This window comes from uncultured Desulfobulbus sp., assembly GCF_963662935.2.
In the GTDB taxonomy this organism is placed as follows: domain Bacteria; phylum Desulfobacterota; class Desulfobulbia; order Desulfobulbales; family Desulfobulbaceae; genus Desulfobulbus.
Genome location: NZ_CAXXTL010000001.1, coordinates 403,701 through 519,043 on the forward strand (window position 1 = coordinate 403,701; position 115,343 = coordinate 519,043).

Here is a 115,343-nt window from a genome sequence, read left to right on the forward strand (position 1 = left end):
AAGTTCATGTTCGGTTTCACCCTAGCCTTCTGGCTCAGCTATCTCTGCTGGTTCATGGGGCATTTTGCCTATATCGCCGCTACCAAGGACCAGGCGGTCAAGTTTGGCATTCCTTGGTCCATGAGCATGAGCGGCGAGTTTGGCTTCATTTTTGCCCTGATTCTCGGTCTGATCATCGGTAACTTCTTCCCCGGCCTGGCCAACATGATGAAAGAGGCGGCCCGGCCTGAGCTGTACATCAAAACCGGTATTGTCATCATGGGCGCCGGTCTGGGTATCAAGGCGGCTGAGTCCTTCGGCCTAGCCTCGAACATTATGTTCCGGGGATTTTGCGCCATTGTTGAGGCCTACCTCATTTATTGGGCGGTGGTTTATTATATTGCCCGCAAATATTTCAAATTCAGTCGTGAATGGTCAGCCCCGTTGGCCTCAGGTATCTCCATCTGCGGTGTTTCTGCTGCTATTGCCACCGGTGGTGCCATCAGGGCCCGGCCCATTGTCCCGATCATGGTTTCTTCTCTGGTTGTTATCTTTGTGGCCGTGGAGATGGTACTTCTACCTTTGTTGGCCAAGTATTTTCTCTGGACTGAACCCCTGGTGGCCGGTGCCTGGATGGGGCTGGCGGTTAAATCCGACGGTGGCGCCATCGCCAGTGGGGCCATCACTGATGCCCTGATTCGCGCCCAGGCCCTTGATCTGGCGAACATTAACTATGCCGAGGGCTGGGTGACCATGACCGCCACCACGGTGAAGATGTTCATCGATATTTTCATCGGCGTCTGGGCTTTTATTCTGGCCTATATCTGGTGCGCCAAGATCGACGTCAAGCCTGGCCAGAAGGTTGATGCCGGCGAGATTTGGCACCGTTTCCCCAAATTTGTCATCGGCTACGTGCTGACCTTTGTCATTCTTGTGGCTATGTGCTGGCCGTCCGCCAAAGTCATGGGGCCGGCCGAGAAAGAAGCGGCCGAATTGAAGGCCTCGGTCACTTCCATTGAAACCAAGATGAAGGCCACCACCGACGCTACGGTTCTGGCCGGTCTTAAGACCGAGCTGGATGGCGTCAAGGGGAAGCAAAAGGCCGTCAACGAGACCATGAAGGAACCGAAGAACTTCCTGAGCAAGGCGAAATCCTCCAGCAACCAAGGGGATGTCTTCAGGGGACTCTTCTTTCTCCTCTGCTTTTTCACCATCGGCCTGGTGTCCAACTTCAAGAAATTGATGGAGGAGGGGCTCGGCAAGCTGGCGGCGGTCTATTGTATCAGTCTGTTCGGTTTTATTATCTGGGTCGGCCTTTTCATCTCATGGCTCTTTTTCCATGGCGTTAAGCCGCCAACAATTTAACAAGGAGACAATAACATGGAACAGCAACAGCAACCCAAACTGGCTGATGAAATAAAAAAAATGGAGTACGAACCCATGCTGCCGGTCGAATTGTCGCTGGTCCGCTGGAGCATCGGGATCGGTGTCGGTTCGCTTTTCTTCCTGTACTACCTGAGCCAGTGGCTTTTCCCAGGAGGGCATTGAGGGAAAAGAACTGAATTAAAACCGTGAGGCCGAGATCCGCATCATAGCCAAGGCCTGCCGGTATTCTTCGAGGCGCTGTTCCCATACGGGCAGCGCCTCGATGTCGTCTTGCCACTGGGCAAGCTCTTTTTCCGTGAGGGCCAACCGGCCTTCGGCAAAGGCTTTGGCCACCTCAGGATAGTCCATCGCAAATTTTTGCCGTCGTTCTTCCAGCTTAGCCCGTATTTTTTTAACCACCTGCTGGTGATGGTTCAGTTCGCGGGCAATGGAGATTTCGTATTCGTCGGTGTGCATTGTTTTCTTCCTTTCATGAACGACGGAGGTCGAAAGCCTCCTTTTTAGGTCAGCAAAACCAATCCGGCCATCAGCCCCATGGCCGGTTCAACGCTTGCAACCGCGTCCGGATCGATTCGTGCGAACTGCCAGCCGACGCTCTCTGCCAGCGACGTGAAGTTTACCCCGAGAGCGGAGATCGAAGGCCGGGCCAGATCAGGATGGCGGCAGGGCTGGTGCTTGTTCAGCACCGCGCAGGCCTCTTCTGCCGCACAGAACAGTTCTTTGCAGGAACCGGCGGCAAGTCCTCGCGCTTGGAGCATGCCTCGGCTGCGGGCCGCTTTTTCCAGAGTGGCTGCGATCCGGTGAATGGAGCGGGCAAGAGGCAAACGCTTGGTCCCCATCAAATCGGCAACGGGGGCGTCGATCTTAAAAACCAGAATATGTCGGTATGCCCGCAATTGTTCCCGGAAAACCGAGGGGTGCAGAGCATGCGGCGGGCAACCGGGAGCAAGGCCATAGCCGGGACAGCGCTGCGGCGCGCCACATAAAACGGCAAACCGATCTTCCACGACCAGAGACGCCGCCGGGATGATCACCGCCGCTGAGGCCCCCAACGATCGGGCCTGTGCCATCAATTCTTCCATGATGCTTGCCTCTGGTCGCATGGCCGCTCTCCTGTGATCATGTAGCGGCGGACTTAACTCCCTGAACGAAATCATCGAGTTGTTACCACAGCCTTACTGCATACGGCCTTGTTCTTGGTTTCAATAGGGTGGCTGCGGCAATACGTCTCGCGATTCTGTTCAAAGGCAAGCAGATGTGGGTCAATCGTCTTGCCGGTCAGCTCTGCCCCGAAATCCCCCGGTTGCGCCTGAGAGGTTGCGGCAAACAGTCGTTCGAGAATCTGCTGCCCGACTTCGGCACGGTAGTGGGAATGCTCCCAATAGTACTGCATGGCATCTTTGCCGGTTGCCTGGGGCACCGCTTCGGTGGTGATGGCGTTGAATCCGGAAAAATCCATCAGGCGGATGTCGCAGCCTTCCTGCTTCCGGGCGTCAACCATCTGCACTAGATCCTGTTTCCAGCGATCCAGATCCTGCCAGTTTGTTTCCCAATACGACAGTTCGGCCAGGGCATGCACAGGGTGGAAGAAGAAGCGCAACGTCGTGCCTTGGCGGCAGTAATCACGCGTGACCGTGTCGAGTAACTGAAGAGCGGTTTGGACATTGTCCGGCGTTCCCTGGGGATCGCTCTTGCGGATGATCTTGTCAAAAGCCGTGGGGGTGCCGCCTTCATCCGCCATGATGTATTCCAGGCACTGATCGGATTTATGCCCGTAGGTTGCCAGAATCGACAGGCATTGCTGGGCGTTGGGATCGACGAGGATTTTGACCGCATCCGAGGTCGTGGTCATAGAGATCGACCGTTTGACGTCCATCAGCAATCGTTTGAAAGGATACCACTGCCCTTGGGCCACCAGGTCGTCATTGAAATCGGTATTGCCGGCTTTCTGCCTGAATTGCCAGCCATAATCCAGGCCCCAGACGACTATTTCCGGCCGATGGAACGTGCTCGTGTGTTTGAGCATGCCGATGGCATCGCCCAAAGAAGCACCGCTGATCGCCAGGTTGAACACCCGTTTGCCTTGAAAGAGAGGCGTATCGGTGGGCAGGCCGATTTCCGCCCGTGAACTGCCGAGATACACCACCTCGGGCTGATAACGGTAGACCGCATAGGTTTTCGCCCACGGCACTATTTTCTGCTGCGCCGGACCCAACCGCTTGAGCAAGGGTGTGTCCCACTGATGCAGATAATAGGGATCGATCAGGTAATTGATGGTGACGATGCCGGCCAGAAGGAGCAATGCCGTCAGGCCCAGGGCCAGGAAATAGGAACGAAGGCTGGTTGAATTGGATACCGGGGTCATGATCACTTAAAATTGGGCGTAGATAAAATCTTGGGGCTTGTCCATGGACAGGATGCACAGTGCCAGGATGATGCCCGTTGCCACCCCCCAGCGGATCCCGGGCGACCACTGAACGGTGAAGAGGGAAAACGAAGAAGGTTTGTTTTCAAAACGGCTTTCCAGGTGCATGATGATTTCATTGGTGTTGGGCAGAAAAAAGGCAGCAAAGGCGCTGAGGGCCAGGATCGCGTATGCCAGCGGATCGGCGGCGGTAGCCACGGAAATCCCATTGCCGCCGGCCATGGCGGCCAGCATGTTCAAGGCCGAGGTCACATCGGCGGCCCGGAAAAAGCACCAGGCAATCATGACTGCCACAAAGGTCAGGGCGCGGTTGACGAAGGTCATGATTGTTCCGGGAGGTTCGACCCGGCTGCCTCTCAGGCTGCGCCAGCCGTGCTGGATGCACAGATACAAGCCGTGCAGTCCGCCCCAGATGACAAAGGTCCAGTTGGAGCCGTGCCATAAGCCGCCCAGCAGCATGGTCAACAGCAGGTTGCGGTAACGCGACAGCGGGCCGCTGCGGTTGCCGCCTAGCGGAATGTAGAGATAATTACGGAGAAATCGGGACAAGGAAATGTGCCAGCGCAGCCAGAAATCACTGACGCTGGCGGCTTTGTAGGGCGAATTGAAGTTAAACGGGATCTGGAAGCCAAACAGGCGCGATACGCCAATGGCCATATCGGAATAGCCGGAGAAATCAAAGTAGAGCTGGAAGCTGTAGGCAAAGACGCCGAGCCAGGCTTGGAACAACTGCGGATTATTGCTGCCGAAGGCGGCGTCGACCAGGGGCACCAGATTGTCGGCAATCAGCAGTTTTTTGGCCAGGCCAAAGGCAAAGAGGGTCAGGCCGACGGCAAAGTTGTTGCCATGCACCTGATAATTCCCCTTGTCGGCAAACTGCGGCATCATATCTTTGTGATGCAGGACCGGGCCGGCTACGATGTAGGGGAAATAGGAGGTAAACAAAGCATAGTGAAGGAAATTGATGTCCTGCACCTTGTCATAATAGGCGTCAACCAGAATCGAAATCTGGGTGAAGGTGAAAAAGGAGATGCCGATGGGAAGAATGATCGTCAGCAACTGAATATCCTGGGAGACGAAACCGTTGATGCTGGCGATGAAAAAATTGACGTATTTGAAATAACCCAGCAGCACCAGATTGAACACCACCGCTGCAATCAGCCAGCTCTTTTTCCGCGATGGCTGCGCGGCCAGGATCTGTCTGCACGCATAATAATTGCCGCCCATCGACAAGAGTAAGATCGGCAGAAAGCGATAATCCCACGAACAGTAAAAAAAGAAAGAAGCGAGCAGCAACCATATCGCGGCCCCTTTTTGACTGGTGCGCCCGAGGTAATAAAATCCCAGCAGGGTGATCGGCAGAAAGAGGCAAAGAAATTGAAAGGAATTGAAAATCATACTGTTACCTTACGTCAATGTTAGCCGTGCATTGTCCATTTTTACGTTCACAACCCATCACTCACTTGATCAACCGGCGGCGCATGGTGGTCAGCCCGAGAAAGAGGAAGCAGAGGGTGAACACCAGCAGATAGCCCAGGCTGAGCAGCGGGTTGGTCTCCACCAATCCCAAGCAACAGTACCGGGTCAATTCCACCAGATGATAGAGCGGGAAGACCAGGGCGGCGGACTGGGCCCATCCCGGCAGTCCGGCAACCGGGAAAAAGGTGCCGCTGAAGAGAAACATCGGGGTGATAAAGAGAAAAATCGGCAGGTTGAACATGTCGATCGACGGGGTGATGCCGGTGAAAAACATACCCACCGCGCCGAAGGCCAGACCACCAAGGAAGGCCAGTGGCACGATCAGCAACCCTTGAGGAAAGGTGACGAAACCAAACAGCCCCAGAACGGCCATCATGATCAGGGCGGCAGCCGTTGCCTTGGTGGCGCTCCAGACGATCTCCGCGAGGATGATCTCCTCCAGCGATAGAGGCGTGGTCATCATGCCGTCAAAGGTCTTCTGGTAGTACATGCGCACGAAAGAAGCGTAGGTGGTCTCGAAAAACGAGTTGTACATGATTGAGATGCCAATCAGGGCTGGGGCCATGAACTGGGTGTAGGCGAGTGCCTTGCCGCCATAGGTGAGCCCCTGCACCAGCCCCTGGAAGCCGAGGCCGAAGGCAAGGATATAAAAGGCCGGCTCCAGCAGCGGCACCAGAAAGTTGACCTTCCAGATCTTCCGGTAGACTATCAGGTTGCGTCGCCAGACGCTCATAAAACGCCAGGAAATGTTGCTCATCCGGATCATTCGCGCAACTCCCTGCCGGTGAGGCGAAGAAAGACATCCTCGAGGCTGGCCGAACGGAAGGTGCATTGCCGGGAGTGAAAGGCGGAACGAATCGACTGTTCGATTTCAGCATTGCCGTTGTTGTAGATGACCAACCGCTCGCCCATCTCGTCAAAGCCGATGGCACGTTCGCCGAGAAATTGCCTGAGCTCCTGGTCGGCGCCGTTGATCTCGATGATCGAGCTGCCGACATGCGCTTCGATCAATCCGGTTGGCGTACCCTCAACCAAAATCTTGCCGTTATCCATGATCACCAGCCGGTCGCACAGTTGGGCAGCCTCTTCCATGTAGTGGGTGGTGAGGATGAAGGTTTTGCCCTGGGTGCGCAGGCTCTGCAGCCGCTCCCACAACAGATGGCGGGATTGGGGATCAAGGCCGGTGGTCGGCTCGTCGAGGATGATCAACTCCGGATCGTTGATCAGGGCGCGGGCCAGAGTCAAGCGCCGGGCGAGGCCACCGGAAAGTTCGCCCACCTTGGCCTCTCGTTTTTTTTCCAGGGCAAAGAAGTGCAATAATTCCTCGGCACGCTGGCGGGCCTGTCGCGCGGGGATACGAAAGTAGCCGGCAAAGACCAGCAGGTTTTGCACAACCGAGAGGTCCGGGTCCAAGGTGTTATCCTGTTGGCAGACGCCGATGCGCGAGCGAATCTGCCGCCAGTCAATTGTGACATCCAAGCCAAAGATTCGCAGGCTGCCCGAGCTGGGCGGGGCGAAGCCATACATCATGCGGATGACTGAGGTCTTGCCGGCGCCGTTGGGGCCAAGAAGGCCGAAGCATTCGCCGGGCTGCACCGCAAAGGATATGCCGTCCACGGCGGTGAACCCGTCGTAGCGCTTATAGAGGTTGTCGACCTGAACAATCGGCGACGCTGTCTCTTCCTGCACTGGCGGTGGTGAGGCTATCCGCAGGTCCATCTAAATCATGTTCCGATGTCGCAAGACGATTTCCAGGCTGCGATGAGCCGCCAGATAGCGTGCATCTTCGGCGTAGGTGGTCGGATAGACCGGTGGCACCGGTTGGTGTTGCAGCTTGCTGTCGACGTTGACAAAAGTAAAGAAGCAGGAGTTGGAGAGGGCCTTGGTGGTGCGGTCGCGGCTGATCCGTTCAATGCCCGCTTCGACGCAAACGAAGCAGTCATTGGTGTAGACCACCCGTGAGGTGAAGTGGAGCTTGTCGCCCATGCGTACCGGGTGAAAAAAATTGATCCGATTGACCGCCGCGATGATCGATCTGCTCGGAGCCACCAGCTCGGAGCAGATCGACGACAGTTCATAGGCCCGGCGGATTAGGTAGCCGCCGAAGATCTTCTGCGGCACATTCTCCTGCTCCGGATACATCCGCTCCCAGGCGTCGCTGGTCAGGCGGCGGCAGAGGTGACCAGTAAACCCAGGTTCTTCTTGGGCCAGATGGAGAGTGGTCATCATTTCATATTCTTCCCGGCTGGGCGGTTCAAGCAGAGCCGCCTGCTGCTGCCGGTATTCCTCGCGTCTGGCCAGCGCTTTGCCAGCCCTCCTTTTTTCGATCGGCTCACTGTATTCCAGAGGTGGCAGGGCCACGCTGACGACGTCGTCGCCATAACCGGAACGGGCTACCATGGTGAAATAGCAGGAGGCAATATGCAGTTTCGGCTCACCAAGCTGTTCCACCCGGATGCCGACCTCCAGCGAACTGCGGCCGACATGGTTGATGCAGGCGGCAAAGGTCAGATCCCGGTTTACATCCTCGGCATGCCGGATAACGATGTTGTCGATGGCCGCGGTCACCACCCTGGCATCGGGATGGAACTGGGTGACATAGCGCAGGGCGGTCTCCTCGGCAACCTTGTCGAGAATTTCGAGCAGCAGGCCAAAGCGGATGTTGCCCTGGATGGGTTCGTCCACAATCATGAAATTGCGGCGCAGGACGGGGTCGCTGCCCAGGGCCAGGGTTTGGTGAAGGATGGTATCGCAGGGTCGGGTCATGGTCGTTCGCTCACGGTTTTCTCTCCTGAAAAAAGGGTAAAGGAGGTGCATTCTGCAGTGCCGATTCAGGGTAAGGAATGTGCTGTTTTTTTGCAAGCAGTATCTGGCCGCAGGGGAAAGGGGGGCTTTTTTGTTAAAAATAAGAAAAACAAGGGGTTGTTATTTGGATGATCTGTTGGATGCGATCGATGAATGCCCTGGCTTCCCCTGTTTCTGTCGCACCGCCAGGCGTTTTATTCCACGCAACCTGATCGCTGATTTGCTCCCGTCACCCTTATTCCTCTCGGCACAAAATGCTTGTCTTTTATGATAGAAAGACAAAAAGCTGATACAGCTCGATGCGTTGGTCAGGTGGGTATTCCGCTGATTATGCTGATTAGCAAAAAGGTAGCCTATCTCCGCGACTTGATGGATGCCACTTATGATGCCAAGCGGATTGAAGAGGCCAGCCGGGAGTATAGGCATGTCCCAATTGCCGATAGAAATGGACGAGGCAAGGAGGTTGTCCCTATGGCGCCTCACGAAGCGGAGCGCTACAAAATTCGATCCTGTGCGGAACGGGCGAACACTCGACTGAAAGAAGACAGACTTTTGTGCCGGCAATGTCATGGTCAATGGGCACTTTACTAATAATAGCGCGTTATTTTTCCCAAAAACTGCTGGAGCTGAACGCTTTCCGGCTGGTCAAAAAGGCGATCGACATTGCCGCTTTCTCTGATTTTTCCCTCTGCAACAAAGAGACAATGGTCTGCTACAGTGCGGGCAAATCCCATGTGATGGGTTATCAGCAGGAGGTCACGTCCCTCATCTTGCAACTCCTTGATAATATCAAGAACCTCTGAAGTTATCTCCGGGTCGAGGGCCGAAGTCGGTTCGTCGAAGAGCAGAAAACGTGGTTTGATGGCGATGGCCCGGGCAATCGCCACCCGTTGTTGTTGGCCGCCGGATAACTGGGCCGGTTTTTTGTCTGCATGGGCCGTCAGTTGAAAGCGTTTTAGGATGGTCTGGGCTGTTTCAAGCGCCTGCTCATGGTCATATCCCTGCGCCTGCTCAAGCGGCAGGATGATATTGTCGAGCGCGGTCAGGTGTGGAAAGAGGTTGAAGGCTTGGAAGACCGTGCCGATGCTGCGACGATGGAGGAGCAGGCTTGCTGCATCAAAAAGCAGCGGCTTGCCGTTGATACATATTTTCCCGGAATCAGGTCGTTCCAGGCCGGCAATCGTGCGCAGTAGGGTTGTTTTTCCACCTCCCGATGGGCCAATGATGACCAGGGCGTGAACATCCGGCAGATCAATGGAGATATCGTCCAGCACTCGGTGGCCGTTATAGGATTTGCTGAGATGAGCGAGGCTAAGTTGCATAGCGAAATTTCTGTTCCAGGTGGCGGCTGAACAGGGAAATGGGGAGAGTCAACAGCAGATACCCAACGGCCAGCGGCAGGTAGCTTTCCAGGGTGCTGAAGGTATAGGCGTTGACCTCCTGGGCGTTGAGGGTGAATTCACTGACGGCAATGATCGAAAGCAGCGAGGAGTCTTTGACCAGCGAGGCGAATTGACCGGCCAGGGGGGGCAGGATCCGCCGCACTACCTGTGGGAGGATGACAAAACGGTAGGTCTGAAAGGTCGTTAGACCAATGGCGCGCGCTGATTCTAATTGGGATTCGCCGATGCTCTCGATGCCCGCCCGAATAATTTCGCTCAGATAGGCCCCGGCGAAGAAGGCCAGGGTCAGAATTCCAACAACATAGCGATTGTTGATACCAAAAGCATCCGCCACCACGTAGAAAAAGACCAGAATCTGCACCAGAAGCGGGGTTCCGCGCACCCCTTCGATATAGAGCATTGCCAGATATCGCAACGGCAACAGGCGGGAGCGGCGTGCGAGGGCGAAAAAGATGCTGATCAGCAGGCTGAGGCCAAGCGCCGCGACTGAAATCAGCAGAGTGGTCATCCACCCTTGCAGAAATTTCTGCCGGTACTGCCAGACCGCCCTCCAGTTCCAGTCATATTGTAACTGGCTGAAGGCAAAAGAGAAAATTGCGGAGAACAGGAGAAAGACCAAGGCAAAAGCCATGAGCCGGGAGATCAGCGACGGCGCGTCATCGTCCGGCATCCGCCATAAGGTTGTTAATCCGCCCATTTTGTTCCTGGGCGGCTACATGAAAAACGGATAACCGAGGCGCTTGAATTCCTGTTTCTGCTCCAGAAGCCAGGTGTCGCTGAGCTTTTCAAAGCCGCCCTTGGCTCGATAGTCTTTGAGAAAACTATTGATCCCCACCTTGAGGGCGGTGTTGTCTTTGCGGATACCAATGGCCCATGATTCCTGCTGAAAGGGTCGGAGGATGGCGCGGGTGGTTTGCGGGTTCCGCTGCCAGTTGCTATAAGTGGACATCTGGTCGTAAATAAAGGCATCAACCTTGCCCTGGACAACCTCGAGCACTGCCGCTGCTTCCTTGTCAAGGACCAGGATTTTGGCCTTTTTCAACTCTTTGCTCGCATAGTTGTGCCCGGTCGTTCCTTTTTTGACGGCGACAGTCATGCCGACCTGGTCGAGATCACCAATTGTTTGCACAGAAGAATCTTTGCGTACCAGCAGGCAGAGCCCAGTCTGAAGATAGGGGTCGGAAAAGTCGATCGACTGTGCCCGCTCTGGTGTAGCGGTCATTGAGGAAAGGATGATGTCTATCTTACCGGTCTTGAGGGCGGGGATAAGGCCGTCAAAACTCATATTCTCTATCTTGATCTCCCTTCCCAGGCTTATCCCAAGCGCCTTGGCCAGATCGACACTGACGCCTGCCGGTTGGCCGGTGGTGTCGGTCATCTCAAAAGGGGGGTAGGCAAGTTCCATCCCGACTTTCAACGGGCCCTGCTGGTCAGCGCCAAGGCTTGAGTCGGCAAGCCCGGCAACAAGCAAGAGCGTCCACAGGCGCTTCATGATTTTCTTGAAGAATAGACGGGTGCTGGTGGCGCGTTTCATGGGCTAGTCCTCCTGTTTTTGGAGAGCGTGTAAAACGGCTCTGTTGAATGGGCGCAAAATGTAATTAAAGGGTATTCACAGGAAATTGTAGGGGGAAGGATTTGTTCTTCGGAGGCCAGCGCTCTATTCAGCTGAGCTACCCGTCCTTACAGGAATTGCGGGCCTTATTTACCATACAATCTCATTGGTTCCTTGCCTAAGATAGCCACTACTCTGTAGTGCTACTTGTTGCCTTCCTCTAGCTTTCCATGCTTGTCATCACTTCGTGGATTCGTGTTCATCCGTATGCAGCCGGTTGATCTGTAGGCCTGAATCCCAAAGGCTGTCGATCAGCTTTTCTATGTTCTCACCCTGTACCTTGAGGGTGATTAATTGATGTTCCTCGGAAAAATCGGGAAAGACAGTGATACCGAGAACGGTCATCTCGCATTTTTTAAACACCTGCAGCATGGAATAGAACGAGGCCGGTTTGTGGTCAATTTTAATTTCGATCCTGGCACCTTGCTTTTTTGCACCGAGCACTTCGAGAAAGGCGTCAAATATGTTGGTTTCGGTGATGATGCCGACCAATTCCGTGTCCTGCATGACCAAGAGGGCACCGAATTTATGGGTCCGCATCAGGAGGGCCGCCTGTTCCAGAGGGGTGGACGGTTCAACAGTGACTGGTGAACGGGTCATGATCGATCCGGCCTCGATCCGACCGGCCTGGTCAAGGTTTTCCGGGCTGATACTCGGGTCGAAGATAGAGGGCAGGGCGCGGAAAATGTCTTCACGGCTGATAATGCCAACCAAGTGGCCATCGTCGACCACCGGAACCCGGCGGATACGGTTTTCCCGCATGATCTGTTCGACCTCGGCGATGGGCTGACTACTGTTAACAGTGAGAACATTGCTGGTCATCCACAGTTTGACAAACATAGGAAACTCCGAAATTATTTTTTGTTGGATATGATAATGATATCGCGTTTGCTTGCCCCGGCAGGGATATGGTCTCGCAGGTGAAAACAAACGTCGGTCAAGTTGGTCGCGAGCACCATACTGCTGTTGCCGATGCGAATCTCCGTGCCGGCAAACACCTTGCCCTTGACAACAATGGTGCACTCCAGGGCGTGGGAAAGGCCCTGGTCCTGAGGTTCCCCATCTTTTTCGAAAATCATGTTGAAGTGGGCGAGTTGCTTCAAGCTCGCTTTGTGGTCCGCGACCAGTTCATCGAGCTCCTCACTTTCGGCATGCAGACCGATGTGTCGCTTTAGGGTATCGATAACCTCGGCTTGATCGGTGCTGGTTCGCCGCAACTCAAAATAACGGTGCAGTTGCTCAGGTGAAACCGCTGCCGCCAGCAGTGAGGGCGGGGCCATGTCGGATCCGACACTGCCCGTGCTGATTGAGCCGAATGCTACAAGTTGTGAGGCAATGATCCGGGAAGATGGACTGCACAGCAGATCGCCGGAAGTATGTAAGCGGCTGTACGAGGCGTGTTGCCTGAGGATCAGCTTGTTTCCGCAGAGAACTCTGCCCTGGACAACAAAATTGACGTCAATGTCTCCGCGGGTGTGGACGCTCGCAAGTTTGCCGATCACTCCCCCTTTAATCACGGCATTGCTGTCTGATCGCAACTGCCCCTTTTCAACATCACCGCCAACCAGTACATCCCCAAGGGCGTTCACCTTAAATTTTGTTTTGATCGACCCTTTAATTTCAACCGCATCACGCGAAATGATGTTGCCGGTCAGGTAATCAACATCCTGAGCGACAACTTGCCGAGAACAGACTTTTACCGAATTCTCAGTAACCATGGAAAGCACCCCGGACCGCAGCGCTCGAATTTCACCAGTTGTCTCGTCCAGGGCGGCGTCATCCATTGTCCGGACGGTAATATCTTTTCCGGGTAATGGCGCAATGGGGACACCGTAGATGTCTCGACCGGCTGTCCCTGGCGTTGGGGGTATTTTTACGGCGATCAGCTGATCCTTACTGACACCGATGAACATGTTGCGTTCGCGAAAATCGATTTCGCCGTTGCCCATGACTTTGCCGGGCAGGGGGCCAATCTCCATTTCAAAGCGCAGCCAGGCATCCTTCCCCTTGACCGGAAGAGTACCCAAGGCGACGATGGCGATGCGCGGACGGTGCTCGCTGGCGCAGAAATCGATGCACTGTTCGACTGCATGGGGTAGCTGGCCGAAGGTGATGTGTTTCTCCGTCAGAACTTGGAGGATGGTTTCCTTGTTAGGCAGGCTGTGGCCCGGCGGGGCAGGCCTTAGGCAGAGTTGAGCTTGCATCCGGTCCGGGGTGGTACGGATCAACGGGGTAACGCTCAAGGTGAGGGCGTGGTCAGAGCCCTTGCGGGTGGTAGTGCAGGACGGATATCCAGTATCCGCAGCGATCAGTTGCCGGGTCTCTTCATCCTGGGGGACATTCTCGCCTGGCAAAAAAATCTGTTCCGCCTGATGAGGACAGGAAAGTATTTGGCCGAAGATGTTTTTTCCCATCTGGTGTTTGATCGGAGGGCCGTATTCCGTAAGAAAATCGCCCTTATGGACAAGGGGTGTCAGGAAAATTTCAACTTGGCTGATCTGCCCGTTCTCGTCTTTTTCTTCGAGAGTCAGGGGGTGATGGGTAAATCGCAGTTGGAGACCCTCCCTGCCGACAACCGGAGGTGTACCCACAGCTAAAATCAGGGGATCGGACAGCGCTTCTTCGGCTTTATCGATACACCCTGATGCGCGGGCAAGAGCCTCCTGGTCGATGCCATGGACAACGCCTTTACGGGCCAGTAGCTCGCGCAATTCTTGCCCGGAACCGAGCTTTACCAGCTCCTCTTTCGTGCCAGTGGAGTGGAGGCTGACAAGCAGTTGGTCGGGTGCGATGCGGAGATAGTAGGTTATGCTGTTCAATCGCGGCCAATAGGTTGAAAAAAGGAAACTTTTTCAAGGTAATACCATAAAGGAGGGACGATCACAAGGCAGAAGCATTTGCTTGCTGTCCTTGCAGGGGGGAGGATGGAATGAGTGGGGTGACGGGTAGGCTCACCGACAGGCAAGGAAAAGTACGGGGCGGGAGTACGTTCCCACCCCGAGGTGGAACACGGTCAGGGAGACGCCGATCACAGATCGGTCTGCTCATTGACCAGCCTGAATTTGGCGAGGAGGTGGAAGGTCAAGGAAAGGATCATTCCCACCACCGTGGCCAGTGCCATACCTTTGAGTTGGACATCGCCAATTTTGACCGCCACGCCACTGATGCCGACGATGAGCACAATGGCGGTCAGTGAGAGATTGGCCGGCTTGGAATAATCGACCTTGGATTCCACCAGCATCCGTACACCTGAGGCAGCTATCACTCCGAAGAGCAGCATGCAGACGCCGCCCATAACGGGTGCAGGGATTGATTGGATAAAGGCGGAGAGCTTGCCAATAAAGGCCAGGCAGATGGAGATGATGGCCGCACCGCCAATGACCCAGACCGAGTAAACCCGGGTGATGGCCATGACGCCGATGTTCTCCCCGTAGGTGGTGGTCGGCACCGAGCCGCAGAATCCCGAGAGCACGGTGGAAACACCGTCGCCCATCAAAGAACGGTGCAGGCCTGGATCCTTGGTCAGATCGCGATCAACAATGTTGCCGGTGACCACCAGATGCCCAATATGCTCGGAAATCACCACCAGGGAGGCGGGCAGGATAATGAGGATGGCGTGAAAATCGAGTTTAGGCAGATAAAAGGTGGGCAGGGCGAGCAACGGTGCATTGGCGATGCCCCCGAACTGGACCAGCCCCATGGGGATGGCGACCAGGTATCCGACGACGATACCGGTGAGGACGGGAATAATGGCCATGAAGCCACGGAAGAGCACCGAGCCGAAGGTGACTACCAAGAGGGTGGCTATCGAGACTACAATGGCTTTCATGTTGTACGCACCGCTGGCCGGATCGGGCATGATGCCCGCCATACCGGTTGCGACGCTGGCCAGTTCCAGGCCGATGAGGGCGACGATCGGCCCCATGGTGGCCGGCGGCAGGACGATTTTGATCCAGGCCGAACCGAATTTCCAGATAATCAGGGCGACCGTCATAAACACCAGCCCCGAGGCAATGAAGCCGCCCAAAGCATAGGAATAGTTGCCTGTCCACTGGGCCTGGTTGGCTCCGAGAACCACGAAGACCGGCGAGAGAAAGGCAAAGCTCGATCCAAGGAAGGCCGGGGCTTTACCCTTGCAGAGGAAGAGATAGATCAGGGTGCCGACCCCGTTCATCAACAAGACGATGGCCGGGTCTATTTTAAACAGAGTCGGCACCAGGACAGAGGCCCCGAACATGGCGAAGAGATGCTGGAAACTTAAGGGAATACCTGTAAGCAGGGGAACTTTTTCTTCGACCTGGATCGTTTTTCTCTGCATGAACTGGACTCCATCAAATGGGGTGGTGAAGCTGGGAAACAGCCTACTACGGAAAACGAACAATTGCCGGATGGTCGCCTGATCGGGAATCGCCGGGGAACATGCGGGAAAACAGCCTGCTTGTCCTCACGGCACCTGCAAGGCGGGACCACATGGCCGGACTTGGGGGCGGGCAACTGGCCGATGGGGACGGAAGAAATTTCGTGGCTTTATTCCTGGCGTCGCTGCAGCTCATCCATATATTCCTCCCACTCAACCGGCAACGAGGATTTTTTCTTAGTATTGCACTCTTTGCAGCTGGGAACGAGATTGTCCTTGGTGCTGCGGCCGCCTCGTGCCAGAGGGATTACATGGTCCATGGTCAGGTTGTGGTAGCCTACCTTTTGGCCGCAGTACCAGCAGGTGCCAGAGGAGGTTTTTTGCTGCCACCATCGGCTCTTCCGCAGCGCCCTGGCCTTGCTGCGTTCGACCCTGATAAGGGCCTCGTCGATGCTGTCGAGGGAAAAGAAATCGCTGCTCATTGGGCTAAATCCCCCACCAGTAGCTGCCGGACCCGGCCGACCAGATAGAGCGACCCGGCAACGCAGATCAGATCCTCGGGTTCGGCGATTTGTCCGACTATCTCCAGGGCATGTTCCACGGTCTGAGTGCAGCGCGTCTTGGCCCGTGCAAGCAACGGCAACTGTTCGTACAGCGCGGTGGGTGCGGCGGAACGCTGCGATTCGGCTCGGGTGAGGATGATTGCATCGGCCATCGCCATCAACTCATACAAAACGTGCCCCATATCCTTATCGGCCATATTGCCCCAGACAAGGAGGAGGCGCTGTCGTGGAAACCCTTGGCGTAAGGATTCGATCAGGGTGGCGACTCCAGCTTCATTGTGGGCGCCATCAAGGAGAAAGCGAATTTTTTTATTCTGCCGTTGGATCGAGATCAGCTCCATCCGGCCTGGCCATCTGACGTGCTGCAGTCCCTCGGTCAAGGCCTGCGGGGTGACAGGGAAAACCGGTTCAAGGATTTCGAGAGCTGCCAAGGCCAGGCTGGTATTGATTGCCTGATGGCTACCGTGCAGCGCCAGGGGCAGGTGAGGGCGATCAGGACCTGATATGGGGCGGTAATCAAGCCCGCCCTCACTGTTTTGCTCTCCGGAAAAATCGCGACCGTAGAGGAAGAGAGGGCTCTGTTGCTGCTGGCAACGTGCCTTAATCACCGGTACGGTCTCGGCAGCTCTGCCGGCACAGATCACCGGCACGTTGGGCTTGATGATCCCCGCCTTTTCTCCGGCAATAGCTTCGAGGCTTGAGCCGAGGTGCTGTTCATGATCGCGACTGATGTCGGTGATGATCGAAACCAGAGGTGTGACCACATTAGTGGCGTCGAGCCGTCCACCCAGGCCGGTCTCCAGAATCACTGCCTCTGCTTGCTGCTCGGCAAACCAAAGCAGGGCGAGGATGGTAGTGAATTCGAAATAGGTGGGACTGGGGCGTCCTTTGAGAAAAGTTGCCAGTCGGGTGACCAGTTCGGCAAAATCGGTTGGTGAAATATACTGATTGCCGATGCGGAACCGCTCCCGCACCGAAGAGAGGTGCGGTGAGGAATAAAACCCGGTGCGATAACCGGCGGCCGACAGGATCGAAAGCAGGGTTGCGCCTACTGAACCCTTGCCGTTGGTGCCGGCGATATGAACGATTTTCAATTTGTCCTGGGGATTGCCGAGTTCGGCCAGCAGGGTTTTGGTGGTGTCCAGGCCGAGTTTGATTGTGAAGAATTGGAGCTGATCCAGCCAGGCTGTGGCTTGCCGGTCATTCATGGTTGCCGGTACGATTGATCAGGGAAAAAGAGGGAAGGCAAGTCGCTCCAGCTCACCCGACAATCTCCAGTTGGGCGTAATCGAGGTGAAGGATCTTGCTGCCGTGACGGTCGAAATGGATTTCGACCCGACGCGGTCCGGGAATGGAGGTGATTCGGCCGAGGCCGAAAAAGGTGTGACTGATTCGCATGCCCTCCTTGTAGACCACCCGCGCCGACTCCACCTTCGGCGTTGACGCGGCGACAGGGATGTCCTGGGCATACTGGCTGATCATGGGCGAGGAGCTCGCACCGGCTCGATCGGTGGTGTTGTAGAGGCCAGGGCTGATCTCGCGGAGGAAAGGCGACATGGAGGCCCGCATCTGCTGCCGATCCGGAGTCATCAATTCGCGCGGGTAGGTGAGGAAGAGTTGTCTCTTGGCGCGGGTGGCGGCGACATAGAGCAGGCGCCTTTCCTCCTCCCACTGCTCACCCGGGGTGGCATTTTGATGGGGAAAACGGCCTTCAGCCAGTCCAATAACAAAGACCGTGTCCCACTCCAGCCCCTTGGCCGAGTGGATGGTGGAGAGGATCAGCCGTTGTTCGTCTTCAGAATGGCGTTCCCCTGAGCCAGTGTCGGGCGGATCAAGGGCGGTGTCGTCGACAAAGGATTGCAAGTCCCCGTATCCGGCGATCAGGGCCTTAATCTGATCGAGTTCCTTGCGCCGTTTGGGGTAGTCGTCATAGTACATCTTCTCGAACACCGGCTCGTAGTATTCCATGATCAAATCAAATTGATCAGAAGGGCTTAGTGCCGGGTTCACCAGGAGTTGCAAGGTCTGGGTGAGTTGCTCGAACTGGTTTTTCCAGGCTGGTCCGGGGCGGTAGGCGGCCAGGGCGGCGAAAGGTCCATCCGAGTCCCGGATAGCTTGCAGGATCTTGTGCACCGTCTTGGGGCCGACCTTTTCCAGTTGGAGAAGAATTCGGTTCCAGCTGAGATTATCCCAAGGGTTGATCACCACCCGGAAAAAGGAAAGCAGGTCTTTGATATGAGCTGATTCGGTGAGTTTGAGACCGCCGCGTTTATCAAAGTCAAAACCGTGACCGGCGAGTTCAATTTCAAGTTTGAAGGAATGGAAGCCGGAGCGGAAGAGCACGGCTATCTCACGCAGGGGAATGCCTTCTTCCTGCCGCTTCTTGATTTCCTGGACGACATAACGTGCCTCGGCCGCCTCGTTGGTTGCCACAACTACCTGCGGCCGCCTACCGCCGGTGATGCTGGTGAACAGGGTTTTGGTGAATTTCTTTTCGGCGTTGGCAATGATGGCGTTGGTCAGTTGGAGAATGGGTTCGGTGGAGCGGTAGTTTTCTTCAAGTTTGACGATTTTAGCGCCCTGAAACTGTTCAGGAAAGCGCATAATGTTGTAGAAATCAGCACCCCGGAAGCTGTAGATCGACTGGGCGTCATCACCGACCACCATGACGTTGTCATGTCGGTAGGCGAGCAGCCGAACGATCTCGGCCTGCAGCAGGTTGGTGTCCTGATACTCGTCGACCAGGATGTGTTGAAAGCGAATCGATAACTCGTGCCGGGCCTGCTCCGACTCAACCAGGAGCCGCTTCCAGTAAATCAGCAGATCGTCGTAGTCCATCAGGCCATGGTCGATCTTGAACTGGCGGTAATGCTCGGCAATGGTGTAGAAATCGTGGACAAATTCGGAGAGATGGATATGGTCGCGATAGACCAGCTGTTCGATGCTTGTGGATTTATTGATTGCCCCGGAGATCAAATTCATGACCACCCGTTTGGAGGGGAAGCGCTTACCGGCCCCGGCCATGCCCAGTGAGGATTTGATCAGGTTGATGATGCCCTCGGCGTCGCCCCGGTCAATAATGGTGAAGTTGGAGCCCAGTTCCAGGTGGTGGCCGTAGCGGCGGAGCAGGATGTTGGCGGTGGCATGGAAAGTGCCGCCCACGACCCGGCGGCAGGTGCCTGCAGTTAGCTCGCTGGCCCGGTTGAGCATTTCCTGGGCCGCTCGGCGGGTAAAGGTGAGCAGCAGGATCGATTCCGGTGCCACACCCTGTTCAATCAGGTGAGCCATCCGGTAAACCAGGGTGCGGGTTTTCCCCGAACCGGCGCCGGCAATGACTAAGATCGGGCCGGCCCCATGGGTGGCGGCAGTGTACTGCGCGGGATTGAGGACCGCAGTGCTGACGACGGGTTCGGTTGCGGTCTTTTGTTCTTGGTCGCTATCGGAAAAAAGATGGTATTGCATAGCCGGTCTTCTACCACAGCGGGGCGGGTGGTGCAATGGATGTTGACATTTCTAGCGGGGACTGAGTAATATCGCAATCTTAACTCAACGGTTCCCTAGGGAATGTAATATGCGGGAATCATTCAAGGGAGAGTGGCTTGACCTGATTATTCTGCGATTGCAGCAAAGGTCATCAAACTTGACGATTTTTTGACAGACTGTACAGGTGACTATGATCCAACCAGAACAGATATTTACCGACAAGGCACTCAAAACCCTTTTTCCGCCGGGACGTTCCAATGAGTTTTTTGATGCGCTCTTTGGCGACGCCAGTGAAGGGGCCTATGATATCACCCTGAGCTTTGAGGGGTATGACAAGGCTGGGCAGATCCTCCATTTTTTCTTGAATCTGCACGAGCGTCCGGGGCGTTGCCTGGCCTGCAATCTCACCCACGGCCTGCCCGAGGTCTTTAAGCGCCACCCAATCATCAATATCAAGGGGCTGGTGGGGGAAATCGAACAACTGCTCGGTGGGGAAATGGTCTGTGAAAGCTGGAAACTAGGTCGCACCGACCAGAAGGGACGGTCGTTGCACTGTATCCCGCTGCAGGTGCAACTCAAGCAGCCGTAAGCGTGTCTTTTTTGTTTCGGTGGGGCAGGTGACAGCTTAATTGATGGCAACTTGGGCCCGGCCGTTGGCTTTGGCCTGATAGAGGATATCATCAGCCCGCTCTAGCCAGGTATTGAGGTCTATGCCGGTTTTCCATTCGGACAAGCCGATGCTCACCGCCAATCGTCCAACATCAGTAGTGATATTGAGCTCTTCCACGGCCACGCAGAGCCGTTCGGCCAGAAATCGGGCATCCTGCATGCTGGTGTCGGGCAAAACCAGCAGAAATTCATCGCCGCCCATACGGACGAGCAAGTCGGTGAGCCGAATCTGTTTTTTGAGCGCTTCGGCAACCTGCTTAAGCACCTCATCGCCCATGAGATGGCCCATGGTATCGTTGACGGCTTTGAAGTGATCCAGGTCCAAAGCCGCCAGAGTCAGTGGACGGCCATGCCGGTTGGCCTGCTCGACGATGGAGCCGATCCGCTCATCAAAAACAAAACGGTTGGGCAAACCGGTCAGGCTGTCCTTGCGAGCCTGAGCAAAAATCTCTTCGTACTCCAGCGCCCGTTTCAGCGGGTCTGCCAGGATAATCAACGACTCGTCGATGAATTGCAATTCTTCCTCGGAAAGAGGCTTGCCTTTGCGAAGCATCACCAGGAGGCCGTAGCAGTCAGGGGAGTTGAACGCCCATTTGTGCACATGAAAACCGTCTGCCTGAGCAGTGGTTGATTCCTTATCAAGCGGTTGTTCTAAAATCTCTTGCGCCAATTGAATGGCCTGCCGTCGTTGTGGGCCGTGATAGGAGCAGAACATATGCATACGATCGCGGGTGGGGTTGTTGTAGCCGACGAGTTCGTGGCTGACAAATTCCATGAGCCAGATCGAGTAGGCTTCTACCATGGACGGAAGGTCGAGGATTCCCGCCATTCGTTGATAGAGCGTATTGATTTTCTTGAGCTTCTCCGATTGCTGCCGATAGTGGCTTAATTCGGACAGCAGGTTTTCCATGGTGGAAGCAATCTGGACATTAACCTGATGGTCAAGCACTTTCGTGTTCATGGCACTCACGCAATCAAGAACGATTGAGGCAACGCAACCGCCTTGTTTGATTCGCGGCTGGGTTGCAGTTTCTTTTGCATCGGTTGTGAATTTGATTAAAGGATAAAGATCACCACCGTTTGTCAGCATAAAGCGAATTTTGTGCCCGATTGTACAATAATTTGTATTTTACATTAAAAACAGTACGTTATGTGCTTTTTTTTCCGGTGGTGTTGGGTGGATTTCTGGGGTTGTCATTTTTCCGACAAGTAAAGGGTGGTCGTTTGATGCACAGGTATGCGCCATGAAGGAGACGTGGCCCGTGGGGCAGATGTTCGTGGCCGGTTTTCGCGGTTGTGAGATCGGTAACGATCATTGGATTGCTGCGGCGATGGGGCGGGACCAACTGGGCGGCGTGATTTTGTTTGAGCGCAACGTCGATGGCTCAATTCAAAATATTGACTCGCCGCAACAGCTCAAGCAACTGGTGAAAAATGTTTGTCAATATGCCGCTCTTCCTCCCTTTATCGCTGTTGATCAGGAGGGAGGAAAAGTCTGCCGTCTCAAGGAATCGGCCGGTTTTGCTCCATCCCGGAGCGCAGCCGAACTGGCCAGAGAGGGCGTGGCCGCCACTGTCCGTCACTCCGCAATCATGGCGGCGGAATTAGCGGAATGCGGTATCAATCTCAATTTTGCCCCGGTGGTTGATCTTGATCTTAACCCGGATAATCCGATCATTAGCCGTTATCAGCGCAGTTTTGGCGCGGACCCTGCGGAAGTGGTTGTTCACGCTCAAGCCTTTCTCGAGGCCCACCATCGTCAGGGTATTGGCTGCTGCCTCAAACATTTTCCTGGTCACGGCAGTGCCGGCCGTGATTCTCATCTTGGTTTTGTCGAAACAACAGATTGTTGGCAGTCGATCGAGCTGGAACCCTATCGCCGGTTGATAGCCTCGGGCTATAGTGACGGAATTATGACGGCACATCTGGTCAACCGGCACCTTGATCCCTCCGGGCTGCCGGCAACGCTCTCGCCGCTCGTGATTGAGGGTCTGCTGCGCCGCGAGCTCGGTTTTTCAGGGGTGGTCTTCAGTGATGATCTGCAGATGCGAGCAATCAGTCAGGGCTGGAGCTTTACCGAGGCGGTACAGCGGGCGGTGCTCGCCGGGGTGGATGTACTGGTGGTCGGTAATAATCTCAGCCCTGTTGAGGATGCGGTCCAGGAAGGCATCCGGGCCATCGAAGCCTTGCTTGACAGCGGCCGGGTCGATGGCAATCGTATTCGCGCATCACTGGAGCGCATTGCGCTTTTTAAGGAAAAAATTACAGGAAAACAACCATGGACACCTCTCGGCCCACCCACAGCCTCGTAATCGGCTACATTGCCTGGCTCTTTGGTTTTATCGGCGCCCATCGCTTCTACTACGGCAAGCCGATTTCCGGCACGCTTTACTTCTTCACCCTCGGCATTTTTTTCATCGGCTGGATCGTTGATCTCTTTCTCATTCCCGGTATGGATCGGGAGGCCGATATCCGCTTTATCCCAGGGCCGATTGATTACAACCTCGCCTGGCTGCTGCTGGTGTTTCTGGGGATGTTCGGCGTTCACCGGCTCTATATGGGCAAGGTTTGGACTGGCATTCTCTACCTGCTCACCTTTGGCATCTTTGGTTTGGGCTACATCTATGATATGTGGACCCTCAACGACCAGATCACCTTGATCAACGGCACCGCAGGCAACGCCACCCCTTTTCGGATGACGTGAACGTCATGGCATTGGCCGGGTGAAAATATACTGTCGATTCTTTGACAGTTCTGGCCGGTAGCGATAACCGTCGCTGCTGAACTGCTGTATATCCTCGGGGTACTCGACCCGGTTGCGGATCAGGAAGGCGGCTATCATGCCCCGTGCGCGCTTGGCGTGGATGGCGACAATTTTCAGCTGGCCGTTCTCTTCTTCTTTGAATTGAATATCGATCCAGGGCACCTTTACCCGGTTTTTCTCGACCACCTTGGCATATTCGTGGGAGGCCAGGTTGATCAGCATTGGGGACCTTTCTTGCGCCATAGACTTGTTGAGGCTGTCTGTGATCAGGCGGCTCCAGAAGGCATATAATGTTTTTCCTTTCTCATTGGGCAAAGCGTAGCCCATCTCCAGGCGATGCGGTTGGATGAGGTCAAGAGGACGCACTACACCATACAGACCTGAAAGAATGCGCAGGTGCTGTTGGGCGAAATCCAGGTCGGCTGGTAAAAAACTGACAGCATCGAGACAACGAAAGGCCTCGCCGCTGTAGGCCAGGATGGCCGGCTTGCTGTTTTTCGCGGTTCTGGAGAGGGTGAAATCTTGGAATTGGGCTTGAGTCCGTTCAGCCAGCGCTGGGCTGATATCCATCAGCGAACCAAGGCTTGGCGGGTCATACTGGCGGATCCGGGTAATTAGTTGGTGTGTCTGGTCAAGGAATGCGGGCAGGGTCGGGGGGAGGGGACTGACGACAGGGCTAAAATCCTGTCCCTTGGAAGGTGAAAGAATGATCATGGCAGCGACTCGTTTTGATTCAGGGGCAGCAGAGCACCTGGTTGCCACCTGCGGCCTTGGCTTGCAGCAGGCAACGTCCGGCGATCAGCAACAGATCATCGATGACCGCATTGCGGTCTGCAATTTCAGGGGCAAATCCTGCCACCCCGAAACTTGCGGTGCAATTGACCGGATGCCCGTCCACTGAGCAGTCAAGGGCAGCAAATTGTTCCCGCAACCGGCTGGCGACCCGGCCTGCGCCCCGGATAGGAGTTTCCGGCAAAACCAGCAGAAATTCGTCTTCACCCCAGCGGGTTATGGTGTCGATATCTTGACGGATGAGCTGCAGGGCTGTCCGGGCCAATCCGGTGAGCACCAAGTCGCCGGCCCGATGTCCCAAGGTCTCGTTAATCCCTTTCAATCCGTCGATATCGCAGAGGATGACCGAGAGGTAATGGGAATAGCGGAGGGATCGGCTCAATTCCTTCTTCAGATGCTCCTCAAGGTGGAGCCGGCTGTAGCAGCCGGTTAGTGAATCGGTGAGGGTGAGGTGCTGGATGCGCTCTTGCAGCTGCTGTTCGTGTTGCAGCAGGGCAAATTGTCGAGCCGTATCGAGGAGGATGGTTGCCAGGGCGTCGGCGTCCGTGTTTGCAGGCACCACTCGGAAAATCGAGCAACTGTTGGCTACACACAGGGTTTCGGCCAGTTGCGCATCCGGGGCAAGGAGCAAGGGGATGGCGTTCGAGAGAAAGGCCGCTTTGCCGAGAAAATCAAGGCCGTTCATGTCGGGCAGTTTTTTTGCGGCCAGCACGCCGCACCAGGGAATCGGCAAAGCCAGAGCTGCCAGGCCATCTTTGCCGTTTGCTACAGTGGTAAACTCAAAAGTATCCAAAATTTCAAAAGAAAGATCCGCACTGTCCAGGTGAGGATTGACCAGCAAAAATGGGTGGCGCATGCGTTTGCTCCTGAAGATTGGAATGAAATTATATAGGTTTAATCATACCATCGCCACTGGGAAAAGAGGAGCCCTATTTCCGGTGGCAAGAAAGGGCCCGCTGCGGTATAAGGCCGGAAAAGGAGCGATATCATTATGAACGGAAACAGCGGCTGCAAGCCGGAAATTCAGTATCCCTGCCGATGGCACTACCGTCTCATCGGCGAGAACCGGGCGGCCATCCTTGAGGCCATCCATTCCTTGGTGGATGTGACGACCTGTGTGATCGACGAAGGCAACGTGAGTTCCGGCGGCCGATATCTCAGTCTTAACCTGGAAATGACGGTCGTTGATGAAGCCGAACGACTGCGGTTTTATCAGCTTTTTGCCGAAAATTCGGCCATACGGGTGGTGTTATGAGCGTAGGTGCAACTGGCGGCAATAAACCCTTTGTCGACAACAAGGTGGTCCCGGTGATGCGGGAGGCGGTAACAACCGTCCAGGTGATTCTGTTCAAGGTGCTCAAGCAGAGCATGCATGATCGCTACGTCGATCAGGTCGAACCCCATCACACCCATCTGGCCGGAGCGGTGATGAATAATCTCTTCGGCACCCAACCGTTAAATGACGCTGTGGTAGCCTTTGCAGCCGCTAATCGGGAGCTGGTCGAGCGGGAACTGCGCGAATTGTCAGGTCGTTGTGCTCCGTTGATTCCGGTGCTTACCGATGCCCTGCGGATGAAAACCATCTGTGACAACCAGGAGGGCATCCATTCGATTCCTTCTCTGCTTATGGCCAAGGCCTTGGGCGTTCTCCAGGAAGAGAGGCCCTTGCCCCTGCCGTCGACTTTTATGATCCAGGTGCGGGCGCTGGCCGCCGATCACGGTCTTATTGAGCCGATGCAGGCTCCTTCCCCGCCCGAAGAGTCACCAGCGTAGCTCCCCAGGAACCACTCGATTCATCACCAAGGCGAAAATCGACCACTGTTTCCAGCCGGGCAAGCAATGCATGCACTGTCCGTCGCAGGGTGCCTGTTCCCTTGCCGTGGACGATACGGACATGCACAATTCCCTTTTTTCGACACTCTTCGAGGTAATCCGGGACAAGGTTCTTGATTGCAGAAGGGGGAAAGGTGTGCAGGTCGAGGGTGCCGTCGATGGGGATGACGATCGGTTCGATTTCATCCATGGATTTGCTCGTTGTTGAGAATTTCCAGAGCAACGGTGGCGGCCCGGTCCGAAGCGCCCGGAGCGCCCAGTCGTTGTCGAACCTCAAGCAGTCCCGCCAGTATCAATTCTCTTGCTCTTTTATCTTCAAGCATTTTATGTAATTCTTTCGCTATCTGTTCGGGATTGGCTGCATCTTGGAGGAGCTCTGGGATGATCAGGCGTTCCCCGATCAGATTGACCAGAGAGAAAAAACGCACGTTACGGATCAGCAGTTTGCCCATCCAATAGGTGTGACGACTGATCCGATAGGTGGCCACGGTCGGTATCCCGAGGATGGCCAACTCTAGGATGACCGTGCCCGAGGCGGCAACCGCTGCATCGCAGGCAGCCATCATCGCATAACGATCCTCGGTGATCACCCGGTAGTCCAGGCGATTATTCCAGGCGGCCAAGCCGTGTTCCTCAAGCAGTGAACGGGCAATGGTTGGAGCTTGCGGGATAAGAAAGGTGTAGTCGTATGGATGGTCCTTGGCCAGCAACTCCGCAGCAGCGAGAAAATCCGGCAGCAGGGCCGCGATCTCCTTTCTCCGGCTACCGGGCAGGAGGCCGACCAGTTTCCTCGTCGGCTCGATCCCGTGCAACGCCTTGAATTCGGTGGGACTTAGGCCGGGTTTGACTGTATCCATGAGCGGATGACCGACAAAGTCGACCTGCATGCCGTGGCGGGCATAGAAGGCCTGTTCAAAGGGCAGGATAACCGCAACCCGGTCGGTCAGCCGCTTGATCGAGCGGACTCGACCGCTGCGCCAGGCCCAGACCTGGGGGCTGATGTAGTAGAAAATAGGGATGCCGAGCTTCTTGGCCTTTTTCGCCAACAACAGGTTGAAGTCGGGATAATCGATAAGAATAAGCAAGCTAGGGCGGCGCTCCCGCATGCGCTCAATCAGGGCCCGACGGGCTCGAAGGATGTCACCCAGGTGACTGAGCACCTCAATCGCTCCGACCACTGCTAGCTTGGCCGCTTCGTAGAGCAGCTCCACCCCGGCACATTGCAATTCCGTGCTGCCCATACCGCAAAAACGCAGATCGGGATTCCGTGCCAGCATGGCCCGAACCAAATTGGCGCCGTGCATATCCCCTGAAGCCTCGCCGGCCACTATCATCACCTCGCGGCCAGGTCCATGTTCGTTGTGGTTGTCCATTAAATGATCGGCGATCAGTTGGGTGACAAGAAGGCCAGCAGGTCGCCTTGTCCTTCATCGATCAAAATTTGTTCGATCCGTTGCCGGTCATTGTGAATTTGCTCAACCACCTGGAGGGCCACGTCCAAGGCACGCCGTCCCTCTTCGCCGGCCACAGCCGGTTGGCTGCGTTCACGAACGTGGTGGATAAAATCGCGCAGCTCCAGTTCCAGTGCGTCTTGGTCCTGAAAGGATGATTTGGTGATCTCCGGTACCGGATTCCCTCCGTTCTTACCGGGTTGCAACCGCACCGCCATAATCTCTTTTTTGCCAAAATCCACTGACAGGTACTGTCCGGGTTGGAAGATGCGCATTCGCCGCATGTTTTCCATGGAGATGCGGCTGACCGTGATGTTGGCAGTGCAGCCATTAGCAAATATCAGCCGAGCGTTGGCGATGTCTGTCAGCTTGGTGATCACCGGTGCGCCGGCAGTTAAGATGGAGACGATCGGCGATTTGACAATGGAAAGGATGATGTCGATATCATGGATCATCAGGTCAAGCACCACGTCCACATCTGTTCCCCGCTCTTTGAACACAGCGATGCGATGGGCCTCGATAAACAGAGGATGAGTGAGCAGGGGTTGCATGGCGAGGACTGCCGGGTTGAATCGTTCCAGGTGGCCCACCTGGAGGATGCGCTGGTGCTGCTTGGCCAGTTCGATCAGGTCGTCGGCCTGGGGCAAGGTGGTGGTGATCGGCTTTTCCACCATGACATCGACCTTGTGCAGCAGGCAGGTCTTGGCGACTTCGTGGTGGAGGGGGGTCGGCACAGCAATGGAAACTGCATCGACCTGGGCGATTAACTCGCGGTAATCGCTAAAAGCACGCGTGCCGCACTCGTCTGCCACCACTTGTGCCCGTTCCGGGTCGGCATCGGCTACGCCGACTAATTCAACATTCTCCATGGCTGCATATTTGTGGGCGTGAAAACGACCGAGATAACCAACTCCTATGACACCAACCTTCACATTCTTGCTCATGTTTATTTCGTTCCTTTTTTACGGTTTGGGCAGTCTGCCACGACCGTTGTTCAAATGTCGATATAGGCTTTTGGGATGGCGGCAGGACTGCGTTGTATCTCCGCCCTATTCTGCTTGGCAATGTGCCGGTTTTCCACAGGACCTAACTTCGATCCGCCACCTGCAGGACAAGCGGGGTGTTCTATTCCACCAGGAAATTGGTCATATTATGTACCATATTTCTTTTAACTATAATCGCAAAAATTTGCTTGGTTATCGCGGCTCCCGTTCATGGGGCTCGTCAAAGTGCAATAGCTGCTGCGGCCGGGAGAAGTGGCTCCGTTCGTTTGGACAGTTTTTTCTCTTGGCGGATTGAATTGCAAAAGAAGAAACAATGCTCTACTGTGCCCAACGCACACCCCTGTTCTGTTTTTTTTGCAGTAAAGAAATCGTTTGAATCGAGTTATCCGGGATCTAGCACCCCATCCTTCTGGCCTGTCCCCGAGAGCCGGGCATTTCTATGCTGAACTAAAAATGACTGGAAGTCAGCAACGGTAGAGTGTGATCTCGAAAAAAATGGCGGTTTTCATTTTTTTCAGTTTGAAACATGGATGGCGAGGTGCGGGAAATCTGAGGGTCTCAGCTGTGAGCTGATGCGCCATTGAAAAAAAGTCTTCAAGGTTTTAATCGCAAATCCGTGTGCTCTCTTCTCTCGCCTTAACGGCGTTTCCTCCTTTTTTTGTAACGATGAAGACATCTGCGTTCTATTTTACCCTGGGGCGTCCTTTCTCCCCGATGTACAGCTTTGCCATGCGTCTCAGAGAAAAATTGTATCGACGCGGCATGTTACGATCGTACCGGCTTGATGTACCTGTGGTCAGCGTAGGAAATTTGACCATGGGGGGAACCGGTAAAACCCCGATGGTGCAGTACCTTGCCCGCCAGCTGCAGAGTAACGGTTTCCACCCTGCCATCGTCAGCAGAGGGTACGGCGGCACGGCAAACGCCAAGGTAAATTTGGTGTCCGATGGCTCCACCCTGATGCTTGATGCTGAAACGGCCGGTGACGAACCGCGACTGCTTGCCGAGACTCTGCCTGGTGTGCCGGTGCTCACGGGCATCGTCCGTCGATTGCCCGCCCAGCGCGCTGTGGAGATGGGTGCTGATGTCCTTCTGCTAGACGACGGATTTCAACATCTGCAGATTATCCGCGACATCAATTTGGTGCTCTTTAGCACGGACCGTTTGGCCGGCAATTCACGGGTTTTTCCCGGGGGTGACCTGCGCGAGCCAGTGGCAGCCCTGCATCGGGCCACCCACTTCGTCATGACGGGGGTTCACGATGGAAACCGAGAACAGACAATACGGTTTAGCGATCTGCTGCAGACAAAATTTTCTCATATTCCCATCACCCAAACCGGATATCGAGTGGAGAGTCTGGTTGCACTTTCACCTGCCGGTATGATTGAACCGGTTGCAGGGGATCCTATTGGTCAGGAAAAATGTTTTGGATTCTGCGGTATTGCGCATCCCGAGTCCTTTTGGCAGGTCGTGAAAGGCTACCGGGTTGAGCTGGCCGATTTTCTTCCTCTGGATGATCATCAACGCTACTCGAAGGCACTTCTGGACAAGTTGATTGCCAAGGCTCAGCAATCTGGGGCCGGGTATTTGGTCACCACGGAGAAGGATTTGGTAAAACTGGCAACTCTAGTATCAAGCATCCCCATGCCCTTGTATGGCTTACGGATGCAAGTGGAGGCGGATGATCACTTTGTTCAGGATGTTTTAGGGAGAATACGCTCATGGCGCAAACAGTGTGAGTAAAGCAAAGTTTGTGACGCTGTGTTAAAAAATCAACATATTCAAAGTTTTTGATGAGTTGTGTTTTTTTTGCCACAAGTGTGGCGTCTGTCTTCTCTTTTTGTTTGTGGTGAAGAGGCGGTTTAAAATTTTGATTTAGTTTAATTTTTTTAATTTTTTTCGATTTGCACGAGTTGTTGGGCGGGTGGTTTGGAAATTGCATAATGATTATAAAATCTTAATTTGTTCGCATCCATCCCCCTTCACCTATCACGGGTTAGAATGGTACTTCCAATAGAGCCGCATCAATACACCACACAACGAATCGTCAGCTGTTGCGGTGTTGGTTTGCATACGGGCCGGACCGTCAATCTGACGATTCATCCTGCCCCGGCCAATACCGGCATCCAGTTTCTCCGTTCTGATTTAGCGGATCGGCCAATCATTCCCGCTCGGGTTGAACGTGTTATCGATACCACCTTGGCCACCACCATTAGTGATGGGCATCACAAAATATCCACCACCGAGCACCTGATGGCAGCACTGCGGGGTTTTGGCATTGACAATGCTGTGGTGGATCTTGATTCGCATGAAGTACCGATCATGGATGGCAGCGCTGGCCCATTTTGCCGGCTTCTCAAAACCGCCGGCCGCAGTCGCCAACAGGGACTCCGCAAAATTTTGCGGATTACCCGGCCGATCAGCCATGTGGACGGCAATAAATCGATCCGGATCGAACCCTATGACGGCTACAAGGTTTCAGCCCGCATCCAGTTTGACGATGCCCTGATCAGCGAACAGTGTTATTCGGTGGAAGTGACACCAGAACGTTTCGGCAAGGAAATCGCCTGTGCTCGCACCTTTGGGTTTGTTGAGCAGGTAGAACAACTCTGGCAGAACGGGCTGGCTTTGGGTGGAACCTTAGACAATGTTATTGCCATTCATTGGAATCGTCGATCCATCCTCAACGAGAATGGCTTGCGCTTTGACGATGAATTTATTCGCCACAAGGTGCTTGATGTTATTGGCGATATCGCCCTTCTTGGTTCACCGGTGATGGGTCATGTCATTGCTGATCGCTCTGGCCATGGCCTGCATCTCGAATTCATGAAGGCTGTTATCAACAATCCCCAATGCTGGGAATATGTTACTTTCAAAAAAAAAGGTGAGTCGTTGCTTCGTCAAGTAGTGCAATCCACTCAATCTTCCGGGCATCGTTTTGCTCCCTTTTTTGCGCCAGTGAATGAGGCCATCTCCTCCCAGCGTGTTTGTACGATGTAAAAAAGTAGCAGTTTTTATTACATTACGTTAACTCGTTATTGAGTGTTTTCATCTCGAAGATTGCAGGTCGAGAAAAACCGCCGGAGTGTCCCGGCGGTTTTTTTTTGCAATGCGTTTTCCCATTGAGAGGACAGCGGTTGTCGGCCACGCAGAAGATGCGTATAATGGGCCACTCTCACACATGTATTCCATCGCAAAATTCGCTCTGATAACAGGAGAAATATGCTCACACCCATAGATACGATTGGTTTCGTCGGTGGCGGTCAGATGGCCGAAGCCATGGTTCGTGGTATTCTGGCTGTCGGTTTGGCAGCTTCGGATAAGATTACCGTTGCCGAACCGAACGCGGCTCGGTGTGAATATCTGTCAAGCCAATACGGCGTGGTGTGTACTCAGGATGCGGCCACACTCTGCCGTGCCAGCGAAATTATCGTGCTGGCGATCAAGCCGCAACTGGCGGCAACGGTGCTCAATCAGTACCGTCCTTTTATCAGTGAGAAACACCTGGTTCTCTCGATCATGGCTGGTGTGACTCTGCGCACAATGGCCGATTTGTTGGCCGCGCCTGCCCGTTTGATTCGGATTATGCCTAATACCCCGTCCTTGGTGCTGGCCGGGGCCGCGGCATTCAGTCCAAATCAGCAGGCCACAGCCCGCGACCGGGAAATCGCCACCTCTCTTCTTGCCGCCGTCGGAACCTGCGTCGAAGTGCCGGAACACTTGCTGGATGCGGTCACCGGGTTGAGCGGCAGTGGTCCGGGCTATGTCTTCACCTTTATCGAGGCCATGATCGATGGCGGCGTTCTGGCTGGTCTGGCCCGCCCTGTGGCTGAACAACTCGTGTTGCAGACGGTTTATGGTTCGGCAAAGCTGGCTCTCGAGACCGGTGAAAACCCGGCAGTCCTCAAAGGCAAGGTGACCTCGCCCGGCGGCACAACCATTGCCGGTCTTCACGTTTTGGAGGGGGGAGGTTTCCGAGGCCTAGTCATGACAGCAGTCGAGGCGGCAACCGTACGTTCCAGGGAGTTGGGCGCATGAACATCAAGTATGCAGGCGTGATCACCCGCCCGGAAAGTCCGGAGGTGGAGCAGATCGGTCGGGAGATGGTTACTTGGTTTGGTGAGCGAAGTATCAAAGCAGAGTTGAACAGGATTGATCCGAATATGGATATTCTGGTCGTGCTCGGCGGTGATGGCACACTGCTTCATGTGGCCGAAGAGGCCAGCATGTTTCAGTTGCCGGTGCTGGGGGTGAATCTGGGAAATCTGGGTTTTCTCACCGAGGTTGCCGCCGATGAGCGGTACGAGGCTTTGGAAACGCTGCTAGTCGAGGATGAAGTCCGCATGGAAAAGCGGATCATGCTTTCCGCCGCCTTTGTGAATGGAGCAACAGGCAAAAAAAGTGATTCGGTACACGCCCTCAACGAAGTGGTGATCGTCAAGAAAAGCACCGAGGCCATGATCCGGCTCCGTTGTTGGGCGGATAAGGAATATGTCACCACCTATCGGGCCGATGGCCTGATCATGGCAACTCCCACCGGCTCGACCGCCTACAATCTTTCGGCCGGTGGCCCTGTTGTCCACGCCGAACTCGACGCCATCGTTGTTACCCCCATCTGCCCCTTCATGCTGGAATCGCGACCGGTTCTGCTTGGGTCTCAGCATAAGGTCACCACCCAGTTGCTGGCCCCTGCTGGTCAGGTCAAGGTCATTGTCGACGGGGAGTTGCAGTGGACCATTACCGAAAACGATTATCTCCTGGTGAAGAAGGCTTCAAAGCCGCTGCTGATTATCAGTTCGCCGTGGAAGAGCTATTTCAACATTTTGCGCAGCAAACTGAACTGGGGTGGGGCTTCTGTCGACATTCCCCTGCCGGAAAAGGTCTGCAAGCACTGTTAAACAGCTCTCCATCACCCTCTTCGGGGGATAGCTAACCGGCACCCGTTCCCCCTTTTCTCATCGTTTACGCCGCTGTAAGTTATATTTCTTCATCTTGTACTGCAAGAGGCTCTTGGTGATGCCCAGTTGTTCCGCAGCCCTGGCCTGGACATGGAAGTTGTCGTCCAGGGCTTTGCGTACCAATTTTTCCTCAATACCGTTTAACACCTCGGCCAGGCTTAAATGCTCCGGGATGAATTGATTGAGTTCCAGGCCGCTGCTCCACTCGTGGGCATTGGCCAGTTCCGTCGAATCGGGCTGCACATCCTCCGGTTCGATGCGATCGCCGTTACAGAGAATGGCGGCGCGTTCGATGGTATTTTCCAACTCCCGCACATTGCCTTCCCAAGGCAGGCTGACCAGCAAACGCAGAGCCTCCGGGGAAATATCCAGGTTTTTCCCCAGGTTCCGGCTGTTCTTTTCAATAAAATGGGTGACCAGCGCAGGGATGTCGTCCACCCGCTCACGCAGCGGTGAAAGATGAATATGGATGACATTGAGCCGGTAATAGAGGTCTTCCCGGAACTTCCCCTTGTCGACCTCATCCTTGAGGTCTTTGTTGGTCGCCGCCAGGATGCGGACATCGACATGCTGGGTGACCGAGCCGCCGACGCGTTCAAAGTTTTTTTCTTGCAGGACTCGCAGCAGCTTAGCCTGAAGTTGGGGCGGCATCTCGCCGATCTCGTCCAGGAAAAGGGTGCCGGTGTCCGCCAGTTCAAAGCGTCCTTTGCGCATGACCACCGCATCGGTGAAGGCGCCTTTTTCATGGCCGAACAGTTCACTTTCCAGCAGATGTTCGGAAAGGGCCGCACAGTTGACTGAAATAAACGGCGCTTCCTTGCGGGGACTGAGGTTGTGGATGGCCCGGGCGACCAATTCCTTACCCGTTCCCGATTCACCGGTGATCAAGACCGAGGAGGGAGTGGGCGCCACCTTTTCAATCAGTTGGTAGACCGCTCGCATTGAGGGACTCTTGCCGATCATACCGCCAAATCCGGAGCGCGGCGTTGCCTCGGCTCGCAATCGGCGGATCTCACGGATCAGGCCGTAATGCTCGATGGCTTTGGTAGCGCTGGCCAACAATTGCTGGTTGGAAAAGGGCTTGGCTAGGTAGGTGAAGGCCCCGAGTCGCATGGCCTCGACCGCCTTTTCCACCTCGGCATAGGCGGTGATCAGGATAACCGGAAGCTCCCGGTTGTACTCCTTGATTTTGGCCAGAAACTCGATGCCGTCCATGCCCGGCATCTTCATGTCGGAGAGCACCAGATCCAGATCGGTGCTGAGGACAATGGGCAACCCAGCCAGGCCACTGTCGGCGGTAAAGACCTCGTAGCCCTCGTCTTTGAGCAGTTCAGCCAGGACAATCTGATAGTTGGGTTCGTCATCGACAATGAGAATGGTGTGCATGGCGGCTCGAAACTGGGAGAAGGTTATGGTTGGCGTCTGTTGAGACGGGCTGTGAGTTCGTCGAGAAGGGAACACGGTGGGCAAAATCCCATAGCTTTGCCGGCAAGGCGATGAGCAGGCCTGGTCATGCCGTGGAAATCGCTGCCACCGGTGACCAGCAGGTTTTGTTCGTGGGCCAGTGCCTTCAGTTTTTTCTTGGTTTTGCGGGTATGCGTGGGGTAATGGATTTCCAGACCATCGAGCCCGCGCAGAACCAGTTCGCGGATCAGCAATGGTTGCACCCGCATCTCCGGGTCCAACTGGGCAGGGTGGGCCAGGACCGCCAGGCCACCAGCTTGGTGAATCATGTCGATAGTTTCAGCAGCGGAGTAGCTGAACCGGCTCTCCCAGGCGGGGCGGTTCCGGCCGAGATACTGACGAAAGGCGCCATCAAAGCTGTCGACCACTCCTTTGGCCATCAAAAGCCGGGCAATATGCGGTCGGCCGGTTTGGCCGCAGCATGAAATCTCCTGGACTTCCTCGGCGGTGATCTCAACCCCCAACGCTTGCAATTTGTGCAGGATGATGTCGTTGCGTTTTTTTCGTCCTTCCTGGAGCGGCTGGAGCCAGCTGTGCAGGACCTGATCCGTGTGATCAATGCCGTAGCCGAGAATGTGTAAGGTGTACTGCCGCAGGGTGGTGCTGATTTCCACTCCGGACACGACGACGAGCCCTGCCTGTTCGCCTAACCTCCTGACCTCTTCTACCCCCTCGACAGTGTCGTGATCGGTAAGCGACAGACCTTTCAGGCCGTTACTGAGGGCTAGTCCGACAAGCTCCTCCGGGGTGGACGTGCCGTCGGAGTAGATGGAATGGGTATGAAGGTCGATACACATACAAACAGAACCGGTTGTCCAGCAAAAAAAGGGGTGGAACCAGGAGAAAAATCAGCCACAATATACTGCTTCAATGTACTCATGGCCTTGGTTTTGTGCAATAACCAAATGAAATCGCCAGGAAAAGTGGAGCTTGTCAACAACGGGAGCCGTTCTTATTGTGGGGGAAACACTTTCCAAGGAGAGGCTCATGCCAGGACGACAAATGCGGATCGATGAATACCGGATTGAAGAAGAACCTTATTATTTGATCACCGGTGACGAGTTGGCCATCGCTGAAGCTGCCTTTCACGATGGTTCGCCGCTGTTGCTCAAGGGACCCACCGGCTGCGGCAAGACCCGGTTCATGCAGTATCTAGCGTGGCGGCTGCAGCGGCCGCTGGTCACCGTCTCCTGTCACGATGATCTCTCCACCTCCGATCTGGTCGGCCGTTATTTGATTCGCGCCGGTGAAGCGGTCTGGACCGACGGCCCGCTGACCATGGCAGTCCGGGCCGGAGCAATCTGCTATCTCGACGAGATCGTCGAGGCGCGCAAAGACACTACCGTCGTCATTCATCCCCTGGCTGATGACCGGAGGCAACTGCCCATCGAAAAACGTGGTGAACTGCTGACCGCACCCCCTGAGTTCATGCTTGCGGTCTCCTATAACCCCGGGTACCAGAGTGTATTGAAGGACCTGAAGGCTTCGACCCGGCAGCGTTTTATTGCCCTGTCCTTTGACTACCCAACCCCAGACAAGGAGATTGAGATCGTCTGTAAGGAAGGACGATTAGGTCTTGAGATCGCCAAACCGTTGGTCAAGCTAGCCGGTATGACCAGAGGCCTCAAGGATTCAGGTTTGGCCGAGGGGGCTTCCACCCGTCTGCTCATCCAGACCGGCAAGCTGATCGGCCGGGGCATTCCGGTGAAGACAGCCTGCCGCGCTGCTATCAGCGAGGCCCTCACCGATGATCGGGAATTGCTGGCTGCCCTCGATGAAATGGTCAGTTCGCTCTTCTGAACGCCCATGGACCTGGAGATCCTGAAAGCCAAATTTTACCAACTGGTCTCTCCCAGTCTGCCCAACGAATGGGATGTGGAGGAGGCACTCACTCCGCTGGCCACGGACGAGGCGGAACACGTTGATGATATATTTGCCCAGATTCCGGCGATCTGGCCTGTTTCGCATTCGCTCTGTTTTGCTTATCTTTCCGCCGCCGGACCCGCGCTCTGTTGTCTGGCCCTGGATGAGTTGTCACTCTGGGTGCATACCTTGCTCGACCGGTATGAAACCGGGGGGTTACGCGGCGCCCAGTTGTTCATGGAAGATGTTGAGCAACAGTTTGCCCGCCATCTTCGCGGGCAGGGTGGCCTGCGCCTTCTTGACGTCCGGTCCCGGTTGCAGCCCTATGTGAACGGTTTGGCAGGCAGGGAATTGCCCCTGGTAGCCGCTGACGCCGCTTCGACTGATTCGGAATCGATTTATCTTCCCAGTGAAATCGGGTTGTTCACTGAGCATGAGGAAAATTTCCTTCTTTATAAGCTGATGGTCTCTTTTCAATGGGCCAGCCTCCAGGCCGGAACCTTTGTCGCCCCTCGGTATCTTCCGTTGCGCAAAAAAGGGGCACATCCGCTTGATTGCTTTTTCTCCGAGTTCAGTGTTCCCGCCAATGCCCGTTGTCTCTATCATTTCTTTGAAACCGTGCGGGTGCTCGCTTTTTTGCGCATTGAGCTCCCTGGCCTTATGCGGCAAGCCGCGCCTCTTTTGCCACGGTTACTGTTCTCCCCCGACAATTCCAACAGGCCTAATTTGCTCGATCGTTTGCAACAGGGCCTACTGCACTACAAGCGGCCGGCTCCGGGTGAATCCCAATTGGATGACCAGGCCTTCGCCTTGCTGCACCAGTGCCAGGAACCGGGAGCGGACAACGAGGTCAGCCTGGAGGCCGTCCGCACTCTGATGCCCTTGCTCGACTCCGAGGTCAACTTTTCCCTGACCAAGCCGTTCATTTTTCAGGGAACGCTCCGGCTCCAGGAGATGCGCAATCTGGGGATGAAGCAACATGCGGACAAGGAATTGCGGTTGATTAAAACCATGAGCGCGCAACTGCCTCCGGTTGCCAAAAAGGCGAATGGCGAAGAGAGCAATCCAAACGGTGCGGGCGGCAAACAGGGACAGGATATCGCCTTGATCATGGATGCGGAAAGTGCGCATGAACAGTTGCCTCCATTTTTGCAATCTCAAATGATTGAGAACAGTGAAGCACTCATTGATTCAAAAATGCAAAACCAGGAACGACACGGCCAAAACTCCCTTGCCGAACACACCATCAGTGCCACCGAGGGCAAAGCCGGGCAACTCTTTAATACGTCCCGTCAGGCAAACCCTGGAGAAGGGAAGGAAGCTGTAGAACCGGTGGTGTATGATGAGTGGGATTACCGCCGTAAAGGATTTCGTAAAAACTGGTGTGTGGTCACTGAAAGAGAAATCCCACCTGTGCAGAACTCGTTCATCGCCCAGACTCTGCAACAGTACCGGGGCCAGATACGCCGCCTGCGTCATCAGTTCGAGCTTCTCCAGACCAGTGAGCGTTTTGTTCGCCGGCAACGGGAGGGCAACGATATCGACCTCGACGCCATGATCGAATCGTTAGCCGATAATTATGCGGGACGTCCGCCCTCGGACCGACTGTTCATACGCCTGGCCCGCGACCAGCGCGATATAGCCGTCTATTTTCTGGTCGACATGTCCAATTCCACCGCCGGTTGGGTCGGGCAGTCGATCAAAGAGGCGCTGGTCCTGATCTGCGAGGCCATGGAGGTGCTCAATGATCGCTACGGTATTTACGGCTTTTCAGGGATGCGACGGTTGCGTTGCGAGGTCTTTCCGGTAAAACGGATGGACGAACGCTACACCCAGGCGGTGCGCCAGCGGATTAGCGCCATCGGTCCCCGTGAATACACGCGCATGGCTCCGGCCATCCGCCACATGACCTCGCTCTTTGCCCAGGTTGAGGCCAAAATCCGGCTCTTAATCGTCCTCTCGGACGGTAAGCCCGAGGACTACGACGACTACAAGGGCGACTATGCCATCGAGGACACCCGCCACGCTCTCCTGGAAGCCAAGGCCAAAGGGGTGCACCCTTTTTGCATCACCATCGATCGTCAAGCCCACGAATACATGGCCCATATGTACGGCGAGGTGAACTATATCTTTATCGACAAAGTCAATCAACTGCCCTCTCGGATGTCGGAAATTTACCGAACCCTCACCAGTTGACTGCCGACAACGGCGCGGATTTTTGTCCCTGCAGCGCGCTCAACACCACCCTATCCCCTGATTTTTGCTTGAATACTTTTTCACCGTGCTGTTTAACGATGAGATCAACGCTTTCAACACCAGAACCTAACATCAGGTGGCTTCATGCAATGGCTGAGCGGTCTTCTCATAATTTTTTTATTTCTGATCGGGACTTGCGGGGCACAGACCGGGGAAAGAGATGAGGTGGCCCTGCGCCTCAGGGCACAGGCGTATCGTGCCTATTACGGCAAGGGACAACCCGTTAACTATGCGCGTGCTCTCGAACTGTACCGGCTTGCGGCCGAGCGCGGCGATGCCGAATCTCAGTTTGTCACTGGCGGCATGCTCTATCAGGGGCAAGGGACGGATCCGGATAAACGAGGCGGCTTCAAATGGCTGCTCAAAGCAGCGGAGCAGGGTAAAATCTCGCCCGAATCGCTCACCATTATCGGCGCTATGTATTTGCGCGGCAGCGCAGTCCCGCAAAATTATCTGGAGGCGAAAAAGTGGCTGAGTGAGGCCGCACAGCAGGGCAATCTGGCCGCTCAGAATGATTTGGCCTATCTCTACTACAACGGACTGGGCGGCGAGCGCGATTACCCAAAAGCCTTGCAGTTGTACGAGAAGGCCGCGCTCCAGGGCGACCCGATGGCCCAAGCCAATACCGGTTTAATGTACGCCACTGGCACTGGTACCGATACGGATAAGGCCAAGGGCTATGCCTGGTATTCCCTGGCGGCCAGCCGTGGCAATACTGTTGCCGCGATCAACCGCAATAACCTCATGGCCGACATGTCCTGGGAAGAATTAAACCGGGCTCAGGCCATTTCTGTTGATCTGTACCGTCAGGTGGAAAAACTGGCTGAGCCGAAATCGATTGTGCCGGAACTCCAAGAGTAGAGGTCACGGTGTTTCTTCGTCGTCTTGTTCCCGTAGCAGGGCAATAATCTCTTCGACGCTTTCGCAGGCGTAGATTGCATGCCGGAGGCGGGCCGCTCCGGTCAGACCGGTGAGGAACTTGGCGGTATGATTTTTCACCTTGAACAACACCTTAGCCACAGGCAGAAACTGATGGGCCAGTTGCAGATAGCGCTCAATAGCAGGGAGCCGTCCGCTGAGACTGGTTGGCCTGCCCGCCGGTGAAAAGAGCCAGGGGTTGCCGAGCGCTCCCCGACCCGCCATTATCCCATCGCATCCGGTTGCCGCCATCATCGCCATCCCTTCTGCATAGGTGAGAACGTCGCCGTTGCCGATCACCGGGATCGACACCGCCGCCTTCACTGCTTTGATCACCTGCCAATCAGCTTTGCCGCCAAAATTCTGAATCCAGGTGCGGGCGTGAATGGTCACGGCAGAAGCTCCGGCTGCTTCGGCCATGGCGGCAAACTCAGGGGCATTGATGGTCGCCTCGGTCCAGCCGCTGCGAAATTTGACGGTTACCGGCAGCGATGTCCGGGCGCAAACCGTTTTGATAATGGCCTCAGCCCGTTGCGGGTCTTTCATTAAAGCCGCACCGCAGCCTTTTTTGATCACCTTGCGCACAGGACAGCCCATGTTGATGTCGATCAGGTCCACCGGCAGGGAGGAAACGATGGTTGCTGCCTTACCCATAAGTTCAGGATCGCTGCCAAAGAGCTGGACAGCAAAAGGCCGCTCTTCGGCAACGGTCCGCAGCAGTTCGCAGGTATTCTTCTGATCGTATGCCAGGCCATGACAACTGATCATTTCGGAAAAGCAGAGTGCGGCTCCGTACTCCCGGCAGAGCAGGCGAAAGGGCAGGTCGGTATAACCGGCAAGTGGCGCCAGAACCAGTCCTGATTGGAGACGCAGGGGGCCGATGGTGAAAGGCGGGATAACAGGCAAGCGAGCTGGATCCATTGTTTAACAGAAAAAAGAAAGAAAAAAGGCACTCCAGAAAATTCTGCAGTGCCTGGTAAACATAATGTCAAAAAAGATCACTTGGCTGGTTGCGCCTGCATTTGCTGCTTTCTGATTTTATTGAGGGCGCCGAGATAAATGTCCTCTGACAGATCGTCGATGATTTTGGCCAGGGCCTCGTCATCTGCGGCGCTGGTGGCCGTTTTGACCGTGTAATCAGCGGTGTAGAGTTTATTGGGAACCTCCCAAAGTATCTTGCCGGAGTTGTTGTCCTTCAGTATGTAGCGGACATATAGATTGACCTGGGTTCCCGTGGCGTTGGAGATATTTTCCCAGGAAACACTGGGGAGATCAATGGACAAAATTTCACCCGCCAAGACCAGGTCCGCCCCACTTTTCTCTTTGGTCAGATTGACTGCCTCTGATTTTTGAAACCAATGGGACAGGGACTGGTAAATTTTCATGTCAAGCCCCAGTTTGTTGGTTCGGTTCTGCCAGGTCGGCATGTAAATACTCCGGTGCGGGCCTTCGTACACATGGGGGAAATAGTAGCCGCATCCGCCTAAGACGAGCATGCACAGCAGCACGAGTCCCCATCCATATCTTCTGGTTTTCAGCATAGTGCTCCTTGTTCAGGCCAATGACCGGATTCGGTCAGTTTTTCGAAGGCAGTCAAAAAAAGTGATCGATTACAAAACGATATTAACAAGTTTTTTTTGCACAACAATGATTTTCCGCGGTTGCTTGTCCGCCAGTAGCTTGGATATTTTCTCTTCGCTTAAGGCCATCCGCTCCAAGGATTGATCGTCGATGTCAGGCGGCACCTGCAGCTTGGAGCGCACCTTGCCGTTGATCTGAATGACGATAGTTATTTCATCATCCTTGGCTGCTTCCACATTATATTGCGGCCACACAGCGTTATTGAGCTGGTTGGGGTGACCGGAGATCTGCCACAGTTCCTCGCAGAAATGGGGGACCATGGGGAACAGGAGGGTGAGGATCGTTTCCAGGGTATCACGTTGCACCGCCGGATCAATTTGCTCGTCGGCAACTGTCGTGGCCAGGTTGACCAATTCCATAACACCGGAGATGGCGGTGTTAAAATGAAAATTGCTTTCAATGTTCTCGGTTACCCGCCGGATGGCCTGATGGGTTTTCCGGTGGAGGATCCGAGAAGGCTCGTTTAAGGCAGTGAGATCAACGATTGCGGTTTGACCAAAACAGGTAAGATTATGGATAACCAACCGGTAAACGCGGTTCAGAAATCGTGAAGCCCCATCCACGCCTTGGGCGTTCCATTCAAGATCCCGCTCCGGCGGTGCGGCAAACAGGGAAAAGAGACGCACCGTATCGGCTCCGTATTGCTCGATCAGCTCACTGGGATCAACCACGTTCCCCTTGGATTTGGACATCTTGGCGCCATCCTTGATTACCATGCCCTGGGTCAACAGATTGGTAAAGGGTTCATTCACCGTGAGGTAACCAAGATCGCGCAGCATCTTAGTGAAGAAACGGGCGTAGAGCAGATGGAGAATGGCGTGTTCAACCCCACCAATATACTGATCGACCGGCAGCCAATAGGCGGCAGCCTCCATGTCGATGGGGGCGGTATCGAGACCGGGGTTAGTATAGCGGGCAAAATACCAGGATGATTCAACAAAGGTGTCGAGGGTGTCGGTCTCGCGCCGCGCTGGTTTGCCGCAGCTCGGGCAGGTTACGGCTATGAAGTCTTCCTGCTGATGCAGGGGGCTGTGACGTCCCTTGGAGTCTTCGGTTCCTGGCAACAGGATGGGCAGCTCGGATTCTGGCACGGGCACGATGCCGCAACTCTCACAATGGATCACCGGGATGGGCGCACCCCAGTAGCGCTGGCGGGAAATACCCCAATCGCGCAGGCGATAGGTGATATGGGGACGACCACACCGCTCTCTCTGTGCATGGGCAATGATTGCCTGCTGCGCCTCAATGGAATCAAGCCCGGTGAAAGAACCCGAGGCAACCAGGACACCGGGGCCTTCCGCTGCTTCGGTCATGGCAACCGCATCCAGGGCTTCTCCCTCGGGTTGCACCACCACCCGGATCGGCAGGCTGTACTTGCAGGCGAATTCGAAATCGCGCTGATCATGGGCGGGAACGGCCATTACCGCGCCAGTTCCATATTCCATAAGCACGAAATTGGCGGCAAAAATCGGCACCCGCTCACCGGTGAAAGGATTGATGCAGTAGCTGCCGGTGAATACACCCTGCTTTTCCATCTCTTGGTCAAGGCTAGCCCGTTGCTTGGCAAGGATGGTTTCTTGCACAAAAAGGTTGACCTGCTGTTCCTCCGGCTTTCCTTTGGTTAATGCTTTGAGTAGGGGATGCTCGACAGCGAGCGACATGAAGGTCACCCCAAAAATGGTGTCTGGCCGGGTGGTAAAGATGGTAATCGTCTGGTCACTGCCTTCGACCTTGAAATCGCAGGCAAGGCCAGTGCTTTTGCCGATCCAGTTGCGCTGCATGGTTACCACTTTTTCCGGCCAGCCAGTCAGACTGTCGAGATCAGCAAGCAGTTCTTCGGCATAGTCGGTGATCTTGAAAAACCAGCCGTACATGGTTTTGGGCAACACTGGTTGATCGCAACGCCAGCAGGCGCCGTCGATGACCTGCTCGCGGGCAAGGACAGTCTGGCAGTCGTCACACCAGTTGACCGTGGTTTCCTTGCGGTAGATCAGGCCATGCTCCAGCATCTTGAGAAAGAGCACCTGCTCCCAACGATAATAGTCAGGATTGCAAGTGGCTAATTCCCGGTCCCAATCGTAGCTCAGGCCCATGGCTTTGAGCTGACCGCGCATGTAATCAATGTTGTCGTATGTCCAGGAGGCGGGGTGGATGCCGCGTTTCATCGCAGCGTTTTCGGCCGGCAAGCCAAATGCATCCCAACCCATGGGGTGGAGAACGTTGAAACCCTGCATCCGTTTATAGCGGGCGATGACGTCGCCAATGGAATAGTTGCGCACATGGCCCATATGAATCCGGCCGGATGGATAAGGAAACATTTCAAGAACGTAGTACTTCGGTCGTCCTGGCTGATGGCTGACCTTATTGGTCTTTTCCTCTTCCCAGTGCTGCTGCCATCGCTGTTCGATGACTTTGAAGTCGTACTTGTCGTTGGTTGGCATGATCGATTGTGCTGTGGGTTGCATGGTGGTCAAATGGAAAACTGTTTAGTTGAAATCAATTTCAGAGCCCTGTTCCGGCTGATAGTGTGAGGTGGACAGGCGACTCGTGTAATTTTCGAAGGTGGTGTATTCACCAAGAAAGGTCAATTTGATCACGCCGGTTGGACCGTTGCGCTGTTTGCCGATAATAATTTCTGCTAGGCCCCGGTTTGGATTATCCTCGGCCCGATTGTAGACCTCGTCACGGTAGATGAACATAATGACGTCGGCATCCTGTTCGATGGCCCCTGATTCACGCAAGTCGGAGAGTTGTGGTCGTTTATCGGTGCGATTTTCCAAACCTCGGTTGAGCTGAGAGAGAGCAAGGACAGGGACGTTCAGTTCTTTGGCCATGGCTTTGAGCGATCGGGAGATTTCGGAGATCTCCTGGGCTCGGTTCTCGGAGTTGTTTTTACCTTGCATCAACTGAAGATAGTCGACGACAATCAAACCAAGGTCATGTTCGGATTTCAAGCGTCTGGCCTTCGCCCGCATTTCCAAGACAGTCAGGCCAGCGGTGTCGTCGATATAGATAGGGGCGTCGGCGAGCATGCCGGTGGCGCGGGTCAGTTTTGGCCAGTCGTTTTCATTGAGTTTGCCGGTACGGATGCGTTGGGAATCAATTCGACCCAACGAGCAGAGCATGCGGAGGGCTAGGGATTCGGTGGACATTTCCAGACTGAAGACAGCAACCGCGACTTTGCCAATCAGGGCGGCGTGCTGAACGATGTTCATGGCCAACGCCGTTTTTCCCATCGACGGTCGTGCGGCCAGGATGACCATTTCAGCGGGTTGCAGACCAGCGGTCATTCTGTCGAGTTCATCGTAGCCGGTGGCCACCCCGGTAATATGCTCTTGCCGGTCGAACAGTTTGGTGATTCGGTCAAAGGCGCGCGGGACCACAATGGCCATGGGCTGAAACCCCTGGCCATTGTTTGAATGCGCAATCTCAAAGATTGTTTTTTCCGCCAGGTCGACCAGCGATTCGATATCATCCTGGGCGTCGTAGCAGCGAGCCGTCACTTCTGTTGTGGTTTGAATCAAACGGCGAAGAACCGATTTTTTACGGATAATCTGGGCGTGGTGGACCAAGGTGCCGGTGAAGGGGATAATGTCGGTTAAGGAAGCCAAATAAGATGCCCCACCGATATTCTCCAGTTTGTTCTGATCGTTGAGTAGCCCGGTTACCGTGATCAGATCGTGAGGCTCGCGCTTTTCAAAGAGGATGAGCATGGCGGCGAAAATGGTCTTGTGGGCGTCACGATAAAAATCTTCCGGCACCAACAGCTCGACAATTTTCAGTAAGGCCTTGTCTTGAAGAAGTATGGCCCCCAGAACCGCCTGTTCTGCCTCTACATTCTGAGGTGGAAGCATTTTGTTTGAGATGGAGCTGATAGGGGGAAAGGAGTGCTGCATATGTCTGCTGAGTGGCGAAAAAGAAGACGATTATTTTTTCCGTCGCAACTATACCTTCACCGATGGGGAATGGCACGTTGAAAATGAAAGTGCCTTTTCTGTAAGCAGAAAAGGCACTTGAACCCGCTCATTTTTGCTGAAGCGGAGGGTTGCACGGCATTTTTAAAAGAGGTTGGGCTCTCTTGTTAAGGCTGTCGGACCCGACGGTTGCATGAGGTGTGCAACCTGCTGAATTTACTTTTTATTGCACATAGGTTTCCGGAACAACCTGGATCTGAACATAACCTGCTGTTTGGTACCCAGTCTTCACTGTAATCTTGTACTCGCCGATTCTTTTTATCTGCTCGGGAAGGACAATAGATTTTTTATCAACCGTCACCCCAGCTTCTTGCAAGGCGATGGCAATGTCGTTGTTGGTTACCGAACCGAACAGACGGCTCTCGTCGCCCACCCGCTTTTTAATAGTAATAACCTTGCCATCAAGCTGGGCGGCTAACCCTTCGGCTTTTTTCTTCTGCTCGGCTAACCGAGCGGCTATGGCTTGTTTCTCTTTCTCAAGACGGGCCAGAGATGCCTTGCTGACCAGCACTGCTTTTTGTTGGGGGATGAGGAAATTGCGTGCGTAGCCAGGTTTTACTTTGACGACTTCACCTTCCTGGCCCAGAGTTTCAATAGTTTCTTTCAAGATAATTTCCATTGATCAGACCCTCTTTCTGTATCTATTGTATCAGTTGTTGAATATAAACTGTCAAAGCAAAGCAAATCACAAATAGGATGCCTGCTCGCATTTCATTGTTGTTCGGTTCTCTCTCGCAAGTTGAACCAGATATCGCTTAACCCCAGAACGGCAAGAAGGATCAAGCCGTAACTTTGGATAATGAACATAACGTACAATATCACCCTGACAAATAACGGGACCCTCCAACGTTCTAACAGGGAAATGAATACGGCCAACCCTTGAAAGAAATAGACCAAGCCGGCGATCATTAACAGCCAGCCACCCACTTCCTGTAAAAAACCTTGGCCAACCAAGATGATGACAATGCCTGTAATGGGCATCCACACCAGTTGCTCGGGGAGTTTCCAGATGGCGAAACGGTCCCAAGGTGCAAAACCGGTCAATCGCCCTGTCAGGCTATTGGCAAGAACCATGTTGACCCAGACCGTGATGATAACCATGGACATCAGTAAGCCGGGAAGCATCTTGGGCACAGTTTCCCGCATAACAGTGGTCACCATCGTCAGGTTCAGCACTATTTCCGGGGACAATCCTGCTTCCTTGGCGCTGTACAACTCCAAGGTTTGCTGAAATCCAAGATCAAGAACCGTCAGCAGGTGACTGTAGGGATTGATGCCGGCGGTTGCACCGTATATTCCCCAGAAAAATAGCCACGTCAAGCTGAGGGCGGCAAGCCCTTTAAAGCCGCTCATTGCCGCCGATTCTTTGGCAGATGCGCTTTTAAACAGCGTGAACCCCAAAGGAATTACTGTCAGCGAAAAAAGAAAAATCTCCAGTCGCTGCATCAGGAGCGCGCCTAGCCCCGCCATAAGAAGGCTGAGGAAAATCAGTTTTTTTCCTGTACCGTATCCGTTGATGATCAAAAGATAAAACACAGGAACAGCCAACAGTCCATTCAACCATCCAAAAAGGGATGGACTCAGCGCTGGTATAAAGAAAAGAACACTGAGTAGGAAAATTTGGCCGGGTGGAACGGAAAACTCTTTCCACCCGAACCCGAAATTAATCATTCTTAAAGGGGAAACGTTAAAACTGGGTGGATCCCATGTACGGTAGCAGGGCCAACTGACGGGCCCGTTTAACCGCTTCGGTCAACTGGCGCTGATGCTTGGCACACGTCCCGTAAATTCGTCTTGGAATAATTTTACCCCGTTCGGTAACAAAATTTTTCAGATTTTTTGCATCCTTGTAATCGATGACAATATCCTTGTCGGTACAAAAACGGCAAACGCGGCGACGCGAAAATACTTTTTTGGGTTGAGACATTTGGCTGCTCCTCTATGCTTCTCTAATATAACCTTGACGGTTGTTTATTCTTCGGTGGCTTCGTCTTCCAGCGCCTCGCCTTCAAACTCGTCGCCTTCCGCATCCTCGGATTGTGCTTTGGCGCGGGCGGCCGCTTTTTCTTCAATGCGTTGTTTTTCGGCTTCAATAGCCTCCGCATTCATGGAATCGCCAAGTTTAACGGTCAAGTACCGGAGAGCTCTGTCGTCGATCCTGAATATACGTTCGATTTCGTCAACCGTCTTGCCGGGAGCAGCATAGTTCATGTAGACATAACAGCCTTGAATTTCCTTGTTGATCTCGTACGCCATCCGTTTGACGCCCAAGCGGTCAAGGCAGATGATCGCGCCGCCGTCATTGGTGACAATGGCATTGGTGCGGTCAATGATTTCGGTGAATTGTTCTTCACCCAGGTTTGGGCGCAGAATGTACGTGGTTTCGTAATGACGCATGATTCCTCCTCGTGGTCAAAGTGGCCCTCGCTTCTTTCCTGGCGGTGAGAGCGAGAAGGTTATTGTGAATAAGCTGGATACAATAGTAAAAAGTAAGAGGAAATGTCAAGGGAAAAGCTAGTTACGGGAGAGGAGGGGAGGGAAGTTATTTTTCTTGCGCCTTGATCCGTTGCCACTGTTCTTGCAATTCCTCTGCATCAACAAGGCGTACGTTACCAAAGACATGGGGATGACGTCTGATCATTTTGGCAATAATCCCTTCAATCACATCGTCGGAGGTGAAGTGATTGTGCTCAGTAAACATGGTAATCAACATGGCGAGGATAAAGAAAACATCGCCAATTTCTTCGCAGATTTCCTTTTCGCTGCCCTTATCAATTGCCTCCGCCAGTTCGTGGCATTCCTCCAAGAGATATTTTTTTAAAGAAGTCGGCGTTTGTTTGATATCCCAGGGGCATCCATTCTCGCCGCGAAGGGTAGTTATAACCTGCTCAAGGCGGGTAAAGGCGATGGCGGCTTCCTTTTTCAGCGATTGATCCATGTAGTTTTAGCGGGATTCAAGAAGCTGCAACGCCTGCTCGAGTCGAATGTATTCATCCAGACGGGAATCGCTAAGAATTGCTTCCAGTTTGTCAAACATTACCTGCTGGTTACTGTTGATTATCTCCAGATCCTGAATGGTCTGGGCAGCTGAGCTTTCGGTGACGTCCATCGCTTCCCTGAGGTCGCCGGCGTTTTTCATGAGGGCTTTGACTTCCGATATTTTTTCCAGGCGAAGAAAAAGTTCGTCGAAATTAACTGGTTTTTCTAGGTAATCGACCGCTCCTTTTTTCATGGCATCGACGGCAGTGTCAACGGAGGAGTGGGCGGTGATAACAATCACCTCAATGTCGACGCTCTTTTCCTTGGCTATTTTCAACAACTCGATACCACCGATATCGCCAGGCATCACCAGGTCGGTTATAACGACGTCAAAGGAGGTGGTGTCGAGCAGCCTCGCCGCTTGAGCACCGTCCGACGCCACCGTCACCTCGTACCCTTCTTTAGTGAGTCGTTTTTCAAAAAGTTTTCGGATGACCGGATCGTCATCGGCAACAAGGATAGTCATTGTGTTCATAGATACACCATTGATCGTTTGAGGAACTCTCTCGTCTGTGCTTATTTCAATTGGTAGAAAATGGATCGAAGATGCCGCTTGGGTATGAATCGAGGGCAAATCCCGGTGAGCGATTCGGTGGAGCCAATGATCAGGTATCCATCAGGCTCAAGGACATCAGCAATTTTATTGAAGAGTTTTTTTCTGTCTTCCAAAGTGAAATAGATGGCGACGTTTCGGCAAAGCACAATATCAAACTTGCCCAGACCGGAGAAGGGGGTCATCAGATTGAACTTGCGGAAGTTGACCATGGCCCGGATTTGATCGTTGATTTTCCAGGTTTGGCCGGCCATGGAAAAATACTTGGTCAGTTTGTCCCGGGCAAGGCCGCGTTCTATTTCAAATTTGTTGAATTTACCGCTACTGGCTTGGGCAACCGCCGCGTCGGAGATATCTGTACCCAGGAGTTTAACTGCATATTTCGACATATCCCCCAGAAGTTCCTGAAGCACGATCGCTACAGAATAGAGTTCCTGGCCAGTTGAACTAGCGGCACTCCAAATTTTCAGATTGGTTTTCAGCTGTGGGGTTTTGGAAGAACGGGCATCGATCAGCTCGGGAAAGATCTTATGCTGAAGGAGCTGAAATGGGCCAGTGTCACGGAAAAAAAGAGTTTCGTTGGTCGATATGGCGTCTATAATTTTCCGCTCGATCGCCTTGGATGGGTCCGCTTTAGCTTTTCTCAGAAAATCCTGAAAATTGGAGGCGCCCTGTTCTTCGGCTACGGCGTTCAACCGAGTCTCCAGGAGATATTTCTTACTCTCATCCAGATATATTCCCGAAATTTCGTAAATATATTTAGTGATGAGTTTGATCTCTTCAGAGGATATTTTTAGCATGAGGCCCGTCGTTTGCAGGAATCCGTTATTTCACCGACTTCACGATTTCAGCGGCGATCTTATCCAAAGGTGTCACCACATCAGTCAAGCCGAGTTCAGCCGGGGCCTTGGGCATGCCATACACAACGCAACTTTCCTCATTTTGCCCAATGATCAACGCTCCCTTTTGTTTGAGAATGTGCAGTCCCTTGGTACCGTCTGAACCCATGCCGGTCATGATCACTGCCGTTGTTCGCCCGACGTAATAATCCGCCACCGAGCGAAACAGATAATCGGCAGACGGCCTGCAGGAGTTCTCGGGGGGATCATTGGTGATCTTGATCAGCCGGTTGGTGCCGTCCGCCGAGGCGACCAGCTTCATCTGTTTACCACCGGGTGCAATATATGCAACATTTGCTTGCAAGGCTTCCCCGTCTTGCGCCTCCTTCACCGTCAGGGCACACTTGGCATTGAGGCTGTTCGCTAAGGATTTAGTGAAAACCGGTGGCATATGCTGGACAATGACAACTGGCACACCGAGGTCACCGGGAAGCATAGGCATCATCCGGGCCAAGGCGTTGGGACCGCCAGTGGAAATGCCAATGGTGACGATCTCCGATTTACCTTGGCGCCGAGAGGAGGCGATAATCGGAGAAACGGTTCTTGCGCCGGTCGCCGCCGTAGTAGTGGACGAGCCGGACTGGGGACGCACACCGACAGCTCCCATACCCGTCTTGCGGGCGGTGATACCACTTCGCCCACCTGCCTGCATAGAGCCAATGGTGGTCCGGCCGGTCTGAAAGGCCTTGATCAGAGGGGTTAATAGGGTGCGGAGGTGTTGTTTGCTCTCGTTGATGTTAGTGGTGTTGGGTTTGAGGATGAAATCATAGGCCCCTAGTTCGAGTGCCCGCATGGTCATGTCGCCGCCTTCAGAGGTCAGGGTGGAAACCATGATGGCTGAAATCTGCGGAGCATGTTGCTGGAGGTACTGAAGAACCTCGATACCGTTCATTTCCGGCATTTCGATATCGAGAGTGAGGAGGTCCGGCTTGAGAGTCTGAATTTTTGAAACAGCTATTTTTCCATTATGGGCGACGCCGACCACCTCGACACCATGCATTTCCGCAAGAATATCGCTGACCGCTTTGCGGTATACAATGGTGTCGTCGACTACTAATACTTTAATTTTTTTTCCTAACATGAACAAGGGATGGTCAAAGAAATGAAAAGTTTAGCCTCGACGGCAAGGTTATCGCTCAAGCCCACGACTCAAATTATCCGATTCGATTTTGAGGACTTCTTTTATGTCGAGAATACCGATGAGTTTGTTTTCGGTTTTATAGACGCCGATAAAGAACGACCCCTGAATGCCGCTCATGTTGGCGGGAGCAGGTTCGATTTTATCCGGATCAGCCATGACCACATCACTGATTTTTGTGACCAGCAAACCAACATGCTCTCCCGGAGCATTGATAATGATATTGCGGGATTCATTGCTTATTTCAACGTTTCCCAGGCCTAGTTTCTGGCCTAGATCGATGATGGTCACAATCTGGCCACGAAGGTTAAGAATGCCGACCATATAATCCGGTGCTTGGGGCACCTTGGTCATTTCCATGAGTTTATTGATTTCCTGGACTTTAAGGATGTCCATGCCGCAGAGGGCGTTGCCGACATAAAAAGTGGCCAGTTCGATGATATTTTTTGTGAGTTGGCTCGGTTCAGACATATGGTTCTCCCGCTTGCTTTATGCGAATTGTCCGGAATTGCAGTTCCTGTTCGTTATTTCAGACCTTGAAATGCTGCACCAGGTCTTTTAATTGTTCGGCCATCTTGGTGAGTTCGACAACATTTGTCTTCATTGTGATGCTTCCATGCGAGATCGAATCGGCGGATTGACTAACCTCGGCTATTTCCTGGGCCACGGAATTTGAAACCGTGGAAACCTGGGCAACATTGACAGTAACCTCCTGGATGCCGATGGATGCCTGACTTATATTCTCCGCTATTTCGTTGGTCGTTGCCGACTGTTCGTCGACGGCGGTGACAATTGAACTGACGATGGCATTGACCTCGCCTATGACCTGGGTGATCTGCTGGATCTGTTTCACCGTTGCTTCGGTGGAATCTTGAATGGAGTCTATTCGTTTTTTTATTTCCCCCGTCGCGCTGGCCGTTTGTTTGGCCAATTCCTTGATCTCGTTGGCCACAACGGCAAACCCTTTTCCCGCCTCTCCGGCCCGCGCCGCTTCAATGGTTGCATTAAGCGCCAGCAGGTTGGTTTGTTCAGAAATTTCGGTGATCGCTTCAGTGACCTTCCCGATTTCTATGGCGGCGCGACCCAGTTCATCGACTTTCTCGGATGCAGAACTGGCCTCTTGGACGGCCATTTTTGTGATTTCTTGCGCTTTTTCCGTTGATTTCACAATGCCGCTAATGGTTGAGGTCATCTCTTCAGTTGCTGTTGAGACCAGGGCAATGTTCGTTGCGGCTTGCTCGGTCGCCGCGGCGACTGTTGACATGTTGGCACTCATTTCCTCGGCAGCTGCAGCCACTGAAATGGTCCTTGATGCGGTGTCACCGGCCACTGCAGAAAATTCATCGGCCGAAATGCCGAGCTTGCCGGACGAAGTGAACAGGGTATCGCCGGCACCCGTTATCTCCTTGACCATACCGTTGAGTTTTCCGGTCATATTGCTTAATTGGGTGACCATATTGCCAATTTCATCATTGCTTCGGGCTTCAAGTTTGCCTCTCAGGTCACCGCCGGCAATTTTGTCAATGAAGCTATTGACCTCTTTTAACGGTTTGACGATACCGGACTGAATCAGATAGATACAGATAATGGCAATAAGTGAGAGTGTACCTGTAACCGACAACACAACATGCCAACGGGCCTTGGCTATGGCATTATTTGCTTCTTCCAGTGAACTAATTATTTCAAAGGCGCCATGTATTTCTCCTTCGCGCCATCCCTCTTTGGTTCCGCCGGTGACATCCTTACCTCCAACCGGATCGCCGTGGCAGTAGAGGCATTCGGCGGTGAGCCGAACGGGTTTGAAATAGCGTATCTGATCTTGTTCAATGATGATTTTTTCCGTCAGATTCTTGCTGGTCATTTCGAGCAGGACATCTTTTTCCAGATCGGTCGGCGTGTTGGCTGGATTTCTCGGCATGACCTTGGGGGCTCGAAAGGTGTAGCCGGATTCCTTGGCCTTGGCTGCAGCGACCTGCATGGCGGTAACAACCGGCACTGCCTCCAGGATATTGGAGGCATTCAACTGGTCAAAGGGTTTAAGGACTCCACTTTGCAATTTTTTTGCCATTTGATCGCGCGTCGCCTCGGCCATCATAACGATGCCCGCACTTTTCGAGATAATGGCTTTTTCAGCTCCGGAGCGGATATCGTTAATCCGTTGCCAGGAGAGAAAAACAGCAATCACAAGAGGCCCGAGCAGAACTAGCAGGAGTATTTTCCATTTGATGCTGATACCGGATAATTTCATAGAATTTTTTCCCTTTTCTTTTGTACAAAAAAGCAATTAAGCAGCCATGGCCGCTTTGGCGTAACGATGGACACTCTCCATCAACCGTTCCTTGTCCAGTTTGATGTGGTATTCATTCACACCGACCGCCTTGCCGCGGGCAACGTCTTCTTCGGCCGCCAGTGTGGTCAGGGCAATGACCGGTAAGTGGCGGAATCGTTTGTCGCTTTTAATTTTTTCGGTCAGGGTGAAACCATCCATATTCGGCATTTCAATGTCAGTGACCACCATGGTGATTTCGTCGCCTTGCGCTTCGAGAACACCCCAGGCTACTACACCATCTTCTCCCTCAAGAACATTGAAGCCGGCTTCTACCATGTAGCCTTTCACCTGATTGCGGAAAAAATTCGAATCCTCGACTATAAGGATGGTCGGAGCCTGAGCTTCTGCGACATCGAGTTCCGCATAGGCGGCATGATCCTCAAACCATTGGGGATTGGAAATCTGGGTGATCTCGAAAATGTTGACCAGCATAGTGGTTCTGCCGCCGATGATAGTCGACCCCATGATGCCGGGTTGTTTCAGGGTGACATCGTCGATGTCGGCGGAAATCTCAATGGCGTCGATGGGTCCTATGGCCAGCAGGCCGACATCCTTGCCCGCAAGATGGAACACAATGACCAGGAGATCTTCCCGCTCGTCGAGCGGCAGGACCGAGGACACCTCATCAATGCTGATCAGGGGCAGGCTGCCCCCACGATACTGCATGACCCGTCGTCCCCCAATTTCTTCAATGTCATGTCGTTTGATTTTTTCGACGCGTTCAACTTGATTAAGCGGTACACCAAATTGCTCAGTAGCTGAGCTGGAGAAGGTGAGCAGAGATTGTTTGTCGCGGGTTTTAGTGATAGCATCCTTGGCCGCTTCGTTTAATTCTTTAGCTCGTTCGGAACCCTCAAGCGAAGTCAGGCCGGCCATACGGGCAATGTTGGAGACGTCGAGGATCAGGGCAATTCGGCCGTCACCCATGATAGTGGCGCCGGCATACCCCTGACACTGTTGCAGATGGCGTCCCAGTGGTTTGATGACGATTTCTTCAGAATCATGCAGTCGATCGACAATCAGTCCATATCGCATGGCTCCGGTTGAAACAACGACGATATTCAGGGCACTAGAGGCACTTTGCCGCCGTTCGTTTTCTTTTCTCTTGCGCTCCTGTTCTCTTTCTCTGGTTTCGGGAGGAGGCGCCCCCTCTTCCTTAAATAGAGGTGTGGATTTGGACCGGCGATCGGCTATGTTCTGCCTTCGATCCGGTCTGGTCTCGTCCTGCACCGGATCGTAATAAGTCGGATCAATATCGAAAACCTCTGCCATCCGGATCAGTGGCAGCAGGTTGCCACGAAGTCGCACCACTTCTGCATCACCAACCCGCTCTACCCGTTCCTTGACTGTGGCAGCTGGAATACGCAGCAGTTCCTCAAGATTCACTTGGGGAATGGCGTAGCGTTCTCCTCCGGTCATGACGATCTGGCAGGGGATAATAGCCAGGGTCAGAGGCAGTTTGATGCTGATGGTTGAACCCTTGCCGACCTCAGATTCAATCTCAATAGAACCGCCCAATTGATCCAAGTTGGTTTTGACCACATCCATGCCGACGCCTCGTCCGGAGACATCAGTCACCTTTTTGGCGGTGGAGAAACCGGGCAGCAGAATGAGATTGATGCGCTCTTTCTCCGACATGACCTTGGCCTGATCGGATGTGATCAACCCTTTTTTGACGGCAGCTTCTGCGAGCATGTCACCGTCTAAACCCTTGCCGTCGTCACTGATTTCAATGACAACCTGGCCGGCCGCATGATAGGCTTTAAGGACAATCAATCCACGGATATCCTTTCCCTTTTTCTTGCGCTCTTCGGGTGTTTCGATACCATGATCGACCGAATTGCGCACCAGATGGGTGAGCGGATCGTTGATCGATTCGATGATGGTCTTGTCGAGTTCAACATCCTTACCGACAATGGTAAGATCCATCTGTTTGCCGAGCTTTTTGGAGAGGTCGCGGACAACACGGGGAAATTTACTAAAGACATTGCCAATGGGCTGCATCCGGGTCAGCATGATGGCTTCCTGCAACTCCGAAGTGACCAAGTCGATGCGCTGCCCTACTGCTTCGGCGTTACGGACGTCGCCAGAGGTGATGGTTTGCAGCAATTGGTTACGGGAGAGGACTAATTCGCCAGCCAGATTCATCAATTGATCGAGAAGGCTGACCGTTACTCGGATGCTGGTGTCTGTTTTTTGTATATTTGGTGCGGATTTGCGCCTGGTGCCGCCGTCGGCATCCGGCGATGCCGCAGCGGCATGATCGGCATCGGAGTCATGCTCATCCATCGGTTCGTCTTCGAGATCAATCGAAACTTCTTCGGCAACCTCTTCTTCAATTTCCGGTTCCGGTTCAGGTTCAGCAACCGCTTTCGTTGTGACCGCAACCTTGGTTTCCGGAGGGGGAGCAGCTGCGCGCGGTGCCTTAGGGGTGGCGGCAGGCGCGTCTCCTCCCTCGTAAATGGTGTTTAACGCGTTGGTATGGCTAGAGATGTCGACGGTATTACTGTTGCCGACATCCTCGATCATATGCTGGAGTTCATCGGCAGCAAGCAGGAGCACGTTGATAATGTCGGGATTGGGGACGAGCTTGCTGCTCCGGATCAGTCCCAAGACGTTTTCTGCGGCATGGGCGAGATCTTGGATAACGGTCAATCCCATGAATCCTGCACCGCCCTTGATTGAATGGGCGGCACGGAAGACCTTGTTGACAAGTTCGACATCAATATCGGCGCCCCCCTCCTCGATGGAGAGAAGATCATTTTCGATATCAGCTAAATGCTCAAGCGATTCTTCTATGAAACCCTGCAATATTTCATCATCTTCTATCGACATAAACGGTTCTCCTTCAATAAGATGGTAACGTGTTCAACAAGAAAGATCACCTGATCGCCTAGCTGGGTTGAGAGTGCAGGCACCCTGAAACCCATGGGAATCTTGATCTTAGAAGTATTGTACGTGTCCGGAAATGATTGTACAGATTTTTTTGGGACACGGGTTATTATTGAGAACCATTAGGTTTCTCATCGACCATGGCGAATTGAACGCCGGTGCACGTTAAAGAAAGAGAATAAGAAGGAAAAAACGGATGTATGGGGTGATTCGAAGGAAATCGTATACGGATGAAAGACTACAGCAAAACGCCGGAGTTCAGGTGTGGGCTGTTGGGGAAGCTGGAGTAGGGAGGTGAGGGGTTACTTGCCTATGGCGTGCAGGGTGAGCGAATAAGTGATGATCCTACCTGCTAAGGGATGGTTGTAATCGATAGTAACCGTTTCGCTGCCGGCGGCAAGCACGGTTGCGGGCACTTGTTGTTTCACCCCGTCCTTTTCAACGGCGAGCGAGAGTATCATACCGGGCTTGGGGTCGATTCGGCCGGCGAAAGTGGCGCGGGACACCTCATGGACCAATGCTTTGTAATACGGACCATAGGCGTCTTCCGGCTGGATGTGCACTGTTTTGCTTTGTCCTGGTTCCATGCCCAGCAGTGAGGCCTCGACCGCTTTAAGTATCCTTCCTGAACCAATGGTCAAGATGATCGGTTTGGTTTCTGGAGCGCCTTCAATCACCTCTCCTGACGGGAGAGAGGCGGTATAACTGACGGATACGGTATCAAATAATTGTACAGGGCACATGAATGTAGTCCTTATGGGGGAAGGGGGAGCCATTTTTTTGCGGCACTATACCCATTGCCTCTCTTTTTGACAAGTGGTGGCATTCGCCGACTGAACACTTGACAAAGTGGCAATGAAGGCATAAATGTGCAAACCCCAAATATGCCGAATGAAAACGGGTGAACAAGGAGTCAGTTATAGCAGGGACCTGGGTGATACCGGTTCTGATTGAAGTGCTTTATTCTTCAAAATAGACCTCCACTCCCCTCTGGAGGAGTGGAACGATAAATTTGGAATCCAAATTTTATGATAGAACTCGCTTTTGCCAAGGATGCCAACGGCCTCTTGCCGGCCATTGTTCAAGATCACCAGACTGGTGAGGTACTTATGCTCGCCTATATCAACAAGCTCGCCTGGCAAAAAACCCTGGAAACAGGGAAGGCGCATTACTGGAGCCGTTCACGGAGCAGTCTATGGCTGAAAGGTGAAACTTCAGGCCATGTGCAGCTCATTAAGGAAATTCTCGTTGATTGCGATCAAGACACAGTTGTGTACAAGGTGGAACAACTGGGTGGTGCAGCTTGCCATACCGGCTATCGCAGTTGCTTTTACCGCAAGGTGAACGGCGATCAATTAACCGTCCATGAGACCGAGCGGATCTTTGATCCGGCTGCGGTTTATGGCACGAAATAATACGCACCACCCTACTTTAATTAACAAGGAAGAAAAATGAATGTACTGAAATTGGGTATTCCGAAAGGCAGCCTGGAGGACGCCACCATCGCTCTGTTCGAGAAATCGGGTTGGAGGATCAAGTTAGCCTCGCGTAATTATTTCCCCGAGGTCGACGATCCTGAACTTTCCTGTTCAATCTGCAGGCCACAGGAGATGTCCCGATATGTGGAATCAGGCATGTTGGATGCCGGTATTACCGGCAAAGATTGGACCTTGGAGAACGAATCGGATGTTGAGATCGTCGCTGACCTGGTTTACTCCAAGGTCAGCAAAAGGCCGACCCGCTGGGTGATTGCTGTTCCCGGTGACTCCAACATCACCCGAGTCGAGCAGTTGGACGGTAAGCGGGTCGCCACCGAATTGGTTAATGTCACCCGCAAATTTTTCGAGCAGCGTGGCCTCAATGTCGATATCACCTTTTCTTGGGGGGCGACCGAGGCCAAGGCGGTTTCTGGTCTGGCCGACGCCATTGTCGAGGTCACCGAGACCGAGTCGACCATCCGCGCCCATGGGCTGCGCGTCATTCATGAATTAATGCAGTCCAACACCCAATTGATCGCCAGCAAGGCCACCATGGCCGATCCGTGGAAGCGCAACAAGATAGAAAATATTGCTATGCTGCTCCAAGGGGCGTTACGGGCTGACCGAATCGTGGGGCTCAAAATGAATGTTTCCAAGGAGCAACTGGATGTGGTGATTAATATGCTCCCCAGTCTCCACGCGCCTACCGTAGCTCAGCTATACAAACAGGAATGGTTTTCGGTGGAGACGGTCATTTCCGAGCATCAGGTGCGCGATCTGGTGCCCCAGTTGAAGAAAAACGGAGCGGAAGGCATTATCGAGTATTCCTTGAACAAGGTCATCTGAGAATAAATTAATGCCTCAAGCAACCAATACAGGGGAGGGAAGGGGGAAGCCTTTGGATTACCGAAAGGTGCACTTCCTCCTTTCCGCCCACGCTATCCGGCAATTGCCGGCGCCGGACTATCCGGATGTCGCCTTTGCCGGGCGGTCCAATGTCGGCAAGTCGAGTCTGATCAACCGGCTGGTCGACCGGACAAGTCTGGTCAAAACCAGTTCTAAACCGGGGAAAACGCAAAGTCTCAATTATTTTCTCGTTGACGACGCCCTGTATCTGGTTGATCTTCCCGGTTACGGTTTTGCCCAAGTCTCCCAGGAAACCCGGAAAAGCTGGCAGGGATTGCTCACCGAATATGTCGAAACCAGATCGACCCTTGCTTGCGTAGTCGTCATCATCGATCTGCGCCACGAACTCAAGGCCTTGGATCGGGAATTGATCGACTGGCTCCGGTACCTGAAAAAACCCTTCCTGCCTGTGTACACCAAGGCGGATAAGCTGTCTCGCAACAACCAGCTGAAAAATGCGGCAATCCTGGATGCGGGTCTGACCCTCACCGCCGATGAACGGATCGTCTTTTCCGCCCGGACCGATCATGGGTTGGACAGTCTGCGAAGCCGAATAGCCGCCTTTGCCAACAGTATGGTGATTGCTCCGGAAAAGGAAGAAGACAATCTTACTGGTCCGATTTAAGCACCGCAAGAAAGGCGCGCTGGGGGATATCGACATTGCCCACCGTCTTCATCCGTTTTTTTCCTTCCTTTTGTTTTTCCAAGAGTTTTCTCTTTCTGGAGATGTCGCCGCCATAACATTTGGCGGTCACGTCTTTGCGCAGAGCTGAGATGGTCTCCCTGGCAATGACATTGCCGCCAATGGCCGCCTGAATGGCAATTTTAAACATCTGCCGGGGAATTTCTTCCTTTAAACGTTCGCAGGCTTTGAGCCCTCTCTCCCTGGCCTTGATCCGATGGGTGAGTTGCGAGAGTGCATCAACCTGCTCGCCATTGACCAGAATATCGAGCTTGACCAGATCGCTGGGACGGTAATCCATAAGCTCGTAGTCAAACGAGCCGTAACCTTGGGTGACGGATTTCAACCTGTCGTAGAAATCGTAAATCACCTCGGCCAGGGGGAGCTCACAGGTAAATTCGATCCGTCCAGGCATAGGATAATGATACTTGGTGTTTTCACCGCGTCGCTCCATGCACAGAGTCATGACCACCCCCATGTATCGCTCGGGGATATGGATGGTGGCTTTGATAAATGGTTCCTCGATACGAGCGATGGAACCTGGATCAGGGAAATAAGAGGGGTTGTCGAGCTCAACCACGGTTTTGTTCTGCAGATAGAAAATATATTTGACCGTAGGTACAGTCAGGATCAGGGAAATGTCGAATTCTCGCTCCAACCGCTCCTGAACGACTTCCAGATGGAGCAGCCCCAGAAAACCGCATCGAAAACCGAAACCAAGTGCCGCCGAGGAGTCTTTTTGGAAGGAGAGGGCGGCATCGTTGAGTTTTAGTTTTTCCAAAGCGGTGGCAAGTTCCTCGTACTCATCACTGGCGATTGGATAGAGTGAGGAGAAAACTACCTGCTGTACTTCCTTGAAGCCGGGCAGGGCAGCGGGACAGGGATTTTCTTTCAAGGTGAGGGTGTCGCCGGGACGGGTATCAGAAACCGTTTTCACCCCAGCGATGATATATCCAATTTCGCCGGCGGAGAGTTGTTGCTTCGGTTCGCGGCGCACGTTGAAAATGCCTAGTTCCTCCACCCGGTACTCAGCCCCATTGGACATGAATAGGATCTGGTCACCGGTTTTGACTGTACCGTTAATAATTCTCACCGAGATGACTGTACCGCGATAAGGATCGTAGTTGGCATCAAAGATTAGCGCCTCCAGTGGTTTGCCAGGATCACCAATGGGCGGGGGCAGCAAACGGACAATGGCATTGAGCAGCTCCGGCACTCCCTGGCCGGTTTTGGCGGAACACATCTGGATGGTCTCACCGTCAAGACCCAAATCCTCCTCGATTTGCGCCGCCACCTTTTCCGGTTCAGCGGCCGGCAAGTCGATTTTGTTGATTACCGGTATAACTTCCAGGTTGTTCTCCATGGCTAAGTAGAGATTAGCCAAGGTTTGCGCCTCTATCCCTTGCGCCGCGTCGATTAGGAGCAGTGCCCCTTCGCAGGAGGAAAGAGCACGGGAAACCTCGTAGCTGAAATCGACGTGCCCCGGGGTGTCCACCAGATTGAGCGTGTATGTTTTGCCGTTCTCGGCAAGAAAGGGTAAGCAGATAGTCTGCGACTTGATGGTAATGCCGCGTTCCCGCTCGATATCCATGGTATCGAGCATTTGATCCTTGAACTCCCGGTCGGTGACCATGTTGCAGAGTTGGATCATCCGATCGGCAAGGGTTGACTTGCCATGGTCAATATGAGCGATAATGCTAAAATTTCGTATTTTATCCATACAGAAGAGAAAAAGAAGTGAAAGGGGGAATGAAGCTATTGTAGAGCCGGGTATCCTTAGCACAGATTCCCCCAAAAAAAAACTCTTCAACCGAACCCTGTCGTATTAAAGTGTTTTTTTTTTTGTTTTCGGGTAGTCTGACTTAATAAACCCTGCATGAGAGTCCTCTCCCCTGCAGGGTTGTCTTTTCTAATGATATACCAGAGATTCATGAGAGATCAGAGCGAAATCGACAATCTGGATCTGGAGGAGCCACCGCCGCCGCAGCAGCATGCCTTGATGCTGACCAGCAGCGACGACAATCTTCCAGCGCTCAGCAACCCTGCCCTTCATCGCTACCTCCAGGAAATCAGCCAGTACGAACTGCTCAGCCGTGAAGCAACGGAAGAGTTGGCCGTGCGCTTCCAGGAAACCGGCGATCCGGATGCCGCCTATCGCTTGGTTTCCTCGAACCTGCGTCTGGTGGTGAAGGTCGCCATGGATTTCCAGAAATACTGGATGCAAAATTTCATGGACCTTATTCAGGAAGGCAATGTCGGCTTGGTCCAGGCAACCAAAAAATTCGATCCCTACCGGGGAGTGAAATTTTCCTATTACGCGGCCTACTGGATTCGTGCCTACATCCTCAAGTTCATCATGGACAACTGGCGACTGGTTAAGATCGGGACCACCCAGGCGCAGCGCAAACTCTTCTTTAGTCTAAATAAAGAGAAGAAATTGCTCGAATCTCAAGGCTTTAAGCCGGAGATCAAGTTGCTGGCGGAGCGATTGAACGTCAAGGAAAGCGAAGTGATCGAGATGGGGCAGCGCATGGATAACTGGGATGTCTCCCTGGAAGCCCCCGTCCGTAGCGACTCGGAAGATGAGCAGAAAAATTTCCTGCCCCATGACGGGCCGGGAATTGAAGAAGTTGTTGCCAGCCAGGAAATGCGCGAACGACTGGCCGTTATTCTTGCCGATCTCAGCACACGGCTCAACGAAAAAGAACAGGTCATCCTCAATACCCGCCTGCTGAGTGACGAGCCCAAAACCTTGCAAACCATTGCCGATGAGTTTCACATCTCGCGAGAGAGAGTTCGGCAGATAGAAGCTAATTTATTAAAAAAATTACGTAAACAGTTCGAAAAAGAAATGCCTGACATTCAGGATTTTCTCAGCGGCGACGGCGTGATTCTTGCCGCTGGACCGGCAGATCAGTTTTCCTGACCTCCTCGCTCTTTTCAACACACCCCCTATCTCTACCTTACAAAGCCCAATGAATGTCCCTTTGCTTGATTTAAAACCGCAGCTGGCTTCCTTACGTCCACAAATTATTAAGGCCGTCACCAGAGTTATTGATTCTACTGGTTATATTTTAGGACGTGAAGTTAATGAACTGGAAGAGAAAATCGCTCGATACTGCGGCTCAAGCTACGGTATCGGAGTTTCCTCCGGAACTGATGCCCTCTTAGCCGCGTTAATGTCACTTGAGATCGGCGCGGGCGATCTTGTTTTGACAACGCCTTACACCTTTTTTGCTACCATGGGTACGGTGCTTCGGGTGGGGGCGCAACCGTTGTTCGTCGATATCGAGTCTGAGAGTTTCAACATCGATCCTGAACTGATGGCCGAGGCCTTGGCAGCGGATCGACAATCCGGAAGCCGCATCAAAGCGATTATTCCGGTGCATCTTTACGGTCAATGCGCCAATATGCAGCGCATTATGGCACTTGCTAACGAATACGGCATTCCAGTGATCGAAGATGCGGCTCAGGCTATTGGTGCTGAGTTCCCCAGCGAAGAAAACGGTGCGGTTGTTTGGCGGCGAGCCGGATCTTGGGGACTTTGCGGCTGCTTTTCTTTTTTCCCTAGTAAAAACCTTGGCGGAATCGGCGATGGCGGCATGATTACCACCTCGAGCCAAGCATTTGCCGACATTGTTCGATCCAATCGAAACCACGGAGCGGAGCCCAAATACTTTCATTCACGGGTTGGGGGCAATTTCAGGCTCGATCCGATACAGGCCGCTGTGCTTGCAATTAAACTGGAACATCTAGAGGAATGGCATGCTGCCCGTCGGGTCAATGCCGACCATTACCGCCACCTTTTCCAGGAGGCTGGTCTGGTCGACAACCCTGTCAGGTTGCCTAAAGCGATGTATGCCGAAGCTGAGAACGCCGAGTTGCATAACCACCATATTTATAATCAGTTCATTATTCGCGTACCCGAACGAGATAAGTTGCGGCAGTTCCTTTTTGATAACTCTGTTGGCTGCGAGATTTACTATCCTCTCTGTCTGCACCAGCAAGAATGCCTCACGTCCGAAGCATACAAGAAGCAATATTTTCCGATTGCGCAACAGGCGGCCGCCGATTCCCTGGCTTTGCCTATTTTTCCTGAACTGACCTACGACCAACTGTCCTATGTAGTCGAAACAATAAAACAATTTTATCGCGCAAGGTGAACGCTTCGGTTTCAAGCAGTCGAGAGTGACAACCGAGAATGCTTTCCTCGCAGGTGTTAAGTAGTTTTTACGATATTGATGTTGTCGGAAAGCGTTGGGTTCTGCTCAGCGCTTTCTTCTTATGTATCTGTTGAAGAATCACAAACAGGAGGGGTGAACATGGTTGTACGTATCCCGATGTCCTTGACGGGAAATCGGAAGCTTCGTCAAGAACTGGAACGGCTTGAACGGGTGGAGCGTCCTGAAATAGTCAAGGCGATCGAGGTGGCGAGGGCGCACGGAGATCTCAGCGAAAATGCGGAATATCACGCCGCCAAGGAACGTCAAAGCCTGGTGGAAGGAAGGATCCTTGAATTAAAAGATAAGCTCGGCCGCGTTGAGATCATTGACTGTTCCAAGGTTTCCACCAATCGAGCTGTTTTCGGAACCGTGGTCACCCTGATGGACCTGACAACCGAAGTAGAAGTGACGTATCAACTCCTAGGGCCGGAAGAGTCTGATGTTAAAAAAGGGTCAATTTCCGTTTTTTCCCCGCTCGGCAAAGCACTTTTAGGTAAAGAAGTAGGGGATGAGGTAAAGACCAAAACACCCGGCGGCATACGGGAATTCGAGATAATCTCTATTTCTTCTTCAACTATCCAGTAGCAACCTGTTTAATTGGAGAAAAATTTGAACCATTGAAGAAAACAGCCGTGCATTAGAGGTGAAAAAAAGGTCGCGATTGTCGAGGAGAAAGGGGAATTTTGGCAGGGTGGGGAGCTGAATGAACAGGAAGGGGTCACCCAGCTCCCGCCAGAAAACCGGTCTGAAAAAGGGAAGTGATTTGATTGCTCACTTCCTCAAGACTATGGGGGCACTCGTTACCTGTATGCCAACATATTGAAATTTCGTCTAAAGCTCCAAAAACAATCTGGCGCGCAATGTCCGGCTGAATATCTCTTCGAAACGTCCCGTCTTCCTGCCCTTGTACAATAATAGCGGCAATGATTTCCAAATATTCATTAAATTTATTTTTTCGATATTCACGAATAAGTTTGCTGGTTTGCCGCAACTCGATGTGAATGACTTCGGCGAGATACCGGTTTTTCTTCATCTCCATGAGATGATTATTGACAAAGATTTCCAGCCTGGCCTTGGAACTGCTTTCCTTGTCCAGCAACGAGCTGACATGATCGATCAGCTTGCCGATCTCTTGTTCGAAGACAGATAACAGGATGTCGAATTTATTGTTGAAATAAAGATAAATGGTGCCATCGGCCACCTTGGCTTCCTTGGCGATATCGGAAATCCTGGCGTTAAAGAAGCCTTTTTTGGCAAATACCTTTGTGGCAGCACGTATAATTTTACGATGCTTGTCTGGTGATTTCATTTAATATGTTGAAACAGGCAATTGCTGTTGAAAATGAATGAGTCCTCATTCCGAAGGTAACAGGTTGCCGATGAAAATGTCAAGAAAAATGCCGGGATCTTGTCAGGCACGCCGAATGATAGAGGTGCTCGCCACCTATTATTTTACTGGACGAGACTCAGGATAATTTATTAGAAAGAATATGGTCATTGACACAAAATCAAGGTTGGGAGGAGAGCCGGATGAAAATATTGGTGATAGGAGGAGGTGGCCGCGAGCATGCGCTTGTCTGGAAACTGAAGCAATCCGACAAAGTCGGTACGGTCTTTTGCGCACCAGGTAATGCCGGCATCAAAGATATGGCGCAATGCGTCGATATATCTGTTGGCAATATTAACGCTCTGTTAGATTTTGCCCTTAACGAGCAGATCGATCTCACGATTGTCGGCCCAGAAGATCCGTTGACCCAGGGGATTGTAGACCTCTTTCAAAGAAATGGCCTTCGCATCTTTGGGCCTGATAGCAAAGGAGCGATACTAGAAGGCAGCAAGGTCTTCACCAAAGATTTTCTCAAGAAATATCAAATACATAGTGCCCGATACGACTCCTTTACGAAACGGAGTGCGGCAAAAAAATTCATCAAATCCATCGGTGTGCCTTGCGTGGTCAAAGCCGACGGCCTTGCTGCCGGTAAGGGTGTTATTATTGCCCAAAGCATCGAAGAGGCCGAGCAGGCCGTTGATCTGATTATGAAGGAAAAAGCCTTCGGTGCCGCCGGCAAGCAAGTGGTGATTGAAGAATTTCTTCAGGGTGAAGAAGCCTCTTTTATTGCCTTTACAGATGGGAAAACGGTGCTGCCACTACCGTCCTCTCAGGATCACAAGGCCATTTTCGATGGAGATAAAGGTCCCAACACCGGAGGGATGGGCGCCTATTCGCCGGCTCCGGTGATGACTGAGGCCCTCACCAAGAGGGTGATGGAAGAAGTTATGCTGCCAACCGTCCGCGGTATGGCCGCAGAAGGACGCCCTTACAAAGGGATGCTTTATGCAGGATTGATGATCGAGGGAGATCGGATCAATGTGCTCGAATTCAATTGCCGTTTCGGCGATCCGGAGTGCCAGCCGCTATTGATGCGATTGAAAAGTGATCTAGTGGAAATTCTGGACGCCTGTATAGACGGCACTCTTGATAAGGTGCAAATTGAAATTGACTCAAGACCCACGGTCTGTGTGGTCATGGCCTCCGAAGGCTATCCCGGCACCTATGCCAAAGGGAAGGTTATTACCGGCTTGCAGGCGGCATCTAAGCTGGAGGGAGTGGAGGTCTTTCATGCCGGGACAGCGGTTAAGGGACACCAAACGGTGACAAACGGAGGCCGGGTCTTAGGTGTAACCGCCATAGGCGACACCATTCAAACAGCCATAGATCGGGCTTATCTAGCGATCGAAGAAATACAATGGCAAGGGAGCTACTATCGCCGCGATATCGGCCACCGCGCTTTAGCCCGCCTTGCGATCACCAATAAACCGCTTGTTGGCATTGTCATGGGAAGCGATTCCGATCTTCCGGTGATGCGTGCTGCCGCTGATTTTCTCACCTTGGCCGGTGTCGGATATGAATTGACCATCTCGTCGGCGCATCGTACGCCGGAGCAGGCCTGTGCCTATGCCAAAACTGCACGGGAACGTGGACTCAAACTCATTATCGCTGGGGCGGGGATGGCTGCTCATCTTGCCGGTGTGCTCGCTGCCCACACCACCTTGCCGGTGATCGGCGTTCCTTTGGACGCCTCCTCCCTGAACGGTCTCGATGCGCTTCTTTCGACCGTGCAGATGCCTCCCGGCATCCCGGTCGCCACTATGGGGATTGGCAAGGCTGGGGCGAAAAATGCGGCGGTGCTAGCTGTCCGCATTCTGGCCCTTAATGACGCAGTCCTGCAGGCCAAGCTCGAACAGCACGTTCAAGAGATGGCCGAACAAGTCGCGTCTAAAAACAAGGCGTTGGCAATGTGAATTGGCCTGTTGCCGTTAATCGGAAAAATCTTGACCATGCCGCCTCCCTTCTTCGTGCTGGCGGCGTGGTTGCCTTTCCCACTGAAACTTATTACGGTCTTGCAGTTGATCCGTTTAACCCCCAGGCCCTAGAGCGGCTGTTCTTCGTCAAGCATCGACCTCGAAGGCTGCCTATCCTCGTTCTAGTGGCCGGTACGGATCAACTCCCACTGTTGACAGGGAAGGTGCCAGCAGTCTACGGTCGGTTGATCGATTGTTTCTGGCCAGGCCCCTTGACTTTGGTCTGCCCGGCATTGCCCTTGCTTCCATCGCAGTTGACAGGAAAAACCGGAACCATTGCTCTTCGCCACTCTCCCCATGAGACGGCAAACGCCTTAATTGTTGCGTTTGATGGTCCAATTACTGCCACCAGCGCCAATATAACTGGTTTTCCGGCAGCGGTTACGGCCGAAGAGGTTGCCCGAATATTCGACTCTGAAATTGACCTCATCCTTGATGGCGGTCCGACACCCGGTGGTAGCGGCTCAACACTTGTCGGAATTGACAAAGGAACTCTCTTTTGTATCCGCGAAGGAAAAATCGGGTTTTCTGCAGTGCAAGATTGCACGGCGGCTCTTGCCCTTCATGATTAACCAGAATGCCGGAGACAGGTATGGCCGATTTACATTGGAATAAAGCGTTTGCGTTAGAACAGACAGCCGGTGACGAGGAGCTCCTTGAGGAATTGTTGGTTTTGTTCAGGGATTCCTCCGTTTCCGATTATACCCAATTACAGCAGGCGGTTGCAGCAGGTGATGCTGCAGGCGTCGTGCGGGCTGCCCACAGTTTGAAAGGAGCAGCTGCCAGTCTGGGGATTGAAGGGATTCGGCAGGTGGCGAGCCACATGGAAGCGGATGGGCGCAATAATTCGGTGGTTGTTGCCAGAGAGCAACTGACAGCTATGGGGGATCTGCTGGAGCAACTTAAAAATCTTTAGTTGTTGCCTACCTGGCAACAAAAAACAGGACTGCTTCGAAAGAAGCAGTCCTGTTTTTTTGTTGGAAAGAGAGGCAAGACTATAGGCGTAAAGTCATTGCTGTCTTATAGATTTTCCCACAATAAAATCTGCGGAGAAACAGTACGTTGAGCAACGGTTGGTTTAAAAAGTTCGATTAAATTCCTCTTGGTGAAGAGATTGAGTTGGAGCACCCGGAGGATCTGCTGCATCGAACTGCCCAATTTTGCTTTGAAATTGAGATAAGCGACCAGGAGGTACACGCATAGGGCTACCCAAACCTGGGTCAGCGCCGCGTTACTGGAAGTTCCGAGAAAAGTTTTGATTTTCAGGTTCTGCTTGATCCACTTGAAGAACAATTCGATCTGCCATCTCTCTTTGTAAATGGCTGCGATCTCCTTGGCTTTCAGGTGGTGTGCATTGGTGACAAAGCGATATTCGACACCGGTTTCCGCATCGGTGTATGCGACCAAACGAAGAGGCTCCTTGACGCCCTTGAGCCGGATGGACTGGTCATTGGTGATGCCGGGGCTTTTACGTCCAGCCCGTTTGAGCAGGTATTCGACATCGGCGTTGCTTTTCAGGCGGGTGACAAAGAAAATGGAGTTTATGGTCAGGTCATTATACCATGCGTAATCGGTGAAGCCGCGATCAAAGCAGACAAAGGATCCCTTGGGAAGTTTGAGGGTTTTGGCCCAGTTGATCTCATGCACCTTGCCGCTGGTCATGTCCATGAACGCGGGGATAAAGCCATCGGCATCCAGCCCCATGTGCAACTTGATGGCCCCTTTTTTCTGCCGAAACTCGGCCCATGGAAACACGGACAGGCAGAGATTGATCACTGTGGCATCCAAGAGATAGAGCTTGCCTTGGAAGGAGAACTTGTGTTTGGGCGCAACCAGTTGGCATCGGCTCAAAAGCCGGGTGAACAGTGCCTGATAAAGGGTGGCAGGCTGCTCGGCATTCACCCGTGCCAGCGTTGCTTTGCAGGTTTTCTTCATGCCGAGGTGATAGAGGCGTTGGCCTTGCGCCTTCAGGTTGTCGGTGATATCCCGGAGACTTTTTCTTCCGGACATTTGCCCGATCAGCAGAACCAGGAACTGACTCCAACGGTTGTAGGAACGGAACTTCTGTCCCGCATGATGTACTTTGGCAAGAGCATCGAATTCATATCTCGGTACAAGTGCAATCAGTTGCTTCAGCACGATATCGCTATAGGCCATGGCTCGGATCTCCTTGGTTTGTATGATCTTTTTCGCAAAATCATTATACCCCAAAGAGCTCTCCGAGCCTCTCTTTATTGATCATTTATGAGACAGCTGTGGCGTAAAGTGTATTAGGGTTTGATGATCTCGCAATCACACTCGGCGTCTTTGATGTTTAACAGCAAGAATTTTGCGTTAAATCCATGCTTGACTAACTCGTTGTAGGCCATGTCGGCTCGGGCGCCGGTTGAGCAGTGGACATAGATTTTTTTATTTTTGGGCAGTTCATTCAGCCGAGTGGGAATTTCGTCCAGAGGAATGTTAATCGTATTTTTAAAGATGCCCAGTTTGGCCACCTCTTCTTTGGTGCGGGCGTCGACGGTGACGGCATCCTTGTCTTCTCCGGTCGTGGCTTTGCGGAACTCGGCCACGGAAACTTCTCCTTTGCCGAGTTTCCTCACCCACTTGATTTCGGTGTTGAAAATTGGCCCTTTCTCAATTTCGCCCCCTGCCTTAACCCAACCTTCATAACCGCCTTTGACCAGGGAAACAAAGTTAAATTCCTGATCGCGGACAGCGGCTACCGCACTCATGACCTCCTTGTCACCGTAGAGAACGATGGGCGCGTTGCGGGGTACGTCGTCGAGTTTGTCTTCCAGGGTTTCATTCGGCACACTATAGGCGCCTTTGATTCTTCCAGTAATGGCTTTGGCGCTCGGCCTGATGTCGATAAGTGGGGTTCTAAGCCCAAACCGGCGGAATTTATCCAATTAGGAGTCAGCTCACGAAACGTGAAAAAATTGTACGCTAAGCAGATGGAAACGAAAGAAGCTGGAAAATTTTAAAATTCCATGAGCGCAAATGCTGCGATAACGCAGGACCAACAGCTTTGAGTTGAGTGCTTCCTTCGGTTTTCCAGACTATTCATTCTTTAGCTTATTCCACGGCTGCTGCTCTTCCTATCTGTCCAGCGCTGGCCAGAAGTCGTAAGCGCGCAGAACGCCATTCAGCCAGACAACGAATCCGTTCCTGCCGCGCATCGGCCAGGGCTGCTTGGGTGTTCAACAGCTCGTTGATGTCGGCAGCTCCCTTGGCATACTTGCGCTGCGAAACAGCCAGTGCCTTTTGTGCAGCTCCAAGCAGGTTTGCGGAGGCCTCCAGATTCTGCAGGGCGGAAGTGGCATCGGCATGCGCCTTGATGACCTCCATGGCGATCTGATGTTCGGTGTCAGCCAGTACCGCTTCCTTTTGCTCCACCTGGGCCTGGGCGCCCCGAACCTTGTAGGTGGAAGAAAATCCGTCAAAGATGGGCACCGTCAAGACAAGTCCCACAGTGGTTTCTTTCGTGTCGGTGTACGTGACCGCTTCACCGGGCCGGGTATTTTGGTAGTAGCTGGCGGAAAGCCCCAATGAAGGCAAACCTGCCGAGCGAGTGGCTTCGACCCGCTGCTGCGCGGCTTCGAGTTGACTTCGGGCCGCAAGAAGAGCGGGATGCTGTTTCTGGGTTTCATCTAACCAAACGGCCAGAGCCTTGCCGCCATTCTCACCGGCCTTCTCATCCAGGTTCTCCGGCAATGAGATCGCAGGATTTCCAGGCACTCCCAAAAGATATCGCAACACGGACAAGGCTTTTTCATAGCCGCCCTGCGCACGGTTTTTTTCCAAAGAGGCCTTGGCCAAGGCGGTGGTCGCCTGCAGGGTGTCGGTTTGCGCAAGAGCCCCTTTTTCTTCCCGCGACCTTGCTGAACGGAGCGTGTTGGTGGCAATATCCACACTCTCGACTTTTGCGTTGAAGGCCGCACGAGTGGTCAGCGCATCGCAATAGGCTTGAATCACTTCAGTCAGCGCTTTTTGCAAGGTGGCACTGTGGCTGGCGAGTGCCGCTGTCAGTAGATTTTCAGCAGCCTGATGGTTGGCTGTTCGTCCCCCAAAATCAAGGAGGCGCCAGGTCACGGTCCCTTGCGCGGTGTTCTGATCGACATTAGTTTCGGTGAAACGGGAATCCGAATACCTGATCTGGTCATTGGTCCGGCCAAGCGATCCAGTTACTGCGGGTAGATAGGCAGATCGTGCTTCGCCGAGTGCCCCGGCCTGGATTTTGATATTTGCCCAGGAAGATCTGATCTGCGGATTATTGCACAAGGCCAGATCAACAGCCTCGCCCAAAGTCAGCGGCAGAGAAAAATCTTTCTGCGCCGGACAGGGAACCGGCGCGCCGTCGCCCGGAAGCGTGACCCCGGTATGCAGCAAATCAGGCTTGGTGCGCAACGGATCGACAAGCGGATACGCGGGATCAAGAGCCCACGCCGCCGCGGCCCAGATCAATCCTGCCAGCAGCAACACGCCCGTTCGAAAGCCTATCCGTCCATAACATCCTTGATACCTGCCGAAATCAACGCTCATTGAGACTCTCCCGCTTATGCTGCAGCAGCGGACTCAACACGTATTCGATCACCCGGCGCGAGCCGGTCTTGATCTCCACCTTCACCGACATGCCCGGACTCAACTCCATGTCGTGGCCGTTCACCGGGATGATCGAGGTATCCAGTGCGACCCGGATTGAGTAAATCAACCCCTTTTTCTCATCCTTGATGGCATCGCGCGAGACATGCACCACCTTGGCGGGCACGGTGCCGTACTTGGTATATTCAAAGGCATCGACCTTGACCGCCGCCATCTGGCTCTCCTCAACAAAGCCCACATCCTTGTTCTCCAGGAAGGCTTCCACCTCGAGGCGGTTCTCCTTGGGGACGATCAGCATCAGAGGTTGCGCCGCCGGCACCACTCCGCCGATGGTATGCACGGTCAGCTGCTGTACCGTGCCCTCCACCGGCGCAACCAGCTTGAGCAGATTACTGTGTGAGCCTGCCCGCAACGCATCCTGCCGCGCCGCCCCGACGATCTTTTCTCCCTCGGCCAGAGCATCGAAAGCGGCTCGCCTGGTTTCAGCAATCAAAGCCGTCCGCTGGTCCTTTGCCTCCACCAATTGCCCGTGCAGATCAACCCGCGCCTGCTCCTTTTCCAGATACGCGTGCTGGGAGACATCATGCTCCTTGGCCAGTTCCTTGTAATCAACAGCACGCTGGGTCGCCAGCGGCAAGGCTTGGGCATAGCGGGAGATTGCCCCATCGAGGCGTTGGAGTTTGGCCATAAAATCATGGAACTGGCCATCTAAATGCTTTTGCGCCTCGTGCAGCTTTTCGGTAGAGATGCCTTCAAGCGGAGCGAGTGTCGGTCGTTTCCGGCTGTCAACAGCTGTGATCATCGCCCGCGATCTTGCCACCTGCAGGGTCGCCTCCATCACGCTTGACAAGGCCTTGTCGCGCTCGGCATCGGGGGCGCTGGTATCCAGCTCAATCAGCACATCCCCTTTCCGGACCTTTTGCCCTTCCACGACGTGCAGGGCTCTGACGCTGGCTACATCCACCGAGGCAATGGTCTTGGTGCGCCCACTGGGGATGATTTCACCGGTGGCGTTGACAATGATGTCAATGTGGCCCAGAATCGACCAGGCAAGGAGCACGACGACCAACAGTATCAACACCTTGGCCGTCAGACGGGAGGTTGGTGAAACTGGTTTTTCCTGGAGCGAGAGGGCGGCAGGTAAAAATTCCGCTTCATCTTCAGTAAAGAGCCCACCGCCCAACTCATTGCGTTTCTGCCAGTAGTGTTGAAAAACCTTGCGATAATGGCGTAACAACCCGACATACGCCTCTCGCTTGTGTTTGGCGCTCATAGTGCCACCGGTGTCGGGATTGAACCAAGTTGCAATTGATTCAAATGGGCATAAATACCACCATCGATCGCGATCAATTCGCTGTGCGATCCGACCTCGACGATCTGTCCCCGATCCAGCACAATAATGCGGTCCGCGTCTCGCACGGCCGAAAGTCGGTGCGCAATAATCAGCACCGTGCGTCCGGCCCAGATCTTGCGCATGTTGTCCTGGAGGATTTTTTCCGATTCATAGTCCAGGGCGCTGGTGGCCTCGTCAAAAATGAGGATGCGCGGATTGCTGATGAGAGCGCGGGCGATGGCAATCCGTTGCCGTTGGCCGCCGGACAACCCGGCACCATGTTCTCCCACCTGGGTATCGTAGCCTTCCGGTTGTTCGCAGATGAATTCATGGGCGCCTGCGAGCTTCGCCGCCTCGATAATAGTTTCAATGGGAAAAGCGGGGTTAGCCAAGGCAATATTTTCCCGGATGGAGCCAGTGAAGAGAATATTTTCCTGGAGGACTACGCCCAACTGGTGCCGCAAGGAGGTGGTGTCGATCACCGCCAGGTCCTGGCCATCGATCAGTACCCGGCCACGATCCGGAACATAGAGGCGCTGCAGCAGTCGGGCCAGGGTGCTTTTCCCTGAACCTGAACGGCCGACAATGCCGATCACCTCTCCCGGGGCGATCTTGAGCTGGAGGTCACGAATGACGTCCGGGGCATCGGGTCGGTAGCGGAAAGAAACCTGGTCAAACTCGATGGTGCCGGCCAACCGGGGAATCCGGGTTTTCTGGCCCACCACCTCCGTCTTGGCATTGAGAATATCGCCCAGGCGCTGCATGGAAATCCCCACCTGCTGAAAGTCATTCCACAACTGGGCAAGACGAAGGATCGGAGAAGATATTCTCCCGGAGAGCATGTTAAAGGCGATTAATTCACCCACTGTCAATTTGCCCTCCACCACCAGCGACGCGCCAAACCAGAGGATGGCGACCGTCACCAGTTTGCTCACCAGATTCACCCCGCCGCTGGCCACCATGGAGACGTTGTTGGCACTGACTCCTGCAGACACATAGGAGGCGAGCTGTTTTTCCCAGTTCTGAATCCAGCGGGGTTCAACGGCCATCGACTTGACCGTGTCGATGCCACTGATCGATTCCACTAAAAAGGCCTGATTCTTGGCGCCACGATTGAATTTCTCGTTCAGGCGTGCCCGCAAGGTCGGGGTAATCGCCACCGACAAGGCGATATACACTGGTATGGAGATAACGACGACCAGGGTAAGTAAAGCACTGTACCAGAGCATCACCCCAAGAAAGACAAAGGAGAACAACAGGTCCATCACCAAAGTAATGGCATTGCCGGTGAGAAAGGAGCGGATGTTTTCCAGCTCACGGATTCGGGCCACGGAATCACCGACCCGCCGCGACTGGAAATAGGCAAGGGGCAGCGCCAACAGATGCCGGAAAAGCCGGGCGCCGAGCTCGACATCGATCTTGCTGCTGGTGCGGGCAAACACCCAGGTGCGGATTCCGGTAAGAATCGATTCAAACAGGGTGGCGCAGAGCAGCCCGACGGCAATGACATTGAGCGTTTTCATGGCGTGATTGACCAGCACCTTGTCCATCACCACCTGAAAAGCCAAAGGAGTGGCCAGGCCAATGAGCTGCAGCACAAAGGAGATCAGGAGAACTTCGCCCAGCAATTTTCGATATTTGACGATGGCCGGTATGAACCAACTGAAGTCAAATTTGGCCAGTTCCTCGGCAAAACTCGCCTTGGAGGTGAAAAAGAGGAACTGCCCGGACCATTGCGCGAGAAAATCTGGGAGATCGAGCGTCTCGGCGGCAGAACCAGGCCGCTGGACGATGATCTTCGGCCGGGCCTTGTCACCGCCCTCATAGCCGAACTTGACCGCGATACAATAGTTGCCCTCTTTGTCGATGGCCACGGCAGGAAGGGGCGCACGTTCCAGGCGATCCGGGTCCTGCTCAACGGGCTTGGCAGTCATTCCCAGGTGTTTGGCAGCCAGCAGTATCCGTTCCGTGGAAAACGGCTCCTGGCCAAACTCGTGCCGCAGCTGTGTTTCATCAACCGCGATGCCATGATACCTGGCCATCATCACCAATGCCAAAAGCCCTGAATCCATGTCTCCTCGTCTCTGTTAGCAACAAATGGGCACAAACCGCATCCTTGCGGCCCGTACTGATCTCTCGAAAAGCAGCTCTCTTCTCAAGCTGATGGTCACAAAACTCCACTGGCGACAACAACGGGGCAGGGTATCTTTCAGCTGCCCCCCCAGAAAGATAACAAAAGAAAGCGCCATCCTCATGTTGTGGGGATGGCGCTTTCCGTCGAGTGGGTTGGGTTTATATCAGGCGGCAACCATACAGTCGCTGGCCGTGATTGTCGGCTTGGTGGTCAGGGTTGCAAACTGCACCGCCGCGCCTGTACCGTTGCCGTCGGCATCATACAACAGGGCACCTGTGGTTGTATTGTAGAGGATGTAATCATTGGCATCACCGGCAGCGCCGGTTGCACTGGAGTTAAAATTGGCACCGGAAAGGGTTCCCAGCGTGGTCAGGGCGGTAAATACTTCTTTATTCAGCTGAATGATATCCTGCCCCGCAACAAAGTCGCTGAGGCTGTCTTTATTGGCCGTTGCGCTCAGGACGGTGTCGAACACAAAGATGTCGTTGCCCACGCCGCCGTTTAACGTATCATTGCCCAACCCGCCACTTAACACATCATCGCCACCATAACCGATCAGTGTGTTGTCCTGATCCGAACCAATCAGTGTGTCACCGAAGTCCGTTCCATAAAGGTTTTCGATCGAAAAGAATGTATCGCCCTCGGCAGCACCGCCTGTGGCCGTGCCAGTGGCAAGATTGACAGCAACTGCCGCACTTGTACCCCGGTAATCGGCACTGTCACGGCCCTCACCGCCGTCAAGCAGATCGGCACCTGCACCGCCATGGAGTACATCCGGCTCCGCCCAGCAACTGGTCAGCACCGTCTTCGCCGCGAAGGCTGTCGTTGCCTTCCAGACCAGAAAGCAGGTCGCTGCCGCCATAACCGATCAGTGTGTTGTCCTGATCCGAACCAATCAGTGTGTCATCGAAGTCCGTTCCATAAAGATTTTCGATCGAAAGGAATGTGTCGCCCTCGGCAGCACCGCCTGTGGCCGCACCAGTGGCAAGATTGACAGCAACTGCCGCACTTGTACCCCGGTAATCGGCACTGTCACGCCCCTCACCGCCATCAAGCAGATCCGCACCTGCACCGCCATGGAGCACGTCGTTGCCGAGACCGCCCAGCAGGATATCGTTACCAGCATTTCCTCTCATGGAATCGTTGCCGTCAAGGCCGGTCATGACATCGTTGCCGGTTCCCCCGGCCAGAACATCGGAACCTGCCGTACCGGTCAAGGTTGGCTCCAAAACAACGGCGAGATTGAAGGTATCGGTAACGGTTAAAGCCCCGGCGTCGGTGGCGGTTATCTGTACGCTCATTGTGCCCAAAGTGAGCGGTGTGCCGCTGAAGGAGCGGCTGACCGGATCGAATGCAAGCCATGCCGGCAGTGCGTTGCCATCGGCCAAGGTGGCACTGAAGATGAGGGTATCGCCGTCCGGATCGGCAAAGGTGGTTGAGGCGATCGTATAACTGAATGCGGCCCCCAGGGCAGCATGTGCATCGGACAGCGGTTCTGCGACCTCCGGCACCCGGTTGGCGGGCAGGATGTTCAGCGTCATTGCCTGCTCCGTATAGGCGCCACAACTATCGAGAGCAAACATCGTGAGGTTCAGATTGCCGATATCGTTCACATCCGCCGTGCCCGAAAAGGTCAGGGTGGCGGCATCAAAGGCCAGCCAGGCCGGCAGGGATGAGCCGTCGGTCATTGTGACGCTGTAGGTCATTGAATCCCAGGCATCGGAATCGATAATGGAATCGCCGGGAATGGCCGTGGTAAATAAGCTTCCGGCATGAGCCTGCATGGCGGGAAAAGGCATGTTGATGGTTGGTGCGTGGTTGTCGACCACAACAGTCTGGACCATGGCCGGGTCCCAAATAACGCCGTTGGCGAATTCTATACATTCCACCTTGCTGTTGTGGAGCTCGCCGTCCTCTCCCTCATAGTCTGGCGCAAAATAGCCCCAGAGCCTGACTTGGTCGGCGCTGTCCTGCACGCGCAGCAGCAGGTCGTCATCGGATCTGATGGCCAGGATGTCGGTATCGGTCAGCCCATCGCCAAACCGAAGCGTATCCGTACTGACGGCCAGATCATAATCGTCAATGTCGTCCTGGCCGTCACCACGATTGAAGACATAGACGTCATTGCCCGAGTTGCCGATCACATAATCGTTCCCGGTTCCCCCGATCAGGGTGTCGTTCCCCTCGCCGCCGTCGATTTCGTCGTTGCCGCTTTCGCCGGCGAGGGTGTCATTGCCTCCCGCCCCGAACAGATAATCGTTCCCGCCGCCGCCCCAGACGGCGTTGTCGAAGGCATCGCCCTCGATGACGTCGTTCTCCTCGCCATAATAGGGGCTTTGGTAACGCCCGATCACCTCTGCCAAGAGTTCGGCATGGGTATACACATTGCCGTTGCCAAAATCGTAGGTAAAGTCGAGATCGACGTTCCGTCCGCCAAGAATGACCGAAACCATACCCGAAGCTGAATCATTGTTGGCGATGTAGAGGTCCTGGAAATTGTCCGGTGGGCACCAGGTTTGCCCCAGGCTTATGGATGTCGTAAAATCCGTCAGTTGTTGCTCAGCCTCAGACGAATCGCGCCAATCGATCGCCATGAGTGCTTGGAGCTGATCCATGTCGATTTGGCCGAAGCCGATGGTGAATGCCGAGAGATCCGGATACGAATCCTCAAACATCCGTGATGGAACAAATTGTACGATATTGCAGCCTTCCTGGTCGTTAATAATATCTACACCACCGGAATAAATGTCTGCCTGATATACATCGTTTCCCGCACCCCCTTCCATGATATCGAAGTAAAGAGCATCTGGGGTTTCATAGGTGGTGCCGTTGGTAAACACGTCATCTCCGTCGCCTCCCTGCATGATGTCGTGCCCCATACCACCGGAAAGCAGATCATTACCGGCGCCACCAATAAGGATCTCTGAATACCGGCCACCGTAAAGTGTGTCGTTGCCGTTGCCTCCGTTAAAGTGACTAGCCTCATCAATGGTGAAAGCATGGGGGGATATATAATTATAATCAGAGTATTCGTAAGCAGTTAAGGTGAAGTAACCAAGTACATCATCGCCGTCCCCCCCATAGAGGGTGTCTTGTCCACCGCCACCATTGATGCGATTATCACCGGAATTACCCCAAATAGAATCCGCATGGCTGGAGCCGAGCACATATTCAATGCTCACAAGGATATCTCCCTCAGCCTCTCCACCAACACCTGAGCCCGCGTTTAAATCAAAAACAACACCTTCGGTGGATTCATTATAACGTGCAGAATCGAAGCCCTCTCCACCGTCCAGATAATCGGAGCCCAAGCCACCAACCAACAGGTCGTCTCCGGTTCCGCTTTCCATTCGATCATTACCCGCCCCACCATAGAGCATGTCTCCATCAGCACCTCCACTGAGGATATCGTCTCCATCTTCACCATAAAGGGAGTCTATATCGTCGCCGCCGGAGAGAGCATCATCACCGTTGCCGCCAAAGAGCTGATCGATGCCTACACCACCCTCCAGGATGTCATTGCCGTTATCGCCATAAAGTTCGTCATTGTTATTGACAAGGGATTCCGAGTCACCGACCGACCAATCTATTGAAAAACCTTCAGGAAGCCATGGGTAATATTGCCGTAACAGGGCAATAAAATCGTTACTGAAGCTGTTGCCACCACTGATGGCATCGTTACCGCCAAGACCATGGACAGTATCGCTGCCGCATCCGGCATAAATTCGGTCATCATTTTCGGTAGATGACAGGGAGTCATTTCCGCCGCTGTACTGGCGATACTCGGTTGCCTGATCAGAAAAACTGGTCCAACTGTATCTGGAGCCATCGCCCAACTCGATAGAGAATGCACCCGCCATTCCGTTATGAAGGACGACGCTATCACCATTATTGGTGTGGAGCAGGATATCCAAACCGGCTTGATTGTAACTGACTGCGCCCGAACTGTTCACGACACACCGCATCCACTCAACCGATGCAAGTGAGGTGATACTTGCAAAGCTGATCAGATTCTGACCAGTCTGGTCGTCGATGTAATCAATGCCATCCCCAACGGAAAACACGTAGGTATCATTGCCGGAGCCGCCATACAGCTGGTCGTTGCCTGTATTGCCGCAGAGGGTGTCATCACCGGATCCGCCGGCAAGTATGTCCTCCCCGGCGCCACCATGCATCTCGTCGTCGCCGTTACCTGTGTTATCGGGGTTATCCCCCCAGAGACGATCGCTGCCATCATTGCCGAACAGGACGTCGTTATTTTCACCTCCATACAGTTCATCGATCCCACTGCCGCCCTCCAGGAAATCGCTCCCCCCTGCACCGTACAGCAGGTCGTCGCCAGCCCCGCCGTACAAAGTGTCATCCCCGCCGCTGCCGGAGGTTGCATCATTGTCGCCCCAGAGGATGTCATTATCGTCATCACCGGAAAGAAAATCATTGCCTAAACCACCGATCAGACAATCCGTGCCACTGCCACCGAACAGACGATCATCGCCATCGGCGAAATACGCTGTATCCAATTGAATTTCCGACGAGCTCATGCCGATCAAGTACCCGTCAAAGTAGGAAAAATTGATGGAATAGGGATTGCTGTTCAAGGATATAGCCTGGATGATCAGGCCCCCGTCACCAACCAGTAAATCATTGCCCGCACCACCACTGAGAACGTCGTCGGCTGCACACCCCACCACCAGGTCGTTCCCACGTTCTCCCATGAGCAGGTCTTTCCCTGACTTGCCGGCAAGGATATCCGTATCATCCCCGCCGTACAACATATCCTCCCCGCCACCACCGCACAGCAGATCGATGCCGACTCCCCCTTCAAGCCAATCCCCTTGCTGCTGTTCCTGAGGGAGGCCCAACAAGGCGCCATTGACGCCCCACAGCGCATCGTCACCTTCGCCGCCGATCAGGTGGTCAGCTCCGAGCAACCCTTCCAATCGATCGTTCCCATTTCCACCGGACAAGGTGAGGCTCGTATCAAGGGCAAGGTCATACTCCGAATACAACCAATTGCCGCTTGTGGTGCCGTCGGCATTGAAGGCTGAAACCTGGAAGAATCCATAAAAATACGCCACCGATTCTCCGCCAAAATATATCAGTTCACTGGTGTTGGTCGCAGCGGTACCGGTCAGGTCAAGGTCAAAGTCAGCTGGAGCCTCATTCTCCCACAATGTCAGGCCGAATTGTCCGTCGGCAAAATCAGCAGCGCTGGTTTGGTTGAGGAAGTTAATCCTGGTGTTGCCATCAATGCTCAGCGTGCTACTACCGGAGGAACCGAAGGTCAGAGTATAGGACTGGTCGCCGTTGGTGTAGACGTAACTGTCGCTCCCCTCGACTTTGGTAAAGATACCAGCGAAAACCTCGCCGTTGATTTTGAGGATATTACGCCCCTCATCGATGATGGTGTCGTTACCGTCACCGCTGTTGATGATATAGGTGTCGATGCCTGCACCGCCAAAAAGGTAATCGTAGCTTCTTCCACCTGATAGGATATCCGCTCCACCGTTACCAATTAAAACATCAGCCTGGCTTCCGCCGATGAGGGTGTCACTGCCGGTACCGCCGAGCATGAAGGCTGTCTGAGCTCCAGCCGTGGCACTCATGCCGCCCCCGCCTACCGGGACAAACCAATCGAGCAGGTTGGGCAATAATGCTTCAATAAAAGGGCGATCTTGGGCCGGTAATGTTTCCAGATAGTTCTTGAAGTACATGTCGTAGCCTTTAACGCCATTTTCACCTTCAAGGGTGTCGGCCACATGGGTGCGGTCAAAGTGGAGGCCGCCGCCGGTAACGCCTTCCGTGTCAAACAGAGTCGCATTGGCGGCAAGGCGGTTGTTGTAATAGGCCTGCATGGCAAAGTGTCTTGGTTCAACGGGAATAGGACTTTTGAGCTGTTCATGATAAACCATTATGAACGGAGGAAAGTCCATGCGAAAGAAACGTCACAACTACAGCCCTGAAGAGAAGGTAATCATCCTCAAGCGCCACCTGGTTGGCCGGGAAACGGTATCGGATCTCTGCGATGAATACCAACTGCAGCCGAATACATTCTACGGTTGGCAAAAGCAGTTTTTCGAAAAGGGAGCTGCTGCTTTTGCCCTAGAAAACAAAGACTCCAAGAAGGTACAAGAACAACGAATCCATCAGCTTGAAGATAAATTACGTCGGAAACACGAGGTTCTTTCCGAGTTACTGGAGGAGCATATCCAGTTAAAAAAAGAACTTGGGGAGCTCTGAATGGTAGCTGGGTTCCTCATGATACACGTGATACCGTTGTTGATTTCAGCAAGCATTGGAGCAAGAAAGCTGAAGTGGCCCTGCAAGAGATCATCGCTTGGCTGGCCGTTTCCAGGAGCAAGTTTTATGCATGGATCAAGCGGTACGGCAAGGCCAACGAACATAATGGGCTGATCCCCCGGGATTTCTGGCTTGAACCTTGGGAACGGGCAGCGATCGTCAATTTTGCTGTCAACAATTCCCTTGAGGGGTATCGGCGGTTGACGTTTATGCTACTGGATCAGGACATCGTTGCCGTCAGCCCCAGCAGCACCTGGCGAGTTCTAGGCCAGGCAGGGTTGCTGCAGAAATGGAACCGGAAGAAAAGCCTCAAGGGCACCGGCTTTGTGCAACCGCTCAGGCCCCATGACCATTGGCATGTGGACATTTCTTATATCAACATCTGCGGCACATTTTATTATTTGTGCAGCATTCTCGATGGATGCAGTCGTTTCATTGTCCACTGGGAGATCAGGGAACAGATGACGGAAATGGATGTGGAGATCATCCTGCAACGCGCCAAGGAGCACTTTCCCGAAGCCCGGCCAAGGATCATTTCAGATAACGGGCCACAATTTATTGCCAAGGATTTCAAAGAATTCATCCGTATCTCGGGAATGACGCATGTGCGGACATCGCCATATTATCCGCAGTCCAACGGCAAATTGGAACGGTTCCACGCAACCATCAAGGGGGAATGTATTCGTCCCGGTGTCCCGCTTTCCCTTGACGATGCCCGAAGAATGGTTGAAGGGTTTATCCATCACTACAACAACGTCAGGTTGCACAGCGCCATCGGATATATCGCGCCGATGGACAAATTGAACGGCAGAGACCAGGAAATATTCAAAGAGCGAGACCGGAAACTGGAAAAAGCCCGGGAACTGAGAAAGAAAAAACGACTTCGTGCCTACGGGCCAATCACCCCAAGGGGAGATAATACGGCTCCCCATAACCCCTTAATGCAAACAGCTTGAATGTCCATTTCCAACTGAGGCGGAACAAAAGGCGGTCAGGGCTTTGGTTATATTGGCGTCGCTCATGGACAGGCCGCCTTTCTGAGCGATGGTTTTCAGGTCAGTGGTGAAACGTGCAAGCATGTTGTCGGCGCCCAAAGTGACGGAGCCATCGGCGGCGCGCAGACCGAATTCGTGACGGAGGAGGGTTTCGAGAAAATTGGGATCAGGAGTATCTGTTTCGTGGAAGTACAAGTCCTCATCAAAAATCATTCCCAGCAAGTCGGTTAGCTGGTTGGTCAGATTCTGGAAGGAGGGGTTCTGGATAAAAGCGGTGAGCAGGGCCATGGAATGGAGCTAAATGCCCGAGAGATCGGTTGCGCCATGGGTGAGTACATCGGCTGGCGATGTCGTGCCGATGAAGTCAACTTTGCTAACCGGAAAAATACCAGAGAGAAATTCGCCATCCACGCGGATGTTCCAGACATCATCCTCGCGATCTTGCAGTACACCAAGGTAACCTTGACGCATCGCGGCTACGTACTCTTCTAAAGGCTGTAGGAGGCTTTGATCAATTTGATTATACTGAAGAACAGAAAGTAGAACCGCACAGGGGTCATTATTAGGGCTTTCTGGGTAATGACATTCAGCAGTTTTACGGAACGGAGCCTGGTCGAAAGTAACCGCATTCACGCCAAAGAATACCCCCACCAGCGCGGCCAGTCCGCCGCCCAGTGAGTGACCGGCGAGAGTGATTTGGACATCTGGGTTCTCGGCCTTGACCTGAAGATAATATTCCGCCGCTTGCAAGAGCTGCATGGCGAAAAGGCCCGCTCCCAACGCTATGTCGGTTGCGATATCGCCCATATTATCTTTGTCGTACGTACCGGCAAAGGAGATGACGATTTCTTTGTTTGCTCCGGTGCCGCGCTGAAAATAAACGGCCTCGAAGCCGGAAGGCTCTGAAGTGTGTTCCATTTCTGTCCATGTTTCAGGGTCAGGGGCAGGAAACCAATTTGTATCTCTATCGCGAGTAGACTGGTAGGCGCGCCCTGCCATCACTGCCAATTCGATTTCGGTTGCCATGATTATTGCTCCTCGCTGTTTTTATTAAAAATTCTATCGCATGGGCAGTGTTCGGGGCTGACCTTTTCACGGTTGCACACTTTCATGCATGCTTCATAGTTGGGTTGACGAGAAAACCAATCGATACCGAGCCATCCTCCACTCTGTGTTTGAATTTCCTCGGGACAGAGATCCACTGGCTTTTTAGGCTCCCGCAAGATGGTCTTGTATTCGGGTTGGCTGAGGGAGTTGTTGAACTTCCTAACCCTTTCCGTGGTGACCAGTTTCTCGCTGACTATTTCTTTTTCATGACCTTTAGTATTAATAGTTGCATTGATGGTTTGAAACTCAGCCGGAAATTTCTCCAGAGGTATTCGCTGCCATGTTGCATCCGTATATTTGAAAATCACATACGGAGGATTTGGACGTCCCCATTTGTTGTAAGAAAGACACAAATTTGGAGAGGCGACAATATAGGGCGTGCTCTTCAAAATATGCAATGCCAGCAAGTCAAAGTTGGCACGGCCTATGTCTTTGCTGTACTCACTGGTCCACTTAACGATTTTATTCGTGTTGGGCAGAGTGAATGAAATGGCTTGTTCTTTGATCGGCGCAGATTGCCCAATCTCGTGGCGTCCGCCATAACTCTGCGAGCGCTCAACAATAATCTTCTGCCCATCATGCAACAGCACTTCTTCTTTCCAACTCACCGAATTGCCAAAACCCAGGAAAGCAAAGGCACTGATACCCGCTCCCAGAATCACAAAGACCACCAACAAAAACAACGATCCCTTCATGTATTTCATGCCGCTTGCCTCCAGAGGAAAACAGGGTAGTGTAGGAAGCTGATTTTACCTATCACAGTCTGGACCTTTAATTGACGCCCCGCCGCACGCGGCTACTACGTAATACCAAGACTGTCCTTCGTTCATTAGCCTCCCCTCATCAAACCGCAACAGGTCGTCTCCGGTTCCACTTTCCATTCGATCATTACCCGCCCCACCGTCGAGCATGTCTCCATCCGCACCTCCACTGAGGAAATCGTCTCCATCCTCACCATAAAGGGAGTCTATATCGTCGCCGCCGGAGAGAGCATCATCACCGTTGCCTCCAAAGAGCTGATCGATGCCAACACCACCCTCCAGGATGTCGTTGCCGTCATCGCCATAAAGTTCGTCATTGTTATTGACAAGGGATTCCGAGTCACCTCCCGACCAATCAACAGAAAACCCGTCTGGAAGCCATGGATAATATTGGCGCAACAGGGCGACAAATTCGTTACTGAAGCTGTTGCCACCACTGATGGCATCGTTACCGCCAAGACCGTGAACGGTGTCATTGCCGCCGCCAGCGTATATTCTGTCGTTGGAATCCCCGCAGGAAATCGAGTCGTTACCACCCTCGTAGTGCTGATATTCGTTACCCGAATCGAAAAAATCAATGTAGTTGTAGACATAGCCATCGCCCAGTTGAAAGGTGTAATTGCCAGCGGCGGCCCCTGATAGGACCAATACGTTGCCGCTGCCGTAGCGAATGACGATGTCTTGACCTGTTTGATTGTAGCTGATGGCTCCGGAGGTATTGACGCTGGCATGCATCCATTCCAGCGAGGAGATGGTGGAAACACTATCGAGCCGGATCAGGTTCTGCCCTTCCTGGTCGGTGATATAATCAGCACCATCCCCGGATGAAAAAATATATTCGTCATCGCCTTCACCACCGTAGAGGCTATCTTTGCCTATTCCACCAATCAGGAGGTCATTGCCTTGACCACCAAGAAGCAGATCATCTCCTTCGTCACCGAACAAGGTGTCATTGCCTCCTTCGCCCATGAGCTGGTAATTGCCTGTTCCACCGTGCATGCTATCGCTCCCGCTTGCTGTGGTGTCGCCGTTGTCACCCCACAGCCTCGTCGCCTTCATCACCGAACAGCAAATCATTTCCTGCTCCCCCCAACAGCCCATCGTTGCCGCTGCCGCCATGGAGTTCATCCTCGCCGTCATTGCCGAATAATGTATCGTTTTCCGTGTCTCCAAAAATGTAATCACTGCCGCCTCCACCGAAGAGCAAATCGTCGCCGGCACCGCCATATAGGCTGTCGTCCCCCCCGTTGCTTGAACCGGCGTCATTGTCGCCCCAGAGAACGTCCTTTCCCCTGTCGCCGGAGAGAACGTCGTCACCCAACCCGCCGACGAGGCAATCGTTACCGGCACCACCGAAAAGCCGGTCGTTGCCGGCACCAGGATGCTCCAAATCAAATTGGATATCCGGAGAGGTCATGCCCATTAGGTAATCGTCTTCATAAATGAGATTGATGGAAAGGGTGTCGGTCAGTAGGAGATCGGCCCTGATGACAAGCCCCCCATCACCAAGCAGGATGTCATCGCCTTCTCCTCCACATGCGACATCGTCGGCAGCACCACCGACCAGAAAATCGTTACCGCTCTCACCCATCAAGAGATCCTTTCCTGGCAGTCCGGCAAGAATATCCGCGTCATCGCCGCCATACAATATGTCGTCCGCCCCGGAACCATTCAACCAATCGTTTCCAGGTCCACCTTCCAGCAGATCGCCGCCTTGCGGTGATATCGACGGGTTCAACGTATGAAGGTCTACTCCCCATAACCAATCGTTACCGTCTCCACCGACAAGATGATCTTTGCCAAGCAAGCCGGCCAACATGTCGTTGCCAGCGCCACCGGTCAACATGAAGCTCGTGTCTACATGCACCTCTTCTTGGAAAAAAATCCACTCTAAGTAGCCATAACTTCCGTCAGCATTAGCTATTGCATTGCGAGAGAACCCGAAAAAAAATTCGGTACCATTTTGTTCGAACTCAAGAATTTCACAAGAATTAATTGAATCATCACCTGTCAGGGTGATGTCAAACTGATCCGGTGTCTCGTTCTCAAAAAGGGTCAAACCGAAATCACCATCCTCGAAATCTGCAGCGCTAGTCTGGTTGGCGAAGGTGATGCTGGTGCTGCCGTCGAGAGTTAGTGTACCGGGGGAGTGGAAGGTCATAGTGTAGCTTCTTGTGACTGCTCCATCGTCGCTGGTGAAGATATAACTGTCCGAGCCCTCATCCTTGACGAACACTCCGGCAAAGGTTTCGCCGTTGATTTTGAGGATATTGCGCCCTTCGTCGACGATTGTGTCATGCCCGTCGCCGGTGTTAATGACGTAGGTGTCTATCCCCTCCCCGCCCTCCAAGTAATCGTCGCCCTTGCCCCCGGTCAGGACATCGTTGCCGCCCATGCCGTAGAGGTGGTCGGATTGATCGCCGCCCTCAAGATTGTCGATTCCTCCGTTGCCGATCAAAGTATCATTACCAACGCCGCCGATGAGGGTGTCGCCGCTGGTATCGAGCGGGTAATGGTCCCTGCTCATTTCATCCGTGGCGCGAATAAGCGTACTGCTCCAGCCCGCCAGCAAGAGGTCGTCGCCAGCGCCACCGTCAAGAATAGCGCGACCACCGTTGCCCACCAGCACATCATTCGCGCTGCCGCCGGTTAGATGGTCGATCCCGGCCCCGCCGAGCATGAAGGCGCGCTGGGTACCGGCGGTGGCGGTCATCCCCCTTGATCCGGCCTGGATGTACCAATCCGTCAGACCGGGCAACTGCTCCTGTATTTTAGCCCCCAGGTCCAATCCCGTGACGGTGGTGCCCTCCGACAAGAGGGTTTTGTAGTCCATCCAGTACTGGTAGCCCTTGGCAGCTGTCAGATCGGTCGCCACCCTGGTCCGATCGAAACGGATGCCGCCGTCGACCTCCTGAAACAGCGATTCTGTTGCGGTCAGCTTGCCCGGCTGCCCCTGGGTATAATAGGCCTCCATGGCAAAGGCGGTGAGCATCTTGGCCAGGTTGGGTTCGGTCAGGCTGAGACCGCCATCCTGGGCGATCTTCCACAGGTCGCCGGTGAACCGGTTGATCATGGCGTCGCCGGCAGCGCCGTTCGTGCCCACTTGGTGCTGGACTAAGCGTTCGAGGAAATTAACTTTGTTTTTATCTGTATCGAATGAAAACAAGTTGGTATCACACAACATCTCAACCAGCTGCGGCAGTTTCTTGCTGACCTTGCACAGGGTCTTGCCCCCGGCGAGCAGGTCGCCATACAGGAAGGCGGTCAACAGGGCCTGCGAGTGCAGGCCGGTCCCGGCAGGCAAGTCCAGTGCCGCAATGTTGCCGTCGCCATGCGTCAGGATCTCTGCCGGTGGCCCGATGATGTCCAGACAACTGATGGGTGCGGTGTAGGAAAGCAGTTCCCCTTCCACGCTGATGGTGCTGACCAAGCTGGAATTGGGAATGCCGCCATTGGTTGCCCGCTGCTGCAGGAAGGCAGTGAGCGCGGTCACCGCTTTATCCCGCTCCGCGCGCACGGCGGCATCGGCGTACACGGTGTTTTGCAGATAAGAGAGCAGATCGTCCGCTGCGGAGGAGGTGGCCTTGGCCGTGTTGGCAAAGGGGGCCTGATCAAAGGTGACGGCGCGGACTCCGAAAAAGACCCCGACCAGGGCTGCCAGCCCACCTCCCAAGCTGTGGCCGGTGAGGGTGATGGTGGCGTTGGGGTTAGTTGCCCTCACCTGAGCAGCGACTTGCAGGTAATAGTCGATCGCCTGGGTGAGTTGAATCGAACCGTTTCCGGTGGCTAAGCCCACATCCGCAAGTAAATCGTTCGGATCGCCAGGGTAGGTGCCAGCGTAGGAGATGACGATTTCATTGCCGCGCTGGAAGGAGACGGCTTCGAAGCCGGATGGTAAACTCCTATGCAACTGTGTAATCTCACTCCAGCCAGCTGATGAAGGGACTGGAAAACGATTAATGGGATCGCGAGTTGAACGGTAAGCAACACCTGCCAGTAAGGCGCAATCTATTTCAAATTGTGTGGCCATATCTAAACTCCATTTTGCTATTTACAAGTTTGTTCGAAATATTTTCTATTAAATTCCCCCGGTGCACCCCACCCGCATTTATACCAAATCAACTCCTCACAAGTTACCGAGGAACCGAAATTGCCCTCTGGCTTGATAGGTTCCCGGAGGATGGTTTGGTATTCGGGTTGCCGCAGTTCCTGGTTTGCCTTCTGGATTTTCTCGGCAGGAACTAGGCCCATCCCCGCCATCTCCGCCACGTCCGGTCCTCCGAGATAGATGGCAATATTGATCGTCTTGAATTCGGTGGGAAACTCTTTCAAAGATATCTGCTGCCAGCCTGTTCCATTAAACTTGAAAAAAACATACGGAGGGTTTGGCCGGCCCCACTTGTTGTAAGAGAGGCACAGGTTGGGTGTGGCCACGATAAAGGGAATATCGTTCAGCACGTGCACGGCAAGCAGGTTAAAATTGGCCCGGCCAATATCTTCGCTATATTCGCTGGTCCAGATAACGGTTTTACTCGAATCGGGCAATTTGAAGGAGACGGTTTGCTTCTTGATGGGCGCTGGTTGCCCGATCTCATGCCTGCCGCCATAGCTCAGTGACCGATCCACCACCATCGTCCTGCCGTCGTGGAGCAGAACCTCCTCCTGCCAGCTCGTACCCAGCCCCAATGGGTTGGAACCAGCCAGGGACATGCAGCCACTCAAAAGAGCAGGCAATAACGCCAAAATGGACCATAATGCTTTGAAGGGATAGATTTTATTTATCATAACGTTTCTCTCTATTGCTGATTATCGCAGGGCGCGTATTGGTGAACTCTGAGGGTGGAACGCAATAGTATCTTTTCTTTCATCATCTCGTTCTCTGGGCAAGATCGAACAAACGGGAAAACCACGATTACTCTGGTCCTGAAGCAACTTGTTCAACCTAGCCGGGTTGGGCATGCTGCTGGTGACCACTCCTCTTTCCATAACAGCCGTGGGTTTGGCGGCATACAATCGCTCAAATCCCTCCGCCGTCACCTCCATTTGCTCAGTCGATTGCGGAATTGACATGCATCCGTCTTCTCTACCAAAAGACGTGCCTGCAGGGCAATGGATTATTTTTTTAACAAGTTGAATTTAGGTAAATATACCAACCTGGATTCCTGCTCAAATCCAGGTTGGTAAAATCCAAAAATCTTTGTGCTGCAATGCCTTCAAGGAAAATGGGGGAAGATAAAATAATTTCCGTTAGGTAAACCCCCGGCTTTGCCGGGGGACAACAAAAGTTTGACGGTTCCAGCATAATAAAGAAGCCTCCTCTCACGTGGACCGCTCAAAGTCACGAGAAAGGAGGCTTCATGAACAACGTACAATGTTTAAGCCACACGAAATGGGGTTGCAAGTTCCATGTAGTGTGGATACCGAAATGCCGTCGGAAAATGCTTTACGGTCAACTCCGCAAGAATCTTGGAGATGTGTTCCATGACCTTGCCCGGCAGAATGAGAGCCGGGTGCTGGAAGGGCATTTGCAATCCGATCATGTGTGTCTTGGTTCAACGGGAATAGGACTTTTGAGCTGTTCATGATAAACCATTATGAACGGAGGAAAGTCCATGCGAAAGAAACGTCACAACTACAGCCCTGAAGAGAAGGTAATCATCCTCAAGCGCCACCTGGTTGGCCGGGAAACGGTATCGGATCTCTGCGATGAATACCAACTGCAGCCGAATACATTCTACGGTTGGCAAAAGCAGTTTTTCGAAAAGGGAGCTGCTGCTTTTGCCCTAGAAAACAAAGACTCCAAGAAGGTACAAGAACAACGAATCCATCAGCTTGAAGATAAATTACGTCGGAAACACGAGGTTCTTTCCGAGTTACTGGAGGAGCATATCCAGTTAAAAAAAGAACTTGGGGAGCTCTGAATGGTAGCTGGGTTCCTCATGATACACGTGATACCGTTGTTGATTTCAGCAAGCATTGGAGCAAGAAAGCTGAAGTGGCCCTGCAAGAGATCATCGCTTGGCTGGCCGTTTCCAGGAGCAAGTTTTATGCATGGATCAAGCGGTACGGCAAGGCCAACGAACATAATGGGCTGATCCCCCGGGATTTCTGGCTTGAACCTTGGGAACGGGCAGCGATCGTCAATTTTGCTGTCAACAATTCCCTTGAGGGGTATCGGCGGTTGACGTTTATGCTACTGGATCAGGACATCGTTGCCGTCAGCCCCAGCAGCACCTGGCGAGTTCTAGGCCAGGCAGGGTTGCTGCAGAAATGGAACCGGAAGAAAAGCCTCAAGGGCACCGGCTTTGTGCAACCGCTCAGGCCCCATGACCATTGGCATGTGGACATTTCTTATATCAACATCTGCGGCACATTTTATTATTTGTGCAGCATTCTCGATGGATGCAGTCGTTTCATTGTCCACTGGGAGATCAGGGAACAGATGACGGAAATGGATGTGGAGATCATCCTGCAACGCGCCAAGGAGCACTTTCCCGAAGCCCGGCCAAGGATCATTTCAGATAACGGGCCACAATTTATTGCCAAGGATTTCAAAGAATTCATCCGTATCTCGGGAATGACGCATGTGCGGACATCGCCGTATTATCCGCAGTCCAACGGCAAATTGGAACGGTTCCACGCAACCATCAAGGGGGAATGTATTCGTCCCGGTGTCCCGCTTTCCCTTGACGATGCCCGAAGAATGGTTGAAGGGTTTATCCATCACTACAACAACGTCAGGTTGCACAGCGCCATCGGATATATCGCGCCGATGGACAAATTGAACGGCAGAGAACAGGAAATATTCAAAGAGCGAGACAAAAAACTGGAAAAAGCCCGGGAACTGAGAAAGAAAAAACGACTTCGTGCCTACGGGCCAATCACCCCAAGGGGAGATAATACGGCTCCCCATAACCCCTTAATGCAAACAGCTTGAATGTCCATTTCCAACTGAGGCGGAACAATGTGCACATGCTGATTTCGATACCGCCGAAATATGCGGTATCGCAGGTGGTTGGCTATATGAAAGGAAAAGCGCGATCCATATAGCGCGGACCTACCTTGGCCAACGGAAGAACTATAGCGGCATGAGTTTTTGGGCACAGGGCTATTTTGTTTCAACTGTCGGTGCCGATGAAGAGGTTGTGCGGGCTTACATCCGCGAGCAAGAACAAGAAGACCATCGCGTCGAGCAACTGCAACTATTCAGATAGTCGACCACCGAATGGTGGTCAGAGAATCTGTTGAATATACCGCTTTGAGCGGGTCACAATCTTTCAAGCCACCGGCTTTGCCGGTGGTCACTGACTTCCGTTAGGTAAACCCCCGGCTTTGCCGGGGGACAACAAAAGTTTGACGGTTCCGGCATAATAAAGAAGCCTCCTCTCACGTGGACCGCTCAAAGTCACGAGAAAGGAGGCTTCATGAACAACTTACAATGTTTAAGCCACACGAAATGGGATTGCAAGTTCCATGTAGTGTGGATACCGAAATGCCGTCGGAAGATGCTTTACGGTCAACTTCGCAAGAATCTTGGAGATGTGTTCCATGACCTTGCCCGGCAGAAGGAGAGCCGGGTGTTGGAAGGGCATTTGCAATCCGATCATGTGCACATGCTGATTTCGATACCGCCGAAATATGCGGTATCGCAGATGGTTGGGTATATGAAAGGAAAAAGCGCGATCCATATAGCGCGGACCTACCTTGGCCAACGGAAGAACTATAGCGGCATGAGTTTTTGGGCACGGGGCTATTTTGTTTCAACTGTCGGTGCCGATGAAGAGGTTGTGCGGGCTTACATCCGCGAGCAAGAACAAGAAGACCATCGTGTCGAGCAACTGCAACTATTCAGATAGTCGACCACCGAATGGTGGTCAGAGTATCTGTTAAACATACCGCTTTGAGCGGTTCACAATCTTTCAAGCCACCGGCTTTGCCGGTGGTCACTGACTGCTGTATGAAGATGCTCGGAACAGGAGGAATGAAGATTTTCCGGCAAGAGAGAAATGTAGGGGCCAAAGTGTCAGACGAAGATGCCCGTGACGGTTAATCCGGCAATGCATCCTTGTCCGCCGTTTCTTTTCTTAGGCTATAATCATGTGTCGATCCCATCTATGTTTGCACCTTGCGAGAATAGAGGCATCAACTGAACTTTTTTGTGACTTTTTGTTGGTAATGTCCGATTGAAGCATACCCTAACCTGATATCAGGAAGGATCGCGTTAAACGTCAGAATAGAGTTTGTTTTGCTATTTATTGACACATTTCACCAAAGGTAATAGAGTTCAACCTGACAATACAACCCTTTGGAGGAGACATCTTGCAAGGCCAACGCATCGGCTACGTCCGCGTCAGCAGCTTCGACCAGAACCCGGAACGCCAACTTGAACACATCGACGTCGGCAAGGTGTTTACCGACAAGGCCTCAGGCAAAGACGTCCAGCGGCCTGAGCTGGAAAGACTGCTTGCCTTCGTTCGTGAAGGCGACACCGTGGTTGTTCACAGCATGGACAGACTGGCACGCAACCTTGATGACCTGCGTCGTATCGTGCAGAGCCTAACTCAACGGGGCGTGCGAATGGAGTTCGTCAAAGAAGGCCTGACTTTCACCGGTGAAGACTCTCCGATGGCCAATCTGATGCTTTCGGTCATGGGGGCCTTCGCCGAGTTTGAACGATCCTTGATCCGCGAACGGCAACGCGAAGGTATCGCTCTTGCCAAGCAACGCGGAGCCTACCGGGGCCGCAAAAAAGCATTATCACCCGAGCAAGTGATCGAACTGCGACAACGGGCTGCGGCGGGCGAACGAAAGACCAAGCTGGCTGACGAACTTGGTATCAGCCGCGAAACTTTGTACCAATACCTGAGAACGGATAAGTAACCATGCCTTGTCACTCAATCCAGCCCACCGTCGGACGTGAGAGTCTGTTACCTGGTATAACGGGAATGCTGCATGCGCGGTGATCGCAACGAACGACTGACCATCCTCTCAGAAGTTGAGAAGACAGCGCTCTATGGCATTCCCGATTTCGACGATTTCCAGCGCATAGATTTTTTTGCAATGACCGAGGCTGAACTCTCCTTGGCTTTGCAGCATAGGGGCATCTTGAAACAGATCTATTGCTTGCTGCAAATTGGCTACTTCAAGGCCAAACAAGCATTTTTCGAGTTCACTCTGGATGAGGTGTCGCCTGAGGATACTGCGTTCCTGCTGCAACGGTATTTTCCTGGACAAACGCTAATTGTAGCGCCGTTGAGCACCAGGGAATATTATGCACAGCGCAGAAAAATTGTCGCTTTGTTTGGCTACCGCCTTTGGACGGACAATGACCTGCCGACATTGCGCGACAAGGCGATACTGCTGGCCCGAACCGACGTGACCTCCACCTTTTTGCTTGCTGAATTGATGATGTTTTTGATTGGCCAGCGCATCGTGCGGCCTGGCTACTCCACGCTGCAAACCATCATCAGGGATGCGCTTTCCGCCGAGCGTGAACGCCTGGAGCAATTGGTCGAGGCGGCACTGACTGACACCACACGTGATGCGCTTCAACAATTGCTGACGCGAGAAAACACCTAGTCCGATTTGGCTGCCCTCAAACAGGATGCCAAAAATTTTCGGTGTCGCCAAATGGGCCTGGAGCGTCAAAAACGCCTCACTCTGGCTCACCTGTATGCTATAGCCAAAACGCTATTACCAGTCCTCAATCTCTCGCAACTCAACATCGCCTACTACGCCAGCCTCGCCAACTTCTACACAATATACGATTTGCGGCGACTCAAGTCAGGCCTGACCAACCTCTATTTGCTGTGCTACGCTTGGTAACGTTACCGGCAACTCACGGATAATGTGGTGGACGCCTTTGGTTACTACACGCGGCAACTCGAAGACGAAACCAAGGTGGTCGCCACTCAGCAGGCGGTCAAAATACACAACGAACGGCAACAAGCCACGCCAAGGGTGGGCGAGCTGCTCTTGCTGTATGTGGATGACACGCTCACCGATGTGACTCCTTTTGGCACAGTGCGCCACCGGGCATTCCGCATCATGCCTGAGGAAAAATTGCGTTCGACTGGCAAGCTCCTGACCGAGAAACCTGTAAGCCGAATTGATTTACGCTGGCAAGCAGTAGATAAGCAAAGTGGGCTTTGCACGAAAAATTTGCGTCCGCTCGCCATGTCCCTGGAATTCGCCAGCAGCAACGTCAGTGGTAAGATCTGGCTGACCGCATTGCAATGGATGAGGGCGGTATTTGGTCGCCAGCAGCAACTTGCCAAACAATCGTTAGCTGAAATTCCGCCGCGCACCATCCCCGCACGCTTGCGCAGCTTTCTGTTGGTCTTTGACCAGGAAGGCAAGCCAGTTGGCCTGCGTGGCGAGCGATATGAATTTTGGGTTTACCGGCAAATACGTAAACGCCTCGATGTTGGTGACATTTATCTTGACGACAGTGTGCAGCACCGGCACTTCACCGATGACCTGGTATCCATGGAAGCCAAGGCAGACGCGCTTAAGGAGTTAGATATCCCTTGGCTGCGCCAGCCAGTTGATACGATACTTGATATCCTGTTCGCTGAGTTGGATAAGCAGTGGCGAGCGTTCGAAAATGAAATGCGCAGCGGCAAACTCAAGCACCTGGAATTTGACGCGGAGAAAAAAACGCTGATTTGGCACCGTCCCAAGGCCGACAAGGACAAGCTGCTGCAACAAAGCTTCTACGCCAAGCTCCAGGCACGCGACATTGCCGACGTTTTCCGGTTTGTAAATGAACAGTGCCACTTCCTGTCAGCAATGAAGCCCTTGCAGCCACGCTATGCAAAGAAGATCGCCGACGAAGATAGTTTGATGGCGGTGATTATTGCTCAGGCCATGAACCATGGTAATTTCAGCATGGCCGAGACCTGTGACATCCCGTACCACGTCTTGGAGGCCACGCATCAGCAACACCTGCGCCCGGGCACGCTGATTGACGCGAACAACCGCATCAGCAATTTCATCGCCAGTCTCCCCATATACCCCTACTACTCCATCGACATGGAGGTGCTCTACGGCAGCGTTGACGGGCAAAAGTTTGCCGCTGCCGACCCGACGATCAAAGCACGCCATTCGCGCAAGTATTTCGGCAAGGATCGCGGGGTTGTCGCCTACACATTACTGGCCAACCATGTGGCTTTACAAACCGAGCTGCTGGGCGCAAACCAGCACGAAAGCTACTGGGTTTTTGATATCTGTTACAACAACACATCAGACATTGTGCCGACCACGATCACCGGCGATATGCACAGCATCAACTTGGCCAACTTTGCCATTCTGTATTGGTTCGGCATGAACCTCGCGCCGCGCTTCACCAATTTGCAGACGCAGTTGAAGCACCTTTACGGTGGTGCTGGTCAGGAAGGGTACTCTGATTTCCTAATCCAGCCTGTGGGTCAACTTGACCGCCACCTGATTGCCTCAGAGAAGGCGAACATGGATCACATTGCCGCCACGCTGGGACTCAAGGAGATGAGCCAAAGCATGCTGATGCGCAAAATTTGCACCCTGTCCGGGCATCACCGCACCCGCAAGGCTATTTTTGAGTTCGACAAGCTGATCCGGAGCATCTACACCCTTCGCTACCTGCGTGATCCCAAATTGGAGCGCGATGTTCATCGTTCGGAAAATCGCATCGAGTCCTACCACCAGTTGCGTGCCACCATCGCCCAGGTGAACGGCAAAAAAGAACTGACTGGGCGTACTGACCTGGGAGTGGCGATCAGTAACCATTGCGGCCGATTGATTGCAAATGTCGTTATTGCCTACAACTCCATGCTGCTATCTGGGCTGCTTGGCCGGTATCTGGCAACTGGCAATGAAAAGGCACTTGATTTGCTACGACGAATCTCACCGGCGGCATGGCAGCACCTGCATTTCCTTGGGTACTACGCATTCCGCGACAAGCGTCAACCGATTGACTTGGAGGCTATTTTGGCTGAGATTGACTTGAGGTAGCCGCCCAAATAAGCATGTTGGACAACTTCCGCCGGTTTGGGCTTAGAACCCCTAAGTACGACATTACCGTTTTTGATGAACTCTGTGGTGGAGTAGGTGGGCAAATTGGCTTTGGACCAAGCAGGTTCGCCATCAAGATACACGCGAATATTGGTATAACCTAGTTTCTTCGCCAGACCGGCGGAGGCAGTAGACATGCCTCAGGTAGGCCCTCCACAGTAAAAAACAAGCGGTAACTCTTTATTTTTCGGGAGGACTTCTGTTTGTTTTTCTTCCAACATCGGAACAGGGACAGAGTGAGCATCGGGCAAGTGCGACTGGTTGAAGCGAATCAATGGACGGGAATCCACCAGGAAGAGAGGTGCCTTGTCGTTGATTATTTTTTGCAGTTCAGTGGTTTTAATTTCCGTTAGGTAAACCCCCGGCTTTGCCGGGGGACAACAAAAGTTTGACGGTTCCGGCATAATAAAGAAGCCTCCTCTCACGTGGACCGCTCAAAGTCACGAGAAAGGAGGCTTCATGAACAACTTACAATGTTTAAGCCACACGAAATGGGATTGCAAGTTCCATGTAGTGTGGATACCGAAATGCCGTCGGAAGATGCTTTACGGTCAACTTCGCAAGAATCTTGGAGATGTGTTCCATGACCTTGCCCGGCAGAAGGAGAGCCGGGTGTTGGAAGGGCATTTGCAATCCGATCATGTGCACATGCTGATTTCGATACCGCCGAAATATGCGGTATCGCAGATGGTTGGGTATATGAAAGGAAAAAGCGCGATCCATATAGCGCGGACCTACCTTGGCCAACGGAAGAACTATAGCGGCATGAGTTTTTGGGCACGGGGCTATTTTGTTTCAACTGTCGGTGCCGATGAAGAGGTTGTGCGGGCTTACATCCGCGAGCAAGAACAAGAAGACCATCGTGTCGAGCAACTGCAACTATTCAGATAGTCGACCACCGAATGGTGGTCAGAGTATCTGTTAAACATACCGCTTTGAGCGGTTCACAATCTTTCAAGCCACCGGCTTTGCCGGTGGTCACTGACTTCAGTGGTCCCTGGCGGGAGTTTTGCGAATTTTAACTGAATATCAGTGGCATAAGCATCTTTGTCGCGGATCTCGTAGGTGATCTGAACGGCTTTGCCTTTTGCAGCTTGATTGACACCCTTGGATTTGTCGTCAAACTTGACCATCATCACCTTGGCCTGTTCGCCTTTACCGACGGTGATTGAAATCGTTTTGGCCCGTTCCGATACGCCAGCAACCTCCCCTTCGTAAACAAGCTGTTCGGCCTTTTGAACCGCTTCCTTGGCGGATGGGGACTCAGCGACTTCGGCGTTCTTGGTTCCCGCACAGCCGCCGGCTAAAAGCCGCCAGCATCATGCAGAGTGGGAGTAATCGCAACTTTTTCTTGTTCACGGTAATCTCCTCCTCGATGGTGGTTACGGGCATCCGCAAGTGGGAGCCCTTGAATGAACGTTTTGCGTCTTAATTTCTTCCTTTTACCTGAAAAGTTATGGTTTTAGCAACTCAGAATAGAAATCAACAGGACCCTTCGTACGTCACGAAACTGCCTGCTGGATTCCGACATGCGCCCGGAATGACGGCCACAGCGGGTCTTTTATAAAAATGAGTCGCTCGCATGCTGGTTGTTTGGCTGAAGTTCCGATTTTCATTGTTCGTTGTGTCTGAGCAATATAGCCCAGACATCTCGAATATATGACATGATAAATCATCTCGGGCTTGCGAGATACTGTCAGGACGCATACAATAATTTTCTCATTTCGCAAAAGGTTATATAGTTTCGCTTTTTCAAGAAGAACACCACTCAAAGCAGAAACTGCCCAGTTAATCATCGAAAACAGAAGAATTGTGGGCTGAACTGTAACGAACCGGTATTTTAATATAGGTTATATTTTTTTTCGCAAAACTGAATCGTTTTTAACACGAGGAGCAGGAAATGTCTGATGATTTCGGTACAGTTATTTTGAAAACAAATTGGTTCAGCGATGAGGATTTTGAAAAAAAAGTACCAGGTTTGACCTTTCTGTCAGGTGATCAAGTTGGGCGCCGGATCATGCTCGCCAACGACCATATCACCCTAGGACGCTCCTCTGAAGCGACTATAATGTTGAGGGATACGCTTGTCTCGCGCCTTCATCTCGCTATTGGTTTCAACCCCGAACTCCGTGGTTATGTTATACAGGATTTAAAAAGCACAAACGGATCATTTTTGAATGGCATTCGGATTACAGAGGCCGCACTCCAAGAGTCCGACAAAATTCTTATCGGAAACACCATCCTTCGGTTCGGATGGTCCGATATCTTTGACCTCAAGTATCAGAATGAAATAGACAACCTGCTGAATATCGACGAACTGACCGGACTCGTTGTCAAGCGCAGGTTCGATGAAGAATTGGACCGATTCATCGCGGTCTCTCTAACTCATGGTGCAGAGTTGGCAATGATCATGATGGACATCGACGGGGTCAAAAAAATCAACGATACCCATGGCCACGCATTTGGCGCCTATACCATCAGCCAAACCGGTAAACTGATTAAGGCGATCACGAACCAGAAGGGGTTGGCGAGTCGGTTCGGTGGCGACGAATTCATGGTTTTCCTTCCTAACTTTAAGCTGGATGCTGCCGAACAGATTGCAGAAGCAATCCGCTCACAAGTTGAGACGTATAATTTTGAGATGGAGGGCATCATCCTTCGCCCCACCATCAGTATCGGCGTTAGCATCCTTAAAAAGAACGATACCATGGCTTCGCTCTTCAAGCGTGCCGATGAGGCCCTTTACATGTCGAAACGATCAGGCCGGAACAAGGTCAGCACTCTCATATGATCCACCTGGAAACACGAGACAGGTGATTCCTCAGCGCCTTTTGAAACCAGCTGAAATTCGATGGTAATCGGAAAAAAGGACTGTTCCACCCATAGGGCTCGAAAGTCCAACAAACAAGGAATGAGTGCCGATGACAAGCAGCGGTAACCAATAGGCCGAGGAAAAAAGCTAACTATGCGGCTCGCGGTGGGCTGCAAGCGAGTTACCAGGTATTACCTTTCGACATCTTTTACTAGTGGCACCAGTCTCCGGCTAACTGCCGTTTTTAAGGTTCAAAGGTGCGGAAGAAAAACACGCAAGGATCGTCTTTACCGTACAAGCAATCCGAGGCGGGCGAGTCTGCGAAGGAGGGCCTTCATCTCCCGCTCCCCAGCCTGCCCTGTCGATATCATTTTTCCCTGTCCTGTTCCATCACCTTGCGATTCCGCGTCTCGTGCCCTCTGACGGAATTGATCCGTTAGAGAGGCTACGGTGTGGGTGCCATCGAGTATCTGCACCAGCTGACAGGCGAGAGTATCGTCAAGGCGTACTGTCCGATGCCGCAAGGTAGTCAAGAGGTCGCCCCTGGCTGCCTGCATTCTCGCCACCGGGCTGACCATGGGGTATTCTCCCGGCTCGAGTACCAGGAGGGGAGGGGAGAGATGGACATCCACCAAGCCCGTCCCAAAACCGCTCTGCAAAATAGCGCCAAGCTCTATCTCATCTTCGTTCGCTCTTGCTCTCCCTAAAGAATTGAGTGCTTCAGTCAAAATTTCTTTAAAATGGACGGATTGAGGCCACATTGATCCCAGATATTGCAGTGCCGCCTTGGCCAGGGGGTTTGTCGTCTTGAGACGGGATCCCTGGTCACCGTGGAATTCCATTTCCTCAGGGGAAAAGAGGTCAGGGTTTGCAGAAACAGCCGTGGTGGGCGAGGAAAAATAAAAGTCCGCCATCTGTTCCGGCTGCACTTGAAAATGAATGGCAAGATTCGCGTGGCAGAGAAGAGTCTGGCGGAATCGGCGACAGCGCAGGAAATCAAGATACTGCTGTTGCCCGAGAATATTACCCTCCAACCCATTGAGAACTTTTACCGTATGTTCAGGAAACTGATCGGTTTGAACCATGAAATATTCGGCTTCAGACAGAAACTGCAAGCCAAACGAGCCGGCATGCTCCATGAATTGGTGGAAATAGAGCGGCTGGTTGATCTCGGCGAGATCGTCATGGAAAAGGTGCGCTGCCGAATAATGCATCACCCGCTCCAGTTCCTTGTGGAGCAAACGGCCGTATTCGTCCGGTTCCGTCTGGGAATCGGCGAGAAATTTAAGCAGCGCCTGGGCCTGATGAATTTTGGTGAGGGAATCGGGCGCATTATGGACATGATACAGCATCATCTCCCGGAGCATATCGCGGATATGACAGCCCGGATAGGTGTTGTAGCTGATAAAAGCCACCCCATGGGCGGCCAGATGCTTCTGACAGACGGCCATCAGCTTGTCCTGCACGACCGGCGGCACCCAGGAATAGAGGCCATGGGCAATGATATAATCAAAGGTCCCCATGGTGTCGGGAAAATCAAGCAGATCGAGCTGATGCAGCTGGAGGTTGCCCAGCCCTAATTCCTGTATGGTCGCTTGGCCTTCGGCAATAGGCCGGGCGGCGAGATCGATGCCTACACATTCAGCACCCGGCAGCCCCCAGGCCATGGGAATAAGATTGGCCCCGCTGCCGCAGCCGAGCTCCAGGACCCGGCAGCGGTCAGCCGGGGTGGGTTGCATCCCCAACAGGGTGGCCAGGGTAGCCAAACGATCGGGATGGGTTTGACGGTAGGAGTGGCCAGGGTAGAGGATCTGATCGTAGGGGGTGGGATTGGCTCGATTCATGGGAGGGTGGATTGAAGAGTGAACATTGAGAGATTAAAAAAGAAAGCTCCTTGTTTTCAGGCAAAGAGCACCTTGTTCTTCCAGAGTTTTTTTTTTTTAACCTTGCAAAAATAAAATTCGAACATAAAAAAGGCGGTTATCAATCCTGGTAGCCGCCTTTTTTTGTTTCAAATTCTGTGGGCGAGTCTTGGCTTACCGGGTCACCGCTTCAAGCCATTTGAAGAAATCAGGTGCCACGGCATGGTAATAGGGCAATAATGGCGCAGCCACGATCTTTTTGAAAAGCGTGTAGTATTCTTGAATGACCGTTGTGGTCGGGACATTGAATTTTGCGCCACCAGAGTCAAAGGCCTCCCAGACGACAGGAGACAACTCCTTAAAACGAGCCAAGTCACCCCATGTCATTGAAACATGGCTTTCTTCCCATACATCTGCCGGTTTGTTGACCCCCAAACTCTTGGGCGTACACGGCAGGTCCCGGAGTACAGCACCATTGGTCGGATCAAGAACGATGAGACGGTGAGGAGGAGAGACCTGTTCCGGTTCGCCGGGAAGCGAGAGAAAATAGACGAATGTAATGTATTGCAATTTCGAATCTTTCCTCGTCACAACGGGCAAAGTCAGCCACCCCCCTCCGTCGCGTATATCTTTACCAGCTATCGACTCCAGCTCTTCTACCGAGAGATATCTATTCATTGCCATTGACACCTTGAGTGTGACCGGGATAACCGCTGATATGATGCAAAAGAGAATGCAAAGTAGGTATAAAGTCAAGCGGTGCTTGCTTGCGTTCCATATCATTGTTCTATCTTTGGATCAAAGTGGATTTGTTGTGACATTTACCCCCCTGCCGGGCCTCAGTGATTTGTTGAATTGATCAGCTTTAACCGGGTTCATGCATTTTCCGGTTCCAGTATCATTGATAAAGACAGTTTTAGCCTTTCCGTCGGCATCATATTCCACACCTGTCACCTGGACTGCGTGCCCTCCGCCGTTATAACGGGGATCATCCCATAGTTTGCCGGCATCATGGGATGTTATAACCCCTTTCCCTTCTGCTACACCCTGCTGTATGGATTGCATCCCCTGTGGCTCTAAGGTGGAGTCAACACCTTGACTTTTCAGAATCTTTAATCTATCAGCTGGAGAAGTTCCTCCACGTTGTGCTGCCTTTGTCGAATCCTCAGCCCACCCCTTCTCTATGGCGGTATTCAACAAACTATCCTCATCAATGTTTTTGCCAGATCGGTTGATGATTTGCCGCGTTGACTCTACCCCACAATTGCCGTACGTTTGCTGAGTCTTCCCGGATGTCCTTCCTCCGGCGGCGCTTGCACAGGAATCACGTCCGGCTAAAGGATCCCCTAATGTGGCGCCTACCGTTGGCCCTCCGATGACTACGCTCCCAAGACCACCCGTGATCACGCCGCCATGCATTGTCTTGTCGGTCGTGCGGGATGCCGGTTTCCCACCTACAAGGACTGATCCGGCCCCGGTGACGATAAAATCAGGCGGCCCCAGGCAGGTTGCTTTATCCGTCACCCGTGACATAGGTAAACTGCCTGCTGTTGTGACCGGATGGCAAGGGGGGAGTATCGGTCCTCCAACGTGAGGTTTGGGACCAGGGTCCACCATTGGGCATGTATGATTATCGCCTATCCGTGCCGATGGAAATGCCATCTTGTATCCTCCTTCTTTTAACCCGCATTCCTAACTTTCGCGTCATCTCATGGTCATGGATTCAGGCTGATGATTGTCCCCTTGGCCGTTATTCCTGAAGCATCAAGCACAATAGACGATCCGCCCGCTTGGATGGTTATTTTGGTCGCCTCCAGGAGGATTTCCTCAGCCTTTATATGGTGCTTTCCACCGGTAGAGTCGGACCTGTCCCCACCCACGAGCACCACCTTTGAACCTCCCACTTCTTCAGCCTTCGCTCCGCCCACCGTTTCGTTCATAATCCCAACGACACTGACCTGATAGGCGCCGCCGATGGTCAGTTCTTTGGCCGCACCAATGGTTTCCATCGAATTGACACCGATGGTCTCAATCTTGTTGCCACCCACCGATATGCTTAAATTCGAGCCGATGGTTTCGCTCTGGTTGACACCAATGGTGTTGGTACGGTTGTTGACAACCACAAGGGTCTCGTTGTTGCCGACTTTTTGGTTCTTGTCGTGTTTAATCAGGATGTTCCAGTCCTTTTCCCCCTGCAGGTAGACCTCCTCCGAGCCCTTCTTATCCTCAAAGCGGAACTCGTTAAACCCGCCTCCGCCCTTGGAGCTGTTACTTTTGATGGTGCTCTTGGTTTTTTCGTCCGGCAGCGGATACGGGGGGTTATTATTACCATGGTAGACACTACCGGTAACAATGGGCCGGTCCGGGTCCCCTTCAAGAAAAGCGACGATCACCTCATGGCCGATTCGAGGGATATACAGGGCCCCCCAGCCGGAACCAGCCCAGATCTGGCCGACCCGCATCCAGCACGAACTGCTCTCGTTCGCCTTACCTTCCCGGTCCCAGTGGAACTGCACCTTGATCCGGCCATGTTTATCTGTATAGATTTCCTCACCTGCCGGTCCGACAACAATGGCGGTCTGGAGCCCTTCGACCACGGGTTTCGGAGTTAACCGGGGAGGACGAAAAGGCGTATCAAACGGAATGCAGGTGAAGGAATTGGTGTAACTGTTCTGGCCGCGGCCGCCCGAGCTGAATCCCTGCTGGTCCGCGCTGTGATCAACCGCGATCAGCAGATACTTCTTATTGTTCATCTCCTCGCGGAAATAATCCTCCAGGGTGAAACAGTATCCGCTGGCAAAGCCGCGGACATCACTGGTGCCGGTGATTGTGGCGATCCGCGCCTCTTCCTCCTGGATACGCACATCGGCAAAACGGTCGCCCTCGGCGCGCTTGCCGTAAAGGCCAGGGTAGTCATAGATTTCCTTCTCTCCTGGTCCCAGATTCTGCCGGCTTTCCGTTTCGACCCGCAGGGTGGTGTTCGGCGTCTCGAAGTTATAGTCGCTGAGGCTGTACTTGCCGACTCTGATCTCGTTTTTCAGCTCCAGGTTCTTGATCATATCCTCATCAAGGAACACCCCGCCGCCACTGCTGACCTGATAGCGAACTTTTTCATAGTGCAGGCAGGGCGTATGGGCGTTAGTTGCATCTGCCAGCACCAGGGTGTGCTTGCCGTTCTCATGGCTGAAATAGTACGAGATGCCCTCTTCTTCCATCAGTCGGGAAATAAAGTTGAAGTCCGTCTCTCGGTACTGGACGCAGTAGGTCCGGGGCTGGTACGAGCCGTTGAGCTTTTTGGTGTAATCGCTGAGTCCTTTTTCGGCAAATATCTGTTCGATGATATCAACGGCTGATTTCTCCTGAAAGATTCGCAGGTCAGCAGTCTTGGTCAATAACCACAGCCAAGGGACGATGGTGGCCCTGTACTGGGAGAAGACTTCGCCGCTTCGCTCAGCCTGGACATTGCCGCTGCTCTGCGAAAATGATGCGACAATGCCGTTAAAGAAACGCTCCTCGCCGTTTTCCAGGAGAACGGAAACCGTGACATTGCCGCCAATGATGCTGTTGAAAGCAATGCGGTGATTATGGGAGAGGAGGGAGAGCTCAAAATGAAAAGGGCGGGAGAGCTCTTCATGTCCCCTGAATCCGGTGATAAGCAATGTATCGACACCCAAAGGGGATGTAATTTTGATCAGCCTGTTTTCCTGGACATAGGCCATGGCGGTCATCCTTTCGATGAAGAGAAGGTTATGGAGGTTACAATTGTACTGTTGCTCAGAGCAGCGCCGTCATTGCTGATGGCCGATACTGCCGTGCTTGCTGACAAAAAGGAACATCCCGGTTTTGTTTATTCCCATGGACCGGAGAGGCGAGTCAAAGGCTTGGCGATGGACTGGAATCTTGTCAGCCGGATCTTGTTCTGCTCTTTAAAAGAAAGCAGTGGCATCATACCCTGGTCGAGGATCTCCTCCGCCGCTTTCTGGGTCAGCAGAACTTCGGCGCAGGGTTTGGTCGTGACCTCGCCATACTCCTTGAACACATGCAGTGGAAGTCGATCGACCTCAAGCATCTCACCCGGTTGAAACTGCCATCCGTTCCGGCTGAAGGCCTGACCAAGGAGGCCAGCGCAGGCGAAGACCGGGTTGCCCCACAAATAGGAAGAGTGAGCAGGCGTTCCCTCCATCTCCTCAAAGGAAAAACGGTCGATGGGATCGGTGGCCTCACCGTAGGGCAGCCGTAAAAGAAAACGGGGCAAGACCAGTCCGATGAAGGCTGCTTCGGGTAAGGCCCGGAGCGCATTCCAGGCGCTCTGATCTTTACCTTTGAGGGCTGGCTGCCAGTCGCGGGGGTCGGGCGTGGCGGCCAAGGCGTCGCAACCAACGAGCTGGGCATTGGCCCCGGCCAGAAAAGGGGCGCCTGCGCGGGTGAATATCTTGGCCAGCCTTGCCAACACTTCTGCATCTTCCCGGTTCCCGGTAAAGTCATAATCGCCGATCACCGTCGTCCAAGGACCAGCTCCCGGCGTATCCACTGCCTTTTCCACCAGGACTTTATACAGCACTGTTGTACTGAGGTCGGATGCCGGCAGTAGACCAGCGGTCAGTTCTTCCTTGCTGAGGTCAAGCACAAACACCTGTACTTGTTCATTCGTCTCCAGGCGGGAGAGGAGAAAGTGCAATCCTCGCCAGGAGGCCTCCAGGGCCTGAAAGGCAGCATGATGGAGAATCGCCCGCATGAGCGCAGAAATCATGTTGTCCACAGCGGCGACCAGCTCTTCTTCTTGGGGATTGTCAGCGGCGACCAGGTGCGGCGTGACAAGGGTTGTCAGAAATTGTGCCCATCCGGCATCACCTGCGGCTGACCTTTTGTCCGTATCCCGCAAAACGGCTGGAGTCGCCTCCAGAACCCTATCGAGCAGGCTGGCGGAGGGTGCCGAAACCGGAGAGGCAGGCGGGGGCGCATTCTCCTTCGATTGAGGAGATGCCTCTTTTAACCAGGAACTAACCTCGGCGGCAGCTGCATTATAGGTGGCCGGGGAGCGCAACTCCCGCCTAACCTGCCGCAGGTGTTGAAAGATTTCCACCCTATCGAAGAGGCGGTCCGGATGGAAGTCCTCCAACTCCTCGAAACGGAGAGTAAGCGGCGCCTCTCCTTCTGCAAGGGTCAGAGAGATTGCCGCCCCCAGTTTGGCAGGGAGTTCCTCAATAAGGTCCCGGTCCACTTGGATTGGCCGTAAATCGTCCAGAGATGCCGCCGCTCGTAAGGCCCCACGACTTGCTCGACCGGAAAAATCGCCCATGACAAGGAGGCGAAAGGGAGTCCCCTCACAGGCCTTGGCCACCGAATCTTTGAGAGAGGAAACAAGGTTGCATTCGAGTGATCCGAACGAGATTGGTTTATCTGATGCCATGTGAAAGATACCGTTTACCCGTCATTGGCCCGGTGACCATTCCTTCCAACGGTGAAATAACCTGTCGGCGTGAGAGCTGTCCACCTTTAAGAACGCGTTTTATTCCGGTTTATTGAATGGTTGGGCGTTTGAACGTTTAGATTCCTGGATTACAGCATTGCAAAATTCCTTTGCAACATCAGTGCACTCACGAGTTGCATGCTTCACAAAACGAACAAAGCTATTTTTTGGAAAGGTTTCATCACGAATACTTTGCCAGATGAATTTTTTGAATGCCGAGTCCTTGTTAGTGAGTGCTATCATTTCTGGGAGCGATGCCCATTTTTCTACCCAGAGATGTTGGATTGCATCTTGAGCACCCTCAGCAATAGCAGCATCGTAACAATGGTTAAATTGTTTGAAAAAGAGATAAACATTTTTCCAAGAATCCAAGTAATCGGTAACCGTCTCCGCAGCAAACGCCTCGCGCTCTGAGCATTTTTCAGTTGGCTCAGCATGGCATGGAAATGCTACGCAAATTACGAGAGCAAAAATCAGATATTTCATGTCGCTCAACAGTAGATATAATCGGCCAGCCGAGGGACTGCCCACCTTTTAAGAACGCGCTATTTCGGGTTAATTGTCTGGTTCAGGTAAGAATAGACGTTTTCCAAGGGCTTCTTCCGAGTTTTTCTTCTATGGGTTGCGTCGCTCTTCTCATTCAGCCACCTCGTACATATCTGGTTGAGCAACCGTTGAGCGATGCCTGCCGAAGCATCAAAGAGAGCGGCACCCTTAGCGTGGCCACTGTCGCTCACGATTATGGTCCCAGTCTTCGCGTTAACGAGCTTCACCGCCCATGACACGTCCTCTTGGTAACGAACAGCACACATTCCTCGGAAGGCCTCACAAAAAAGCCTCTCTCTCAATCAGCTAATCCCAAAGACAAATTGTCCCGCACTATCCAGGGTGGTCTTGATTTCCGCCACCTGCTCGTTATTCGCCATTCGGGACAACAGTTCCTTGGACATCTCCGGCAGCAGGGTATTGGTTAAGATGTGATCGATATTACGGGCGCCACTATCGACTTCAGTACAGCGGCTGGCGATAGCTTCCACCACCTCGTCGCCAAAGACGAAAGCGGTCCGGCGATTTTCCAGCATGCGTTTGGCAACCTTGTTCAGTTTGAGGCGTGTGATAATCCGCAGATTAGTATCAGTGATCGGGAAATAGGGCACGATCTTCAGACGGCCAAGGAAAGCGGGCTTGAAGTGTTTGGTCAGTTCCGGGCGCAGCATTTCGGCCAAGGCTTCGGGGGCAGGCTTGGTCTCCTCGTCGGCGCAGACCTTCATGATGGTGTCGGTCCCCAGGTTGGTGGTCAGCACGATGAGGGTATTCTTGAAATCGATCTTCCGCCCCTCGCCGTCCTCCAGCATACCCTTGTCAAAGACCTGATAAAACAGTTCCATTACATCCGGGTGGGCCTTTTCCACCTCGTCGAGTAAGACCACGCTGTATGGCCGCTTGCGAACCGCTTCGGTGAGCACGCCGCCTTCGCCGTAGCCGACGTAGCCGGGAGGCGATCCCTTGAGTCCGGAGACAGTATGGGCCTCCTGGTATTCGCTCATGTTGATGGTGATCAGGTTCTGCTCACCGCCATAGAGGAGATCGGAGATGGCAATCGCGGTCTCGGTCTTGCCCACGCCGCTGGTGCCGACGAACAGGAACACCCCTGTGGGCTTGGTGGGGTCCTCGATGCCGGCATGGGCGGTCTGCACCATCTGGCTGATGGCGGCCAGGGCATACTCCTGGCCAATGATTCGCTCGCCCAGCAGGTGCTGCAGGTTGAGCACTGTCTGGATCTCATTGGCCATCATCCGGCCGGTGGGGATGCCGGTCCAGCCGGAGATGACCTCGCTGATGGTCTGGGCGTCGACCGCCACCTGGACCAAGGGCTCTTCGCCCTGGGCTGCTGCCAGCCCGGATTCCAGCTCCCTGAGAGTCGTACTGCTGGAGGCAATGGCCGGATCAGCAGGATTGGCCGCGTGCAGATCACCAATCTCCTGCCGTACCTGGACGATTTTATCGGCCCACTCCATCTCTGCCTTCCACTTCGTCTCCAGAACCTCCAGCCGCTGTTGGGCTGCCTGCCGCTCGATGGCGATCTCTCCGAGCCGTTCGCTGTGGTGACGGCCCATCAGGGTTTCCTTCTCGAGAATCCGGGATTCGCGATCCAGTTCGCCGATGATCCGGCTGGCATCCTCGAGGGCCGGTGGCGAGGTGGTCAGGCCGATGGCGATCCGGGCGCAGGCGGTGTCGAGCACGCTGACCGACTTGTCGGGCAGTTGCCGGGCCGGGAGGTAGCGGTGGGAGAGCCGCACCGAATCGAGGAGGGCGTCGTCGGTGATCATCACCTTGTGGTGTTTTTCCAAGAAGGGGGCGATGGCCCGCATCATGGTTAGGGCTTTGTGCTCGTCGGGCTCTTCAATCTTGACCACCTGAAAACGGCGCGCCAGGGCGGCATCCTTTTCAAAATAGCGCTTGTACTCGGCCCAGGTGGTGGCGGCGATGGTTCGTAGTTCGCCTCGTGCCAGGGCCGGTTTGAGCAGGTTGGCCGCATCATTTTGGCCGGCAGCCCCACCGGCGCCGATCAGGGTATGGGCCTCGTCGATGAACAGGATGATGGGCACCGGCGAGGCTTTGACCTCCTCGATCACCTGCTTCAGCCGCTCCTCGAACTCGCCCTTGATCCCGGCCCCGGCCTGTAGCAACCCCAGGTCCAAGGTGTGGAGGGCGACATTGCGCAGCGGCGGCGGGACATCGCCCTCAACGATCCGCAGGGCGAACCCTTCGACCACCGCAGTCTTGCCGACCCCCGCCTCGCCGGTCAAAATGGGATTGTTCTGCCGGCGCCGGATCAGGATATCGACCATCTGCCGGATCTCGAAATCGCGGCCGAGTACCGGGTCGATCTGGCCCTGTTTCGCCCGGTCGGTCAGGTTGATGGTATACTGGGCCAGGGCCTGGCCCTTGCCCGCCGGTCCGCGCGCGCCCGCTGGTGTCTGGGCGCCGGCGGCAGTCCGCGCCGCCTCTTCCTCGCCTGAACCTGCAGTGATGTCGGCAAAATTGTTTTTCAAGGTCTCGACCGAGATCTTTTTGAACAGCGCTGAGCTTGAAATCAGCAGTCCGGCGGTGTCGGCATTCTCCAGCAGGGCCAGGAGGATGTGGCCGGACCGGATGCTGCCGGCCTGATATTCAATCGAAGCCAGCAGCCACGCCTGTTCGATCATCTGCGGAATGCGCGGCGAAAGGGCTGGGGTCCTGGCATTGCCGGTTTTGAACCCGTCGATCGCCCCGGTCAGGTCAGCAATCAGGTGGGAATCGTTGATCTCGAAAAAGCGTAGAATCCGCTGCCAGTCGGTCTCGGCCAGGTCGAGCAGCTTGAGGAAAAAATGCTCCAGATCGACCTCGTAATGGGTATGGGCAAGACAGAGACCAGCCGCTGATTCAAGAGCGGTGCGGCAGGTGGGGTTGAGTTTGGCTATCAGCGACTTCAAATTAGATCTGGCCATGGGATGCTCCTTGGTCGTAGGGGTTATACCGTACCTGATTCCTGAAAGGTCACCTGCATGTCTTCCGGGTGGATGAACTGTTCGCCTTTCAACCAGGTCGACCACCCGAGCCGGGTACCGGCCTGGGCGGACGCCTGCCCGATCCGGCAGCCGGGGACTTCTTCCCGCCTGAGGCGGAGGCGGAGTTCGAACTCGTATTCGATCCCGACCATGTAGCGGATGAGGGAAAAGGTCGGTCGGTGCATATCACCGGCGGGGATGAGGCGCACGAATTCCCGAAAAGATAAGGGACCGAGGACCACGCGGAATTTTGTCTGGCACTCCCAGACATGCTGGCCGAGGACGAAATCCTGGCCGAGTCCCGCCTTGCCCTGACCAAGAAGGCAGACATCGGCCGCGTCCAGCGGAATCATCCGCTCGATGCACTGCTCCACGACAGCTTCGGTATCGGCAAAATGGGCCACCGTCTCGCTGATTGCGACCGCAGAGGGCACCATCCGGGAGAGCAGCCCGCTGTAAAAGGAGAGGGATTCTTCGGCAAAGCCGATCCGGCCGGTCAATTTGGCCGTACCCAGACCGCAGAGGCTCAGCAGGTAACCGGAGAGTTTGTCTTTGGCTCCGGGCAGGAAGTTCACCGGAAATTGATGCTTCTTCCAGGCCAGGTAGAAAAAACTGATCAGGCGATGATGGAAGAGATCAAGGAAAGAGGTGAAGGCGGTATCTTTGGCCCGGAGCCGTTCCGCAGCCAGGGTGTTGTACCAGTGCGGCAAAATGCCGGATGGGCCGATCAGCCCCAGGAAGGCGATCTCCATCGCCGCCGGGCCTCCTTCTTCTCCGAGGATGAGGTCGACAATGTCGCTGGCTGGAAAGGTGAACCCAGGCTTAACGGCAAAGCGCACCGCCTCCCGGGAGGGATCCAGGGTGGCGCCCAGCTTTTTTTTCTCCGGGGTCAAGGACTCCAGGAGATGAACGGCACTGAAAAAGGAAAATCGGTACCATTCGGCAAAAAGCCGTTCGTTTATAGAAGGACCCGCTGCCCGCTTCTCGGTGGCCATTCTTTCACTACCTTTTTATCTTTGGAGGTGATTACCACCAGTTGGCTGAAGGAATTCACCGACACGTACTGGCCGAAAAAACGCTCCAGGATGGAAGCAAAGAGGTACATGCCGGCGCCGACGAAATTTTCCTGATCAAGCTCAAGCGTAATCCGAACCCCCCGGCAGATCGAGCGGCCGAGCCGCCTGGTCACATGCTTGGCGCTGATCGCAACGATCCCGCTGATCTGCTGCTTGGTGGAGGGTGAGTCCTCAAAATCATATAGCTGTAGAATTTCCCGCAACGCCTCCTCGCCGCCTTCCACCAGCGACAGGTAGTTGAGGGAGAGGTGCGAGATGAGCCGCCACTGCAACCCGCCCTCCAGGGAAGGCCGCCGCGTCGGGGTCGGCTTGCTCAGGCAGCGGATGGCCCGGATGGGAGCGGCAATTTCCAGGGTGAAATCTCCGTTCGGATCACCGAACGGCAGCTTGCCGGGCAGGTCGCGATTGGTGCAGGTGAGCTTGGCCATCAGCACCTCGACGGCCGGATCCGTGGGTTTGAAGTTCAGATCAACAAAGGAGAGATACACATCGGTGCCGTTATCCCCCTTTTTTGCAGAAGCGCGGCGCTTACTGTGCCAGAAAACCTGGCGACGCAGGTTTTCTGTCTCGGCGAGGTGGTGGCGGATGGAATAGAACGGCTTGAATTCCTCGCCCTCTTCGCCAGCGCTTCCACCGGTCGACACGATCCGGTCCAGACTGAAGATCTCAATGGCGTTGCTGCGCCGGATATCGGGGATGACCTGATATTCCGGTCGGCTGTGCTCGACCCGGATCGGTTCGGCTATCCGCTGGAAGAGATTGACCACCGGGGCGCCGTTGCAGACCAGGGTTTCCCGGTCCACCGCGAGTTTGGTCTTGGGGATTCTGTTGAGATAGATATTGATCGTCACCGCCTGATTCGCCTGGATTTGCCGCAGCTGATCCAGGCTATGGAGGTCCAGGAAGAGAAATTTTTCCGGGAAGCTGAAGTACTCGAACAGCAGCCGGTAGCCGGGGAAAGACCGGCCGGTGAAGGGCAGCAGGGCCTCCTCATCCTCGAAGGCGGCTGGCCGGATCACATCGGCCGGCAAGGTCAGTCGGCCAATCTGCTTGCCCTGTTCGTCCATAGTCTCCATCTCGACGCTGACCACATTATTGAGCAGCAACTCGTACAACTCAAACACATGGTGGGCCTGGCCGTTGAGGTAAAAACGGAGATGCTTCCAGCCCAGATCGGATAAGCTGATGTTGTTGTAGGAGGCTAGGTCAATCTGCAGCACCAGGCGGGCGTCATCCTTGCGGGCGAAGTCCGGATCCTTGAAGGCGACCTGCGTCACTTCCACCGGCCAGATCTCCACTGGCATGCAGGTCCGGAAGCTGCAAGGGGCACCGGCCACCGAACTGGAGAAGATGGCTGTATCACGGGGAACCGCATACCCGGCCTCACTGATGTTCTGCCGGATGGGGTCGAACTGGACAATGGCCATGGAGGGAATCGGGGCCACATAGTGCGGATAGATGATATTGAGCAGAGACTGGGTGATCTCGGGGAAATCATCATCGATCTTTTTGTGGATACGGCCGCTGATAAAGGCAAAGGCCTCGATCAGCCGCTCCACATGCAGGTCCTCGGATTTATCCGCCTCCAGCAGCAATCGACCGGCGATCTTGGGGTACTTGCGCCCGAATTCGGCGCCCAGTTCCCGGATGTAGGTTAATTCCTGTTCGTAATAGCTCAGCAGGGTGTCATCCATGGGTCACATCACTGGGAAATCAGGTACTCGCCCCGATTGGCGTCAAACAGGGTGTCAAAGACCACCGGCTCCGAAAGAGGGGTGATCACAAGGGTGCCGGATATTCGAAAGTGGAGATTGCGTTCGTTTGCCCGCTGCTCAATCTGCACGATGACGTTTTTGAGCCGTGGTTCAAAGAGGGCAAGGGTCTGCACCACCTCGCGCCGCAGTTTTTGGACCACCACGGAACTGCTGGGATTCTCGTTGGAGAAATCCCGCAGACCGTATACATGGATCGACTTGCCGACCATGGTCAGGGCGGCGGCCGGCATCTGCACCGTGCGCCGGGTATTCAACAGATTTTCGATATCCCGGATCACCGAGGCCTTGATATCGGCAAAACTGGCCCGCCGGGCCGGGGCCGATTCAAAGGGAACCCCAGGCTCGTCATCCATGAGTTTGTCCAGAATCGAGGCCTGGAGATTGTCAAGCGCGTCTTTCATGGGCACCAAGGTGTTCGGTTTGACCGCGAGAGCAAGGGGGAGCGGACGACCGCAGCAGACGCGATCATCCGCTCCTCCCTATGGTTTGGTTGTTTGCTTTGAGTTAGACCGACTTATTCTCAATCAGACTCCATGCGGCTGAGACCTTGCCCTTGGCGGCACCTGTCTTCTTGTCAGTTTCGGTATAGGTCCAGGTCATCTTGCCGTAGTTAAAGCTGATTTCTTCCTGGGGCAGGGTATCGGCGTTCTGCATAGACCCGTTGGAATTCACCGAGCTGACCAAAACGTCCTCCAATTTGTATTCCATGTACTGTTCTTTGTTCCCTCCTGCCCGGTTGAGCGTCATGGTCACGGTTTTAATATGCTCACCTTTGGCACAGGCCAGCGCCAGTTTCGGCGAGGCCTTGTCCAGGGAGTGGACAACGGTGAAATCGGCAAAGTCTGCGCGGCCGGAAGATCGTGCCCCTGCGGTACTGCGTGATCCGGCTGAGCCTTGGGAAATACCGGTGCTGTAGGAATGGACTTCAATCCAATCCTTGTGTTTGTCGTCCGTACTTTCCCCCGGAATGGTTTCAATCTTTAAAAAACAGTCAAAGGCCATGGTCATACCTCCTCAGTGTTAATGTAAATGAGATTGTGTTGCTTCTCCTGCACTCTATCAACCCTACTCAACCTTTAGCCGGCGGCGGCAGATCGGCAACCAGCCGCAGGGATACGCTGAGTTCATCCAGCTGAAAATGGGGCTTCAAAAAGGCGACCGCCCGATAGGCCCCCGGCTTGCCTGGGATCTCGGTGACATCGATCCTAGCCTCGCGCAGCGGCAGGCGAGCCTTGGTCTCCGGGGAGGCATTGTCATCGAGCAGGACATAGTTGGCGATCCACCGGTTGAGAAAATCTTGGGCGTTCTGCCGGGACATGAACGAACCGATCTTGTCGCGCATCATGGCCTTGAGGTAATGGGCAAACCGTGAAATCGCCATGATGTACTGCAGCTGCGAGGACAGACGGGCATTGGCCGAGGCTGCATCGGAATCATAGACCTTAGCCTTGTTGGCGGTCTGGGTACTGAAAAAGGCAGCATAGTCCGTGCCCTTGCAGTGAACCAGGGGGATAAAGCCCAGATCGGCCAGTTCCTTTTCCCGCCGGTCGGTAATGGCTATCTCCGTCGGGCATTTGAGGGCGACATCCCCCTCATCGGTGTGGAAGGTATGCACCGGCAATCCTTCGACCAGGCCACCGCCTTCGACGCCGCGGATAGCCGCACACCAGCTGAACTTGGCAAAGGATTCGGTCAACCGGCTGCCTAAGGCATAGGCGGCATTTCCCCACAGGTATTTGCTGTGATCCTTGCCGTCGACATTTTCTTCAAAGGCAAAGGACTCGACCGGCACATTGTCCTTGCCGTACGGGAGTCGCATGAGGATATGGGGCAGAGCCAGAGCAACATAACGTGAGTCCTCGGATTCGCGGAAGGAGCGCCACTTGGCGTAATCGGCGCCCTGAAAAATCTTGGCCAGATCGCGCGGGCCGGAGAGCTCGGTATAGCTATCCCAGTTGAATAGACCTGCGGAAGCAGCGGAAACAAAGGGGGCATGGGCCGCCGCTGCCACCTGCGAGATCTTTTCCAACAAGGCTATATCCTGGGGATGATTGGAAAATTCATAATCGCCGATCATGGCCCCGTAGGAGGAGCCGCCAAAAGTGCCGAACTCCTCTTCATAGATCTGCTTGAACAGCGCCGACTGATCGAATTCGCTAGCCTTTTCCATATCCTTGAGCAAATCCTTCTTGGAAACATTGAGGACACGGATCTTCATCCGCTGACCGGTTTCCGATTTGTTCACCAGGTAATGCAGACCACGCCACGAGCCTTCCAGCTTTTGAAAGGACTCATGGTGCATGACTTCGTTGAGCTGGTTTGATATCAGTTGGTCAAGCTGGCTGATCCGGGCCGTGATCATGGCCTCCATATCTTTGGAAACCACCATGGCGCCGCCCATAATCTGGCTGACGAACTCGCTGATGAGGTCCTTGGCCCTTGCCTTCTGATTTTCCTCCCGGGCCATGCGGCCTTCTTCAATGATGGTGTCGAGCAGACTCCTTGCCTCTGTGACCGTCTCGGCCGTTTGGGCCGCTTGATTCTGCTGTGCGTTCTCAGTCATCTCGTCTCCTCTCACTTATCCTTTATTTTCAGTCGATTCAGGTTGGGCTCCGGCCTCTTGCCCCAATTTCTCGAGCGACTCGGTGCTGTTGATCACCTCTTTCAGCAGTTCTTCAAGTTTGTCGTTCCCGTCCAACTTGCCCAGGAGGTCCGAGAGTTTTTTTCTGGCTTCCACCAGTTTTCGGATCGGCATGACCTGCTCAGCCACCCGTTCTGGATGGAAATCGTCCAGGGAATTGAAGCGCAGTTCCACGCCCAGTTTGGTGTTGTCGTCGGTGAGCTTATTGTCGACCTTGTACGCCAGCCGGGGTTTCATCCCGGCCAGGACGGTATTGAAATTGTCCCGATCGATCTCGATGAACTTCCGGTCC

Annotated in this window: 103 protein-coding genes and 3 pseudogenes (2 of these 106 cut by a window edge); 35 read left to right on the top strand and 71 right to left on the bottom strand. The window is 53.5% G+C overall.

What is annotated here, in order from left to right; all coding sequences use genetic code 11:
* A protein-coding gene (locus ACHZCX_RS01725) for a putative sulfate exporter family transporter (protein WP_319585514.1) crosses the window boundary here: on the top strand, positions 1-1,344 show its 3' portion. Its footprint begins 432 nt before the window's first position; the window shows 1,344 of its 1,776 coding nt (coding positions 433-1,776); its start codon lies off the left edge, out of view; the stop codon is at positions 1,342-1,344.
* Positions 1,345-1,359: 15 nt separating this feature from the next.
* A complete protein-coding gene (locus ACHZCX_RS01730; RefSeq protein WP_319585515.1) occupies positions 1,360-1,527 on the top strand; it encodes a hypothetical protein in 168 nt (55 codons plus the stop codon).
* 15 nt (positions 1,528-1,542) lie between these two features.
* Here the strand turns inward: ACHZCX_RS01730 and ACHZCX_RS01735 are convergent, their stop codons facing one another.
* From ACHZCX_RS01735 to ACHZCX_RS01765, 7 genes are all read right to left on the bottom strand, one after another.
* Entirely contained in the window at positions 1,543-1,821 is a 279-nt protein-coding gene (locus tag ACHZCX_RS01735; protein ID WP_319585516.1) for a hypothetical protein, read from the bottom strand.
* Positions 1,822-1,865: 44 nt separating this feature from the next.
* Positions 1,866-2,468, bottom strand: a complete 603-nt coding sequence (locus ACHZCX_RS01740) for a DUF2284 domain-containing protein (RefSeq protein WP_319585517.1) — start codon at positions 2,466-2,468, stop codon at positions 1,866-1,868.
* A 50-nt stretch (positions 2,469-2,518) separates the two neighbouring features.
* Positions 2,519-3,730, bottom strand: a complete 1,212-nt coding sequence (locus ACHZCX_RS01745; protein ID WP_319585518.1) for a hypothetical protein — start codon at positions 3,728-3,730, stop codon at positions 2,519-2,521.
* 6 nt (positions 3,731-3,736) lie between these two features.
* Positions 3,737-5,188 carry an MBOAT family O-acyltransferase gene (locus tag ACHZCX_RS01750; RefSeq protein WP_319585519.1) on the bottom strand — a complete coding sequence of 484 codons (1,452 nt, stop codon included), beginning with the start codon at positions 5,186-5,188 and terminating at the stop codon, positions 3,737-3,739.
* A 61-nt stretch (positions 5,189-5,249) separates the two neighbouring features.
* Positions 5,250-6,035 (bottom strand): ABC transporter permease, encoded by a 786-nt coding sequence (locus ACHZCX_RS01755; RefSeq protein WP_319585520.1) that lies wholly within the window; start codon positions 6,033-6,035, stop codon positions 5,250-5,252.
* Positions 6,032-6,988, bottom strand: a complete 957-nt coding sequence (locus ACHZCX_RS01760) for an ATP-binding cassette domain-containing protein (protein WP_319585521.1) — start codon at positions 6,986-6,988, stop codon at positions 6,032-6,034. Before ACHZCX_RS01760 ends, ACHZCX_RS01755 begins: the two co-directional genes overlap by 4 nt.
* Positions 6,989-8,035 carry an acyl-CoA thioesterase gene (locus ACHZCX_RS01765; protein ID WP_319585522.1) on the bottom strand — a complete coding sequence of 349 codons (1,047 nt, stop codon included), beginning with the start codon at positions 8,033-8,035 and terminating at the stop codon, positions 6,989-6,991. It abuts the gene before it with no gap.
* Positions 8,036-8,404: 369 nt separating this feature from the next.
* On the opposite strand from ACHZCX_RS01765, the gene ACHZCX_RS01770 reads away from it, so the two are divergent.
* On the top strand, positions 8,405-8,665 hold the full coding sequence (locus ACHZCX_RS01770; RefSeq protein WP_319585523.1) for a hypothetical protein: 261 nt from the start codon (positions 8,405-8,407) through the stop codon (positions 8,663-8,665).
* On the opposite strand, the gene ACHZCX_RS01775 is transcribed toward ACHZCX_RS01770, so the two are convergent.
* The 9 genes from ACHZCX_RS01775 to ACHZCX_RS01815 all read right to left on the bottom strand — a co-directional run bounded on the left by ACHZCX_RS01775 (position 8,662) and on the right by ACHZCX_RS01815 (position 19,471).
* Positions 8,662-9,396 (bottom strand): amino acid ABC transporter ATP-binding protein, encoded by a 735-nt coding sequence (locus ACHZCX_RS01775; protein WP_319585524.1) that lies wholly within the window; start codon positions 9,394-9,396, stop codon positions 8,662-8,664. The genes ACHZCX_RS01770 and ACHZCX_RS01775 overlap by 4 nt on opposite strands.
* Positions 9,386-10,174 carry an amino acid ABC transporter permease gene (locus tag ACHZCX_RS01780; protein WP_319585525.1) on the bottom strand — a complete coding sequence of 263 codons (789 nt, stop codon included), beginning with the start codon at positions 10,172-10,174 and terminating at the stop codon, positions 9,386-9,388. Before ACHZCX_RS01780 ends, ACHZCX_RS01775 begins: the two co-directional genes overlap by 11 nt.
* A gap of 15 nt (positions 10,175-10,189) precedes the next feature.
* Positions 10,190-10,969: a transporter substrate-binding domain-containing protein gene (locus ACHZCX_RS01785; protein WP_394708755.1), complete on the bottom strand. Its 780-nt coding sequence runs from the start codon at positions 10,967-10,969 to the stop codon at positions 10,190-10,192.
* 300 nt (positions 10,970-11,269) lie between these two features.
* Positions 11,270-11,929 (bottom strand): CBS and ACT domain-containing protein, encoded by a 660-nt coding sequence (locus ACHZCX_RS01790; protein ID WP_319585527.1) that lies wholly within the window; start codon positions 11,927-11,929, stop codon positions 11,270-11,272.
* 14 nt (positions 11,930-11,943) lie between these two features.
* Positions 11,944-13,908 carry a FapA family protein gene (locus ACHZCX_RS01795; protein WP_319585528.1) on the bottom strand — a complete coding sequence of 655 codons (1,965 nt, stop codon included), beginning with the start codon at positions 13,906-13,908 and terminating at the stop codon, positions 11,944-11,946.
* Positions 13,909-14,117: 209 nt separating this feature from the next.
* Positions 14,118-15,407: a uracil permease gene (gene uraA, locus ACHZCX_RS01800; protein ID WP_319585529.1), complete on the bottom strand. Its 1,290-nt coding sequence runs from the start codon at positions 15,405-15,407 to the stop codon at positions 14,118-14,120.
* Positions 15,408-15,616: 209 nt separating this feature from the next.
* Positions 15,617-15,928: an HNH endonuclease signature motif containing protein gene (locus ACHZCX_RS01805; protein WP_319585530.1), complete on the bottom strand. Its 312-nt coding sequence runs from the start codon at positions 15,926-15,928 to the stop codon at positions 15,617-15,619.
* Complete coding sequence (locus ACHZCX_RS01810; protein WP_319585531.1) at positions 15,925-17,217, bottom strand: folylpolyglutamate synthase/dihydrofolate synthase family protein; 1,293 nt, start codon at positions 17,215-17,217, stop codon at positions 15,925-15,927. The genes ACHZCX_RS01805 and ACHZCX_RS01810 overlap by 4 nt, the downstream gene beginning before the upstream one ends.
* A 52-nt stretch (positions 17,218-17,269) precedes the next feature.
* A complete protein-coding gene (locus ACHZCX_RS01815) occupies positions 17,270-19,471 on the bottom strand; it encodes an ATP-dependent helicase (RefSeq protein WP_319585532.1) in 2,202 nt (733 codons plus the stop codon).
* A gap of 211 nt (positions 19,472-19,682) precedes the next feature.
* Here ACHZCX_RS01815 and ACHZCX_RS01820 point away from each other — a divergent pair, with 211 nt between their 5' ends.
* The gene (locus tag ACHZCX_RS01820; RefSeq protein ID WP_319585533.1) at positions 19,683-20,081 is read left to right on the top strand and encodes a pancreas/duodenum homeobox protein 1; all 399 of its coding nucleotides are present in this window, start codon (positions 19,683-19,685) and stop codon (positions 20,079-20,081) included.
* A gap of 36 nt (positions 20,082-20,117) precedes the next feature.
* On the opposite strand, the gene ACHZCX_RS01825 is transcribed toward ACHZCX_RS01820, so the two are convergent.
* A complete protein-coding gene (locus ACHZCX_RS01825; protein WP_319585534.1) occupies positions 20,118-21,122 on the bottom strand; it encodes a GGDEF domain-containing protein in 1,005 nt (334 codons plus the stop codon).
* A gap of 310 nt (positions 21,123-21,432) precedes the next feature.
* Between ACHZCX_RS01825 and ACHZCX_RS01830 the strand changes: the two genes are divergently transcribed.
* Positions 21,433-22,473, top strand: a complete 1,041-nt coding sequence (locus ACHZCX_RS01830; protein ID WP_319586054.1) for a glycoside hydrolase family 3 N-terminal domain-containing protein — start codon at positions 21,433-21,435, stop codon at positions 22,471-22,473.
* A complete protein-coding gene (locus ACHZCX_RS01835) occupies positions 22,440-22,865 on the top strand; it encodes a TM2 domain-containing protein (protein ID WP_319585535.1) in 426 nt (141 codons plus the stop codon). Before ACHZCX_RS01830 ends, ACHZCX_RS01835 begins: the two co-directional genes overlap by 34 nt.
* Positions 22,866-22,868: 3 nt before the next feature.
* Here ACHZCX_RS01835 and yaaA read toward each other — a convergent pair whose 3' ends face one another.
* Together yaaA and ACHZCX_RS01845 are read right to left on the bottom strand one after the other, a co-directional pair.
* On the bottom strand, positions 22,869-23,639 hold the full coding sequence (gene yaaA, locus ACHZCX_RS01840; RefSeq protein WP_319585536.1) for a peroxide stress protein YaaA: 771 nt from the start codon (positions 23,637-23,639) through the stop codon (positions 22,869-22,871).
* A 19-nt stretch (positions 23,640-23,658) separates the two neighbouring features.
* Positions 23,659-24,573 (bottom strand): GGDEF domain-containing protein, encoded by a 915-nt coding sequence (locus ACHZCX_RS01845; protein WP_319585537.1) that lies wholly within the window; start codon positions 24,571-24,573, stop codon positions 23,659-23,661.
* Positions 24,574-24,708: 135 nt separating this feature from the next.
* Here ACHZCX_RS01845 and ACHZCX_RS01850 point away from each other — a divergent pair, with 135 nt between their 5' ends.
* Positions 24,709-24,972 carry a DUF493 domain-containing protein gene (locus tag ACHZCX_RS01850; protein WP_319585538.1) on the top strand — a complete coding sequence of 88 codons (264 nt, stop codon included), beginning with the start codon at positions 24,709-24,711 and terminating at the stop codon, positions 24,970-24,972.
* Complete coding sequence (locus tag ACHZCX_RS01855; protein ID WP_319585539.1) at positions 24,969-25,490, top strand: hypothetical protein; 522 nt, start codon at positions 24,969-24,971, stop codon at positions 25,488-25,490. The genes ACHZCX_RS01850 and ACHZCX_RS01855 overlap by 4 nt, the downstream gene beginning before the upstream one ends.
* Here ACHZCX_RS01855 and ACHZCX_RS01860 read toward each other — a convergent pair.
* Genes ACHZCX_RS01860 through ACHZCX_RS01870 form a run of 3 tightly spaced genes read right to left on the bottom strand, consistent with a single transcriptional unit; the run spans position 25,441 to position 27,945 of the window.
* Entirely contained in the window at positions 25,441-25,740 is a 300-nt protein-coding gene (locus ACHZCX_RS01860) for a Smr/MutS family protein (RefSeq protein WP_319585540.1), read from the bottom strand. The two genes, ACHZCX_RS01855 and ACHZCX_RS01860, sit on opposite strands and share 50 nt — an antisense overlap.
* Positions 25,733-26,923: a lipid-A-disaccharide synthase gene (gene lpxB, locus ACHZCX_RS01865; protein ID WP_319585541.1), complete on the bottom strand. Its 1,191-nt coding sequence runs from the start codon at positions 26,921-26,923 to the stop codon at positions 25,733-25,735. The genes ACHZCX_RS01860 and lpxB overlap by 8 nt, the downstream gene beginning before the upstream one ends.
* A 14-nt stretch (positions 26,924-26,937) precedes the next feature.
* Entirely contained in the window at positions 26,938-27,945 is a 1,008-nt protein-coding gene (locus tag ACHZCX_RS01870; RefSeq protein ID WP_319585542.1) for a Gfo/Idh/MocA family oxidoreductase, read from the bottom strand.
* Positions 27,946-28,671: 726 nt separating this feature from the next.
* On the opposite strand from ACHZCX_RS01870, the gene lpxK reads away from it, so the two are divergent.
* The 4 genes from lpxK to ACHZCX_RS01890 all read left to right on the top strand — a co-directional run bounded on the left by lpxK (position 28,672) and on the right by ACHZCX_RS01890 (position 32,903).
* On the top strand, positions 28,672-29,748 hold the full coding sequence (gene lpxK, locus ACHZCX_RS01875) for a tetraacyldisaccharide 4'-kinase (protein WP_319585543.1): 1,077 nt from the start codon (positions 28,672-28,674) through the stop codon (positions 29,746-29,748).
* A gap of 258 nt (positions 29,749-30,006) precedes the next feature.
* Positions 30,007-31,005 (top strand): UDP-3-O-acyl-N-acetylglucosamine deacetylase, encoded by a 999-nt coding sequence (lpxC, locus tag ACHZCX_RS01880; RefSeq protein WP_319585544.1) that lies wholly within the window; start codon positions 30,007-30,009, stop codon positions 31,003-31,005.
* A 222-nt stretch (positions 31,006-31,227) separates the two neighbouring features.
* Positions 31,228-32,043 (top strand): pyrroline-5-carboxylate reductase, encoded by an 816-nt coding sequence (gene proC, locus ACHZCX_RS01885; RefSeq protein ID WP_319585545.1) that lies wholly within the window; start codon positions 31,228-31,230, stop codon positions 32,041-32,043.
* Positions 32,040-32,903, top strand: coding sequence for an NAD(+)/NADH kinase (locus ACHZCX_RS01890; protein ID WP_319585546.1), 864 nt, complete (start codon positions 32,040-32,042; stop codon positions 32,901-32,903). The genes proC and ACHZCX_RS01890 overlap by 4 nt, the downstream gene beginning before the upstream one ends.
* A 57-nt stretch (positions 32,904-32,960) precedes the next feature.
* Here the strand turns inward: ACHZCX_RS01890 and ACHZCX_RS01895 are convergent, their stop codons facing one another.
* The gene (locus ACHZCX_RS01895; RefSeq protein WP_319585547.1) at positions 32,961-34,349 is read right to left on the bottom strand and encodes a sigma-54 dependent transcriptional regulator; all 1,389 of its coding nucleotides are present in this window, start codon (positions 34,347-34,349) and stop codon (positions 32,961-32,963) included.
* Positions 34,350-34,372: 23 nt separating this feature from the next.
* Entirely contained in the window at positions 34,373-35,224 is an 852-nt protein-coding gene (locus ACHZCX_RS01900) for a PHP domain-containing protein (RefSeq protein WP_319585548.1), read from the bottom strand.
* 190 nt (positions 35,225-35,414) lie between these two features.
* Between ACHZCX_RS01900 and ACHZCX_RS01905 the strand changes: the two genes are divergently transcribed.
* Positions 35,415-36,227: a CbbQ/NirQ/NorQ/GpvN family protein gene (locus ACHZCX_RS01905; protein WP_319585549.1), complete on the top strand. Its 813-nt coding sequence runs from the start codon at positions 35,415-35,417 to the stop codon at positions 36,225-36,227.
* 6 nt (positions 36,228-36,233) lie between these two features.
* On the top strand, positions 36,234-38,486 hold the full coding sequence (locus ACHZCX_RS01910; RefSeq protein WP_319585550.1) for a VWA domain-containing protein: 2,253 nt from the start codon (positions 36,234-36,236) through the stop codon (positions 38,484-38,486).
* On the opposite strand, the gene ACHZCX_RS01915 is transcribed toward ACHZCX_RS01910, so the two are convergent.
* Entirely contained in the window at positions 38,476-38,619 is a 144-nt protein-coding gene (locus ACHZCX_RS01915) for a hypothetical protein (protein ID WP_319585551.1), read from the bottom strand. The genes ACHZCX_RS01910 and ACHZCX_RS01915 overlap by 11 nt on opposite strands.
* 92 nt (positions 38,620-38,711) lie before the next feature.
* On the opposite strand from ACHZCX_RS01915, the gene ACHZCX_RS01920 reads away from it, so the two are divergent.
* Complete coding sequence (locus tag ACHZCX_RS01920) at positions 38,712-39,407, top strand: tetratricopeptide repeat protein (RefSeq protein ID WP_319585552.1); 696 nt, start codon at positions 38,712-38,714, stop codon at positions 39,405-39,407.
* 3 nt (positions 39,408-39,410) lie between these two features.
* On the opposite strand, the gene dusB is transcribed toward ACHZCX_RS01920, so the two are convergent.
* From dusB to ACHZCX_RS02000, 16 genes are all read right to left on the bottom strand, one after another.
* A complete protein-coding gene (gene dusB / locus ACHZCX_RS01925; protein WP_319585553.1) occupies positions 39,411-40,385 on the bottom strand; it encodes a tRNA dihydrouridine synthase DusB in 975 nt (324 codons plus the stop codon).
* A 77-nt stretch (positions 40,386-40,462) separates the two neighbouring features.
* Complete coding sequence (lptE, locus tag ACHZCX_RS01930) at positions 40,463-41,005, bottom strand: LPS assembly lipoprotein LptE (protein WP_319585554.1); 543 nt, start codon at positions 41,003-41,005, stop codon at positions 40,463-40,465.
* A 69-nt stretch (positions 41,006-41,074) separates the two neighbouring features.
* Positions 41,075-43,546 carry a leucine--tRNA ligase gene (leuS, locus tag ACHZCX_RS01935; RefSeq protein ID WP_319585555.1) on the bottom strand — a complete coding sequence of 824 codons (2,472 nt, stop codon included), beginning with the start codon at positions 43,544-43,546 and terminating at the stop codon, positions 41,075-41,077.
* Between the two features lie 45 nt (positions 43,547-43,591).
* Positions 43,592-44,959 (bottom strand): replicative DNA helicase, encoded by a 1,368-nt coding sequence (gene dnaB / locus ACHZCX_RS01940; RefSeq protein WP_319585556.1) that lies wholly within the window; start codon positions 44,957-44,959, stop codon positions 43,592-43,594.
* 283 nt (positions 44,960-45,242) lie between these two features.
* Positions 45,243-45,698 (bottom strand): 50S ribosomal protein L9, encoded by a 456-nt coding sequence (gene rplI / locus ACHZCX_RS01945; protein WP_319585557.1) that lies wholly within the window; start codon positions 45,696-45,698, stop codon positions 45,243-45,245.
* A 92-nt stretch (positions 45,699-45,790) separates the two neighbouring features.
* A complete protein-coding gene (locus tag ACHZCX_RS01950) occupies positions 45,791-46,750 on the bottom strand; it encodes a DUF2232 domain-containing protein (protein ID WP_319585558.1) in 960 nt (319 codons plus the stop codon).
* Positions 46,751-46,766: 16 nt separating this feature from the next.
* Positions 46,767-47,006: a 30S ribosomal protein S18 gene (rpsR, locus tag ACHZCX_RS01955; RefSeq protein ID WP_319585559.1), complete on the bottom strand. Its 240-nt coding sequence runs from the start codon at positions 47,004-47,006 to the stop codon at positions 46,767-46,769.
* A gap of 44 nt (positions 47,007-47,050) precedes the next feature.
* On the bottom strand, positions 47,051-47,476 hold the full coding sequence (rpsF, locus tag ACHZCX_RS01960; protein WP_319585560.1) for a 30S ribosomal protein S6: 426 nt from the start codon (positions 47,474-47,476) through the stop codon (positions 47,051-47,053).
* Positions 47,477-47,621: 145 nt separating this feature from the next.
* The gene (locus tag ACHZCX_RS01965) at positions 47,622-48,017 is read right to left on the bottom strand and encodes a MazG nucleotide pyrophosphohydrolase domain-containing protein (protein WP_319585561.1); all 396 of its coding nucleotides are present in this window, start codon (positions 48,015-48,017) and stop codon (positions 47,622-47,624) included.
* Between the two features lie 6 nt (positions 48,018-48,023).
* Positions 48,024-48,593 (bottom strand): response regulator, encoded by a 570-nt coding sequence (locus tag ACHZCX_RS01970; protein WP_319585562.1) that lies wholly within the window; start codon positions 48,591-48,593, stop codon positions 48,024-48,026.
* A 41-nt stretch (positions 48,594-48,634) separates the two neighbouring features.
* Positions 48,635-49,471, bottom strand: a complete 837-nt coding sequence (locus tag ACHZCX_RS01975) for a protein-glutamate O-methyltransferase CheR (RefSeq protein ID WP_319585563.1) — start codon at positions 49,469-49,471, stop codon at positions 48,635-48,637.
* 25 nt (positions 49,472-49,496) lie between these two features.
* Positions 49,497-50,651, bottom strand: a complete 1,155-nt coding sequence (locus ACHZCX_RS01980) for a chemotaxis response regulator protein-glutamate methylesterase (protein ID WP_319585564.1) — start codon at positions 50,649-50,651, stop codon at positions 49,497-49,499.
* Between the two features lie 48 nt (positions 50,652-50,699).
* Complete coding sequence (locus tag ACHZCX_RS01985; RefSeq protein ID WP_319585565.1) at positions 50,700-51,179, bottom strand: chemotaxis protein CheW; 480 nt, start codon at positions 51,177-51,179, stop codon at positions 50,700-50,702.
* A 58-nt stretch (positions 51,180-51,237) separates the two neighbouring features.
* Positions 51,238-52,956, bottom strand: a complete 1,719-nt coding sequence (locus tag ACHZCX_RS01990; RefSeq protein WP_319585566.1) for a methyl-accepting chemotaxis protein — start codon at positions 52,954-52,956, stop codon at positions 51,238-51,240.
* A gap of 36 nt (positions 52,957-52,992) precedes the next feature.
* A complete protein-coding gene (locus ACHZCX_RS01995; RefSeq protein WP_319585567.1) occupies positions 52,993-55,872 on the bottom strand; it encodes a chemotaxis protein CheW in 2,880 nt (959 codons plus the stop codon).
* 359 nt (positions 55,873-56,231) lie between these two features.
* Positions 56,232-56,705 carry a peptidylprolyl isomerase gene (locus ACHZCX_RS02000; protein ID WP_319585568.1) on the bottom strand — a complete coding sequence of 158 codons (474 nt, stop codon included), beginning with the start codon at positions 56,703-56,705 and terminating at the stop codon, positions 56,232-56,234.
* A 252-nt stretch (positions 56,706-56,957) separates the two neighbouring features.
* Here ACHZCX_RS02000 and hisI point away from each other — a divergent pair, with 252 nt between their 5' ends.
* Genes hisI through yihA form a run of 3 tightly spaced genes read left to right on the top strand, consistent with a single transcriptional unit; the run spans position 56,958 to position 58,938 of the window.
* Positions 56,958-57,344: a phosphoribosyl-AMP cyclohydrolase gene (gene hisI, locus ACHZCX_RS02005; protein WP_319585569.1), complete on the top strand. Its 387-nt coding sequence runs from the start codon at positions 56,958-56,960 to the stop codon at positions 57,342-57,344.
* Positions 57,345-57,380: 36 nt separating this feature from the next.
* Positions 57,381-58,253, top strand: a complete 873-nt coding sequence (hisG, locus tag ACHZCX_RS02010; protein WP_319585570.1) for an ATP phosphoribosyltransferase — start codon at positions 57,381-57,383, stop codon at positions 58,251-58,253.
* Positions 58,254-58,305: 52 nt separating this feature from the next.
* The gene (yihA, locus tag ACHZCX_RS02015; protein ID WP_319585571.1) at positions 58,306-58,938 is read left to right on the top strand and encodes a ribosome biogenesis GTP-binding protein YihA/YsxC; all 633 of its coding nucleotides are present in this window, start codon (positions 58,306-58,308) and stop codon (positions 58,936-58,938) included.
* Here yihA and lepA read toward each other — a convergent pair.
* Positions 58,922-60,715: a translation elongation factor 4 gene (lepA, locus tag ACHZCX_RS02020; protein WP_319585572.1), complete on the bottom strand. Its 1,794-nt coding sequence runs from the start codon at positions 60,713-60,715 to the stop codon at positions 58,922-58,924. The genes yihA and lepA overlap by 17 nt on opposite strands.
* 210 nt (positions 60,716-60,925) lie before the next feature.
* Between lepA and ACHZCX_RS02025 the strand changes: the two genes are divergently transcribed.
* From ACHZCX_RS02025 to greA, 3 genes are all read left to right on the top strand, one after another.
* Complete coding sequence (locus ACHZCX_RS02025) at positions 60,926-61,921, top strand: RNA polymerase factor sigma-32 (RefSeq protein WP_319585573.1); 996 nt, start codon at positions 60,926-60,928, stop codon at positions 61,919-61,921.
* 61 nt (positions 61,922-61,982) lie between these two features.
* A complete protein-coding gene (locus tag ACHZCX_RS02030; RefSeq protein ID WP_319585574.1) occupies positions 61,983-63,158 on the top strand; it encodes a DegT/DnrJ/EryC1/StrS family aminotransferase in 1,176 nt (391 codons plus the stop codon).
* 159 nt (positions 63,159-63,317) lie between these two features.
* Positions 63,318-63,803, top strand: coding sequence for a transcription elongation factor GreA (gene greA, locus ACHZCX_RS02035; protein WP_319585575.1), 486 nt, complete (start codon positions 63,318-63,320; stop codon positions 63,801-63,803).
* A 133-nt stretch (positions 63,804-63,936) separates the two neighbouring features.
* On the opposite strand, the gene ACHZCX_RS02040 is transcribed toward greA, so the two are convergent.
* Positions 63,937-64,527 carry a TetR/AcrR family transcriptional regulator gene (locus ACHZCX_RS02040; RefSeq protein ID WP_319585576.1) on the bottom strand — a complete coding sequence of 197 codons (591 nt, stop codon included), beginning with the start codon at positions 64,525-64,527 and terminating at the stop codon, positions 63,937-63,939.
* 221 nt (positions 64,528-64,748) lie between these two features.
* On the opposite strand from ACHZCX_RS02040, the gene purD reads away from it, so the two are divergent.
* Genes purD through ACHZCX_RS02055 form a run of 3 tightly spaced genes read left to right on the top strand, consistent with a single transcriptional unit; the run spans position 64,749 to position 67,497 of the window.
* Entirely contained in the window at positions 64,749-66,521 is a 1,773-nt protein-coding gene (purD, locus tag ACHZCX_RS02045) for a phosphoribosylamine--glycine ligase (protein ID WP_319585577.1), read from the top strand.
* Complete coding sequence (locus ACHZCX_RS02050; RefSeq protein ID WP_319585578.1) at positions 66,518-67,153, top strand: L-threonylcarbamoyladenylate synthase; 636 nt, start codon at positions 66,518-66,520, stop codon at positions 67,151-67,153. Before purD ends, ACHZCX_RS02050 begins: the two co-directional genes overlap by 4 nt.
* Before the next feature lie 20 nt (positions 67,154-67,173).
* A complete protein-coding gene (locus ACHZCX_RS02055; RefSeq protein ID WP_319585579.1) occupies positions 67,174-67,497 on the top strand; it encodes an Hpt domain-containing protein in 324 nt (107 codons plus the stop codon).
* Positions 67,498-67,601: 104 nt separating this feature from the next.
* On the opposite strand, the gene ACHZCX_RS02060 is transcribed toward ACHZCX_RS02055, so the two are convergent.
* The 7 genes from ACHZCX_RS02060 to ACHZCX_RS02090 all read right to left on the bottom strand — a co-directional run bounded on the left by ACHZCX_RS02060 (position 67,602) and on the right by ACHZCX_RS02090 (position 80,505).
* Positions 67,602-68,738, bottom strand: coding sequence for an IS4 family transposase (locus ACHZCX_RS02060; protein ID WP_319585580.1), 1,137 nt, complete (start codon positions 68,736-68,738; stop codon positions 67,602-67,604).
* Positions 68,739-68,851: 113 nt separating this feature from the next.
* On the bottom strand, positions 68,852-69,490 hold the full coding sequence (locus ACHZCX_RS02065; RefSeq protein WP_319585581.1) for a rhodanese-like domain-containing protein: 639 nt from the start codon (positions 69,488-69,490) through the stop codon (positions 68,852-68,854).
* 166 nt (positions 69,491-69,656) lie between these two features.
* The gene (locus ACHZCX_RS02070) at positions 69,657-71,123 is read right to left on the bottom strand and encodes a TolC family protein (RefSeq protein ID WP_319585582.1); all 1,467 of its coding nucleotides are present in this window, start codon (positions 71,121-71,123) and stop codon (positions 69,657-69,659) included.
* Positions 71,113-72,456, bottom strand: coding sequence for an HlyD family type I secretion periplasmic adaptor subunit (locus ACHZCX_RS02075; protein ID WP_319585583.1), 1,344 nt, complete (start codon positions 72,454-72,456; stop codon positions 71,113-71,115). The genes ACHZCX_RS02070 and ACHZCX_RS02075 overlap by 11 nt, the downstream gene beginning before the upstream one ends.
* Positions 72,453-74,588: a type I secretion system permease/ATPase gene (locus ACHZCX_RS02080; protein ID WP_319585584.1), complete on the bottom strand. Its 2,136-nt coding sequence runs from the start codon at positions 74,586-74,588 to the stop codon at positions 72,453-72,455. Before ACHZCX_RS02080 ends, ACHZCX_RS02075 begins: the two co-directional genes overlap by 4 nt.
* Positions 74,589-74,813: 225 nt before the next feature.
* The gene (locus tag ACHZCX_RS02085; RefSeq protein ID WP_319585585.1) at positions 74,814-75,452 is read right to left on the bottom strand and encodes a M10 family metallopeptidase C-terminal domain-containing protein; all 639 of its coding nucleotides are present in this window, start codon (positions 75,450-75,452) and stop codon (positions 74,814-74,816) included.
* Positions 75,388-80,505 carry a putative Ig domain-containing protein gene (locus ACHZCX_RS02090; RefSeq protein WP_319585586.1) on the bottom strand — a complete coding sequence of 1,706 codons (5,118 nt, stop codon included), beginning with the start codon at positions 80,503-80,505 and terminating at the stop codon, positions 75,388-75,390. Before ACHZCX_RS02090 ends, ACHZCX_RS02085 begins: the two co-directional genes overlap by 65 nt.
* Positions 80,506-80,563: 58 nt before the next feature.
* Here ACHZCX_RS02090 and ACHZCX_RS02095 point away from each other — a divergent pair, with 58 nt between their 5' ends.
* Both ACHZCX_RS02095 and ACHZCX_RS02100 read left to right on the top strand, forming a co-directional pair.
* Positions 80,564-80,890 carry a transposase gene (locus tag ACHZCX_RS02095; RefSeq protein ID WP_319585208.1) on the top strand — a complete coding sequence of 109 codons (327 nt, stop codon included), beginning with the start codon at positions 80,564-80,566 and terminating at the stop codon, positions 80,888-80,890.
* 74 nt (positions 80,891-80,964) lie between these two features.
* Complete coding sequence (locus tag ACHZCX_RS02100) at positions 80,965-81,906, top strand: IS3 family transposase (protein WP_319585587.1); 942 nt, start codon at positions 80,965-80,967, stop codon at positions 81,904-81,906.
* On the opposite strand, the gene ACHZCX_RS02105 is transcribed toward ACHZCX_RS02100, so the two are convergent.
* The 6 genes from ACHZCX_RS02105 to ACHZCX_RS02130 are packed head-to-tail and all read right to left on the bottom strand — an operon-like array spanning position 81,889 to position 88,598.
* Positions 81,889-82,233 (bottom strand): hypothetical protein, encoded by a 345-nt coding sequence (locus tag ACHZCX_RS02105; protein ID WP_319585588.1) that lies wholly within the window; start codon positions 82,231-82,233, stop codon positions 81,889-81,891. The two genes, ACHZCX_RS02100 and ACHZCX_RS02105, sit on opposite strands and share 18 nt — an antisense overlap.
* A 9-nt stretch (positions 82,234-82,242) precedes the next feature.
* Positions 82,243-82,971: an Mbeg1-like protein gene (locus ACHZCX_RS02110; RefSeq protein WP_319585589.1), complete on the bottom strand. Its 729-nt coding sequence runs from the start codon at positions 82,969-82,971 to the stop codon at positions 82,243-82,245.
* A gap of 2 nt (positions 82,972-82,973) precedes the next feature.
* The gene (locus ACHZCX_RS02115; RefSeq protein WP_319585590.1) at positions 82,974-83,756 is read right to left on the bottom strand and encodes a hypothetical protein; all 783 of its coding nucleotides are present in this window, start codon (positions 83,754-83,756) and stop codon (positions 82,974-82,976) included.
* 45 nt (positions 83,757-83,801) lie between these two features.
* On the bottom strand, positions 83,802-84,932 hold the full coding sequence (locus ACHZCX_RS02120; RefSeq protein WP_319585591.1) for a calcium-binding protein: 1,131 nt from the start codon (positions 84,930-84,932) through the stop codon (positions 83,802-83,804).
* On the bottom strand, positions 84,847-87,843 hold the full coding sequence (locus ACHZCX_RS02125; RefSeq protein WP_319585592.1) for a hypothetical protein: 2,997 nt from the start codon (positions 87,841-87,843) through the stop codon (positions 84,847-84,849). The genes ACHZCX_RS02120 and ACHZCX_RS02125 overlap by 86 nt, the downstream gene beginning before the upstream one ends.
* Positions 87,844-87,860: 17 nt before the next feature.
* On the bottom strand, positions 87,861-88,598 hold the full coding sequence (locus tag ACHZCX_RS02130; protein WP_319585593.1) for a hypothetical protein: 738 nt from the start codon (positions 88,596-88,598) through the stop codon (positions 87,861-87,863).
* Positions 88,599-89,170: 572 nt separating this feature from the next.
* Here ACHZCX_RS02130 and ACHZCX_RS02135 point away from each other — a divergent pair.
* The 7 genes and pseudogenes from ACHZCX_RS02135 to ACHZCX_RS02165 form a co-directional block, all read left to right on the top strand.
* A pseudogene (locus ACHZCX_RS02135) lies at positions 89,171-89,356 on the top strand (transposase); the annotation flags it as partial.
* Between the two features lie 51 nt (positions 89,357-89,407).
* A complete protein-coding gene (locus ACHZCX_RS02140; protein ID WP_319585208.1) occupies positions 89,408-89,734 on the top strand; it encodes a transposase in 327 nt (108 codons plus the stop codon).
* A gap of 74 nt (positions 89,735-89,808) precedes the next feature.
* Positions 89,809-90,750 (top strand): IS3 family transposase, encoded by a 942-nt coding sequence (locus tag ACHZCX_RS02145; protein WP_319585209.1) that lies wholly within the window; start codon positions 89,809-89,811, stop codon positions 90,748-90,750.
* A 14-nt stretch (positions 90,751-90,764) separates the two neighbouring features.
* A pseudogene (tnpA, locus tag ACHZCX_RS02150) lies at positions 90,765-91,027 on the top strand (IS200/IS605 family transposase); the annotation flags it as partial.
* Between the two features lie 210 nt (positions 91,028-91,237).
* Positions 91,238-91,669: an IS200/IS605 family transposase gene (gene tnpA, locus ACHZCX_RS02155; RefSeq protein WP_319585594.1), complete on the top strand. Its 432-nt coding sequence runs from the start codon at positions 91,238-91,240 to the stop codon at positions 91,667-91,669.
* A 463-nt stretch (positions 91,670-92,132) separates the two neighbouring features.
* Positions 92,133-92,693, top strand: a complete 561-nt coding sequence (locus tag ACHZCX_RS02160) for a recombinase family protein (protein WP_319585595.1) — start codon at positions 92,133-92,135, stop codon at positions 92,691-92,693.
* Positions 92,694-92,765: 72 nt separating this feature from the next.
* A pseudogene (locus tag ACHZCX_RS02165) lies at positions 92,766-95,804 on the top strand (Tn3 family transposase).
* A gap of 200 nt (positions 95,805-96,004) precedes the next feature.
* Here ACHZCX_RS02165 and ACHZCX_RS02170 read toward each other — a convergent pair.
* Positions 96,005-96,268, bottom strand: a complete 264-nt coding sequence (locus ACHZCX_RS02170) for a rhodanese-like domain-containing protein (RefSeq protein ID WP_319585596.1) — start codon at positions 96,266-96,268, stop codon at positions 96,005-96,007.
* Positions 96,269-96,323: 55 nt separating this feature from the next.
* Between ACHZCX_RS02170 and tnpA (ACHZCX_RS02175) the strand changes: the two genes are divergently transcribed.
* Positions 96,324-96,755 (top strand): IS200/IS605 family transposase, encoded by a 432-nt coding sequence (gene tnpA / locus ACHZCX_RS02175; RefSeq protein WP_319585594.1) that lies wholly within the window; start codon positions 96,324-96,326, stop codon positions 96,753-96,755.
* Between the two features lie 53 nt (positions 96,756-96,808).
* Here the strand turns inward: tnpA (ACHZCX_RS02175) and ACHZCX_RS02180 are convergent, their stop codons facing one another.
* Positions 96,809-97,000, bottom strand: coding sequence for a hypothetical protein (locus ACHZCX_RS02180; protein WP_319585597.1), 192 nt, complete (start codon positions 96,998-97,000; stop codon positions 96,809-96,811).
* Positions 97,001-97,764: 764 nt separating this feature from the next.
* Between ACHZCX_RS02180 and ACHZCX_RS02185 the strand changes: the two genes are divergently transcribed.
* Positions 97,765-98,655, top strand: a complete 891-nt coding sequence (locus tag ACHZCX_RS02185; protein ID WP_319585598.1) for a GGDEF domain-containing protein — start codon at positions 97,765-97,767, stop codon at positions 98,653-98,655.
* Positions 98,656-98,963: 308 nt separating this feature from the next.
* Here the strand turns inward: ACHZCX_RS02185 and ACHZCX_RS02190 are convergent, their stop codons facing one another.
* From ACHZCX_RS02190 to tssB, 13 genes are all read right to left on the bottom strand, one after another.
* Positions 98,964-100,520, bottom strand: a complete 1,557-nt coding sequence (locus tag ACHZCX_RS02190) for a class I SAM-dependent methyltransferase (protein WP_319585599.1) — start codon at positions 100,518-100,520, stop codon at positions 98,964-98,966.
* A gap of 192 nt (positions 100,521-100,712) precedes the next feature.
* The gene (locus tag ACHZCX_RS02195) at positions 100,713-101,216 is read right to left on the bottom strand and encodes a hypothetical protein (protein ID WP_319585600.1); all 504 of its coding nucleotides are present in this window, start codon (positions 101,214-101,216) and stop codon (positions 100,713-100,715) included.
* Positions 101,217-101,336: 120 nt separating this feature from the next.
* Positions 101,337-102,200, bottom strand: coding sequence for a PAAR domain-containing protein (locus ACHZCX_RS02200; RefSeq protein ID WP_319585601.1), 864 nt, complete (start codon positions 102,198-102,200; stop codon positions 101,337-101,339).
* A gap of 53 nt (positions 102,201-102,253) precedes the next feature.
* On the bottom strand, positions 102,254-104,257 hold the full coding sequence (locus ACHZCX_RS02205) for a type VI secretion system tip protein TssI/VgrG (protein WP_319585602.1): 2,004 nt from the start codon (positions 104,255-104,257) through the stop codon (positions 102,254-102,256).
* Between the two features lie 128 nt (positions 104,258-104,385).
* On the bottom strand, positions 104,386-105,948 hold the full coding sequence (locus ACHZCX_RS02210; RefSeq protein ID WP_319585603.1) for a type VI secretion system contractile sheath domain-containing protein: 1,563 nt from the start codon (positions 105,946-105,948) through the stop codon (positions 104,386-104,388).
* Positions 105,949-106,047: 99 nt separating this feature from the next.
* Complete coding sequence (locus ACHZCX_RS02215) at positions 106,048-106,494, bottom strand: hypothetical protein (RefSeq protein WP_319585604.1); 447 nt, start codon at positions 106,492-106,494, stop codon at positions 106,048-106,050.
* Between the two features lie 362 nt (positions 106,495-106,856).
* On the bottom strand, positions 106,857-109,499 hold the full coding sequence (gene tssH, locus ACHZCX_RS02220) for a type VI secretion system ATPase TssH (RefSeq protein ID WP_319585605.1): 2,643 nt from the start codon (positions 109,497-109,499) through the stop codon (positions 106,857-106,859).
* A gap of 23 nt (positions 109,500-109,522) precedes the next feature.
* Positions 109,523-110,554: a type VI secretion system baseplate subunit TssG gene (tssG, locus tag ACHZCX_RS02225; RefSeq protein ID WP_319585606.1), complete on the bottom strand. Its 1,032-nt coding sequence runs from the start codon at positions 110,552-110,554 to the stop codon at positions 109,523-109,525.
* A complete protein-coding gene (gene tssF / locus ACHZCX_RS02230; RefSeq protein WP_319585607.1) occupies positions 110,518-112,329 on the bottom strand; it encodes a type VI secretion system baseplate subunit TssF in 1,812 nt (603 codons plus the stop codon). The genes tssG and tssF overlap by 37 nt, the downstream gene beginning before the upstream one ends.
* 8 nt (positions 112,330-112,337) lie before the next feature.
* On the bottom strand, positions 112,338-112,811 hold the full coding sequence (gene tssE / locus ACHZCX_RS02235; protein WP_319585608.1) for a type VI secretion system baseplate subunit TssE: 474 nt from the start codon (positions 112,809-112,811) through the stop codon (positions 112,338-112,340).
* Positions 112,812-112,914: 103 nt separating this feature from the next.
* A complete protein-coding gene (locus ACHZCX_RS02240; protein ID WP_319585609.1) occupies positions 112,915-113,412 on the bottom strand; it encodes a type VI secretion system tube protein Hcp in 498 nt (165 codons plus the stop codon).
* 67 nt (positions 113,413-113,479) lie between these two features.
* Positions 113,480-114,973: a type VI secretion system contractile sheath large subunit gene (gene tssC / locus ACHZCX_RS02245; RefSeq protein WP_319585610.1), complete on the bottom strand. Its 1,494-nt coding sequence runs from the start codon at positions 114,971-114,973 to the stop codon at positions 113,480-113,482.
* A 15-nt stretch (positions 114,974-114,988) separates the two neighbouring features.
* On the bottom strand, positions 114,989-115,343 hold the 3' portion of the coding sequence (tssB, locus tag ACHZCX_RS02250; protein WP_319585611.1) for a type VI secretion system contractile sheath small subunit. The gene runs 170 nt beyond the window's last position; 355 of the gene's 525 nt are visible here — the last part of the coding sequence; the start codon falls outside the window, past its right edge; its stop codon occupies positions 114,989-114,991.

Coding starts and splice junctions, on each gene's coding strand:
- ACHZCX_RS01730 (WP_319585515.1), top strand. CDS start 1,360: ATGGAACAGCAACAGCAACCCAAACTGGCTGATGAAATAAAAAAAATG.
- ACHZCX_RS01735 (WP_319585516.1), bottom strand. CDS start 1,821: ATGCACACCGACGAATACGAAATCTCCATTGCCCGCGAACTGAACCAT.
- ACHZCX_RS01740 (WP_319585517.1), bottom strand. CDS start 2,468: ATGCGACCAGAGGCAAGCATCATGGAAGAATTGATGGCACAGGCCCGA.
- ACHZCX_RS01745 (WP_319585518.1), bottom strand. CDS start 3,730: ATGACCCCGGTATCCAATTCAACCAGCCTTCGTTCCTATTTCCTGGCC.
- ACHZCX_RS01750 (WP_319585519.1), bottom strand. CDS start 5,188: ATGATTTTCAATTCCTTTCAATTTCTTTGCCTCTTTCTGCCGATCACC.
- ACHZCX_RS01755 (WP_319585520.1), bottom strand. CDS start 6,035: ATGATCCGGATGAGCAACATTTCCTGGCGTTTTATGAGCGTCTGGCGA.
- ACHZCX_RS01760 (WP_319585521.1), bottom strand. CDS start 6,988: ATGGACCTGCGGATAGCCTCACCACCGCCAGTGCAGGAAGAGACAGCG.
- ACHZCX_RS01765 (WP_319585522.1), bottom strand. CDS start 8,035: ATGACCCGACCCTGCGATACCATCCTTCACCAAACCCTGGCCCTGGGC.
- ACHZCX_RS01770 (WP_319585523.1), top strand. CDS start 8,405: ATGCTGATTAGCAAAAAGGTAGCCTATCTCCGCGACTTGATGGATGCC.
- ACHZCX_RS01775 (WP_319585524.1), bottom strand. CDS start 9,396: ATGCAACTTAGCCTCGCTCATCTCAGCAAATCCTATAACGGCCACCGA.
- ACHZCX_RS01780 (WP_319585525.1), bottom strand. CDS start 10,174: ATGGGCGGATTAACAACCTTATGGCGGATGCCGGACGATGACGCGCCG.
- ACHZCX_RS01785 (WP_394708755.1), bottom strand. CDS start 10,969: ATGAAGCGCCTGTGGACGCTCTTGCTTGTTGCCGGGCTTGCCGACTCA.
- ACHZCX_RS01790 (WP_319585527.1), bottom strand. CDS start 11,929: ATGTTTGTCAAACTGTGGATGACCAGCAATGTTCTCACTGTTAACAGT.
- uraA (WP_319585529.1), bottom strand. CDS start 15,407: ATGCAGAGAAAAACGATCCAGGTCGAAGAAAAAGTTCCCCTGCTTACA.
- ACHZCX_RS01805 (WP_319585530.1), bottom strand. CDS start 15,928: ATGAGCAGCGATTTCTTTTCCCTCGACAGCATCGACGAGGCCCTTATC.
- ACHZCX_RS01810 (WP_319585531.1), bottom strand. CDS start 17,217: ATGAATGACCGGCAAGCCACAGCCTGGCTGGATCAGCTCCAATTCTTC.
- ACHZCX_RS01815 (WP_319585532.1), bottom strand. CDS start 19,471: ATGCAATACCATCTTTTTTCCGATAGCGACCAAGAACAAAAGACCGCA.
- ACHZCX_RS01820 (WP_319585533.1), top strand. CDS start 19,683: ATGATCCAACCAGAACAGATATTTACCGACAAGGCACTCAAAACCCTT.
- ACHZCX_RS01825 (WP_319585534.1), bottom strand. CDS start 21,122: ATGAACACGAAAGTGCTTGACCATCAGGTTAATGTCCAGATTGCTTCC.
- ACHZCX_RS01830 (WP_319586054.1), top strand. CDS start 21,433: ATGTTCGTGGCCGGTTTTCGCGGTTGTGAGATCGGTAACGATCATTGG.
- ACHZCX_RS01835 (WP_319585535.1), top strand. CDS start 22,440: ATGGACACCTCTCGGCCCACCCACAGCCTCGTAATCGGCTACATTGCC.
- yaaA (WP_319585536.1), bottom strand. CDS start 23,639: ATGATCATTCTTTCACCTTCCAAGGGACAGGATTTTAGCCCTGTCGTC.
- ACHZCX_RS01845 (WP_319585537.1), bottom strand. CDS start 24,573: ATGCGCCACCCATTTTTGCTGGTCAATCCTCACCTGGACAGTGCGGAT.
- ACHZCX_RS01850 (WP_319585538.1), top strand. CDS start 24,709: ATGAACGGAAACAGCGGCTGCAAGCCGGAAATTCAGTATCCCTGCCGA.
- ACHZCX_RS01855 (WP_319585539.1), top strand. CDS start 24,969: ATGAGCGTAGGTGCAACTGGCGGCAATAAACCCTTTGTCGACAACAAG.
- ACHZCX_RS01860 (WP_319585540.1), bottom strand. CDS start 25,740: ATGGATGAAATCGAACCGATCGTCATCCCCATCGACGGCACCCTCGAC.
- lpxB (WP_319585541.1), bottom strand. CDS start 26,923: ATGGACAACCACAACGAACATGGACCTGGCCGCGAGGTGATGATAGTG.
- ACHZCX_RS01870 (WP_319585542.1), bottom strand. CDS start 27,945: ATGAGCAAGAATGTGAAGGTTGGTGTCATAGGAGTTGGTTATCTCGGT.
- lpxK (WP_319585543.1), top strand. CDS start 28,672: ATGAAGACATCTGCGTTCTATTTTACCCTGGGGCGTCCTTTCTCCCCG.
- lpxC (WP_319585544.1), top strand. CDS start 30,007: ATGGTACTTCCAATAGAGCCGCATCAATACACCACACAACGAATCGTC.
- proC (WP_319585545.1), top strand. CDS start 31,228: ATGCTCACACCCATAGATACGATTGGTTTCGTCGGTGGCGGTCAGATG.
- ACHZCX_RS01890 (WP_319585546.1), top strand. CDS start 32,040: ATGAACATCAAGTATGCAGGCGTGATCACCCGCCCGGAAAGTCCGGAG.
- ACHZCX_RS01895 (WP_319585547.1), bottom strand. CDS start 34,349: ATGCACACCATTCTCATTGTCGATGACGAACCCAACTATCAGATTGTC.
- ACHZCX_RS01900 (WP_319585548.1), bottom strand. CDS start 35,224: ATGTGTATCGACCTTCATACCCATTCCATCTACTCCGACGGCACGTCC.
- ACHZCX_RS01905 (WP_319585549.1), top strand. CDS start 35,415: ATGCCAGGACGACAAATGCGGATCGATGAATACCGGATTGAAGAAGAA.
- ACHZCX_RS01910 (WP_319585550.1), top strand. CDS start 36,234: ATGGACCTGGAGATCCTGAAAGCCAAATTTTACCAACTGGTCTCTCCC.
- ACHZCX_RS01915 (WP_319585551.1), bottom strand. CDS start 38,619: ATGTTAGGTTCTGGTGTTGAAAGCGTTGATCTCATCGTTAAACAGCAC.
- dusB (WP_319585553.1), bottom strand. CDS start 40,385: ATGGATCCAGCTCGCTTGCCTGTTATCCCGCCTTTCACCATCGGCCCC.
- lptE (WP_319585554.1), bottom strand. CDS start 41,005: ATGCTGAAAACCAGAAGATATGGATGGGGACTCGTGCTGCTGTGCATG.
- leuS (WP_319585555.1), bottom strand. CDS start 43,546: ATGCCAACCAACGACAAGTACGACTTCAAAGTCATCGAACAGCGATGG.
- dnaB (WP_319585556.1), bottom strand. CDS start 44,959: ATGCTTCCACCTCAGAATGTAGAGGCAGAACAGGCGGTTCTGGGGGCC.
- rplI (WP_319585557.1), bottom strand. CDS start 45,698: ATGGAAATTATCTTGAAAGAAACTATTGAAACTCTGGGCCAGGAAGGT.
- ACHZCX_RS01950 (WP_319585558.1), bottom strand. CDS start 46,750: ATGATTAATTTCGGGTTCGGGTGGAAAGAGTTTTCCGTTCCACCCGGC.
- rpsR (WP_319585559.1), bottom strand. CDS start 47,006: ATGTCTCAACCCAAAAAAGTATTTTCGCGTCGCCGCGTTTGCCGTTTT.
- rpsF (WP_319585560.1), bottom strand. CDS start 47,476: ATGCGTCATTACGAAACCACGTACATTCTGCGCCCAAACCTGGGTGAA.
- ACHZCX_RS01965 (WP_319585561.1), bottom strand. CDS start 48,017: ATGGATCAATCGCTGAAAAAGGAAGCCGCCATCGCCTTTACCCGCCTT.
- ACHZCX_RS01970 (WP_319585562.1), bottom strand. CDS start 48,593: ATGAACACAATGACTATCCTTGTTGCCGATGACGATCCGGTCATCCGA.
- ACHZCX_RS01975 (WP_319585563.1), bottom strand. CDS start 49,471: ATGCTAAAAATATCCTCTGAAGAGATCAAACTCATCACTAAATATATT.
- ACHZCX_RS01980 (WP_319585564.1), bottom strand. CDS start 50,651: ATGTTAGGAAAAAAAATTAAAGTATTAGTAGTCGACGACACCATTGTA.
- ACHZCX_RS01985 (WP_319585565.1), bottom strand. CDS start 51,179: ATGTCTGAACCGAGCCAACTCACAAAAAATATCATCGAACTGGCCACT.
- ACHZCX_RS01990 (WP_319585566.1), bottom strand. CDS start 52,956: ATGAAATTATCCGGTATCAGCATCAAATGGAAAATACTCCTGCTAGTT.
- ACHZCX_RS01995 (WP_319585567.1), bottom strand. CDS start 55,872: ATGTCGATAGAAGATGATGAAATATTGCAGGGTTTCATAGAAGAATCG.
- ACHZCX_RS02000 (WP_319585568.1), bottom strand. CDS start 56,705: ATGGCTCCCCCTTCCCCCATAAGGACTACATTCATGTGCCCTGTACAA.
- hisI (WP_319585569.1), top strand. CDS start 56,958: ATGATAGAACTCGCTTTTGCCAAGGATGCCAACGGCCTCTTGCCGGCC.
- hisG (WP_319585570.1), top strand. CDS start 57,381: ATGAATGTACTGAAATTGGGTATTCCGAAAGGCAGCCTGGAGGACGCC.
- lepA (WP_319585572.1), bottom strand. CDS start 60,715: ATGGATAAAATACGAAATTTTAGCATTATCGCTCATATTGACCATGGC.
- ACHZCX_RS02025 (WP_319585573.1), top strand. CDS start 60,926: ATGAGAGATCAGAGCGAAATCGACAATCTGGATCTGGAGGAGCCACCG.
- greA (WP_319585575.1), top strand. CDS start 63,318: ATGGTTGTACGTATCCCGATGTCCTTGACGGGAAATCGGAAGCTTCGT.
- ACHZCX_RS02040 (WP_319585576.1), bottom strand. CDS start 64,527: ATGAAATCACCAGACAAGCATCGTAAAATTATACGTGCTGCCACAAAG.
- purD (WP_319585577.1), top strand. CDS start 64,749: ATGAAAATATTGGTGATAGGAGGAGGTGGCCGCGAGCATGCGCTTGTC.
- ACHZCX_RS02055 (WP_319585579.1), top strand. CDS start 67,174: ATGGCCGATTTACATTGGAATAAAGCGTTTGCGTTAGAACAGACAGCC.
- ACHZCX_RS02060 (WP_319585580.1), bottom strand. CDS start 68,738: ATGGCCTATAGCGATATCGTGCTGAAGCAACTGATTGCACTTGTACCG.
- ACHZCX_RS02070 (WP_319585582.1), bottom strand. CDS start 71,123: ATGAGCGTTGATTTCGGCAGGTATCAAGGATGTTATGGACGGATAGGC.
- ACHZCX_RS02075 (WP_319585583.1), bottom strand. CDS start 72,456: ATGAGCGCCAAACACAAGCGAGAGGCGTATGTCGGGTTGTTACGCCAT.
- ACHZCX_RS02080 (WP_319585584.1), bottom strand. CDS start 74,588: ATGGATTCAGGGCTTTTGGCATTGGTGATGATGGCCAGGTATCATGGC.
- ACHZCX_RS02090 (WP_319585586.1), bottom strand. CDS start 80,505: ATGCAGGCCTATTACAACAACCGCCTTGCCGCCAATGCGACTCTGTTT.
- ACHZCX_RS02095 (WP_319585208.1), top strand. CDS start 80,564: ATGAACGGAGGAAAGTCCATGCGAAAGAAACGTCACAACTACAGCCCT.
- ACHZCX_RS02105 (WP_319585588.1), bottom strand. CDS start 82,233: ATGGCCCTGCTCACCGCTTTTATCCAGAACCCCTCCTTCCAGAATCTG.
- ACHZCX_RS02110 (WP_319585589.1), bottom strand. CDS start 82,971: ATGGCAACCGAAATCGAATTGGCAGTGATGGCAGGGCGCGCCTACCAG.
- ACHZCX_RS02115 (WP_319585590.1), bottom strand. CDS start 83,756: ATGAAATACATGAAGGGATCGTTGTTTTTGTTGGTGGTCTTTGTGATT.
- ACHZCX_RS02120 (WP_319585591.1), bottom strand. CDS start 84,932: ATGGCGGCAGCGGCAACGATGGGCTGTTGGGGGGAGCAGGAAATGATT.
- ACHZCX_RS02125 (WP_319585592.1), bottom strand. CDS start 87,843: ATGGCCACACAATTTGAAATAGATTGCGCCTTACTGGCAGGTGTTGCT.
- ACHZCX_RS02130 (WP_319585593.1), bottom strand. CDS start 88,598: ATGATAAATAAAATCTATCCCTTCAAAGCATTATGGTCCATTTTGGCG.
- ACHZCX_RS02140 (WP_319585208.1), top strand. CDS start 89,408: ATGAACGGAGGAAAGTCCATGCGAAAGAAACGTCACAACTACAGCCCT.
- tnpA (WP_319585594.1), top strand. CDS start 91,238: ATGAACAACTTACAATGTTTAAGCCACACGAAATGGGATTGCAAGTTC.
- ACHZCX_RS02170 (WP_319585596.1), bottom strand. CDS start 96,268: ATGCCGGAACCGTCAAACTTTTGTTGTCCCCCGGCAAAGCCGGGGGTT.
- tnpA (WP_319585594.1), top strand. CDS start 96,324: ATGAACAACTTACAATGTTTAAGCCACACGAAATGGGATTGCAAGTTC.
- ACHZCX_RS02180 (WP_319585597.1), bottom strand. CDS start 97,000: ATGATGGTCAAGTTTGACGACAAATCCAAGGGTGTCAATCAAGCTGCA.
- ACHZCX_RS02185 (WP_319585598.1), top strand. CDS start 97,765: ATGTCTGATGATTTCGGTACAGTTATTTTGAAAACAAATTGGTTCAGC.
- ACHZCX_RS02190 (WP_319585599.1), bottom strand. CDS start 100,520: ATGAATCGAGCCAATCCCACCCCCTACGATCAGATCCTCTACCCTGGC.
- ACHZCX_RS02195 (WP_319585600.1), bottom strand. CDS start 101,216: ATGAATAGATATCTCTCGGTAGAAGAGCTGGAGTCGATAGCTGGTAAA.
- ACHZCX_RS02200 (WP_319585601.1), bottom strand. CDS start 102,200: ATGGCATTTCCATCGGCACGGATAGGCGATAATCATACATGCCCAATG.
- ACHZCX_RS02205 (WP_319585602.1), bottom strand. CDS start 104,257: ATGGCCTATGTCCAGGAAAACAGGCTGATCAAAATTACATCCCCTTTG.
- ACHZCX_RS02210 (WP_319585603.1), bottom strand. CDS start 105,948: ATGGCATCAGATAAACCAATCTCGTTCGGATCACTCGAATGCAACCTT.
- ACHZCX_RS02215 (WP_319585604.1), bottom strand. CDS start 106,494: ATGAAATATCTGATTTTTGCTCTCGTAATTTGCGTAGCATTTCCATGC.
- tssH (WP_319585605.1), bottom strand. CDS start 109,499: ATGGCCAGATCTAATTTGAAGTCGCTGATAGCCAAACTCAACCCCACC.
- tssG (WP_319585606.1), bottom strand. CDS start 110,554: ATGGCCACCGAGAAGCGGGCAGCGGGTCCTTCTATAAACGAACGGCTT.
- tssF (WP_319585607.1), bottom strand. CDS start 112,329: ATGGATGACACCCTGCTGAGCTATTACGAACAGGAATTAACCTACATC.
- tssE (WP_319585608.1), bottom strand. CDS start 112,811: ATGAAAGACGCGCTTGACAATCTCCAGGCCTCGATTCTGGACAAACTC.
- ACHZCX_RS02240 (WP_319585609.1), bottom strand. CDS start 113,412: ATGGCCTTTGACTGTTTTTTAAAGATTGAAACCATTCCGGGGGAAAGT.
- tssC (WP_319585610.1), bottom strand. CDS start 114,973: ATGACTGAGAACGCACAGCAGAATCAAGCGGCCCAAACGGCCGAGACG.